The sequence below is a fragment of the Marivivens donghaensis genome, assembly GCF_011806565.1.
GTDB classification, from domain to species: domain Bacteria; phylum Pseudomonadota; class Alphaproteobacteria; order Rhodobacterales; family Rhodobacteraceae; genus Marivivens; species Marivivens donghaensis_A.
Map to the genome: position 1 here is coordinate 57672 of NZ_JAATOP010000007.1, position 111951 is coordinate 169622.

Consider the following 111951-nt stretch of genomic DNA (forward strand, 5'->3'; position numbering starts at 1 on the left):
GGGCCGCCAGCCCGGCGTTTTTCGAGGGCGCAGGACATGAACGCAGACGAGTTCGGCTTTGGCACGCAGATCCGGAAATCCCCCTATTTCGACGCCACCGTGCGTTGGGGCGCAAAGGGATTTTCCGTTTATAACCATATGTATATCCCGCGCGATTTCGGTGATCCGGAGCAGAACTTCTGGAATCTCGTGAACGACGCGATCCTCTGCGATGTGGCCGTCGAACGTCAGGTGGAGATCACCGGACCGGATGCCGCGAAGTTCGTGCAGATGCTGACCCCGCGCGATCTGTCCACGATGGCGGTGGGTCAATGCAAATACATCCTGATTACCAACGCGGACGGCGGCATCCTGAACGATCCGATCCTGCTGCGTCTTGCTGAAAACCACTTCTGGATCTCGCTTGCTGACAGCGACATCCTGCTTTGGGCGCAGGGCGTTGCCGTGCACTCCGGCCTCGACGTGACGATCTGTGAGCCGGACGTGTCGCCGCTCCAGCTTCAGGGTCCGAAGTCGGGCGAGGTGATGCGCGCGCTCTTCGGTGACGAGATCATGGACCTCAAATACTACTGGCTGCGCGAGGTCGAGCTCGACGGTATGCCGCTGATCGTCTCCCGCACGGGCTGGTCGAGCGAGCTTGGCTACGAGATCTACCTGCGTGACGGCAGCTGCGGTGAGGCGCTTTGGGAGCGGATCATGGCTGCGGGGATGGAGTTCGGCCTGAAGCCGGGCCACACGTCGTCCATTCGCCGGATCGAGGGCGGAATGCTGTCCTATCACGCCGACGCGGACATCCACACCAACCCCTTCGAGCTTGGCCTCGGCCGTCTGTGCAACCTCGATATGGAGGCCGACTTCATCGGCAAAGCCGCACTGCGCCGTATCAAGGAGCAGGGCATCACCCGCAAGCAGGTCGGCCTCATCATCGACGCCGCACCGCTGAACGGGCCGAACACCAGCTTCTGGCAGATCAACGTCGGCGGCAACGAGGTGGGTAAGGTCACTTCGGCCATCTACTCGCCGCGCCTTGGTCAGAACATCGCGCTGGCAATGGTCGCGGTCGAGCATGCCGAGATCGGAAGCCAGCTTGAGGTCGTACTGCCCTCCGGCCCGACGGTCGCGACGGTCGTCGAAACACCGTTCTTCGACCCCAAGAAGTCGCTGGCCGCCGCCTGATCTGGCTGGGGCAATCCGGAACTGCACATTCTCTGAGGCCGTATGACCGATATCCTGCTGCGCGAGTGCGATGCCGACGGCATCCTGCGCCTGACCCTGAACGACCCCGCCAAGCGCAACGCCTTGTCCGAGGCGATGATGGCCGCACTGGCCGATGCATTCGCCGAAGCGGGCCGCGATCCTGCGGTGCGTGTCATCGTCCTTGCTGCCAACGGGCCTGCGTTCAGCGCGGGCCACGACCTCAAGGAAATGACTGCCGGACGGAGCGGCGATGACCGCGGGCGGGCGTATTTCGCCAAGGTGCTCGGCGATTGCTCTGCCATGATGCAGGGCATCATCAACTGCCCCAAACCGGTGATCGCCGAGGTGACAGGCATCGCCACGGCGGCGGGGTGCCAGCTGGTGGCAAGCTGCGATCTGGCGATTGCGGCGGACACGGCGGCCTTCAGCACGCCCGGGGTTCACATCGGTCTGTTCTGCTCGACGCCGATGGTCGCGCTGTCCCGCAATGTGGCCAACAAGCACGCTATGGAGATGTTGCTGACGGGCGATATGACCTCCGCATCGCGCGCGGCAGAGATCGGTTTGGTGAACCGCAGTGTAGCGCCGGATGCGCTGCACGAAGAGGTCATGGCAGTCGCCCGCAAGATCGCGTCGAAATCCGCCATGACCGTCGCGACGGGCAAGCGTGCGTTCTATGCGCAATCCGAAATGACCCTCGCAGACGCCTATGATCATGCGGCGCGTGTCATGGTCGACAACATGCTGGCGCGCGATGCCGAGGAAGGCATTGGCGCCTTCATCGAAAAGCGTGCCCCCGAATGGCAGGACGCCTGATGAACCCCTACAACACCGACCTTGACCGCAATCCTGCGAACTACCAGCCACTGACCCCGATCGGGTTTCTGGAACGCGCGGCGACGGTTTTTCCCGACCATACGGCGATTGTTCATGGCAGCTTGCGCCGCAACTACGCCGATTTCTATGCGCGCTCTCGGCGGTTGGGCTCTGCCTTGGCGCAGGCAGGGATGGGGCGCGGCGATACAGTTTCGGCTTTGCTCGCGAACACGCCAGCGATGCTGGAATGCCACTACGGCGTTCCGATGTGCGGCGCGGTGCTGCACGCGATCAACACGCGGCTCGATGCGGCGATCATCGCCTTCCAGCTCGACCACGCGCTGTCCCGCTTGGTCATCGTCGATGCAGAGTTCCTGCCGTTGCTCAACGCGGCACTAGAGCTATGCGAGGCCAATCCCATCGTCATCGTCTATGACGACGCGGAATTTAACGGTCCGCGTATGCCGACGGCGGCGATGGACTATGAGGATTTCGTTGCCGGTGGAGATCCTGATTTCGCTTGGCTCATGCCGCAGGACGAATGGGACGCCATCGCGATCAGCTACACCTCGGGAACGACAGGCGACCCCAAGGGCGTCGTCACTCATCATCGGGGTGCCTACCTGCTGGCCCAAGGCAACGCGCTGACCGCAAGCATGGCGAAGCATTCGGTCTATCTGTGGACCTTGCCGATGTTCCATTGCAACGGCTGGTGCTTCCCGTGGACGCTCTCGGCGATCATCGGCACCCATGTTTGCCTGCGCCAAGTCAGAGCAGAGCCGATCTGGGCCGCGTTGGCAGACGAAGGCGTGACCCATCTGTGCGGCGCGCCCATTGTGATGTCGCTGATGATTTCTGCGCCCGACACGGTGAAGCGCGATCTTCCGCAGCCCGTCCAGTTCTTCACCGCTGCCGCCCCGCCGCCGGAAAAGCTGCTCGCGGCGATGAAGGACGCGGGCTTCGACATCACTCACCTCTACGGGCTGACCGAAACCTACGGCCCTGCGGTGGTCAACGACTGGCACAGCGCGTGGTCGGAGCTGCCGAGCGCGGAGCAGGCCCGCCTGAAGTCACGTCAGGGCGTGCGCTATCTGCCGCTTGAAGGGCTGGATGTGCTGGACCCCGAAACCATGCTGCCCGTCTCGCGCGATGGTCAAACGATGGGCGAGGTGATGTTCCGTGGGAACGTCGTCATGAAAGGCTATTTCCGTAATCCGAAGGCAACGAGGGAAGCCTTTACTGGCGGCTGGTTCCACTCCGGCGATCTGGGCGTGGTGCATCCCGACGGCTATATCCAGCTCAAGGACCGGTCCAAGGACGTCATCATCTCGGGCGGCGAGAACATCTCGTCTATCGAGGTCGAAGAGACGCTCTACCGGCACGATGCCGTGGCCGTATGCGCCGTCGTCGCCATGCCTGACGAGAAGTGGGGCGAGACCCCTTGCGCCTTTGTCGAACTGGCCGATGGTCAGGTGGCGGATGGCGATATGCTCAAGGTCTGGTGCCGCGATCATCTGGCGCATTACAAGGTGCCAAGGCGGTTTGTTTTCGGTCCAATTCCGCGCAGCTCGACCGGCAAGATCCAGAAGTTCGCGCTCCGCGATCAGGCGCGCGAAATGCAGGATCGCCGAATTTCCTCGTTGACATGACCCTAGGTCACTCGGAATATGCGCGCACGTCAGGGGAGTCCCGCCTAGGGGACTGAGAGGCTGACAGGGGCGTTCCAAACGCCTCGGTGACGCGACCCTTTGAACCTGACCCAGTTGACGCTGGCGTAGGAAGACCGAAGGGCAATTCCGTACTCTCCATCTACGTGGGGGCGGTCCTTTCGGGCCGCTCTTGGCCCTCGTGCGTTCGCACGTCCAGACCATGCGGCCCCTTTCTGCCACCTGTTTCTCTTGGGTCTCATCACTGTTGAGGAGACCGAAATGAAAGACACTATTCCCGCCATCACCACCGGCAGTCTGCCTGCTTCGCGCAAGGTTTACGCCTCGGGCAACATTCACGAGATCAAGGTGCCACTGCGCGAGATCGCTATCTCGAACGAAGAGCCGCTGACGGTCTATGATAGCTCGGGGCCCTACACCGATCCGCTGTCAACGGTCGACATCGCTACCGGCTTGGGCGAGGTGCGCGGCGGCTGGCTGCAAGCACGTGGCGAAATCGAGGAATACGACGGGCGCAGCGTGACCGATGCCGACAACGGCTTTGCCACGGGTGCCCGCCTGACACCAGCGTTTCCCGTCCAGCGTCCGCCCCTGCGTGCCGTTGGAGACCGCGCCGTAACCCAGTTGGCCTATGCCCGCGCCGGCATCATCACCCCCGAAATGGAATTCGTCGCGATCCGCGAAAACGAAGGTCGCCGCGCTGCGCATTCCCGCGATGGTGAGGCGTTCGGCGCAGAGCTGCCCGCCCTCGTAACGCCCGAGTTCGTACGCCGCGAAATTGCCGAAGGCCGCGCAATCATTCCCGCGAACATCAACCACCGCGAGCTTGAACCGATGATCATCGGTCGGAATTTCAAGGTGAAGATCAACGCCAATATCGGGAACTCGGCGGTCACTTCGAGCATGGAGGAAGAGGTCGAGAAAATGGTCTGGGCGATCCGCTGGGGTGCCGATACGGTCATGGACCTGTCCACGGGTCGCAACATCCACAACATCCGTGATTGGATCATCCGCAACGCGCCTGTCCCGATCGGTACGGTGCCGCTCTATCAGGCGCTGGAAAAGGTCGGCGGCGTGGCCGAAGACCTGACGTGGGAGGTTTTCCGCGACACGCTGATCGAGCAGGCCGAACAGGGCGTCGATTACTTCACCATTCACGCGGGCGTTCGGCTGCACATGATCCCGATGACCGCAAAACGCGTCACCGGCATCGTCTCGCGCGGCGGCTCGATCATGGCCAAGTGGTGCCTGCACCATCACCGCGAGAGCTTCCTCTACGAGCATTTCGACGAGATCTGCGACATCTGCCGCCGCTATGACGTGAGCTTCTCTCTCGGCGATGGCCTGCGCCCCGGTTCCATCGCGGACGCCAATGACGAGGCGCAGTTTGCCGAGCTGCGCACGCTGGGTGAGCTGACGAAGATTGCTTGGGCGAAGGACTGTCAGGTGATGATCGAAGGGCCGGGTCACGTGCCGATGCACAAGATCAAAGCGAACATGGACGAACAGCTGAAGCACTGCCATGAAGCGCCGTTCTACACGCTCGGGCCGCTGACGACTGACATCGCTCCGGGTTATGACCATATCACCAGCGCCATTGGAGCCGCGATGATCGGTTGGTTCGGCACGGCGATGCTGTGCTACGTCACGCCCAAGGAACACCTTGGCCTGCCTGACCGCGACGATGTCAAAACGGGCGTGATCACTTACAAACTCGCGGCGCATGCGGCCGATCTGGCCAAGGGCCATCCCGGTGCGCAGCAGCGCGACGATGCGCTCAGCCGTGCGCGGTTCGAGTTCCGCTGGGAGGACCAGTTCAACCTCGGTCTCGATCCCGACACGGCGCGCGAGATGCACGACCAGACGATGCCTGCCGAGGCCCACAAAGTTGCGCATTTCTGTTCGATGTGCGGTCCGAAATTCTGCTCCATGCGGATCAGCCACGACATTCGTGCCGAAGCTGAAAAGCAGAAGGGCATGGAGGACATGGCCGCGAAATTCCGAGAGGCAGGCGCGCTCTATGTTCCGGCGGAGGACGTGTGATGATCTCGGTTCTGGGTGCGGGCGTGGCGGGGCTTTGCGCCGCTACCGCCCTGTCCGAGGCGGGCTTTGCGGTCGAGGTCATCGAGGCCGAAGGCGCACCGCGTCCTGCGTCGCTCTTGGCTGGCGGGATGCTTGCGCCGTTTTGCGAAGGCGAGAGCGCCCCTGACGTCATCGTCACGCAGGGGCAGGCGGCGACCGACTGGTGGGCGGCGCATGTGCCGGATGTGCAGCGGAGGGGCACGCTCGTTCTGGCTGCCTCGCGCGATACCGCAGAGCTTGACCGCTTTGCCCGCGCCACGCGTGCGCACCGCTGGGTTGATCCCGGATCGCTTGAGCCCGACCTCGCGGGCCGCTTTGCGCGGGGTCTGTTCTTTGAAACCGAGGCCCACATGGACCCGCGCGCGGCGCTGGACAGTTTGCGCGCCACTTTGTGTTCGCGCGGCGTGGCCTTCCGCAATGGCACGCCCTCGGGCCGTGTCGTCGATTGCCGCGCGATGGGGGCGGCCTCTAGCCTGACAGACCTGCGCGCCGTGCGCGGAGAGATGGTCGAGGTGGTGACGCCCGACGTGGACCTCAGCCGCACAGTGCGGCTCCTGCATCCGCGCTTTCCCTGTTACATCGTGCCGCGTGGACACGGTCGTTACATGATTGGTGCGACGATGGTGGAAAGCGCTCACGCGGGACCGATCACGGCGCGGGCGGTGATGGAGTTGCTGTCCGCTGCGTACACCGTCCATCCCGCCTTTGCCGAGGCCGAGGTTGTGTCCACCGAAGCGGGGCTGCGTCCCGCGTTTCCCGACAACATCCCCTCTATTCGCCGCATCGGCGGGCGTATCCACGTCAACGGCATGTATCGCCATGGGTTTCTGATGGCGCCCGTTCTGGCCGTCCAGCTTGCCAAGATGATGACAGAAGAGCTTGCCCATGCAGATTGATCTGAACGGCGCACCAGTGACGACAGCTGCCGAAACCTTGTCCGCGCTGATCGAGGAACACGGCTTCGACGCCGCGTCGGTCGCTACCGCTCTCGACGGTGTTTTTATCCCTAGGCTAATGCGGTCGACCACGCCTCTGCACGGCGGTGCCAAGGTCGAAGTTCTATCTCCGATGCAGGGGGGCTGACGGATGTTCTACGGTACCGAACTGAACAGCCGCTTGATGCTGGGGACGGCGCAATATCCGTCGCCCCAAGTCCTTCGCGATGCGATCACTGCCTCTGGAACCGAGGTCATCACGGTTTCCCTGCGCCGCGAAGGGCAGGGCGGCGATGCATTCCGCGAAATCCTGAGGGACAGTGGCTGCCGCATTCTGCCCAATACTGCCGGATGCCACAGCGTGCGCGAGGCTGTCACGACTGCGCAAATGGCGCGCGAGCTGTTCGACACGTCGTGGATCAAGCTCGAAGTGATCGGCCATGCAGACACCCTGCAACCCGACCCCTTCGCTTTGGTCGAGGCCGCGCGTATCCTCTGCGCGGACGGTTTCGAGGTGTTTCCCTACACGACCGAAGACCTCATCGTAGGCGAGCGGCTGCTGGAGGCTGGATGCCGCGTGTTGATGCCGTGGGGCGCACCGATCGGCTCTGGGCAGGGGCTGCGCAACATCGAAGGTTTGCGCACGATGCGTACCCATTTCGCGGGCGTTCCGCTGGTGATCGACGCGGGTATCGGCGCGCCGTCTCAGGCGATGGCCGCAATGGAAATGGGTTTTGACGCGGTGCTTTTGAACACTGCCGTGGCCAAGGCGCTCGATCCCGTCGCGATGGCACGGGCCTTTGGTCGGGCCGTCACCGCAGGGCGTGCGGCCTACGCTGCGGGCCTGATGCCGAGGCGCGACATGGCCGCCGCATCGACCCCGATTTTCGGACAGGCGGTGCTGGCATGACCGTCCTCGATCCGTTTTACCTGATCGTCGACGATGCCGACATGCTGGAGCGGTTGGTGCCTTTGGGCGTCAGGCTCGTGCAGCTACGCATCAAGGACCGCCCCGACGATGATATCCGCCGCCAGATCAAACGGGCGCAGATCTGCTGCGCGGCGCATGGGGCGCAGCTCGTCGTCAATGATTACTGGCGGCTTGCGATCGAACTGAACTGCGATTTCGTCCATCTTGGCCAAGAGGACATGGACACGGCGGATTTCGAGGCTCTGCGAGGCGCAGGCCTTCGTTTCGGCCTGTCGACCCATGACGAGGCCGAACTTGCCCGCGCGCTTGACCAGAGGCCCGCCTATGTCGCGCTCGGGCCTGTTTATCCGACTTTGCTCAAGCAGATGAAGTGGGGGCCGCAAGGGTTGGAGCGAGTGGGCCAATGGCGTCAGCTCGCGGGCTCCATTCCACTGGTCGGGATCGGAGGGCTGGTGCCGGACCGCTTGCCAAGCCTCTTCGCCGCAGGTGCCGACAGCGCGGCGGTCGTGACGGATATCAAGACCGCCCAAGACCCCGAAGCGCGCTGTCGCGAGTGGATCGCGGTCACGCGGGAGTATTGCAAATGAACCGCTACATTCGGCAAAGCTGCCTGCCAGAGGTAGGCGTCGCGGGTCAGGCAAAGCTGGCGCGCGCGCACGTTCTGGTCGCGGGGGCAGGCGGGCTCGGGTCGGCGCTGCTGCCCTTGCTGGTGGGGGCGGGAGTGGGGCGGATCACGGTCTATGACCCTGACGTGGTCGAGGTGCACAATTTGCATCGCCAGACCCTTTATCGCATGAGTGATGTCGGCCAACCCAAGGCCCTTTGTTCCGCGCAGCATCTACAGGCGCTGAACCCCGGTTGCAGTGTGACGGAGGTGGTCGCGAGGCTTGATCCCGATAAGGCGCAGGCCGAGATTGCCAGCGCCGATCTGGTCATCGATGCGGCCGACAACTTCGCGATGAGCTACGCGCTCTCGGATCTGTGCCTCGCGACCGCAAAGCCTTTGGTCAGCGCGTCCGTCATTGGTCGGCAGGGGTATGCAGGCGGGTTTTGCGGCGGCGCGCCCAGCTTGCGTGCGGTCTTTCCCGACCTGCCGCCCACCGCGGGCAGTTGCTCCAGCGCGGGCGTCATGGGGCCAGCCGTCGCCACGCTCGGGGCAATGCAGGCGCAGATGGCGCTTTCGATCCTGCTCGGGCATGAGCCATCGCCGCTCGGGTCGATCATGTCGGTCGACTTTTCAAACTGGCGTACTTCGCAGTTTCGCTTTGACGGGGCACCGGAGCCGGAGACGGTATGTCCACGGATCATTTCGCGCGCTGCGGTCGGTGGTCCTGATATCCTTGTCGATTTGCGGAAGGAAAGCGTGCCTAATCCGGACGAACTATCGCTAGGGGCCGAGCAGCAGATCGTTTTTCTGTGCGCAAGCGGTCTGCGGGCATGGCGCGCCGCACGGCTGTTCATCGACGCGGGCCACAGCCAAGTCGCAATCTGCGCGGAGGGAACGTGATTCCTCGGGTTCTGTTTATCGGCGGCACCGATTCCAGCGGCGGCGCGGGACTTGCCCGCGACATCGCGACCGCGGCTCAGATGGAGGCGGAGGCGCGGATCGGCGTCACAGCGGTGACGGCTCAGACAGATGGCGCCGTACACGCGGTTCGGCTGATGTCATGCGATGATGTGGCCCTTCAGGTGAGAGCTGCCGGGAAGGTCGGGGCGGTGAAAATCGGGATGCTCGGCAGTGCGGAGATCGTCTCAGCCGTCGCAACGGCGTTGTCGTCGGTCCCGTTGGTCCTCGATCCTGTGCTCGCATCGAGTTCGGGAACTGCATTGCTGGATGATAGGGGAGTAGACACGTTGATCGAAGAGCTTCTGCCCTGCACGACGCTGCTGACACCGAACCTGCCGGAGCTTGGGATGTTGACCGCCCGTTTTGGCCTCGACGAGACTGCTGGGGAGGGCCAACGTGTCCGCGCTCTGCTCAGGCGCGGTTGCGGCGGTGTGTTGGTGAAGGGCGGTCACGCAGAGGAAAGCACCTCCTGCGAAGACAGGCTATACCTGCCGAGCGGCGAGATCATCCGGCACTGCGGCCCACGATTTGGCATCCCGCTACGAGGAACCGGATGCCAACTGGCCAGTGCGATAGCGGTCGGGCTGGCCGAGGGTTTGGACCTTGGCACTGCCGTCGAAAACGCCCGTGCCTGCGTCGCATCGCGTTTCAGGATGCGTGAGCGGTCGCTTAGTGCGCGCGTTTGAACGCTGCCGTCGCCATGCCCATAGCGACCAAGGCCCCACCGCCCAGACGCGAGAACCACGCCAGAACCGACGGGCGAGCGACCTTTGCGCGCAATTTGTCGGCCAAGAGCGCGTAGGCCAGCGCGTTGATGGCGGCCAGTCCGACGAAAGTGACGACTAGGATGGCAAATTGCGGCAGCAGCGGCGCGTCCAGAACTACGAATTGCGGCACGAACGCGATGAAAAACACGATGGATTTCGGGTTGAGAGCCGTCACGGCGGCGACATGACCGAACACGCTCGACGCGCTGGTTTGCGATACCCTTTCCAAATCGCCCAACGAAGCTGTTGATGCACTTCGGAAAAGTTTGATCCCAAGGAAAACGAGATACGCAGCACCAATCCACTTCAGGGCAGTAAACAGAGTCGCTGACGCAAGGACCAAAGCCCCCAACCCAGCGAGCGACGTGGACATGGCGATGAAGTCACCCAGAGCAACGCCGCCCACGGTCGCAAGGGCGACTCTTTTGCCTTGGCTGATTGCGTAGCTGAGAACGAGTAGGACTGTTGGTCCAGGAATGAGCAAGAGCGCTGTGGAAGCTGCGACGAAAGCCAGCCAAATTTGAAAATCCATGAAAACACCTTTCCAACTTTAAGCTGAGCCAGCCACAGGAGCAGAAGGCTGTAAAGGGGGGAATTCCTGTTCTGGCGATCGCGATGAACCAGCACCCACGAAGGGCTGGCCGACGCTAAAAGCCTCTTGGCTCATTTACCTGACTATTTTGGTATGCTATTCGCCACTCAGTCGAGTCGCCATCCAGACCTCCTCGGTCAAGACAGCCTGTTTTCGACACAGTCAAACGCTGCAAAATAAACCGAGGGACACATGCGCAATCTGCGACAGCAGCCGCTTGCGGCTCAACACGGCTTTTCCGTACCGACCACTTCACTCCTGGGTGCTTCGCTGACCGCGATGGCATTTGCCACCGGCGCGATGGCGCAGGACACCGATACAACCATCATGCTTCCGACCGTCGAGGTAGAAACCACTCAGGCCCAGCCCGAACAAGCAAGCGCTCCGGCTGCCGCGCCGCGCCGTACCGCTGCGCCCGCCGCGCCGCAGGTTTGCACGCCCGAACTGGCGGGAACGCCGGTTTGCGCCGCGCAGGAGGCCGCCGAGGCAGCCGCCGCCGCCGAAGCCGCCGCTGTTGCTGCTGCCGAAGCAAAGGCCCGCGCGGGCACCAACCCGAACGCTGATCCCGATGCGCCTTTCCGCGCCGAGACGCTGACCAATTCGCGCCTCCCCGGTCCGGTTCTGGACACGCCGCGCACCGTTACTGCGATCACGCAGGAAACGATCGAGACAACCGGCACCACCGCAATCCGAGAGCTGGCCCGTAGCACGCCCGGTATCTCGCTGGGCTTTGGCGAAGGTGGCAGCTCGTTCGGGGACAACATCTTTATCCGTGGTTTCAAGGCCAACAACGACATCTACGTCGATGGTGTGCGCGATCCGGGTATCTCGGTCCACGAGACCTTCAACACCGAGCAGGTCGAAGTGGTCAAAGGTCCGGCGGGTTCGGTCGCTGGACGGGGCACCACCGGCGGTGCGCTGAACATCGCGTCGAAAAAGCCGCAGGATGTCGATTTTACCGAGCTTGCGACCACCGTCACCGACGCTGGCACCACCCGCCAGACCGTCGACACGAACTGGGCGATCAGCGACGACCTTCAGGTCCGCGTCAACGGCATGATCCAGAATGGCGAAGTCGCTGGCCGCGAGAGCCTGATCGACGACCGCCGCGGCCTGTCGGCTGCGCTGCGTTACCAAGCCGCGCCGAACGTGACAATTGAGGCCGACTACACCCACACCGAAATCGAACAGACACCGGATTGGGGCGTCCCCTATATCGCTGACGGCGACGAGACCGACGGCATCGACATTCCGAATGGCCCCGTCACGGAATTCGGCGTCGACCGCGATACCTTCTACGGCGTTGCGGGGAGGGACTATCAGGAAACGACACAGGACGTCGCGACTGCCCGCGTGATCTGGGACATCTTGCCCGACATGACGCTGACCAACACGCTGCGTGGGTCGACATCGATCAACGATTACGTTCTAACCGCGCCGAGCAGCGTCTCCGACAACGGTTCGACTGACCCGAACGACTGGACCGTCGGTCTCAGCTTCAAGAGCCGCTATCAGGAGACGGATGTCCTTTCCAACGATACCGAGCTTGCGGGCAAGGCCGAGGCATTCGGTCTGTCGCACAATTACATCCTCGGCGTCAGTATTTCGCAAGAAGACGTGCGCTCGACTTCCTATGCCAACCTGCAATCGGAGGACTATGAGCCGCCCGCAGGTCAGCGAGGCTGTACCGTCGACGTCGTCGATCCCGACCCGACCGACTGCTGGGGCGGTGAGACGCCGGTGCGTGGTGACAGCTTCACCACGACCGAAGTGCGCACCACGTCGGTCTACGCGCTCGACACCGTGGATATCACCGACAAGGTTAGCGTGACCGCCGGTCTGCGCGTCGACAACTACTCCATCTCGCGTTCGGGCGTTGGTTGGATGGGCGACGCCTACGACTATGCGCGCGAAGACACGATGGTGAACGGCAACCTTTCGGCCAACTACAAGCCGCGGGAAAACGTCACCTTCTACGGCGCTTACTCGACCTCGACCAACCCGATGGGGCAGGAAATCGCGGCGGGCGGCGGCTACTACGGTGGTCTGGACGAAGGCGGCACGGCACTCGCTCCGGAAAAGAATACCTCGCTCGAATTCGGTGCGAAGTATGAATATCAGGACGATCTGCTGCTGACCGCTGCGCTGTTCCGCACCACCAAGGACAACGCCCGCGAAGACATCGGCCCGCGCGGTGCATCTGTCACCTACGACACGCTGGAATACATGGTTCAGGGTGTCGAACTGGGTGTCAGCGGTAAGCTCAACGAACGGATCGGCCTCTTTGGTGGCGCCGTCTGGATGGACAGCGAAGTGCTCGATAGCCAAGACCCCGAAGCCATCGGCCAGTCAGTCCCGACGATTGCGCACGAGCAGTTCAACCTGTTGACCACCTACGACTTCACCGAGGACTTCATGCTCGGCGTCCAGGTCAACTACACAGGTGAGCGCGACCTCGGCACGTCCACGCCGAACGGCAACACGCTGGACGCCTACACCACCTTCGACATCGTCGGCGAATATGCCTTCAACGATACGACGGGTGTGCGCTTCGGCGTCTCGAATGCGACCGACAAGACCTACTACGACACCGCGTACCGTTCGGGTGAGCCGTTCACCTACGTCGCTCCGGGCCGTGAGGTCTGGGCCACGCTGGAAATGAAGTTCTGATCCGAAAAGGAGGGGCGGGTCCGCTCGCCCCTCGCACCCAAAACAGAGGGGGTGAGCCATGCTCGTTACCATTCCCGAGGTATTCACCAAGGACGAAGTCCGCAGCATCCGCGATTTGCTTGATCGGGCGAATTGGGATGACGGCCGCAAAACAGCCGGCGCTCAATCGCAGTCCGTGAAGGCCAATCAGCAGCTACCTGCAACCGGTGAGACGGCGCAGAAACTCGGTCAGATGATCCTGAACCGACTTGGCGAAACCCCACTGTTTCTATCGGCGGCATTGCCCCTGCGGTTCTTGCCGCCGATGTTCAACAAATACGAGGTTGGCGAGACGTTCGGCGTCCATGTCGACAACGCGATCCGCGTCAATCCGCACACGGCGGAGCGTCTCCGGACCGACCTGTCGATGACCATCTTCTTTTCCGAGCCGGACGAATATGACGGCGGCGTTCTTGAGGTTGAGCACCACTACGGCACGCAAGAGGTCAAACTCCCAGCGGGGGATATGGTGCTCTACCCATCGACGTCCTTGCATCAGGTCACGCCCGTCACGCGCGGCGCGCGGGTGTCGTCATTCTTCTGGCTACAAAGCATGGTACGGTCGGACCAGCAGCGCTCCATCCTGTTCGACCTCGACCAGACCATCCAGACGCTTGCGATGCAGTCCGGTGTAGAGGACCCGCAGGTTGTCCGCCTGACCGGCATTTACCACAACATGATCCGTGAATGGAGCGAGGTATGAACCGCCTTTGGTACGCCGTAGCCGCGTCAGTTTTTGCCACCCCTGCCGCTGCGCAGAGCATGGAAAGTTTGAACGAATGGCTGACGGAGGCCGGACAGGACCATATGAGCCCCGTCGGCATGTACCTTGCCGCCGACATCGTGGTCAAAGGCGTCATGGTCACGCTGTTCGTGGCCTCGGTGCTTGTCTGGGCGGTGTTTGTCGCAAAGCTTCTGTCACTGGGTGCGGCCAAGGCACGCCTGCGCCGCGGGTATCGCAACCTTGACGAGCGCGGCACGCTGGAAGGCGTCCACTTCAGAGGCCGCGCACCGATGAGCGTGATGATCCGCACGGCACAGGAAGAGCGCGACCGCTCTGTCCGTGGCAGCGCTGACGGCATCAAGGAGCGCACAAAAAACGCACTCGGACGTATCGAAACAGGTGCTGCGCGCAAAGCCAGCGCAGGAACGGCACTGCTTGCGATCACTGGATCGTCTGCTCCGTTCATCGGTCTTTTCGGCACGGTCTGGGGCATCATGAACAGCTTCATTTCGATTGCGGAAACGAACACAACCAACCTCGCCGTCGTCGCGCCAGGGATTGCGGAGGCTCTGCTGGCCACGGCCATCGGCCTCGTCGCGGCGATCCCTGCGGTGATCTTTTATAACCTGCTGGCCCGTTCCATCGGCGGCTATCGGGTGATGCTCGGGGATGCCTCGGCGCTGGTCTATCGCACGCTGTCGCGCGACCTCGACCTTGCGAAATCGCCAGCGCGCCCGTCGATCATCGCTTCGGCGGCGGAGTAAGTCATGGGCGCGAAACTCGGTGGTGACGACTTCGACGATCTGGGCGAAAGCGCGGAAATCAACATCACGCCATTTATCGACGTCATGTTGGTGCTGCTGATCATCTTCATGGTCGCGGCACCGCTCTCGACCGTCGACATTCCCGTCGAACTGCCTGTTGCCGTGGCCGATGCGCCTGTCAGGCCGTCGGAACCGGTCTTCATCACGATCGAAGAGGACCTCTCCATCTCTGTCGGCGACTATCCGGCCACCCTGGACTCTCTGGTGATGGAGGTCGGCATCGCGACCGGCATCGACCACGATGAGCGCCTCTATATCCGCGCCGACAAATCGGTGCCGTACGGCGAACTGATCGGCGTGATGAATGTGCTCAGGTCCGAGGGCTACCTGAAGGTCGGCCTCGTCGGTCTCGATGAAATGAGCGCGCCGCCGCAAGAGGGGGGAGCGGAATGAGCCTCGCTTACAAAGGGGGCGTGTCGCTGCTTCCGATGCTCGCCGCGACCGTCGCGTTCAGCGGTGCCGCACACATCGCCTTGCCTGTGGTTCTAACATCGCAGCCCGAGGAGGCGGCTCCCGCGCCGCTGGAAACTGGCGTTCAGGGTGCCATCATGTTCGACCTATCGGATATCATCGCAGCGCCTACCGCTGCGGGCGAGGACAGCCGCGAAGTCGCCGAAGCCGAGGAGGCCGCGACGGTCACCGAAAGCCCCGAATTGGTCGATCTTGCGAAGGCTGCCGATGAACCGATCCTGAACCAGAGCCCCTATGAGGTCGAGGACGACACCCTGAAATTCGGCGTGGCCAGCCCCGATCCGGTTAAGAACACCGAGCGGGATGCGACCGCCACCGCCGCCGAGTACGAGGAAGAGAAGGTGCACGAGCCTTCGTCCGCGGGTGCGACTGCCGCCCAAGCCTCCAACGCGTCCGTGTCGGGCGTCGATGCCGACCAGACTGCCGAGAGCGCACAGGCCAGCAGCGAAGGGCTTTCAGCGGCTGATGTCGAGCAGATCACCGAATGGCAAAAAGAGATCGTCCTGAAGGTCGCCCACGCCAAATCCTATCCCGATGCGGCACGTTCGGCGGGAATTGAGGGCGAGGTCCGCATCCGCTTCGAGCTGGACCGCTACGGCAACGTGCTGTCGCGGTCGGTCGAGCAGACCTCTGGCCATGACGTGCTGGATCAAGCTGCGCTGGGCGTCATCGACGGTATCGGCAAAATGCCGACCCCACCGAATGCGCTGGTCGGTGACAGCTTCACGCTGGTGATCCCGATCAACTATTCGATCAATAGGGGATGAAGCCGTCGGGCACCCTGACGCAATCGCGCGTGATGTCGCCAAGTGTACGGCATCCGGCGAGGGCCATGGTGATTTCCAACTCGTCCCTCAGCAGTCGCAGCACATGGCTCACCCCAAGCGCGCCGCCCACGGCAAGGCCAAAGAGCACCGGCCGCCCGATCAGCACCGCATCAGCGCCGAGGGCGATGGCTCTGAAAATGTCCACGCCGCGGCGGATGCCGCCGTCGAAGAGCACGGGAAAATCGGCCCCGGCGGTCTGCCTGATCGCGGGCAGAGCCGAAATGCTCGACGGCACCCCGTCCAGCACCCGCCCGCCGTGGTTCGACACGATCAGCCCCGCTGCGCCTGCGTCCTGCTCCAACGCCACATCGCCCGGATGCATGATACCTTTGGGCAAGACGGGTAGGGGCGCGTGACGGCAGAGCCAAGCCACATCGTCCCACGTCGGCATGACATAGGCGATCCGTTCGAAAATAGCGGACTCGGTGCCGGTCAGCGGAGCGAACTGCGGAGGCTGCGCGGCAAGGTTGGGAAAGGGCAGGGAGGCAGGAAACTGAAAGCCGCTGGCAATCTCCTCATCCCTGACGCCATTCACAGGCGCATCGACGGTTAGAACGAGGCTCTGAAAGCCTGCATCGGTCGCGCGTTGGGCGAGCGCGAGAGTGGCGTCTCGCCCTTGCCAATAAAGCTGAAAAGTTCGGGCATTTGGCCCTTCCGCGCGGACGTTTTCCATCGGGACATTTGACTGGGTGCTCAGCACCATGCCGCATCCCTGAGCGGTGGCGGCGGCAGCGGTCGCGGTCTCGCCTTGGGAATGCAGCAACTGTTGCGCTGCCATCGGTGCCACGATTATCGGGGCGTCAAGGTTCTGCCCTAGCATGGTGCACCGCGTCCCGCCGCCTTTGATCTCTCTCAGATGGCGGGGAAATATTTGCACCTCCGCAAGGTCGCTCAGGTTCCGCTGCGCAGTCTGTCCGTCGCCTGCCGCGCCAAAGAAATAGGCCGCTGTGGCTTGGTCCAATCGCTCGCGAGCGGCACGTTCATAGCCCCGCAAAGTGGTCGGCAATGTCGGGCTATCGCTCATTTCGTCAGGATAAGCTTGCCCGCACGCGTGATGCGCAAGGTATAAACCTGCCCCGCCAAGGAAATCTGCGCCAGATCTCCGCCCTGCGTAAGATCGGTCGCCGAATAGAGGGGCAGCCGCGCCTTGTCGGATGGGCCGACGCTCTGATCGCTAGTGGGTTTCCCATCACAGTCCGATGGCAACATTTGAAGTCTCCGCTGTCTCCGTTTTCCTGGCTGAGTGCGGCGACTCTGGCTGGGTCAATTAAAGTTGACTTATTATGTCAGGAATATCCGGAGTGCAAGTGATGGGAGATCCGGTCAGTTTGAAATGGGCGAATGATTGGGAAAAAGTGGACACCCCCCCCCTTAAGTTGCAGCGGTGGTGGAACGGCTTGTGCGAGGGTGGAGCAATGAAGTGGTCAGCTCCAAGATCGAACACATTGCACTTGTATCTGCTAGTAGCGCGGTGCCTTATCGGGCGGATAAACGGTGCATGATTGAGAATAGCGAGATGGACGATTTGAAGAGCGGGCTGACTTACGACACCGCAAAATTAGGCTTGGTGACCATTGGGGATATCGACCTGAGGTACCGCGACGCCGATGGCGGGGGTAAGCACTATCACGGGCGTGGCCATTTCGAGGAATACGTGAGCCCGATGTACCGCCTGCTCGCGGACGAGTTGAAGCCATCTCACTGCATCGATATCGGAGCCAACTACGGCTACACTGGGCTTCTCATGCGCCGTGCCTTCCCTGATGCAAATCTCACGTTGGTCGAGCCGATCCCTTGGCTTGAATCTTTCGTTCGCAAGAACTTTGAAAACAATGGCGCGAGCTTTGATCGTTTCATTTCAGCCATCGCATCGGATGCCGCTGCCACGACCGAATTCGGTGTTAATACCAACGCCTCGCAAGACAGTAGAGTCAAAGCACAGGGGAACTGGGACGTCATCTCGACGACTTCGGTCACTTTGTCGGAAATCACTTCGCCTGTGTCCGCTGATCAGGGTGTTTATATCAAAATCGATACCCAAGGCTGGGAAGAGAGCGTCTTCCGCGGCGGCGAACGTTTTCTTTCTTCGCATAATCGCTGGTTCATAAAAACGGAGTTCGCGCCGCACTGGATGATCAGTCAGGGGAGCGATCCGGTGGCAGTTCTGGAAAGCTGGCTCGAGAAGTACGATATCTACGAAAGCCTCGGGCGGGTTGCTTGGAACTGTTCCAGCCTCACAGACATGATCGGCAAGAAGCTCGAGCCCGGTGATGGCGCCAAGTTCGTTGATTACGTCCAGACGCTGAACAAGAATGGTCTGGGCTGGGTGGATCTGTTTGTCTTGCCGCCTGCGTCGCGGCGCGCCTACGCGAATACCGTAGAGCGTCCAAGCAGCATTTGGAAGCGCCTCTTCGACTGACGCTCTGGCGGTTGTCGCCGGACCGAAAAGCAGCAGTCTAGCATTTCGCTGTTGTATCCGCTCTACGGGGCTTCGCCTTTGAACTCGTCGGCTTTAACGGCCCCGCGCACACCGCGCGGCATGTCCTTTCCGATGGTCGTATCGTGGGTGGTCTGTGCTTCCAGCTCGGCGTTGATCTCGGCTCCCAGAAGTATCACGTAGGCGGAAATCCAGAGCCAGAACAACAGGATGATCACCCCTGCCAAGGAACCGAAGGTTTCCTGATAGGATCCGAAGTTCTCGGCGTAGAGCGAGAAAGCGATAGACCCCATAAGCCAGAGGAGGCAGGCAACGATGGCTCCGGGGGCCAGCCATGCCCATTCTGCAGATTTGCGGGACGGACCGAACCGGTAGATGATCGCAATGCCTACGACCACCGATAAGAGCAAAACGCCCCAGCGAGCCCAGGACATGATTGCTTCGAACACCGGTCCAAACGCAACGATCGCGAGGATGCCGGGCAAAACGAGCACCGCGCCAATGGCAGACAACAATCCGACGATGAGAAGCAGGGTTAGCGCCAGCGTGGTGAGCTTGAGGCGGATAAAACCGCGCTTTTCCTCTTCGTCGTAGGCGACGTTGAGCCCCTCGATCAGATGGCCAACCCCGGCCGAAGCAGAGTAGAGCGAAAGCAGGATGCCCAACGCGGCCGCAAGCCCGAGGCCCCCTGTATGCGATCCAGCAACAGATTTTGCCTGCTCGATGAGGATCTCGGCAGCACGCTGCGGCAATACCTCGGTGATTTGTTGGATTTGAGCGGTGACGTCAGCGGGCGTAATGAAAAGCCCAGCGAGCGCCATAAGCGCAGTGATTGCAGGAAAAATGGCCATCAGCGCATAGAATGCGACACCTGCCGAAACCAAGCTGATCCGGTCTGCGGCCAACTCGGCCTTGACGCGCAACATGATAGCTTTCCAGCCAGTGAGGCCGATCTGGCGTGGCCGGGTGGCGTAGGATCCGTCGTTTGGCATGACAGCGATTTTCCTTGGAATGTCTTAAATTTCGCGCCGGAGCCATTGGGCACCGACGCGAATTCATAGTCAGTTGATCAGCCCTGCTTGGGCGTTTGGGACGTCACGTCCGGTCGACCGAGGTTCTGCGCGTCCGCTTCGTCGCGAACCCGATCCTCGATACGCTTGCCGGCAGATTTGGCGGCATCGGCAAGAGCGTGCTCAGCAGGCTTATCGCCGGGGGTGCGTTCATCGGCTTCCGCACGAGCCTCGCGCGCGATGCTTTCGCCCTCGTCGAGCGCGGCACTGGCAACGGCAGAAAGCTTGTCACGCTCCTCACGGAAGATCGCTTCGGCTTCGGACATCAAAGCGTCGCTGTATTCGCCCATGAAGTCGTCCTCTGCCTTGGTGCGCGGTGCGGCTCCGCCAAGAGCGGCACCGACCGCGACGGCGAGTGCGCCAGCGACGAGAGGGTGGTCACTGAAGAAGTCGGCAGCGCTTGCTGCGGTCTGCTTCACTTTTTGGCCCCCGCGTTCACGGGCGATAAGTGCGCGCTCACGCGCCTCGATCACACGGCGGCGGGCGCCCTCCGACATATGCTCTGTCCCGGCGGCGATGCGGGCGTAACCGTCCTGAAGTACCGACTGGGCCTGCGACGACTTCGCCGAAACGGAGTCGCGGACGGACTGTCCGGCCTCACCAATCTTGGTGCGGGCATCCCCAGCGGTGGCCGCGGCGCTATCACGTTTGTCGGCCAACGCAGACTTCAGGCGGGCCTGTGCACGATCCACGCGATCTTCGAAGCTTTCCGCCTCGTCGCCATCATCACCATGCAGATCGTCATAATAGCTGGGGCGATAGGTGGTGCCGTAGCCCGGTTTGCGGGCGGCCCAGTCCGGACCGGCTGCGGTATTTGCAGCGGAGTCCGTAGCGCTGTCCTTACGGATCTGACGGCTCAGCGGGTCGCCGGCCAGACCTTTGTCCTCGTTATCGTAGGAGCGACCGAACATCATCCATACAAGGCCAGCTGCCGTCAGCGTCAGGCCGATCGGGTTCTGCTTGGCCGACTTCGAAAAAGCCTGCCCCATTTCGCTGCCGTGGGTCTGTAGGTGGCGGCCCACTTGGGCCACAATCTCGTCGGTCGAAAAGCGGCTCTGAAGCTCGGATACGGACGAGGTCAGACCCGCGCGTTCGCGTTCGATCTCGCGTTCGATTTCTGCTGCTGATTTGCGATTAGACATTGGTCGTCTCCGTGATTGCATGCACGTCGCGACGGACGTTTTCAGTGGTGCGGGTCGGGGCGAGGCTGCTTGCTTTAAGCTTGCTCATCCCGCCTTTGATCATGATCAGCGCCGCAATGATGGCGACACCGCCGACGATCACGGCCGACCAGAAAGGATGCAGGCCCGCCGCGGAAAGCGCGGCCACGAGCGCAGCAGCGATGACGTTGAGACCAACGAGGGTCAAAACGACGCCGCCGACGATCACGCCCACCGCCGTGGCGGCAGTGTTCAGGTTCTCGCCAATTTCAGCACGGGCGAGCTGCAATTCCTTGCGTACGAGCGTTGTGACATGCGTGATGATATTGCCGACCAGGTTAGTAGTTCCGGTTGTTTTGTCCGTTTGCATCAGAGGTTCTCCGGTTCCTGGCGGTGGTAGGCGGGGGTGGCAGGGCTCGCAGCAGCGGGTGCCGATGCCGGTTGCGGTGTAGTGTTCGTGCTGGCGTTGTTTGCACCTGCTTTGGCGAAGCGCGTTGCGGCGAAACCGAGAAGTGCGGCACCGCCGAGGTAGGCCATCGGGTTGCGGCGGGCGAAGTCGGACAAGCCGCCTGCCATTTCGCCCAGATCCTTATCTCGGATCGAGTCCGAAGCATCTGCTAGGGTCGAGGCAATCTGGGACATGGTCCGCTCTTGCGGAGAACCGCTGCGCATCTCTTCGGCAGCTTTGCGAAGCGCGTTCGAGACGTCCGAAACCTCGTCCGCCATATGGCCGCGCTGCTCTTCTTCGAAGCCGCTGGCACGCTGTTTGATTTCATCCGCTGTATTCCGGGCCTTGGTCCGAAGATCATCGCGCATCTCACGCGCGGCGCTCTCAGCGGGAGGGGTGTTCGGGGTGTGTTGGTTAGGATTTGTCATCCCTACCTCCTTGGATAAAATTGACCGGCGGTGAACGCCGTCTTGGTTGAACAACACACGCTGCTCCGGCTAAGTTCCTCATCTGCTCCTTATTAATTGACTGCGACGTGAGAGCCCTTCGTCCAGTTACTGCTTGGAAGAAGATTTTTTCGTGTCGGAGATCGCTGCCAGCTTTGCGCTGCCATCGGCGTACCGGCAGAGAAACAAGGCTCTGACCGCAGTCGCGACCTTCATCTTCTGAAAGTGCTGTGTGATGGTTGAATAGCCGGTCCAATGGAGCTGAGCTGCAGCGGTCGGCAAAAGATCGAAAGGCAGCAGTGGGCCGGGACCGACGACCGCGGTTGCCAGCGAGGCTCGAGACTCCGCTGCGCCGCCGCAAGTCTGGTTCGAAACCATTCTGAAGGTTGCTGCGTCGCAAACGAAAGACTGCCTCTCCCGTGACAGCCTAGGACGACCAAAGTGGCTCCGTGCTCTCGTCAAGGCAGGTCATCGCATGCAGAACTGTCTCTCCGAGCCGCGTGCTCAGACCTGTCCTTGCGCCGGTTTCAAGCATCAGTTGCACACGCTGAAGGGGGGTCGAGAACGCGCCCGTGGCCCACATCAGCGGGAAGGGCGACGTGCCCGAAAAACCTGATCCGTATGTTCGATTGAGCTCGACAGACGGAAGCGCAACGCAGAAAACGGCGAAGCCGGCCACCTTTGCGAGAGCCTCTGCCGCATCGGTCAAACCGAGAAACTTCATTGCGCGTTCGCTCTTTTCAGGGAGCCAATTGATCTCCTCCATTTGCTGAGCGACACCGGCGGCATCACCGTCCGCGCATGCCTTGTCGAACCTTTGGTAAGCGTCCATAAATTCGGGAAGGACCCTGATCTGTTCGGCAAAGCGCGGTTGGTCTTCCGGCATGAGCTTGGCTGAGTAGTCACCAAGTGTAGAGACAAGAGCGTCAGCGAGGCGGGCATCTCCGCTATCGTTCTCAATACCGTCGAGAACCTGTCTCGCCAAAGCGACGGTTAGCTCTCGGGCTGCTGGAAATTTGTCGGAAAAATGTGCTGCTCGATCTTGCTGATCCTTGAAACAGAGAGACCTGTTCCAAAAAAAATGTGACCCTTGTGTGGTCAATTCCCAGACTGCATGCACTTTTGCCGAAAGCGGTGCATTTGCCCAAATAAGATGAAATATTCGGGCCACATCCGGAGAGACCGTGCGCAGTCCGCGCATCCTCGCCGCCCCCGCCGCCTTCGAGTGCCATCTGGTGCAGACGGTTCCGGTCAGCCCCGCGCGCACCATTGTTCTGGGCGAGGTCAAGCGCATGTTCGTGCGCGAGACACTGGTGGACCCCGAAACCCACTACGTCGATCAGATCGGAATCGACGCCGTCGGACGCCTCGGTGGTCACCTCTACGCGCGCCAGCTCGACCAATTCGAACGGGTGACGCCGACGGTGGAGGAGTTCATGGGCGTTCCGGAGAAGACAGGCTGAGTCTCTTTCGACGGCAGTAAGAACAATTTTCTGAAATACTTGAGAGGGGCCGGTTCGGGGAAGCGGCTCCGCAAATAGGAGATCGCTTGAAGCGCTTCCCGTCCACAGTGACCCCAACTTCTGCCTTTTACACCGGCGCTCCGTCCGCCTTTTCACGAACTTCGATATGTGCCATACGCTCGTCCTTTGTCTGAAGCATCGGCAGGGTTAGTCGTCCCTTCCGAGGCTCAAGTAGGTCCTCGAGCAGGGGGATGTCGGTCCAAAATGTGCAGGAATGTCGCGCGAATGTCGGATGCCATACAAAATATGTCAGACGGAAATATTATTGGAAATCAAAATTTTAGTCTGATTTCAAAGGCTGCGCGTTTGAGCGTGGCACCCATGATGGACTGGACCGACCGTCATTGCCGTTACTTCCATAGGCTACTGAGCAAAGAGGCGCTCCTTTATACCGAAATGGTAACGTCTCCGGCGGTGGTCCATGGCAAGCGTGATCAGTTGCTGGCGTTTAGTGATGCCGAGCATCCTGTTGCGGTTCAGCTCGGCGGATCGGACCCCAAGGAGCTGTCAGAGGCGACGCGGATTTCGGCGGAGTATGGCTACGACGAAGTTAATCTGAACTGCGGTTGTCCGTCGGATCGTGTGCAGTCGGGTGCTTTCGGTGCGGTGCTCATGAAATCGCCTGATCTGGTCGCCGAATGTGTAGCCGAGATGATCGCCGCGTCTCCTGTCGAGATCACGGTGAAGTGTCGCATCGGTGTGGACGAGCAGGTGCCGCATGAGGTGCTGCCTGACTTTATCGAGAATGTGAGCGCCGCCGGTGTCCGCCGGTTCACCATCCATGCGCGGAAGGCTTGGCTGCAAGGGCTTTCGCCCAAGGAAAACAGGGATATTCCGCCGCTCGACTATCCGCTGGTTCATCAGATCAAACAGACGTGGCCGGACCTCCATATCTCGATCAATGGCGGGATTGCGACGCTGGACGAGGCGGAAAAGCATCTAGCAGAGGGCCTCGATGGGGTGATGATCGGGCGCGCGGCTTACCACAATCCGGCCGATGTGCTGTGCGAAGCCGACCGCCGCATCTACGGCACGGGCGAGGATACCGACGCGGCGCAGGCTGTGCGTGATATGCTGCCCTACATCGAAAGCCACCTGTCGCAGGGCGGGCGTTTGCACCAGATCACGCGCCATATGCTTGGTGCGTTTGCGGGTCGTCCCGGTGCGCGGGCGTGGCGGCGCAAGCTGTCGGAAGAAGCCAATCGTGATGGCGCGGGGACGGAGCTTGTCTTGGCAGCGCTTTCGGAAGTAACTGGCTTTACCGAATAATTTCTAACCGAACTGGAGAGTGCCCGTGTCCGATCCGACGACTTTGATCATGGCGGCCGCGCTGCTCGCGGTAATCGGGGCCTTCGCTGGCGTGCTCGCGGGATTGCTCGGCGTCGGGGGCGGGATCGTCCTCGTTCCGGCGTTCTATTACACCTTCAATGCGCTCGGCTACGGGTCGGAGCAGTTGATGCAGGTCTGCCTCGCGACCTCGCTGGCGACGATTATCGTGACCTCGGCGCGCTCGGTTCTCAGCCATCACCGCAAGGGTGCGGTCGAATGGCCGATCCTGCGGCAAATGGCGCTGGGCATCGTGATCGGCGCGATCATCGGCGTGTTCGTCGCGTCCCAACTGCGGACCCGCGAACTTCAGTTGATCTTTGGCGGGCTGGCGACGTTCATCGGCCTCTACATGGCGTTCGGGCGCAATGACTGGCAGATCGGTGACACAATGCCGAAGGGGCCGGTGGGCTTCATCTTCTCGCCGCTGATCGGTTTCCTGTCTGTCCTGATGGGGATCGGTGGTGGCAGCTTTGGCGTGCCGACGATGACGCTGTTCGGGGTGCCAATCCACCGCGCTGTGGCGACGGCTGCGGGCTTCGGATTTATCATCGCGGTGCCAAGTGTCATCGGCTTCATGTTTGTCGATATGCCCGATGCGCCGCCGTATTCGATCGGCGCGGTGAACATTCCGGCTTTCCTCGTGGTGATTGCGATGACGACATTGACCGCACCGCTGGGTGCGAAACTGGCCCATATGACGGACCCGAAGCGGCTCAAGCGCATCTTTGGCGGGTTCTTGATCCTTGTGGCACTCAACATGCTGCGAAAGGCGCTGGGCGCATGATCGAGGGCGGTTTCATCCAGTTCGAGGCGACACCCGAGACGACGACTTGGGCCAAGGCGGCAAAGCTCGAAGCGGACAAGGTGCTTGCCGATCCCGCGATGCAGGCCAAGTGGCTGCGGCATGGCAAAACGTGGTTCGTGGGCGTCGATGCGCTGCCCAATGATGAGCAGGGGGCAATTGGCGGTGTTCCTCTGCGCGGTCCGTGGGAGGGCATGATCCCCGGTCTGCCGCTGCATCCCGCGCAGCTATCGGTGGTCTACGACGGCTACCCGAAAAAGGACGAGGGCGAGAGCGACAAGGCGCACCAGTTCCGCCTGAAGCGCGACGCTGCCCATTTTGACGGTCTGCTAGCCGAGGGACCGCAAAAGCGCCGCTTCTTGAAAGAGCCGCACGCCTACATCCTCGGGATCGCGCTGACGGATGCGGAGGCGTGTCCGCTCGTCGTCTGGCCGGGGTCGGAGGAGATCATGCGCGAGGCGTTCACCGTCGCATTCGCGGGGATGCCCGCTGCGATGTGGTCCGACATCGACGTGACCGAGATCTATAGCGATGCGCGAAACGAAGTGTTCGAATGTTGCGAGCGGGTCGAACTGCCGATGAAGGCGGGGCAGGCGGTGTTACTCGACCGGTTCGTCATTCACGGCACCGCGCCACAGAGCAAAGCGAAGCCGCCGAAGGATGGACGTCAGATCGCGTTCTTCCGACCGCAGATGGCGTCGATCCGCGATTGGCTCAGAGACTGAGGCGGGCAGCGCGGCCCCCGCGGCGCTGCTTGAGTTCCTGATTGCGCTGCGGAAGCTCGGTCATAATCTCGCGGCGCTTTTCGGGCGTGTAGCGGCTCCAGTTGCCGATCTCTTCCATCGTGCGCTTGCAGCCGACGCAGGTTTTCGTTTCCGGATGGATCGAGCACAGCTTCACGCACGGGCTTTCGATTTCGGCCCGTTTCCAGATGTGGTCGGTGTTGTGCGGCTTGTTCACTCAGCTCTCCAGGAAACGCAAACGGTCCAGCATTCCTTGTAAGATAAAGCCAGCAGCGACGTGGTCGATCACCTCTCCGCGACGCTTTCGTGACGTATCCGCCTCCAGAAGCGCTCTTTCGGCGGCAACGGTGGAAAGCCGCTCATCCCAGAAGGTGATCGGAATATCGGTCAGTTTCTCGAGATTGCGGGCAAAAGCGCGGGTCGATTGGACGCGCGGGCCCTCTGATCCGTCCATGTTCAACGGCAGGCCAAGCACGATACCGGCGAGGTCACGCGCTTTGATGATCTGGAGCAGCCGCTCGGCGTCGAGCGTGAACTTCTTGCGCTTGATCGTCTCGAGCGGCGTGGCGACAGACCTCATCCCGTCGGACACCGCGACGCCGATGGTCACAGTGCCGAGGTCGAGGCCGCAGATCGCGCGGAACGGGGGCAGGGCAGTCGCGAACTCTGCCGTGTCATTGAGGATCATTCTGCGACACCTGCGGAAATGGCTGCATTGCGGATTTGGGCAAGAGCGTCATCGCGGCCTGCAAAGACCTGCTGCGCTTCGCCCCAGATGGCTGCGGCGCGGTCGGTCTGGCCAAGAACGCCGAGCGCACTGATAAGCTGCGCCCATTCGGCAGCAGAGCCGCCTTCGGTCGCCAGACGCTCGGACAAGCCGTCGACCATGCCTTGGATCATCGCGGCCTGGCTTTCGGCGTCCATTCCGGCGGCGTCGTTGATCTGGTCCTGAGTCGGTCCACGCAGCGACGGAAGCTCGTACTCGGCGCCAGCGAGCTGTGCCGCTTCCATGATCTGGGAGCGTGCCCATTCGACGTAGGGCGCGTCAGAGCCGCTCTCCACGACTTCGCGCCACAAACGGAAGGCGAGGTCGGGGCGGTCAGTCTGGCCATAAAGCAGGCCGAAATAATAACGGGCGGCGATGTCGTCGGGGTTGCGGTCCACGAGGGTGCGCAGGACGGTTTCAGCCTCGGGCGAGACGAACCCATTTGCCGCGCCAACCATCAGATCGGCCAGCGTGGTCAGTTCGCCTTGAGTTGCATCGGCGCCCTTGCGGGTGACGAGCTCCTGCTGCGCGACACGGGCGGCGACATAGTTGCCAAGGGCGGCTTCGTGGCGGGCAAGCAGCGCCCAGCCTTGCAGGTCGTCGGGGCGGGTCGGCACGATCTCGCGAAGCTGCGCGACCATATCGATATAGTCCTGAGGAGCCTCAACCGGCGGAAAAGCGGACTGATCGATAAGGCTTTCGGCCTCTTCCTGACTGATACGGTTTTCGCGCATTTCGCGGCCGAACTCGATCCGGGCCTTCTGCGGCATGTCGGGATAGCCCGGTGCGCCAAGCGACCAGTAACCGTAGGCAGTGCCAGCAATTAGCAACCCGAAGGCGATAACCGACATGGTCATGGCTGCGGTGCGCGGCGCTTTAGGCGTCGTGCTCTGTTCGGCCTGATCGGCGGCGAGCAAGCGGCGGGCGATCTCGGTGCGGGTGCGCTCTGCCTCTTCGGCATTCAGAACACCGCGGGCAAGGTCGCGCTCAACCTCTGCGAGCTGGTCCTTGTAGATCGTCATATCGTTGCGGTCTTCTTGTACCGCGGGCGCGCTGCGCCACAGAGGCAGGAGCAGCATAATCGCGACAACTGCCGCAATCGCGACTACAATGATCCAGAACAGCATGGTGCCTCCGATTTCCCTTGCCCCTCATTAGCGGGGGTCAGACCTATGTAAAAGAGGGAGCGCGAGGATGCACCCTTTGCTCCTGCGACAAGCTGTCCTCCACCTATGTCGCAAAGATGCAATATTACGGCGCCTCCAGTCGCCATTTTGTAACGGGTTCAGTCCACTTACGGGGCAATGGGACGCCCATGACTAACACTAGGGATTCGGTGCCGATGAAACGTTATTCCGTCTTTGCGGTCGCCCGAGAGGGCCTGCGCTATCACACGGGTTGGGGACGCGCATGGCGATCGCCAGCGCCGAAAAAGAAATACGATGTCATCATCGTCGGTGCTGGTGGGCACGGACTCGCGACAGCGTACTATCTGGGTAAAAATTACGGCATCACCAATGTCGCAATTATCGAAAAGGGCTGGCTCGGCGGTGGTAACACCGGTCGTAACACGACCATCATCCGCTCCAACTACCTTCAGGACCCGTCCGCTGCGATCTACGACAAGGCGCTGAGCCTGTACGAGAGCCTGTCGCAGGACCTGAACTACAACATTATGTTCAGCCCGCGCGGTCTGATTATGCTTGCCCAGACCCACCACGAGGTCCGCGGCTACCTGCGTACCGTTCGTGCCAACGAACTTCAGGGCGTTGCGACCAAGTGGATCAATGCCGAGCAGGTCAAAGAGCTCTGCCCGATCATCAACATTGATGGTCCGCGCTATCCGGTCATGGGCGGCCTCTATCAGGAACGCGGCGGCACCGCCCGTCACGACGCCGTGGCTTGGGGCTATGCACGTGCATGTTCCGATATGGGCATGGACATCATCCAGAAGTGCGAAGTCACCGACGTGCGCCGTGAGAATGGCAAAGTCGTCGGCGTCTCGACCACCAAGGGCGACATCGACTGCGACAAGCTCGGTATGGTCGTTGCGGGTCACACCTCGGTTCTGGCTGAAAAAGCCGGCTTCCGTCTGCCGATCGAATCCGTTGCGCTTCAGGCGCTCGTCTCCGAGCCGATCAAGCCGTGCATGGACGTTGTCGTCATGGCGAACACCGTTCACGGCTACCTGTCCCAGTCGGACAAAGGCGAGATGGTGATCGGTGGCGGCACCGACAGCTTCAACAACTACACCCAGCGTGGCTCCTTCCACCACGCAGAGGAAACCGTCCGTGCGCTGGTCGAGACCTTCCCGATGATCTCGCGTCTGAAGATGCTGCGCCAGTGGGGCGGTATCGTCGACATGACCGGTGACCGTTCGCCGATCATCTCCAAGACGCCGGTCGACGGCATCTTCGTCAACTGCGGCTGGGGTACCGGCGGCTTCAAGGCGATCCCGGGATCGGGTTGGGCGATGGCCGAACTGATGGCCAAGGGTCACAGCCCGCTGGCCGAAGAATTCGATATGTACCGCTTCCGCGAAGGCAAGTTCATCGACGAGTCGGTGGCTGCCGGTGTGGCTCACTAAGAAGGGACCGACATGCTCATCCTGCATTGCCCCTATTGCGGCATCGATGCCGAAGAAACCGAACTGGCCGCTGGCGGCGAGGCGCACCTGAAGCGTGCGACCGTCGGTGACAGCGACGCTGCCTTCGAAGAATACCTGTTCATGCGCGAGAACAAGAAAGGCGTTCACCTCGAACGCTGGCGCCATGCCTACGGCTGCGGCAAGTGGTTCCTTGCCGCCCGTGATACCGCCACGCTCGAAGTCTACGGCACTTATCCCGCCCAGACCCAAGAGCCTCCGCAAGAAGTCAAAGACGCCATCCGCGCCAAACACCCCGGCTGGGCTTGGAAGGAAAACGCATGAGCACTCGTCTCTCTACCGGTGGTCGCCTGATCAACCGTAACAAGCCGGTCGAATTCCAGTTCAACGGCAAGCGCCTGAAGGGCTACGAGGGCGACACGCTCGCGTCGGCTCTGTTCGCCAACGACCAGATGATGGTCGGCCGCTCGTTCAAATACCACCGTCCGCGCGGCGTTGTCGCGTCGGGTGCGGAAGAACCGAACGCGCTGATGAACCTGAACTCGGGCGGTCGTTTCGAGCCGAACCAGCGTGCTACCACGCAGGAAGTCTACGACGGTCTGACCTCGACCTCGCAGAACCACTGGCCGAGCCTCGAATTCGACATTGGCGCGATCAACCAGCTGTTCGCACGCTGGCTGCCTGCCGGTTTCTACTACAAGATGTTCATCCACCCGCGCGCGTTCTGGAAGCACGTCTATGAACCCTTCATCCGCCAGTCGGCCGGTCTGGGTCAGGTGCCGAAAGAGCAGGACGCGGACGTCTACGAACACTTCTACTTCTTCTGTGACGTCATGGTTGTGGGCGGCGGTGTCGCCGGTCTGACGGCTGCGATGGAAGCTGCGAAGTCGGGCAAGAAAGTGCTCGTGGTCGAACAGACCGCAGCATGGGGCGGCCGCGCTGTCGTCGACGGCGGCCTGATTGACGGCGAAAGCACCGAGGCTTGGATCAACCAGACCCTTGCCAAGCTCGCCGACATGCCGAACGTCACCCTGCGTGATCGCACGATGGCTTCGGGCGTTTATGACCACGGCTACGTGCTGGCCTACGAACGTCTGACCGACCACCTCGCTGACAAGTCCGGTGCCCGTCATCGTCTGTGGCGCATCCGCGCCGGTCAGATCGTCACCGCAACCGGTGCCATCGAACGTCCGCTGTCGTTCGCAGGCAACGACATTCCTGGCGTTCTGCTGGCTGCTGCCGTCCGCGACTACGTTGTGAACTGGGGCGTGTCTGTTGGTGATCGCACTGTTGTTGTCACCAACAACGACGACGCTTACCGCACTGCGCTCGCGCTGAAGAAAGCCGGTCTGTCGGTTCCCGCAATCGTCGACGCCCGCGAAGGCGGTGCCGGTGCGATCGGCGCCGAAGCCGAAGCTGCTGGTATCCGCGTCCTCAAGGGCAAGGGCATCGCCAAGGTCAAAGGCGGCAAGCGCGTCACCGGCGTCGCGATCTGCTCGCAGGCTGGCGAGGGCGCTGTCCTTGAAGAGATCGCGTGCGAATGCGTTGCGATGTCTGGCGGCTGGTCGCCTGTCGTGCACCTCTGGTCGCACTGTGGTGGCAAGCTGGTCTGGGACGACGCCAAAGTCATGTTCCGCCCCGACGTCGACAAAGGCCCGACGGGCGCTGACGGCAAACCGTTCGTCATCGCTGCGGGTTCGGCAAACGGTTACCTCGGCATGGCCGAAGGTCTGGCTGACGCTGCCGCCGCTGGCCGCGCTGCTGCCGGTGTCAAAGGCGAGGGTGCTCCCTCCGCCACCGACGCTGCCGAAAAGGCCGTTGCGCCTGTCTGGCTCATGCCGCAGGGCGCAGGTCCGAAGAAGCGCATGAAGGCGTGGCTCGACTACCAGAACGACGTGAAGGTGTCGGACGTCATGCTTGCCGCTCAGGAAGGCTACGAGTCCGTCGAACACACCAAGCGTTACACCACGCTGGGTATGGCGACTGACCAAGGCAAACTGTCGAATATCAACGGTCTGGCTATCCTGTCCAAATCGCTCGACGCACCGATCCCCGCTGTCGGCACCACCACGTTCCGTCCGCCTTATACCCCTATCTCGATGGGCTCCATCGGCGGGTCGGCACGCGGCGATCTGTTCCAGCCGCTGCGTCGCACTCCGATGCACGACTGGCACGACGGCAACGGCGTGGACTGGGAACCCGTCGGTCACTGGCGCCGTGGCTATGCCTTTGTTCGCAATGGCGAAAAGGTCCACGATGCGGTTAACCGCGAAATCCTGAACGTGCGTGAAAACGTCGGACTGCTCGACGCCTCGACCCTCGGCAAGATCATTGTCAAAGGTCCGGATGCTGGCAAGTTCCTCGACATGCTCTACACGAACATGATGAGCACGCTGCCGATCGGTAAGTGCCGCTACGGTCTGATGTGTAACGAGAACGGCTTCCTCTCGGACGACGGTGTTGTCGTGCGTCTGAACGAGGATACCTGGCTCTGCCACACCACCACCGGCGGTGCGGATCGTATCCACGGCTGGATGGAAGACTGGCTTCAGTGCGAATGGTGGGATTGGAAGGTCTACACCGCCAACATCACCGAACAGCTGGCGCAGGTTGCCGTTGCTGGTCCGAAGGCGCGCAAGCTGCTGGAAAGCTTCGGCGGCGACATGGATCTGTCCAAGGAAGCCTTCCCGTTCATGGAATGGCGCGAAGGCAAGCTGGGCGAATTCGACGCACGCATCTACCGCATCTCGTTCTCTGGCGAGCTGTCCTACGAAGTCGCGGTTCCCGCCTCGCAGGGGGCGGCCTTCTGGAACGCGCTGCTCGAAAAGGGCCAAGAGTTCGGCGTCATGCCGTACGGCACCGAAGCCATGCACATCATGCGGGCCGAGAAGGGCTTCATCATGATCGGCGACGAAACCGATGGCACGATCATTCCGCAGGACCTCAACCTTCAGTGGGCGCTGTCCAAGAAGAAAGAGGACTACCTCGGCAAGCGTGCTCAGGAACGTTCGCACATGGCCGACCCTAAGCGCTGGAAGCTCGTCGGTGTCGAAACGGTCGACGGTTCGGTCATTCCGGACGGCTCGCACGCTCCGGCACCGGGCACCAACGCCAACGGTCAGCGCAACACGCAGGGCCGTATCACGTCGACCTACTACTCGCCGACGCTCAAGAAGGGCATCGCGATGGCTCTGGTCGCAAACGGTCCGGACCGCATGGGTGAAACCATCGAGTTCCAGGATGAAAACGGCGGCCTGATCAAAGCCAAGATCGTCGATCCGTGTTTCTACGATAAGGACGGGGAAAAGCAGAATGTCTAATGCAGTCAGCGCTCTGAACGGCAAAGTTGCTACCGCGAACGGCGTAACCGTCCGTGATTGCGGCCTGCAGGGAATGATTTCCATGCGCGGCACGTTCGAGGACGAGAACTTCTTTACCGTCCTGTCGCACATCATCGGGCTGGAAATTCCCGACGTGCGCACGATCGTGTCGAACGGCGACCGCAGCGTGGCGTGGATGTCTCCGGACGAGCTGCTCGTTCTGGTGCCCTATGCCGACGTGAACGGTATCGTGGCCCAGATCGAAGAGGCGCTTCAGGGCAGCCACTTCCTCGCGGTCAACGTATCGGACGCCCGCAGCCTGATTGCCATCGAAGGCGCGGGCGCTGCTGAGGTCATCGCCAAGAACGTGCCTGTCGACCTGTCGGCCGGTGCCTTCGGCGAAGGCATGGTCCGCCGCACCCGTATGGCCCAGGTTGCTGCGGCTGTCTGGTGCGACGGTGCCGACAGCTACAAGGTCATCTGCTTCCGTTCGGTATCGACCTATGTGTTCGACCTGCTCGCGCAGTCGGCCAAGGACGGTCTGGTCGGCGCTCTCTGATCCGACCAAAGTATGACGTTGAAAACGGTCGCTTCGGCGGCCGTTTTCGTTTTCCGATGGTAATTGTCGGGTACGCGCTCTGATGCACCCACTCTGTCCGCATAGACACACGGTCTTGAGGTGCATTCGGGGTTGACGTGGAGTGTAGTTGAGCTTTGTTACAAGGCAGCGAACACAAACTTTAAAGAGGATTAGATCAATGGCTTTTGAACTTCCCGATCTTCCGTACGCCCACGACGCACTTGCTTCGAAGGGCATGTCCAAAGAGACCCTCGAGTACCACCACGACCTGCACCACAACGCCTATGTCACCAACGGCAACAAGGCGATCGAAGGCACCGAGTGGGAAGGCAAGTCGCTAGAAGAGATCATCAAGGGCACCTACCAGCAGGGCGCAGTTGCCCAGAACGGTATCTTCAACAACATCTCGCAGCTCTGGAACCACAACCAGTTCTGGGAAATGATGACCCCGAACGACAGCAAGATGCCGGGCGAGCTGGAAAAGGCTCTGACCGAGTCCTTCGGTTCGGTCGACAAGTTCAAGGACGAGTTCTCGGCTGCCGGCGCCGGCCAGTTCGGTTCGGGCTGGGCTTGGCTCGTGAAGGACGCTGACGGTTCGCTCAAGGTCACCAAGACCGAGAACGGCGTCAACCCGCTGTGCTTCAACCAGACCGCTCTGCTCGGCTGCGACGTGTGGGAACACTCCTACTACATCGACTACCGCAACAAGCGTCCGGCCTACCTGACCAACTTCCTCGACAACCTGGTCAACTGGGAAAACGTCGCTTCGCGCATGTAATCGCTGCGAATGCCGATAGGAAAAGCCGCCTTCGGGCGGCTTTTCTGTTTTTTAGCGGGCGCATCTGGATAGCGCAGCCATATCCGCTAAACGGTCCATCTGACCGACCGTTGTGACTTTGGAGAGATCATTCCTAAGGCCGCGCATATGTCCCGACTGTTTCGTCACATCACCCTGAACTGGAGCACGTTTTGGCGGCATATGCTGCTAGGCGGCCTTCCGTTGGTGTTCGGTATCGTCATCGCGCTGTCCTATGCGGGAAACCGCTACAAGGAATTCGCTGACGTTCAGGGCCTTGAGGAAATGCTCGAAACGGTCACTGTGGTGAACGCTGTCGTGCATGCGATGCAAGCTGAACGTGGGCGATCCGCGGGCTTCCTTGCGAGCGGCGGACACAACGGCGGCGAGGAAATGATTGCGCAGCGCGCTGTCGTGGACGAACACTTTGAAGCGTGGCGCGCGTTTGAAATTGGCGCGGTGCCGCCGCAATTCGCCGCCTACTACGACGAAGTGAAAGCCGTAGACGAGGAAGTCGTCCGCATCCGCAGCAAAGTTGATGGCAAGATCATCACTGGTCCCGAGATGGTCGAGGTTTACAAGGACATTATCGCGCGGCTCCAGCATCTGTCGGACCTGATGGCGCAGTTGACGCAAGAGCCGACGCTCGCCGTTTACCTCGACGGCTACAACGCGCTCCTCCGCGCCAAAGAACAGACCGGTCTTCAGCGCGCGATCGATACGCGCATTGCCACGCAGCTGTCCTTTACCAATTCGGACTACGATCTGTTCGTCATCCACCGGACGCTGCTCCAAGCCTATCTGGACCAGTACGACCAGATCCCCGATCCGGTTGTGCAGAAGTCCTACGAGGACTTCTTGGCGTCCCCAGAAAACCTCGCGGTTCTCGACATTCAGGAAAAGGCCAAGCGCTACACCTTCGACCTCACGCCTAGCGAGGTGTTCGCGCTTCATACAGATCGGGTGAACCTGCTGTTTGATGCTGAGCACCAGCTTTGGGACATCATCATGGAGAAAGAGGCCGCGCTTTCGGTGACGGCTTGGCGTTCTTTGGTCCTGACCGTCGCGGGCGGGCTGCTGTGCATCATCCTCTCGGCTGTGATCATCTACGGATTCACCAAATTTAATGCCGAGGTGATGGGAGAAATCGTCGGCGCAGCGGTCAAGATGACCGAGGGCGACTATGACGTCGAACTACCCAAACCGGGCACCAACGGCCTGTCGACGCTGATCTCGACGCTGGTCGTTTTCCGCGACAAGATCAAAAAGAACCGCGACGAGGCTCTGGCCCGTCAGGATGCGCGCCAACGCGAGCTTGAAGAGGTAAAGATCCGTGCGGAGAACGGCCGCTCACGTTCGGACCGGATCAGTCGCGACATCGAACACACCGCCCAATCGACCGAAGAACTGGCCCAGTCGGTAAACAGCGCGCTGAAATCGACCGAAACCGCGAATATCCGCGTCGGTGAGATGCGCGATATGGCTTACGAGGGCACACACATCACCCAGAACGCCATCGAGGCGATGGACCGTATCCGCAAGGCGTCGGACAAGATCACCTCGATCATCAAGATCATCGACGAGATCGCGTTCCAGACCAACCTGCTTGCCCTTAACGCCCGCGTCGAAGCCGCAAGGGCAGGGCCTGCGGGGCGCGGTTTCGCCGTGGTCGCGACCGAGGTGCAGCAGCTAGCCGCCCGTTCCGCGCGTGCGGCGGGTGACGTGTCAGAGCTGATCGAGCAAGCCGCGAAAGAGATCAGCGACGGCGTTGTTATCGTGGAGCAAAGCGGCTCCGCCCTCGACGAACTGGCCGCCGGTGCGGGCGAGATCGCAGCGCTGGTGGAATCGCTGACCTCTGTCAGCCGCCAGCAGTCGGCAACGCTTGATGAAATCAACGACGCGACCATGCGCCTCGACTCCGAGATGCGCAGCCTGTCCCGCGAATTGACCAGCGAGGACAGCGCGGAGGACGACCCCATGAATCTCACACCTGCGAACGATTGGCCGGACGATGCTGCAACTGCACGGTCTGCATGAATGACCGAGGGCGCCCAAGCGGCGCCCTTTCTTCTTTCGCTTCAATGGTTTTGTGATCGCCCGCCCGTGGAACGGATGCGGGTTTTTGTGCGTTGGCTTATCAAATGAAAGGAGGCTCATGATGGCCGAACGCTATAGATCCCAAGATGGTCGCAGCGAGACCGAAGAGCTGATCGGTGATGTCGAGGAAGCACCCTCCAAAGCCGGTCGCGAAGGCGGAAACCTCCAACGCAAAGTTGGCACCCGTGACGAAGAGAAAGCGGTAGAGCAGGGACGTCCGACGACGACCCGTGTCCGCAAATCCGACGAAATCGAAACCGGTAACGAGGAGAAATAACATGGCTGTACTGACACAAGGCACTTGGGTCGTCGTTGCCGACGGTGAGAAGGCGCTTTTCCTTCGTAACGATATGGATGCGCAGAACCCCAATCTGAACGTGGTCAGCATCGACGAGCAGGAAAACCCGTCGGACTACGAACAGTCGGCCAACCGCCCCGGACGGATGAACGACAACGGTCCGGGCCAGAAGTCGGCGCTTGATGACACTGACTGGCACCAGCTTGCTAAGGATCGCTTTGCTTCGGACATTGCCGACAAGCTCTACAAGCTGGCGCACAAGGGCAAGTTTGACCGTCTGGTCCTCGTTGCATCGCCGAATACGCTCGGTGAGGTGCGCAAATCGCTCCATAAAGAGGTCACCGACAAGATCGTTGCCGAACTGGACAAGGATTTGACCAACCATCCGCTCGATAAGCTGGAGCAACTGCTCCACAAAGAGCTGGACGGCGACACGGTCCACTAAACGAAAAGAGCGCCTCGCGGCGCTCTTTTTCTTACGCGAAAGCGGTCTCTAGTATCGCTTCGGCTTCCTCAACCGTTGTGGCCACGCTGATGTAATCTTTCAGCGACGCATCCGCAAACCCTTCACCGATAAAATGGTCGATGAGCGCGATGAGCGGCTGCCAGTAGCCTTCGACATCCAGCAGAACAATGTGCTTCTGGTGCAGACCAAGCTGCCGCCATGTCAGTGCTTCAAAGAACTCGTCCAGCGACCCGCCGCCACCCGGCAGCATCAGCACCGCGTCGGCGTTCATGAACATGACCTTCTTCCGCTCGTGCATCGTTTCAGTCACGATGTAGCTGTCGAGGTCGCTCTTGCCGACTTCCCAACGCACCAGATGTTCTGGGATGACACCGAAGGTTTTGCCGCCCGCCAGTTGGGTGGAGCGCGCAACGGTGCCCATCAGACCCACATCACCAGCACCGTAAACGAGTCGCCAATCGCGCTTTGCGAGCATCTGACCTCTCTTTTCGGCGGCCAGATTATACGCAGGACGCTTTCCGCTGCGCGATCCGCAGTACACACATACCGATTTCATCGCAGGGTCTCACATATTTGTTATGGTAGTCTTTGACCCTGAATAGACCCGTTGATAATGTCCGACAACAGATTTTGCCGCTTTGCGGCAATTGCGCAGGGAAGGGACAATCTTGTCGCAAGATCAAAGTACAACAGGCCGTAGCGGTCTGATGACAACCGTGGCCGTTGGGGCGGTCGTGGTTATCGGCATTCTGGGCGCAATTTTTCTGGCACCGGGAGAGGACACTCCCGAACCGCAAGAGCAAGTTGCCGTCGCCCAAACGGATACCGAAGAACCTGCGGAGATTGTAGCGGAACCTGAGGCTGTTCCGGCAGATGAGCCGGAAGTTGCCGAAGAGACTGCCGCCGAGCAGCCGCCCGTCGTCGACGTTGCGCCTGTTGTCGATCCCGAGCCGGCGCCCGAGCCTGAAGCAGTTGATGAGCCGGAAGAGCCTGCTGCCGCTCCGGTCGAAACCGAAACCGCCGAGGCTCCGGTCATTGCGGCCCCGACCATCGAAGACGTGCGCATCGAAGCCGACGGCATGGGCACCATCGCGGGCCGCTTCGCTGCCGGTGGCCGTGTGGATGTGATGCTGGATGATGTGATCCTGCAATCGCTCGAAACCGATGGCGACGGCAGCTTCTTTGCGTTCTTCACGCTCGAGCCGTCCGACCAGCCGCGCCAGCTTTACCTCGTGGCCGATCCCGAAGGCGATGCGCTCGTCTCCGAAGAGACTGTGCTGATCGGTGCTGACGTGGTGAAGGGGCCGCAGCCCGCCGAGGAAACCGCTGAGACTGCGGAAGAGCAGCAACTCGCGTTGGCGGAGGTCAATACCGAGCAGCCCGAGCGTCCTGCGACGCCGGAGACCGAAACTCCGGTCGAAGTTGCGAGTGACGAGCCCGCTGCGGAAGAGACCGTAGCGGCGGGTGCGGAGGAAGAGCCGACCGCGGACGTTGCAGAACCTGCCGAGGCTACCCGAGCCGAAGAGCCTGTAGCCGAGGAAACCATCGAGGTTGCCGAAGTCAACACTGATGAACCGGCAGCTCCGGCTGAGGAAACGACCGAAGTCGCCGAAGCCGCTGAACCTACGGTAACCGAAGAACAGCCTGCCCAAGAGCAGCCAAACGAAGAAACCACCGAACTCACCGGCGTTGAAGAGGTCGAAGACACGACCTCCGACACCGTTCTGCTGGCTGACAACGACGGCGTTCGCGTGGTGCAGTCGGGCGATGAAGAACGTTCGCCCTCCGTCACCGTCGACACCATCACCTACAACGACGAAGGCAACGTCAGCGTGTCGGGCCGTGCGTCGGGGCAGGCGGGCAACATCCAGCTTTATCTCGACAATACCCCGCTCGTCTCCGCTCCGATCGAGCAAAGCGGCGATTGGCGCACCGATCTGCCCGAGGTGGAGACAGGCGTCTATACGCTCCGCGCCGACGAAACCGACGAAGCTGGCGAGGTCGTGAGCCGTATCGAAACCCCGTTCAAGCGCGAAGACCCCACTGACATCGCCACCGCGATTGGTGTGGACGAAAGCGACGACGGCATCTCGGTCAAGGTCGTGCAGCCGGGCAACTCGCTCTGGCGTATCGCCCGTGCAGCCTACGGCGACGGCGTGAAATATGTCTACGTCTTCGAGGCGAACAAAGACCTGATCCGCGATCCGGATCTGATCTATCCCGGTCAGGTGTTCGTCCTGCCGGAACTCGAACAAGAGTAAGTCTGGTCTTCCCCTATCGGCGCGCCTAGGCTGCGCCGGTAGCCACGGGAGTCTTGATGCAACGTCTTCAAAAAACCGACGCCAATCTGAGTGGAGAGCCCATCGAAGGCTGGTCCATCATCCGCCGCGTCGCGCCTTACCTCTGGCCCAAAGACAATCTGAATTTCCGCATCCGCGTGGTGGCGGCGCTGTTCGTGCTGCTCTTGGCCAAGCTGATCGCTGTCGGCTCCCCGATCCTCTACAAACAGGCCGTTGATGCGCTCGCCCCCGAGAGCACGAGCGGCGGCAGTTTCCTTGCGCTTGGCGCGGTCGGTCTGACGCTGGCATACGGCCTCGCGCGGCTTGGCGACACCGGTTTCCAGCAGCTGCGTAGCGTGATTTTCGCGAAGGTCGGGCAGGGCGCACTGCGCAAGCTCGCCATCGAGACCTTCACCCACATTCACCGCCTGTCGATGCGCTACCACATCACGCGCAAGACCGGCGGGCTCAGCCGTATCATCGAGCGCGGGGTGAAGGGCGTCGACTTCCTGCTGCGCACCATCCTCTTCAGCCTCGGACCGCTTGTCCTGCAACTGGTCCTGATCGGCATCGCGCTGCTCGCTTTCTTCGACGTTTGGTACCTCATTGTCGTGGCGGTCACGATTGCGCTCTATGTGGCGTTCACGTTTTCGGTCACCGAATGGCGCGTGAAAATCCGCCGCGAGATGAACAAGCAGGACACCGATGCCAACCAGAAAGCCATCGACAGTCTGTTGAATTTCGAGACCGTGAAATACTTCGGCGCTGAGACTTGGGAAGCAAACCGCTACGACCGCTCGATGGAGCGCTATGCCGCTGCCGCCGTTCGCACCACCAACTCGCTGGCGCTGCTGAATTTCGGGCAGGGGCTGATCATCACGGGCGGCCTTGTGGCCGTCATGGTGATGGCGGCTGTCGGCGTGCAGAACGGCTCGCTCACCGTTGGCGATTTTGTCATGGTCAACAGCTACATGATCCAGATCACAATGCCGCTCAATTTCCTCGGCACGGTTTACCGCGAAATCCGTCAGGCGCTGATCGATATGGGGGATATGTTCGGCCTTCTCGATATGCCTCCCGAGATTACGGACAAACCGAACGCCTCGCTGTTGCACGTGCGCGGCGGTGAGTTGACGTTCGAGGATGTCCACTTCGCTTACGAGCCGGAACGTCCTGTTCTGAAAGGTATTTCACTGACCGTGCCTGCGGGGAAAACCGTGGCGATTGTCGGCTCGTCCGGCTCCGGCAAATCGACCATCGGGCGTCTGTTGTTCCGTTTCTATGACGTCACAGGCGGCGCGATCCGCATTGACGGGCAGGACCTGCGCGAGGTGACGCAGGACAGTTTGCACCAGATGATCGGCGTGGTCCCGCAGGATACTGTGCTGTTCAACGACTCCATCCGCTACAACATCGCCTACGGCAATCCGGAAGCGTCCGAGGACGAGGTCATCGCTGCCGCCCGCGCGGCCAAGATCCATGACTTCGTAATGAGCCTGCCGCGCGGCTACGATACCGAAGTTGGTGAGCGCGGCCTCAAGCTTTCGGGCGGTGAAAAACAGCGCGTCGGTATCGCCCGCACGATCCTGAAAAACCCGCCGATCCTGCTGCTGGACGAGGCGACTTCGGCGCTCGATACGGATACGGAACGGTATATTCAGGCGCAGCTTCAGGAAATGGGCGAAGGGCGGACTGTGATCACTATCGCACACCGACTGAGCACAATTGCAGAGGCCGACGAGATCATCGTGCTAGAACACGGTGAAATCATTGAAAAAGGCCGTCATGAAGCGCTTCTCTCACGAGGGGGGCGCTATGCGCAGCTCTGGAGAAAACAGGCATCGGAGGACGCCGCCTGATTGCGCCGCAGCGCAGCACGGCCTAGACAGACTGCATTGAGATAAAATGTCGCAGTTTGGATAGATAATGCAACCTTCATTAGCCCGTGCCGCATTCGTGCTTGGCCTCCTGTCATTGGTCGGTCCGTTCGCGATCGATATGTTCCTTCCTGCGCTTCCGACGATCGCTGCCGAACTTGGTGTGACCGAGGCCGAAGCGCAGATCACCCTCGTTGCATACTTCGTCACCTTCGGCGTGGCGCAACTGATCTACGGCCCGTGGGCCGACCAGGCGGGCCGCAAGGTGCCGCTCTACGTCGGTCTCGCGATCTTCCTGCTCGCTTCGGTGGGCTGTGCGGTATCAACCGACCTGACGTCGCTCGCTATTTCGCGTGCGCTTCAAGGCTTCGGCGCGGCGTCCTTCGGCGTCATTCCTCGCGCGATTATCCGCGACATGCACACTGGCCCGCAGGCGACAAAGCTGATGTCGATGGTCATGCTGGTGATTGCCGTATCCCCGATGCTCGCGCCGCTCGCCGGTAGCGGCGTTCTGGCGTTCGGCGAATGGCGCGATGTGTTCTGGGTTCTGGCGGGGGTCTCCGTGCTCAGCATCTGTGCGCTTCACTTCATGCAGCCCGAGACCCTGCCGAAAGAGCGCCGAATGCCGCTTCGCATTGCCTCGCTCGGCCGCGCGGCCAAGGTACTGGTCCGTGATCCGCGCTTCATGGGCCTGACCTTCATCGGTGCGTTCGGGTTCAGCAGCTTCTTCATCTTCATCGCCAGCGCGTCGTTCGTTTACACGAACCAGTTCGGCCTCACGGAAACCCAGTTCTCGCTGGCCTTTGCTGCCAACGCGCTTGGCTTCTTCGGCACCTCGCAGATCGCGGGTCCGCTGGGCGCACGTCTGGGGGCAGAGCGCCTGATCCGCTACGGCGTGATGGTTTTCGCGACCTTCACCATCAGTCTGGCTCTGGTGACGCTGGCTTTCGGCGGTCACCTCGTCGTCATCATGGCAATGCTGATCGGCGCCAACGCCGGCCTCGGTGTGGTCATCCCGTCGAGCATGGTGCTCGCGCTTGATGACCACGGCGAGATCGCAGGCATGGCGTCCTCGCTCGGCGGTGCATCGCAGATGATCACCGGCGCGGTCATGGTTGCGATCATGGGTCCGTTCTTTGACGGCACCGCGACGCCGATGGTCGTCGCGATTGGCTGCTGCGGTGCGATCTGCCTGACGCTGACCCTGCTGACGCTCCGCGCGCCGCGTGTCGGCTACGCGTAAAAATCCGCGCTAAAGTCAAATGAAAAGGCCACCCCGCGGGGTGGCCTTTTTGTTATTCTGCTGCTCTCAGGTGCGGTTTCGGCGTGCTAAACGCCGCAGGAGGATCGGTCCAGATGAGGTCGGTCGACGCCTCATCCTTCGCCCACTTCCGCAGGGACCGCGCGAGGCGTGACCGCTGGCCTGAACGGGCAAAGATGGCAGCTAGCGCACGGACGACCCAGACGCGCAGCGCCAGCATTGCAGGTGTAAAGATCAGGGTCAGGACCGTCGCGATGCCGAGGCCGAAGACAACCGCCGTGGCCAGCTGCTTCCACCAAAGCGCGGTCGGACTGTCGATAGAATACCCGCCGTTGATGAAATCAAGGCTAAGGCCGAACATCATCGGCGCAAGGCCCGCCATCGTCGTGATCGTCGTCAGCAGCACGGGGCGGATACGGTCCTGCGCGGTGCGCACAATCGCCTCCAGCTTCGGCATATAGCGGGTGTATTCCTGATAGGTGTCAATCAGAACGATGTTGTTGTTCACCACGATCCCCGCCAGCGCGACGATGCCCGTACCCGTCATGATGATCGAGAAAGCCTGATCCATGACCAGCATCCCGACCAGCACGCCGGCGGTCGACAGAATGACAGCAAGCAGCACCAGCACCGAGTTGTAGAAGCTGTTGAACTGGGCGAGCAGGATGATGAACATCAGGACCAGCGCACCGGCGAAGGCGGTTTGCAGAAAGGCTTGGCTTTCTTCCTGATCGGCCATGTCACCGGCCCATTCGAAGCTCACCGAAGCGGGCAGGTTGCCGTCCGCCAACAGCCATTCTTCCAGCGCTGTGATACGTTCGTTGCCGTTGACGACAGCGCGCGTGAGTTCACCGCGGTCGATCATGCGTTGCTGCTCTGCGGTCAGGGCATCTTCGGCGATGTAGGTTTTCTCTTCGGTCTCGACGTTGGTCAACACAACCATCCCGTCAGTGACGCCAGCCTTCAGGTCGAAGTACCGTTTCTGGTCGATCCGGTCGATCTGCGCAAGCTTCGGCACAGGCTGACGGGTGATGAAGTTCGACAGCGGGACGAGGCCGTTTTGCGTGCGCACCTTCAGGCTGTCGAGCGTCGCGAGAACGCGGTCCTCTTCGGGCAGGCGCACGCGGATTTCGATCTCTTCGTCAGAGCTATCGACCCGCATGGTGTCGAGTAGAATGCCCCGCGTGACGAGCTGCACCATCGCGCCGACAGTCGCCACGTCAGCACCGTAGCGGCCTGCCTTTTCGACATCGACATTAATTTCCCAGTCGATACCGGGGAGGGGGCGGCTGTCCTCGATCTGGGTGAGGGCAGGCATCGTCTCCATGTGCGCGCGAGCAGCTGCGGTGGCGGACAGCAGATCGTCCCAGTCGTCGGATTTGAGGCGCAGGTTCACCGGCTTGGCCGAGGCGGGGCCCATGGCTAGGCTCAGCGTTTCCGTGCGGATACCCGGCAGCTGATCGAGGCGCGACTGTAGGTTGGCCATGACAGCATTGCCGTCGAGTTCTTCCAGCGGAATGTCGTTCGCGATGGCATAGGCCGGACGGTCGTCCCACGGAATCAGTTCAAGCTGAAGCTGACCGATGGCATCTCGCGGGCTCTCGGCACCGGCGGTATTGGCGTTGAGGCCGCCTGCGCCCGAAAAGGCAAAGACAGACTCGATGCCGGGCGTGCTGAGAGCGATGTCCTCGGCCTGAGCGACGAGCGCGTCCTTTTCGGCGAGGCTGAGGTTGCCGCGGGCCTGCACGTAGACGATGGATTGCTCCGGCTCGGTTTCGGTGAAGAACTCGACGCCGTTGTTGTTTTTGCCGAAGTAATCGAAAACTACGACCACGAAGCCGATGATCGCCACGATGGTCACGATCGGCATCACGGGGTTATTCGTGATCGCCCACATGAACCAGCCGAACGGCGAGCGGCGATAGCTGGTGTCAACGCGCTTGGCTTTGCGTTGGTATTTCAGCGACCCCATCGTGATCGACATAGCTGCCGAAGCGACACAGAAGATCAGGAAGCCGAGCATGAAGCTATTCTGACCGATCGGCGCGGGGTTCACCGCCGAAAGCGCGCCGCCCAGCATCACGGCGACAGCCACCAGCCACATGACCGCGCGGACGATCCACGGCAGTTTGCGCAGGCGGTCCGACGCGTGGCCGAAGCTCCGGCTGATACGGCCAAGAACGCCGCCCAGAACGGGCATGAAGATCAGCGCGACGACGAGCGAGGCGGACAGAACGAAGATCAGCGTGACCGGCAGCATCCCCATGAACTGACCGGGGACTCCGGGCCAGAAAAGCATGGGAAGGAAAGCGCAAAGCGTGGTCGCGGTCGAAGAGATGACCGGCCAGAACATGCGCTTGGCGGCTTCGGTATAGGCGTGCATCGGGCCGACGCCTTCGTCGATGCGTTTGTCGGCATATTCCACGACCACAATCGCGCCGTCGACGAGCATACCGACCGCGAGGATCAGGCCGAACATAACGATGTTCGAGATCGTGACGTCCATCGCGCCGAGCAGCAGGAAGGTCAGCAGGAACGAGGTCGGGATCGAGAAGCCGACGAGCAGGGCGGAGCGGGTACCGAGCGAGGCCAGCACCACGATCATCACCAGTGCAATCGCCGTCAGAACCGAGCCTTCGAGCTGTTTGACCATCGAGTCCACGGTGCGGCTCTGGTCGTTCGATGTGCTGACCTGAATCGCGGTGCGCAGGTCTTCGGGCCAGTTTGCGCGGGCTTCCTCGACCGTTTCGCGGATCAGCGTCGCGGTGTCGATGAGGTTATAACCGCGGGCTTTGACGACCTGCAAAGCGACCGTTTTTACGCCGTTGAAGCGGGCAGTGCTTTCGGCGTCTTCGAACGTCAGACGGATCGTGGCGAGGTCGCCGAGGGTGACAACGCGGTCACCGTTCGTCTTGACGGGCAGGTCGTAGATGTCGGAGGGCGTGTCGAAGGACGACGGGATCTTGACCGCGAAATTACCTTGATCAGTTTCCACTTCACCCGCTGCGATCAGCAGGTTGTTTTGTGTCACGACGTTGATGAGTTCGCCCGCCGTGACGTTGTACGCCTCAAGGCGCAGCGGGTCGATTTCGACCTCCAGCATCTCGTCGCGCTGACCGCTAAGGTCCGCGGAAAGCACAGCGTCGATGCCCTCAACTTCTTCCTGCAAGTCCTTGGCGACGTTGATCAAAGTGCGTTCGGGCACATTGCCGGTGAGGCTGACGATGATGATCGGGAATTCGGAGAAGTTGATCTCGTTGATCGAGTAGTTGTCGGCTCCGGCGGGGAATTTGCCCTCGACGCTGTTCATCGCGTCGCGGACGTCGGCCATGGTCTTGGTCTTGTCCCAGCCGAATTCGAATTCCAGCGCGACACCGGCGTAACCTTCAGCGGCGTTGGAGGTCATTTTTTTCAGCCCGTCGAGGTCACCGAGTTCGGTTTCCATCGGCTTGACCAGCAGCGTTTCGGAGTCGGCTGCGGAAATCCCGGGGAAGGGGACCGACACGAAGAGCGCCGGAATTTCGATATCCGGCTCGCCTTCTTTCGGGAGCGAGGTGTAAGCGCCCCATCCTGCCACGATAGAAAGCAGGATGAAGAGGATCACCATGCGGGCCCGTGACGCGGCCCAGTCGATCATTCCGGTCATAACGCATCCTCACGGAAGGTCGGTGCTACGGTGACGCCTTCGACAACGTACTCCTGACCGACGACGATGATGTCGGCCTCGAGGTCGAGACCCGCGACCCACATACCGTCGATCGTGTCGCGCACGGCCTCGACCGGAGCGAACTCTACCACGTTTTCGCCCTTAAGGATACGCAGGCCCAGAATGCCTTCGTCATTGAGCGTCAACGCGGATTGGGGAACGAGGTGTGCTTCGCGTCCGTCGGTTGCGATCATGATCTCTGCGGTCTGGCCGTCGCGGATCGACAGATCGGCGTTCGGAACCTCGATCTCCACGCGGAAGGTGCGGGTGGTCGCGTCGGCGGAGCGCGCGATAAAGTTCACGCGTCCCTCGGTCGTCAAGCCCGAAGCCAGCTCTGCGGACGCGCGCGAACCGACCTGTACCTGCTCGACCTCGGTTTCGGGCAGGAAGCCCACAAGCTTGATCGGATCGAGCTGGATGATCGTCGCGCATTCACCGCCAGTGCTGAGGAGGGTGCCCAGTTCTGCGGTGTCGGTTTCCAGCAGGCCGCCGAAAGGGGCGGTGATTTCGGTGTTGCGAATATCGCGCTCTGCATTGTCGAGCGCCGCACGGGCGGCAGAAACGGCGGCTTCCGCGCCGCGGAGGCGGGTTTCTGAGGCGTAGCCTTCGGTATTCAGCTTTTCGGCGGCGGACAGGCTGAGTTCCGCCTCGCTCAGCGCGGCCTCGGCTTGGGCAAGCGACGCCTCGCGCGAAGCCATGTCGATCCGGCAGAGGACATCGCTTTCGTTGACATAAGCGCCCTTGCGCAGCGGGTCGGAGACGACCTGACCGGCGGTTTGCGCACGCACGGTAACCTGACGCGCGGCCTCCGTCTGGCCGCGCAGGATCACGGCATTGTCAATCGCTTCGGCCACGGAATGCTGTACGACAACACGAATGAGGCTTGGCGTATCGGCGGCTTCAACGACTTCGGTTTCCGCTTCGTCCGGTTCTTCGACTTGGGCGAAGGCCAGCAGTTGGTCGCGCTCCGCAATTGCGAAGTAAAGTGCAGCTGTCACCAACGCCGACGTCATCAGCGGTAAAATACGCATTCGTGTTCCCCCAAAGGCCTTTGATGGCTGTTGCCAGCCGCATACCCGTAACGGGCTTAGTCCGTATAGTTTTCTTTACGGTAAACAGGCCTGTTCAGATTAAATTCCACGCAAAGTTGCTGCAAGGCAGCATTCTCCGACCTTTCCGTAGGGCTTGGCAATTGTGCCCGCTTCACGATAAGACGTTGACCGAATTGAAAGTGACAGGCGGGCCGACCGTCGGAAGGCGAAATGAGCAATAACGATAGTTTCGTAGACGAGGTGGCAGAAGAGCTTCGCCGCGACCGTCTTTATCACATGATCCGCCGTTATGGCTGGATCGCTGTTGTCGCAGTTGTCGGTTTGGTCGGTGGTACCGCCTATTTCGAGTATACAAGCGCCCAGGAACGCTCTGTAGCGCAAGCCAAGGGCGATGCGATCCTGACCGCGATGGAGAACAACGACTCCGCATCGCGTAGCGCCGCGCTGAGCGAACTGCCGCAGGGCGTTGTCGCGCTGATGCTCGAAGCATCGACCGCCATCGACGCGGGTGACCGCGAGGCTGCGATTGCCGCCTACCGCGAAATCGCTGACATCGAAGGCGCCGAAAGCATCTATGTGAACGTCGCTGCCTTCAAGGCCATGCTGCTCGATGCGCAGGACATGACCGCCGAAGAGAAAATTGCGGCATTTGAACCCTTTACGGATGTCTCTAACCCGCTAAATCTGCTTGCACTGGAGCAGATCGCTCTGGCCAACGTCGAGGCAGGTGACCGCGAGAAAGCTCTCGAGATCCTGACGCGCATCGAAAACGATGCATCGACGACTCGGGGCTTGCGTGACCGCGCAGGAACGCTGATTGTTTCTTTGGGCGGCAACGCCGAATAACGCGATAGAGGGGGCAGCCAATGTCGATCCGGACACTACTTAGCAGCTCGGTCCTGCTGGCTGCTCTGGCAGGTTGCGGCGGCACCGACATCATCCTTCCGGGTGAACGCGTCGATTTCCGCGACGGCACCTACGCTGCGCCTCAGGCCGAAACGAATATCGCGCTGGCAGCCTCCATTCCTGCCGCGACGAACAACGCCGACTGGGCGCAGAACGGCGGCAACGCCCAGCACAACGTCCAAAACGCAGCCTTTGGCGGCACGCCGCAGCTTCTGTTCTCGGCCGATATCGGTGCGGGCAACGAAAAGCGCGCCCGTCTGGCTGCTGACCCCATCGTTGCAGGCGGCGTGGTCTACACGATTGATTCCGACTCGCAGCTGGTCGCGACCTCCACCGCGGGTGCACGCCTTTGGCAGTCGAACCTGAAGCCCGTTGGTGAGCGCGTGGCCGGTCCCGCAGGCGGCATGGCCGTTGCTGGCGGCATCATCTACGCGACCTCCGGTTATGGCGAAGTCATTGCGCTCGACACATCGAACGGCGGTATCGTTTGGCGTCAGGATCTGAATTCCGCCGGTGCAGCCGCGCCGACCGTTGCTAGCGGCATGGTCTATGTCGCGAGCCGCGACAGCCGCGGCTGGGTGCTGGACGCTGCAAACGGCCGCGTGAAGTGGACCGTGGACGGCATCGTCTCCGAAACCCGCTACGGTTCAGGCGCAAGCGTTGCCATCGGTAACGACCTGTCGCTGTTCCCGTTCCCGTCGGGCCAGATCATCGCGACCTTCCGCAATGGCGGCACCAACCGCTGGAATTCGGCTGTCGCGGGTGAGCGCCTTGGTTACGCTGTAGGCGCTGTATTTACTGGGGTTTCCAGCTCTCCGGTCATCGACGGCGGGACTGTCTACGCGGGTAACCCTGTTGGCCGTCTTGCTGCGATGAACCTGGCAACCGGCGCAATCGAATGGACCGCCAACGACGGTGCCATCGGTCCGATCCAGCTGACGGGCAACTCGCTCTACTTCGTCAATGATGTGAACGAGCTGGTCCGCCTCGACAAGTCCTCCGGCAATGTCATCTGGCGCCAGTCGCTGCCCGATATGATCGAGCGTCGCTTTGGTCTGTCGAACGCGGCATACGCCCACTACGGCCCCATAATGGCGGGCGGTCAGCTCTATGTCGCATCGTCCGACGGCAATCTGCGCCAGTTCGATCCGGCCTCGGGTGCACTGGTCGGTCAGACCGAAGTGCGTGGTGGCGCAGCTTCCAATCCGGTAGTCGCCGGCGGTGTACTTTACGTCGTGTCCCAAGACGGCAAACTGTTGGCTTTCCGTTGACGCGATAATGGTGTATCGCCCCTTTTCTGACTAGAAAGGGCATTTGCCATGACATTCACGCTCGCTATCGTCGGTCGCCCGAACGTGGGCAAATCGACACTGTTCAACCGTCTGGTTGGCAAGAGACTCGCTTTGGTCGACGACCAGCCGGGTGTGACTCGCGATTTGCGTGAAGGCGAGGCGAAGCTCGGCAACATCAAGTTCACGGTCATCGATTCTGCCGGTCTTGAAGAAGCCACCGACGACAGCCTTCAGGGCCGTATGCGCCGCCTGACGGAGCGCGCGGTCGAGATGGCCGATGTGTGCCTGTTCCTCGTGGATGCCCGTGCGGGCATTACCCCGTCCGACGAAGTGTTTGCCGACATCTTGCGCAAGAAGAACGCGCATGTGATCCTTGCTGCGAACAAGTCCGAAGGACGTGCGGGTGAGGGCGGTTACATCGAAGCTTTCTCGCTCGGCCTTGGTGAGCCGATCCGCCTGTCCGCCGAACACGGCGAAGGTCTGGACGAACTTTATCACATCCTCCTGCCGCTCTCGGAACAGTTCGAAGAGCGCGCCGCTGCCGATGCGCCCGAAGTCGACGTCGATGTCGAGGACTGGGACGAGTTCGAAGAGGGCGAAGAGCCCGAAATCATGATGCCGACCGAGAGCAAGCCGCTCCAGATCGCCGTCATCGGTCGTCCGAACGCTGGTAAATCGACGCTTATCAACAAGATTATTGGCGAAGAACGTCTGCTCACCGGTCCCGAAGCAGGTATCACCCGCGACGCGATTTCGGTCCGCACGACGTGGGAAGACGTGCCGATGCGCATCTTCGATACCGCCGGTATGCGCCGCAAGGGCAAGGTGAACGAGAAGCTGGAAAAGCTCTCGGTCGCCGACGGTATCCGTGCGGTGAAGTTCGCCGAAGTCGTTGTCGTTCTGCTCGACGTGTCGATCCCGTTCGAGCAGCAGGATCTTCGCATCGCCGACCTCGCCGAGCGTGAAGGCCGCGCCGTGATCGTTGCGGTCAACAAGTGGGACGCCGAAGACAACAAACAGGAAAAGCTGAACGACCTTCGCGAGAAGTTTGGTCGCCTCCTGCCGCAGCTGCGCGGCGCACCGATGGTCACCGTATCGGCCAAGACCGGCAAGGGGCTCGACCGTCTGCACGCTGCGATCATGAAGGCGTATGTGACGTGGAACCGCCGCGTGTCGACCTCGGCGCTGAACCGCTGGCTGGTTGGTATGCTGGAGCAGCACCCGCCGCCCGCACCACAGGGCAAGCGCATCAAGATGCGCTACGTCACGCAGGTGAAAACCCGTCCTCCGCAGTTCGTCGTCATGACCTCGCACCCCGATAAGGTGCCTGAGAGCTACGAGCGTTACCTGATCAACGGTCTACGCGAAGACTTCGAAATGCCGGGTACCCCGATCCGCCTCTATCTGCGCGATCAGGGCGAAAAGAACCCGTATAAGAACAAGAAGAAAAAGCAGCCGTCCAAGCTGTCCAAGCACCTCAAGTAAAGGCGCGACGGGCCAGACGGCTGAGCAGCAGAACGATGCCAATACCGGCAAGCGCCGACATGATCCAATTGTCGGCGCCGTTCTGCACGATGATCCCCACCAGCGCCCAGATCACGGCAATCCCGTAGGCAGGGCCGCTGGGCGGCATCATCTGCACGAGGATCGCAGCAGACATCGCAATAGCGAGGAAAAGGATCGACGCGGCCTGATAGCTCAGGATGCCGTAGCCTGCGACCGCGATGGCCAGCGATACGAACGACGCTGCCGTCAGCCAGCCTGCATAGAGGCCCAGCGGCACCTTCAACCACCAGAAATCTTTGTCAGGCGAGCGGAGCAGGGCGAGCACTGTTACGCCTGCCATCACCAGAATGACGATTGTCGCCCAGATGACCGTCGCATTCGCAATCGCCAGCCAGAGCGTGCCGAGCGCGAGGCTCAGCGCCAGCGGGCCGCGCACGAGTTGCCATTGGTAGTCGTCACGCCGCTTCCAGAGACCGTAAACCGCCGACACGATCAGCCATGTGTAGATGACGCCCCAGATGCTGAACGCATACCCAGCGGGCTGGATGGGCGGCTGATCCATGAACACAGGGATCTGGCCTTCCTCGTAGCCGGTGAACGGCTCTGTCACGAGAGGCGCAAAAACAAACGTCAGCGAAAAGAAGGCGGTTAGCCAAGGAAGATAGCGTTTCATGCGAAGTCCTACGTCCGGCGGGGTACACTGGATCAACGCTGCACCCGAAGCGCTTGTTCCGCAAAATAAAAAGGGCGCCGAAGCGCCCTTTTCTTATTCCAGATCGCCGGCTGCGTTCAGCACCGTCTTGCCCCGCAGATACGGGTGAAGCGCCGTAGGCAGCGTGACCGAGCCGTCTTCGTTCTGGCCGTTTTCCAGAACCGCGATCAGCGTGCGGCCAACCGCAAGGCCCGAACCGTTCAGGGTGTGAACGAACTGCGGCTTGCCGCCTTCGGCCGGCTTGAAGCGTGCGTTCATGCGGCGCGCCTGATAGTCACCAGCGGTCGAGACCGACGAGATCTCGCGGTACTTGTCCTGACCCGGCAGCCAGACTTCGAGGTCGTGGGTCCGCTTCATGCCTGCACCCATATCGCCCGCGCAGAGCTTCATGGTGCGGTAGGGCAGTTCCAGCGCCTCTAGGATCGCTTCGGCCTGACGGGTCATGCGCGCGTGCTCGTTTTCCGACTCGTCGGGGTGGACGATCGATACCATCTCGACCTTTTCGAACTGGTGCTGACGCAGCATACCCGAGGTGTCGCGGCCCGCCGAACCCGCTTCCGAACGGAAACACTGGGTGTGGGCGGCGTAGCGCATCGGCAGGGCCGACTCTTCGATGGTGTCGCCGTTGACAAGGTTGGTCAGCGTGACTTCTGCAGTCGGGATGAGCCACCAGCCGTTGGTGGTCTGATAGCTGTCCTCGCCGAACTTCGGAAGCTGGCCGGTGCCGTACATCATGTCTTCCTTGACCATCACGGGGGTGATGGCTTCGGTCAGACCGTGGTTCTCTACGTGGAAGTCCAGCATGAACTGGGCCAGCGCACGGTGGATGCGGGCCACACCGCCGGTCAGCACGACGAAACGGCTGCCCGAAAGCTTGGCGCCGGCTTCGAAGTCCATGCCGGTCTTCACGCCGGCGAGGTCGTAGTGCTCCACCGGTTTGAAGTCGAACGAACGCGGGGTGCCCCAACGGCCGATTTCGACGTTGTCGTTTTCGTCGGCACCGTCCGGCACGTCATCGTACAGCATGTTCGGCAGCGTCAGGAGGAGCGTGTTAAGCTCCTCGTCCTTCTGCTTGGCTTGCTCCTGCATCTGCGCGATTTCGGCCTTCTTTTCAGCCACGAGAGCACGGAGGCGTTGGAACTCGTCCTCGTCGCCTTTGGCTTTGGCCGCACCGACTTCTTTCGACGCCTTGTTCTGCTCGGCCTGCGCGGTTTCGGCAGCGAGAATCAGGGCGCGACGTGCTTCGTCGATGGCAAGGATTTCTGACGAAACCGGCGATGCTCCACGACGCGAGAGGGCGGCGTCAAATGCTGCCGGATTTTCGCGGATAAAGCGGATGTCATGCATAGTTCCGTCTCCTTGGTTTGAATGACGCGGTGCTTATTGCACGGCCTCTGACACGAGGAAAGGCCCAAGGTGACTATGAAACTTTGAAGACGCCCCTTGCGGGATGATATGATATAACATAACAGTTAGCCGACCGAAGCAAACGGAGCCTCGTCACGCCTTTGTCCAACGCCGAATTGCGGCCGGCTCCGTCGGTCTGCTGATCTGAAATCCCTTCTTAGCTTACTACCGAATACCCGGCGCATCCGTTGCCGGGATCAAAGAGGTCATGCCGTGTCCCAACTACGCCAGTGCACAGGATCGTTCTCAAGATGAATGGAAACCTCGGCCGGAATGCCCTGCGCAAACGTAGACGGCGAAATGACCCTATGCGTGACTTCGACGCTCTTCCTCTCGCGCTGCGTCAGTGGATGGCTGGCGCTGCGATGCCATGGTCGCCTGCATCGTGCCGCCGGATCTGGCTGCGTGCGAGATCCAAAGGGGAGAGCGTCGAGGCCGTACTGGAACGGCTGGACAGGGCGGAGCGGCAGTGCCTCGGTCGGGAGCAAACGGGCCTCGTGGCCCAAAACCTGCCGACGCAGCCCGTAGCGGCTCGCAGCATATCAAAAAACTGACATACTGGGCGCGTATTGCGCGCCGAACACCGAAAGGAATTACGATGAAAACCATTGGTCTGGCGCTTCTCGCCACTGTCGCCGCCGCTCCGCTGTTTGCCGAGGATGGCCACCGGGAAATGGGTGCGCACGTTCACGGCGTCAGCAAGCTTGAGATGGCCGTCGAAGGCAGCACGGTCGAGATGAACCTCGAGTCTCCCGGCATGGACATCGTCGGCTTCGAATACGAGCCGAGCACCGACGCCGACCTTGCTGCGGTCGAAAATGCGATTGCCCAGCTGATGCGCGCCGACGAGCTGTTCGCGTTCAACGATGCTGCGGGCTGCGCGCCTGTCGAGGCGATGGCCGAACTGCACATCCATGACGGCGACGAGCATGATCATGGCGAAGACCACGCCGATCATGAAGAAGAACATCACGACGAGCATGGCGACGAAGAGCACGAACACGAGGAAGGCGCGCGCCACACCGAATTCGAAGCGCACTATGTGTTTGAATGCGAAGATACCTCTGCGTTGACCACGGTCGAGTTTCCGTTCTTCAATCACTTCGAAAACGCCCACGAGATCGAAGCGCAATATGTCACCGATGCAGGTGCCGGTTCTGCCGAGATTGACCATGACGTGGCCAAACTGACCCTGAAGTAAGCCATGACCAAAGCCGCTCTTGAACTCTCCGATGTCCGATTTTCCTGGCCGGGAAAGGGCGGCTTTGCACTGACTTGTCCGACGTTTGCCTTGGGGCAGGGCGAAAGCGTCCTGCTCCTCGGTGAAAGCGGATCGGGCAAGTCCACTCTGCTTTCGCTGATCTGCGGGATTGTCGCCGCCGATCAAGGCGAGGTGCAGGTCTCTGGCACCGACCTCGGCAAACTGCGGGTCGGTGCGAGGGACCGTTTTCGCGCCGAGAATATCGGCGTGATTTTCCAGCAGTTCAATCTGCTCCCCTATGGCCGCGTGGCTGATAATATCTTGTTGCCACTCAGGTTTTCGCCCGAACGCCGCAAGCGTGTTGGCGACAGCAGCGCCGAAGCGGCCCGCCTTTGCGCGGACCTCGGCCTGCCCGACGGCGTGATGAACACGCCTGCGGGGCGTCTGAGTGTCGGCCAGCAACAACGTGTTGCCGTCGCGCGCGCGCTGATCGGTCGCCCGCCGCTGATCGTCGCTGACGAGCCGACCTCTGCACTCGATGCGGCGACGCAGGACACGTTCCTTGAACTCCTGTTCCGCCAGACGCGCGAGGCGGGGTCGGCGGTCCTGATGGTCAGCCACGACGAAAGGCTTGGCGACAGGTTCGACCGCGTGATCCGGCTTGAGGACATCGTCAAAACCGAAAGGGCCGCCGCATGATTTTCCGTCTCGCTTTCGGATCGCTCATCGCCCGCGCCCTGACGGTCGGCATGACGATCCTCGCCATCGCTCTGTCTGTCGCGCTGTTCCTCGGGGTGGAGAAAGTCCGCACCGGTGCCCGCGACAGCTTTGCCGATACGATTTCGGGCACCGACCTGATCGTCGGCGCTCGGTCAGGCTCGGTGCAGCTGCTGCTCTATTCAGTGTTCCGCATTGGCAACGCCACGAACAATGTCACGTGGGAGAGCTACGAGGACATAGCGAACCGTGAGGAGGTCGACTGGATCGTGCCAATCTCGCTGGGCGACAGTCACAAGCAGTTCCGCGTCATGGGCACGACCAACGAATTCTTCGACCGCTATAAATTCCGCGGTGGCCGCTCGCTTGATTTTGCCGAGGGGCAGGGGATCGGCGACCTCTACGACACAGTCGTTGGCGCGGATGTGGCCGAGACGCTCGGCTACAAGGTCGGCGACCCGATTGTGGTCGCACATGGCCTTGCGTCCTTCACCGAACATGACGACCAGCCGTTCCGTATCGCAGGTATCCTCGCCAAGACCGGCACGCCCGTTGACCGCACTGTGATCGTCAGCCTCGAGGCGATTGAGGCGATCCACGTCGATTGGCAAACGGGAGCAAAATCCGCCGGACCTGCAACGCCGGTCGAGCAGATTCGACAGATGGACCTTCAGCCTCAAGCGATCACGGCCGCGTTGGTCGGGGTGAAATCCCGTCTGCAAATCTTCGGCCTGCAACGGTGGATCAACGAATATTCCGAAGAGCCTCTGCTCGCGGTCCTTCCGGGCGTCGCACTGCAAGAGCTCTGGCAGATCGTTGGAGTGGCCGAAAACGCGCTGATCGGTGTGTCCGCGATGGTGGTGCTGACCGCACTGATCGGGATGATGGCGATGATCTTTTCCAGCCTCAACGAGCGGCGGCGCGAAATGGCAATCTGGCGAGCGGTCGGCGCGAGCCCTGTCACGATCCTTGGTATGCTGGTACTCGAGGCAGTGCTGATGGCAGCCATCGGCGCGGCGCTCGGTGTTGTGATCCTTTACGCGGGGCTGATGGTGTTCCAGCCGTGGGCGGACGCCGCCTATGGTATCTGGCTGCCGATTGAGGCACCTTCGCTCTATGAACTTCAATTGCTCGGCGCGGTGATCATGGCGGCGGCACTCGCTAGCCTCGTGCCGGCGCTGCGCGCCTACCGCCTGTCGCTCGCAGATGGCATGATGGTGAGAATATGATCCGACTTTCCCGCAGACAGCTTCTGCTGACGTCGACCGCGGCGGCGGTTTTGCCGCGCATGGCGCAAGCCGCTGACTACCAAGAGATCACGTGGGACGACCTGATCCCGCCCGGCGTGCCATATTCCGAGATTATCGGAAACGGCGAGATGGACGTGATGAATGACACGTGGAACCCCGTTTTCGACGAGAACGGGGTGAAGCTGAACATGGCGCTCGACGGGATGGCGGTGAAACTGCCCGGTTACATCATCCCGATTGATGTAGGGACGGAGGGCGTCACGAGCTTTGTCTTTGTGCCCTACACGGGTGCCTGTATCCACGTCCCGCCGCCGCCGCCCAATCAGGTGGTGTTCGTGACGAGCGAGACGCCGTGGCCAAACGACCAGTTGTTCGATGCCGTGTGGGTCTACGGGATCATGTCCGCCAAGCTGCAAAGCAACGAGCTCGCGCAGATGGGCTACGAGATCGAAGCCGAGAAAATGGAAATTTACGAATGGACGTGATGCAGCCCACCCGCCGAGGCGTGCTCTTGACCTCGGTCGCTTTGCTGTCGTGCGGCCTTCCCGCGCTGGCCGACGAGGTCTTCGAGATTGAATGGAAAGACCTCATGCCCGAGGGCGAAGCATCCGGACCAAGCGGCGTTGTCGAACACGACGGCGCGGCGGCGATCAGTCAGCCTGCATCGACCGGCGTTCGCACGGACTGGAACGGTCAGACGGTCCGCCTGTCGGGCTTTGTGATCCCGATGGAGTATGACGGGACCGCAGTGAAAACCTTCATGCTCGTCCCATACGTCGGCGCCTGCATCCACGTCCCACCGCCGCCTGCGAACCAGCTGGTGCTGGTCACGACAGATCGCCCGTACGAGTCCGGTGGGCTATTCGAGCCGGTCACGGTGACTGGCATGTTCGGTGCGGCGTCCAATTCCACCCAGTTGGCGGAAGTGGGATATGCGCTCTCTGCTGACCGGATCGTGCCCTACGAGTGAGCGTGATGGGGGCGCTGCCCCCGCGGCGTTGCCGCTCCCCCGGGATGTTTTTCGCACAAAGGCGGGCCTAGGTACCGCAGAAGGTTTGGCGGACGCGCTCGGTTTCGGTTGGCGGGGACATGTAGGCGTCGTTCTTGGTGAACGGGTTTGTCGCGGCCGCTAGCAGGGCGTTGAAGGGGCCGTAGTCCTCATAGATCGCGCTCGCGATGGCGGCCTCGATGTGATGGAGGCGCGGAATGACCTGCGGGTTTGTTTTCGCGGCGAGGTCGAGGTCGGGATTTTCCGCGGTCCAATCCTTGAGCCATTGTGCATAATCGGGATGGTCGAAGGGTTGGCCGAGGGTGGCAAAGGTGTTGGTGAAATCGGCGCCAACTTCGGCCATCATCGTCAACAGGCGATTTGTCAGGTCGAAGGATGCGTCATTCGGCTTGAGGCCAAGCTTGGCTGCGAATACGCGGCGCCATTCGGTCTGATAGAGGTCAGCGAATTCATTGACGATGCCGGTGAATTCCGCGATCGCGGCGTCCTGATCGGGCGTCAGCGGGATCATTGCCGAGGCGAACTGCGCGATGTTCCAGACCGCGATTTGCGGCTGGTTCGAGTAGGCGTAGCGGCGCTGGTGGTCGATGGACGAGAACACCGTGTGCGGGTGGTAGGCGTCCATGAACGCGCAAGGGCCGTAGTCGATGGTCTCGCCACTGATCAGCATGTTGTCGGTGTTCATCACACCGTGAATGAAACCGAGGCCGATCCACTGGGCGACCAACTTGGCTTGGCGGGTCATCATGTCGCGCAGGACAGTGGCGGGGTTCGTTTCGCCGCCAAAGTGACGCTCTGCCGTGTGGTCGAACAGCGCTTTGAGGCCGTTGACGTCCTGATGGTAAGCGTAGAGCTGGAAGGTGCCGACGCGGATATGGCTTTGGGCGACGCGGGTCAAAACAGCGCCGGGAAGGGCGGCTTCGCGGACGACGGTTTCGCCTGTGGTCGTGGCAGCGAGGGCGCGTGTGGTCGGAACGCCAAGGGCGTGCATTGCCTCGGACATGATGTATTCGCGGATGACGGGGCCGATCCACGCCTTGCCGTCGCCTGCGCGCGAATAGGGCGTGCGGCCCGAGCCTTTGAGCTGGAGGTCGAAGCGTTTGCCAGCGGGCGTGATGACTTCGCCCAGCAGCACCGCGCGGCCATCGCCGAGGCCGGGGTTCCATTGACCGAACTGGTGGCCGCCGTACGCTTGGGCGATGGGCTCGGCGCCGTCGGGGATGGTGTTGCCGGCAAAGATCGCGGCGGCCTCGGGGGACTTCAACGCCTCGATATTGCCGCCGAGGTCACGCGCGAGGTCTTCGTTCAGCGCAAACAGTTTCGGCGCGGGAACCTTGGCCGGATCCTGACGGGTGAACATATGCGGCAGCAGGCGGGCGTAGGAGTTGTCGAAGTCGAAAATATGCATGGGACCTACATGGGGGCGCCGCTCGCAAAGCGCAATCAGAGGCGGTCGGTCAGGACCAGAATGTCGTCTTGTGCGCGGAAGCCGACCTTTTCGCAGAAACGGCGGAGGCCGTCCTGATCCTGCGGAAGGTGGACATGCAGAGCGCCAACGCCGCCTTTGCCGAGCGCGACGGCCACTGCGTGGAGCACTTCGGTTCCGATGCCGCGATTGCGGACGCTGGGGCGGATGTAGACCTCTTGCACCCAGCCTTCGGTCTCTGCCGTGGTGACGGACCAACTGAACGTCACGACCACATAGCCCAGCGGCGCGCGCTGCGGGCCGACCAGCCAGACGGCGCCATACGGGCCGCTTTCGAGCAGCGGAGCCACGGCGCGGTCATGGAGTTCGGGGTCGGACGTGTGGCCTGCTTCTTCCACGGCGCGGGCCATGAGCGACAGAAGCGGCGCTTTGTCTTCAGTCGTGGCGAGGCGGATCGACGTCGTCATAGGCGCGCGAGCCTTTCGGTCAGCAGGTCGAAGAACCCTTGGGTGTCGATATCCTTCATGAACATCGCATTGGCGGGGCGGTCTGTGACGCGCCACCAGTCGGCGACAGTCATGCCCAGCGTGAGGTCGGACGTGGTTTCGATCTCAACGTTGATGTGGCGACCCGAGAAAAGCTCGGGCTTGATCAGGTAGGCGATGGTGCACGGATCATGGAGCGGAGCGCCCTCGGAGCCGTATTTCTCTTTGTCGAAGCGCTCGAAGAAGTCGGTCCATTCGGCGACCATCGTGCCGACCTTGGTGCCCATGTTGCGGAAGGCATCGACGCGGGCCTTGTTGGTCAGCGCTTTGTGGGTCACGTCGAGCGGCATCATCGTGATCGGGACGCCAGATTTGAACACGATCGCAGCGGCTTCTGGGTCTACGTAGATATTGAATTCGGCGGCGGGCGTGATGTTGCCGACCTCGAAATATGCGCCGCCCATAAGGACGATTTCCTGCACTTTTTCGATGATGTCAGGTGCCTTCTCGAAGGCGGCGGCGACGTTGGTCAGCGGGCCGATGGGGCAGATCGTGACGGTGCCTGCGGGTTCTGCGCGCAGCGTATCGATAATGAAGTCGACGGCGTGTTGATCCTGAAGCGGCATGGTCGGGTCGGGCATCACCGGACCGTCGAGGCCGGTTTTGCCGTGGACGTGTTCTGCCGTCACCAGCTTGCGGGAAAGCGGGGCGTCGCAGCCTTCGAACACCTTGATATCAGGGCGTCCGGCCAGTTCGCAGACGATACGGGTATTCTTCTGCGTCAGAGGTAGCGGCACGTTGCCCGCGACCGCCGTCACGCCGAGAAGGTCAATCTCTTCGGGGCTGGCGATGGCAAGGAGGATGGCGACCGCGTCGTCCTGACCGGGATCGGTATCGATAATGATTTTACGGGGTGACATAGAGCCCTCTTCAAATTTGCGAGCACTGTGGCTGGCATGGAAAGGGCGCGCAAGGCCAATTCGGGGAGGAGGGGCGCTGCCCCTCTGGCGCTGTGCGCCATTCACCCCGAGGTATTTTTGTCAGAATGAAGATCGGGCCGGTCACTTGGACAGCGTCGGTGATCCGTCGTCATCGTCAACGGTGCGGCCACGGATCGGGGTCGGTCGGACGCGGTCTTCGATGTGGTCGATCAACATGCCGGCGATGTTTTTCTTGGTGGCGATCTCTATGCCTTCGAGGCCGGGGCTGGAGTTGACCTCGAGCACCTTCGGGCCTGATTCCGAGCGCAGGAGATCGACGCCTGCCATGTTGAGTTTGAACGCTTTGGCTGCGCGCACGGCGGTTTCGCGTTCCTCTTTGCTGATCCGCACGGACTGCGCGGAGCCGCCGCGATGCAGGTTGGAGCGGAAGTCACCTTCGGCGCCGGTGCGTTTCATGGATGCGACGACTTTGCCGCCGACGACGAAGCAGCGGATATCCTCGCCTGCGGCTTCTTTGACGAAATCCTGCACGAGGAAGTTGGCTTTGAGGCCGCGGAAGGCGTCGATCACCGACTGGGCGGCTTTCTTGGTTTCGGCAAGGACGACGCCTTTGCCTTGGGTCGATTCAAGCAGTTTCACGATCAGCGGCGCGGTGCCGACGAGACGCATGAGCGAGTCCGTGTCTTTCGGCGAGGCGGCGAAGGCGGTGTTCGGCATCCTGATCTTGTGGCGGGCCATGATCTGGTGTGCGGCGAGCTTGTCACGGCTGGCAGTGATCCCGTCGGAGCCGTTCAGACAGAACACGCCGATCGTTTCGAACTGGCGGATCACGGCGGTGCCATAGGAGGTAATCGACGCGCCGATGCGCGGGATCACGGCGTCGTAGCGGGGCAGGCGCTTGCCGTCGTAATGCACCTCGGGCGACATCGCGTTGATGGCCATGTAACAGCGGGTGGTGTCGATGACCTCGACCGTGTGGCCGTGCTTTTCGCCCTCTTCGACGAGGCGGCGCGTGGAGTAGTTATCCTCACGGCTGAGGACAGCGATGCGCAGCGCGCGGTTCGGGGCGGCGTGGCGGACGCGGGCCGTGGTGTAGACGTCGTAGCTGAGCTTGGGCTGCTGGTAGCGCTCGGTCGCGACGATAGTGATGTGGTCTTTCAGGGCCTCGCGGCCGAGCAACATGCGCGAATGCATCCCCGAGCGGTCTGTCAGGGTCAGTTCGATCGGCCAGCTTTCATCGCCGACCTGCATTTTCGAGGCGATGACATAGCGCATTTCGGATTCGCCGTTGGATGATGTGACGCTGCGCCTGTCGACGATCTTGGCCGAGCAGGGGATCATCAGGTCCTCGCGTCCGGGAACAGGCTGCACGGTAAAGCGGACTTTGGGTGCGGATGCGGGGCCGAAGGTTTCGATGTCGAAGGCATGGAGTGCCGATGTGCGTGCGCCGGTGTCGACCTTCGCCTTGATCGCAGGGAGTCCCAGATCGGGGAGCGCAACCCATTCCTCCCAGCCGAAACGCATAAGGTTCTGCATGTCGTCGGTATCGTTGGTCATGGAAGGACTCCTGCGTCTATTTGACCCCTGCGTTAACAAGGGCTGGCGGAAAATAACAACGGATGATGACGGAAATACTGCGGAATTACGCCGATGCGGGGCATCGGTCGTCGTGGTGTGGAGGGCGATTGGAGGGGCGCTGCCCCTCTGGCGCTGTGCGCCATTCACCCCGAGGTATTTGGGTCAGAATGAAGATCAGGCGCGGAAGTGTTTCGAGAGCTTGAGGCCCTGACCCTGATAGTTCGATTTGATATCGCGGCCGTAGAGTTGTTCGGGCAGTTCGGACATCTGTTCATAGACGAGACGGCCGACGATCTGGCCGTGTTCGAGGACGAAAGGAGCCTCGTGGCAGCGGACTTCGAGGACGCCGCGCGAGCCTGTACCGCCAGCGCTGTCATGGCCGAACCCGGGATCGAAGAAGCCTGCGTAGTGGACGCGGAATTCGCCGACCATCGCAAGGTAAGGGGCCATTTCGGCGGCCTGCATCGGCGGGATGGTGACGGCTTCGCGGCTGACGAGGATATAGAACGCGCCGGGATCGAGAATGATTTGCTGGTTGTCGGAGTGGACCTCTTCCCAGAACTCGCGCGGATCGTAGTGGTTCAGCAGGTCGAGGTCGATGACGCCGGTGTGCGGCTTGGCGCGGTAGCCGACGAGGGTGCCGTTTTGCGGCGCAAGGTCGACGGAGAAGCCGAGGCCATCGTCAATGACAGGCTCGCCGTTGACGAGCGGGGTTTCCGCGTGGAGCGCTTGGAGTTCGGCGTCGTCCAGAACTGCGTGGCCGGAGCGGAAGCGGATCTGGTTCAGACGCATTCCGGGGCGGACGAGGACGGAGAAGGAGCGCGGGCATATCTCTGCGTAGAGCGGACCATTGTAGCCCAGTGCGATGCGGTCGAACTCGACGCCGCCGTCTGTGATGGTGCGGGTCAGCAGATCGAGGCGACCGGTGGAGGATTTGGCATTCGCGACGGCTTGAATGCCAGCGGGCAGCGCGAGGCTCTCCATCAGCGGCACCACGTAAACGCATCCCTTTTCGAGGACGGCGCCATTCGTCAGGTCGACGCGGTGCATCTCGAATTCGGCGAGGCGGTCGGCGACAGAGCGGCCCTCGCCAGCAAGGAAAGACGCGCGGACGCGGTAGGCGACAGTGCCGAGACGCAGGTCGAGGCTTGCGGGCTGGATCTGACCGTCGACATAGGGTGTCGCAGCCGAGATTGCGCCATCGTCGATCAGCTTTGCGATCTGCTGGCTAGCCAATACTCCGGTCATTCTTTCCTCCCAAAAACAAATCGCCCGCCCAGTGAGGGCGGGCGATTTTGATGGTCGGGCTAGCAGGACTCGAACCTGCGACCTTCCGTCCCCCAGACGGACGCGCTACCAGGCTGCGCTATAGCCCGACGTGTGGGCCTTCTTACCGTTTTTGCGGGCAAGAGCAAGACGCAATCTGGGGAAAATTCCGTCGATCTGTCAGGAGTTAGCCGAGGATCAGGTCCGGCAGTTCCGACCAGTGGTCGAATGACCAGCGTTTGGGGACCTGCGCGACCGTTGTCTTGTGGTAGCCGCCGGTGAAAAAGACAAAGTCGATCTGTGCGTTCTGCGCAGTTTCCGCATCGACTTCGCTATCGCCGACGTAAAACTGACGGGTGCGACCGAGCATCGTGAACGTGGTGTCGAGCGGAAGGGGATCGGGTTTGCGCTTTTCGAGCGAATCGCCGGCGATCATCGCGTCGAAGTAATGCGCGAGGCCCAGTTGCGCGAGGACGCTTTTCATCGGGGCTGTCGGCTTGTTCGTGCAGAGGCCGAGGACGCAACCGGCAGCCTTCAATCGGTCCAGCGCGTCGGTGACGCCACCGTAGATCGTCGTCAGGTCGTGCGCATCGACATAGGTGTCCATGAAGGTTTTATACGCCTGATCGCGTTCGGCTTCGGGAACATCGCGCACGTCGCAGACGCGGCTGAACAGAAAAGCGGTGCCGTTGCCGACGAAGCTCTGCACCGTGTCGCGGTCCAGCGGGGCCAAGCCGTAGCCCGTAAGCATCGTGTTCACGGACGCGGCGATATCGGGAACGCTGTCGATCAGCGTCCCGTCGAGGTCGAAGACCACGGCAGTTTGTTCGGACATAAAATCAGGTTCCGGTCATGCGACCATATAGCGCCGCGAGGTTAACAAAATGGGGTCTGATCGAACCGGATTTACGCGCCAGCGCGCTCCGGTCGCCCCGAGAGATAAGCGACAGGACACCGATAGGTTCCGGCTGGGCAGGGGGCTCACTGACATTTGCAGGGATCGACGAGAAAAGATCACCAATGGCGGCGATCTCGCGATCTTCGGGCTGCGGCTTTGTCTCGGAGATTGCCGGCACGCCTTCGATCACATCATCTGTTTGAGGCTCGGGCGCCGTCTGCTCATCATCGGTCAGCGATTTGCCCAAGGATGCGACGTGCTTCACGCCCATCTCGCGCAACAGCTTTTGCGCGCCCTTTATGGTCATGCCGTCGTCATGCAGAAGTTTCTTGATACCGCCGAGCAGTTCCATGTCGACAGGGCGGTAATAGCGGCGGCCGCCCGCGCGCTTCACGGGTTTGATCTGCGTGAACTTGCTTTCCCAAAAGCGCAACACGTGGGCTGGCGTGTCCAGCCACTCCGACACCTCGCTGATGGTGCGGAAGGCATCGCGTGATTTGCCCATGGGTTAAGCCCTTAAGATTTGTTACCGTCCGAAACGCGGTCTTTCATAAGGTGGCTCGGACGGAATGTCAGCACACGGCGCGGAGAAATCACCTTCGGCTCGCCGGTTTTCGGGTTCCGGCCTACGCGTTCCGCTTTGTCGCGGACGGTGAAGGTGCCGAAAGAGCTGATCTTGACGGTCTCGCCTTCGACCAGAGCGTCCGAAATGTGCTTGAGCACGCTTTCGACCAGCTCGGCGCTATCATTGCGAGAAAGTCCGACTTCAGCGTGTACCGCTTCGGCAAGATCCATACGTGTCAGAGTCTTCTCGGCCATGCCATTCCCCCTCAGGTTTTGAGAATGTTACGCAGGCTCGAATTTACCTGTCAATAACAGGGGCTTGGAAAGAGGTGTTATAAGCCGCCTTACCAGCGGATTACGACCGAACCCCATGCAAGACCGCCGCCGATAGCCTCAGTAACGACCAGATCGCCTTGTTTGATCTGACCGCTCTGCACGCCTACGGAGAGTGCGAGGGGAATCGATGCCGCCGAGGTGTTGCCGTGGTCCTGAACGGTCACGACCACCTTATCCATGCTGACGCCAAGCTTTTTGGCGGTCGACTGGATGATGCGGATGTTGGCCTGATGGGGCACGACCCAATCGACGTCTTCAGACGTCAGGCCAGCATCGCCGAGCGATTTGTGCGCGGTTTGCGCCAGTTTTTCGACAGCGTGACGGAAGACTTCTTTGCCTTCCATACGCAGACGGCCCGTGGTCTGGGTCGAAACACCGCCGTCCACATAAAGAAGGTCTCGGTAGGTGCCGTCGGAATTGAGGTCGGTGGCCAGAATACCGCGGTCGGTATTGGCGCCGGTGCCGTCTTGCGCTTCGATGATCAGCGCGCCAGCGCCGTCACCGAACAGAACGCAGGTGGAGCGGTCTTCCCAGTCCATGATGCGGGTGAAGGTTTCCGCGCCGATAACCAGAACACGCTTCGCGCTGCCCGACTGGATCAGGGCGTTGGCGTTGGTCAGGGCGAAAACGAAACCGGCGCAGACGGCCTGGATATCGAAAGCAAAGCCGCTGGTGTTCCCAATGTTGTGCTGAACCATGGTCGCGGCAGACGGGAAGGTGAAGTCGGCGGTCGAGGTCGCAAGGACGACCGCGTCAATGTCGTTGCCCGTCAGACCTGCGTTTTCGAGCGCGGCGTTGGCAGCGCGGGTCGCGAGATCGGAGGTCGTCTGGCCTTCGGCGGCGAAGTGGCGGCGTTCAATTCCGGAACGGCTGACAATCCAGTCGTGGGACGTGTCCAGCTTGTCTTCGAAGTAGGAGTTGGGAACCACGCGCTCGGGAAGGTAATGCCCTACGCCGGTAACCACCGCTCTGATCGTCATTGAAATTACTCGCTTTTTGCGCTTGTAGACGCAGTTTCCGCGCCGTCATTCTGGGCATCTTGCGCAAGTGCGGTGGCAGTTGCAACCCGTGCAGCCAGTTTCTGTGAGAAGCCGTTCTTGCCGAGGCGGCTCGCAAGGGCCAGCGCGGCGGCAACGCCGGTCGGGTCGGCGGAGCCATGGCTCTTGATGACCGAGCCGTTCAGACCGAGGAACACACCGCCGTTGACGCGGCGCGGGTCGATCCGCTTTTTCAGGCGCTGGAGCGAGGTATAGGCAATCGCCGCCGCAATGCGCGACAGGAACGAGTTGTTGAAAGCTTCGCGCAGCGCGCTGGAGATCAGGTTCGCGGTGCCTTCGCCGGTTTTCAGCGCAACGTTGCCGGTGAAACCATCGGTGACAATGACGTCCACGCGGTCGGAGGGCAGGTCGTTGCCTTCGACAAAACCGATGTACTCGAAATCGCCGCGGTCGGCAGCAGCAGCGATCAGCTCGTGCGCGACCTTCAGCTCGGCGCGGCCCTTGTGCTCTTCAACACCGACGTTCAGCAGGCCAACGCGGGGGCGGGCGAGGCCCATACCGTTGCGAGCGTAGGACGTGCCCATCAGTGCATAAGTCAGAAGGTCGTCCTGATCGGCGCGGATATCGGCACCGGCATCGAGCATGACGTTGAAGTTGCCCGCGCTCATCGACGGCCACATGCATGCGATGGCCGGACGGTTCACACCGTCGACCTTGCGCAGGATGAGCATCGACATCGCCATCAGCGCGCCGGTGTTGCCGCAGGACACACAGACATCCGCATCGCCGGTCTTCACCGCAGTGATAGCCGACCACATAGACGTCTTTTTGCCCTGACGCAGGATCTGCGAGGGCTTATCGGTCATCTGGACCACATCGGGGCAGTCGCGGATTTCGACGCGGTCTGCGATGCGGCGCTTGTTGACGAGCGGCGTCAGGTCTTGCTCGCGACCATGCAGGATGGCGCGTGCTGACGGATCCTTTGCCAGAAAACTGGCAAGGCCCGCGACAATAGCCGCAGGCCCTTTATCACCGCCCATGGCGTCAACGGACAAGACTACGGATTTTTCCGAGGTATTGGTCACGTCAGACCCGTCCGTTTTCCATTAGTACCACTGGAGATGCTTATGCAGCGTCTTCGTCCAGATCGACTTCGTCGGCCTGAGCTACGATTTCTTTGCTATCGTAGTGACCGCAGGACGGGCAAACGTGGTGCGGACGCTTCAGTTCGCCACAGGACGAGCATTCGTTCGGGTTGGCAGCAACCAGAGCGTCGTGTGCGCGGCGCATGTTGCGGCGCGATTTGGAGACTTTGTTCTGCTGAACGGCCATGTCTCTACCTATCTAGTTCGGGGGCGCATGGCCCGGTGTTTCGTGTTTCGCTTACGAGTATCGCGGGCGTCCTAGACGATTAGACGCGGCCTGTCGAGTATCGTTTGAAAGAGGCCGCGAACATACTGCGATTTCGCGTTTGCGCAAGCCCCGTATCGGGGCCTTTTGTCATTCTTTTTCTGGTTTTTCCAGAGAGTCGCGCAAGGATTTTAGGCCCGCGAACGGTTTTGTGTCCTCGTCCCGCATCGGAGCGATTCCTTTTTCGGTGTAAACCGCTTCGCCAAGCTCGACTCCCTCCGCGCGAGGGAAGGGCGGAAGGGCCAGGCTGAGCGCTTCGGCCATCACTTCATAGAGATCAATGGCGGTCGGCAGCGGCTCGATGGAATCATCGTCGGGCATTTCCACCTCGCCGATGAGCGTCTCCTCATAGTCATGCACGTAGGCGCGCACGATGCTCTCGTCGATGCGAGTGGTGACCGGCTCGAGCGTCACGACGCATTCCTGAACCACGGTTGCGCCCAGTTTTGCATGGAGATGCCAGTCGGTTTTGCCGCGTGCGAGCAGTTTGCCCTCGAAGCGGAGTTTGCGAACTTTGAGGATATCGAGCACGCGAGCCAACTCGGCGCGGGCGTCCGCGTCGGGCTCCAGCGTGAAGGGAACTTCGGTGCGTCCGGACAATTCGGACAGACGGTAGATATGTTTGTCGGCAGAGCCCATTACGCTTCCATTCTTGAACAACGGCCTTAGGGTGATGTAAGCCAACTAAAAGCCAAGGCAAAGCGATACAAGGGGGCATTCATGGGCAAGACGGCAGGTATCATCCGCGGTATGCGGATCCTTCCACTTGCGGTAGCGGCCCTGCTTGCTACCAGCGCCTGCGTCGAGCGCATCGACTACCACGGGTTTACACCGAGCCAAGAAGCCATCGCTTCGGTCGATGTCGGCAGCGATACTCGCGCCACGGTGATCGAAAAGCTCGGTCGTCCGTCGATGGGCGGCATCACCGGCACGGATAGCCTCTACTACGTATCCTACGCGGTCCGTAACTACGGTGCGTTCCCGCCCAAGGAAATCGACCGCACCGTTCTGGCGCTCGACTTCGACGCGGGCGGTATCGTGCGCAATGTGGAGCTGTTCGGTCTTGAGGACGGCAACGTTGTATCCCTGTCGCGCCGGGTGACCGACAACGGTCTGCGTGACAATACGCTAATGCGTCAGATCCTCGGTTCGATCGGTCGCTTCAACGCCGCCGACTTCATCGGCTCGGACTAAGATCGAACTCAGCGCAAAAAAGACAATACACCTGTTACATGCCTCGGCTAATGTAGCAGGTGTCTTTGTTTGCTGGGTACCGCCATGCGCCTGAGCCTGACCCGCGGTCGCTACATCGCCCGACTTGCCGAAACGCCTCAGGACATCCTGCGGGCGCAGCGCCTGCGTCATCGGTGCTTCATCGGAGAACACGACGGGCATGACGCCGATCATTTCGACGATGTCTGCAAACATGTGCTGGTCGAGGATACGCGGAGCGGTGGGCTCGTGTGCTGTTTCCGCCTGCTGCCGCTGGCGAGCGGGTCAGAGATCGGAAAGAGCTATTCCGCGCAGTATTACGAACTGTCATCGCTCGGCGCTTTTGATGGGCCCATGGTCGAGATGGGCCGGTTCTGTATAGCTCCCGAGGTACGCGATCCCGATGTCCTGCGTGTCGCGTGGGGTGCGATGACGCAATACGTCGACGAGGCCGGGGTGGAGATGCTGTTCGGCTGCTCGTCGTTCCACGGGATTGAGGCGGACAGCTACGTTGATGCCTTCGATATGCTGGCAGAGCGCCACCTTGCGCCCAAACGCTGGCTGCCAAAGGTCAAAGCGCCGCGCGTCTTCCGCTTTGCCAGCGAGCGCCTACGCAGGCCGCTGGACCGCAAGGCCGCAATGCTGCGGATGCCGCCGCTGCTGAAGACCTATCTGGTGATGGGGGGATGGGTGAGTGATCATGCGGTCGTCGATACTGACCTCAACACGTTGCATGTCTTTACCGGCCTCGAGATCAATGCCATTCCGCCAGCCCGCGCAAAGGCATTGCGGGCTGTGGCGGGGTGAGGGGCGCTGCCCCTCTGGCGCTGTGCGCCATTCACCCCGAGGTATTTTCGTCAGAATGAAGAGCGGGCGCTTATTTTGCGCCGCGCGACAGGGCTGCAACGCCGGTGCGAGCCACTTCGACGAGGCCCAGCGGGCGCATCAGGTCTGCGAAGGCGTCGATCTTTTCCGGTGTACCGGTCAGTTCGAACACGAAGCTTTCGAGGGTGGTGTCGACCACGCTGGCGCGGAAAATATCGGCCAGACGCAGGGCTTCAACGCGCTGGTCGCCTTGGCCTGCGACCTTGAAGAGGCCCAGTTCGCGCTCGACGCTCGGACCTTCGACGGTGAGGTCGTGGACTTCGAGGACGACGACGATGCGGCCCAATTGCGCTTTGATCTGCTCGATGATCTGCGGGGTGCCCGAAGTCACGATGGTGATGCGCGACTGGTGGCCCTGATGATCGACCTCGGCCACCGTGAGACTTTCGATGTTGTAGCCACGGCCTGCAAATAGACCGATGACGCGCGCCAGAACGCCGGGTTCGTTGGCGACGAGGCAGGCAAGGGTGTGGCGTTCGACCGTATCTCCGTAGCCGGAGCGTAGGTTGTAGGCGGAGTGGCTGGTCGAACCCTTTTTAATGTTTAGCGGAGACATCTTATTTCCGTTTCTGCTTGGCCATCGCAGGGCGAGGCTTGGATACATTGACCGCTGCGATGCGCGCAGCGTGGGGGCAGGCGGGCCGCGGTGGCCCGCCGAGGGGCATCACACCAGCGCGGCGCCCGATTTGAATGCTTCGGCATCGGCAGAGAGCAGCATCTCGTTATGCGGCTTGCCCGACGGGATCATCGGGAAGCAGTTTTCGTGCTTCTCGACCAGACAGTCGAAGATCACCGGACCGTCGTGCTTGATCATTTCCATGATCGCGTCGTCGAGGTCCTTGGGATCCTTACAGATAATACCTTTGGCACCGAAGGCTTCTGCCAGCTTCACGAAGTCGGGCAGGGCTTCCGACCAGCTCGACGAGTAGCGTTCGCCGTGCAGCAGTTCCTGCCACTGACGGACCATGCCGAGGCGCTCGTTGTTCAGGATAAACTGCTTCACCGGCAGGCGGTACTGAACCGCGGTGCCCATTTCCTGCATGTTCATCAGCCACGACGCTTCGCCAGCGACGTTGATTACGAGCGCTTCGGGGTGAGCCATCTGCACGCCGACCGATGCGGGGAAACCATAGCCCATGGTGCCGAGGCCGCCCGAGGTCATCCAGCGGTTCGGGTCCTCGAAGCCGAGGAACTGGGCTGCCCACATCTGGTGCTGACCGACTTCGGTCGTGATGTAGCGATCCATGCCCTTGGTCAGTTCTTCGAGACGCTGGAGCGCGTACTGCGGTTTGATGACCGATTCCGAGTTGGTGTAGGCGAGGCAGTTGACCTTGCGCCAGCCGTTGATCTTTTCCCACCACTTCGACAGCGACTCTTTGTCGGTCACGCGGCCACGCGATTTCCAGACCTTCAGCAGGTCTTCGAGAACGTGGGCAACGTCGCCGATGATCGGGATATCGACGTGGATGATCTTGTTGATCGACGACGGGTCGATGTCGATGTGGGCCTTCTTCGACTTCGGCGAGAACGCGTCGGTGCGGCCGGTGATACGGTCGTCGAAGCGGGCGCCCACGTTAATCATCAGGTCACAGTCGTGCATCGCCATGTTGGCTTCATAGAGACCATGCATACCCAGCATACCGAGCCACTTGTCGCCCGACGCCGGATAGGCGCCCAGACCCATCAGGGTCGAAGTGATCGGGAAGTTGGTGGCTTCGATCAGTTCGCGCAGCAGCTGGCTGGCAGCATCGCCCGAGTTGATGACGCCGCCGCCGGTGTAGAACACTGGGCGCTTGGCCTTTTCCATCAGCTTGACGAGGTCGTTTATGCCCTCGATGTCGCCTTTGACCTTGGGCTGGTAGCGCGGCTTGATCTTGGTCTTTTCGGTGTAGGTAGCCGAAGCGAACTGGACGTCCTTGGGGATGTCGACCAGCACCGGACCCGGACGGCCCGACGATGCGATGTGGAACGCCTCGTGGATGCGGCTCGACAGCTCGTCCGCATCGCGAACCAGCCAGTTATGCTTGGTGCAGGGGCGGGTGATGCCGACGGTGTCGGCTTCCTGGAACGCGTCCGAGCCGATCATGAAGGTCGGAACCTGACCGGAGAACACCACGAGCGGGATCGAGTCCATCAGTGCATCCGTCAGACCGGTCACCGCATTCGTCGCACCCGGGCCCGAAGTGACCAGCGCAACGCCGACCTTACCGGTCGAGCGGGCGTAGCCTTCGGCAGCGTGGATCGCGGCCTGTTCGTGGCGCACGAGGACGTGGCGGATATCGTTCTGCTGGAAGATTTCGTCGTAGATCGGTAGCACAGCGCCGCCGGGGTATCCGAATACCGTGTCCACGCCCTGATCCTTCAGAGCTTGAACCACCATTTTCGCGCCGGTCATCTGACGAGACATCTGCGTTCTTCCTTATACTGCGTCGTCGTTATCTCACAAAAAAGCCCCCGAAGGTTTTTCGGGGGCGCATGGGGTGCCGATATGGCTTCCGTTACCGGACCATGCGCCTTTCGACCACCACTACCACTAGAAGGTTGTGCATTTCGGAGCCTTTCGTTTACGGGCCTGACTTATGCACGATCAAAAAAGGAGGTCAACAGCCCCTTTGGAGAAAATGTCGTGCGGAAGGCGATTTTCGCAACTTTCTTTCAAATCGCCATGGCAATGCGTTACACGCTGCGTCCAGTACCTTGCAGGACGCCGTGTTCGAGCGCGTATCTGGTCAGGCCGGCTGTAGAGCTAATGCCTAGTTTGCGCTTGATATTCTTGCGGTGGGTTTCCACCGTCCTGACCGAGATGTCGAGGGCTAGCGCGACTTCTTTGTTCGATTTGCCGGTCGCAAGTTCGAGAAGAATTGTCTGCTCGCGGTTGGTCAGCGGCTCGCGACCGTCGGAAATCTTGGGCTTGAGCGATCCTTCGGCGCCCGTGCAGAGGTAGGTTTCGCCTGCCATCACTTTGTCGATAGCCGTGCGGATTTCCTCGGTCGGGACGTCCTTGAGGACATAGCCGCGCGCGCCGTGGTTCAGCGCGGTCGAGATATATTCGGGGCTGTCGTGCATCGACAGGATCAGAATGCGCGTGTCGGGCTGGCGTTCAAGGATCATCTCAGTCGCCGATAGCCCGCCGATCCCCGGCATGTTCAGGTCGAGCAGCATCACATCAGGGTTCAGCGTGTCGACAGCAGCAATCGCTTCTTCTCCGCTGGTCAGCGCGCCCACGACCTCGATATCGTCATAGGTTTCCAGGATGGCCTGAATGCCTTCGACGACCATCGGGTGATCGTCCACGATCGCGATGCGAATGCTCATGTCTCGTCCTTACTGCGCGAATCCGGCGGAAGCATGTGGGTCAGCGGGACAACGGCGCGGATGGTGGTGCCCTTGTCGCTGCTTTCGATCGTCAGCGTTCCGTCGAGCTGTTCTATGCGCTCCTGCATGTTGCGCAAGCCCAGTCCCGATTTTGCACGTCGGGGTGGCATTGGCCAGTCCATCCCGCAGCCATTGTCGGATATGTGGAGGTTCGCGCCGTTGCGTGTGCCGCGCAGATTGACGTGGACATGCGTTGCGCCCGAATGCCGCTCGATATTGGTGAGGGCTTCTTGCGCGATGCGATAGAGCGCAATGCGCGACTCGCGGTCGAGGCGGCCGCGGAACACCACGGTTTCAAAATCGGTTTCGATCCCCGTGCGGGTCGAGAATTCGTCCGTCAACGCCTGAAGGGCAGGGCCGAGGCCGAGGTCGTCCAGCACACCGGGGCGCAGATCGCGGCTGATGCGGCGGACTTCCTGAATGGCACCGCCCAGACCGCTGATCCCTTTGTCGAGGCTCTCTGCCGCGCGGTCGTCGCCCGTCACGACCCGACGTTTGGCAAGCTCCAGCACATATCGCACGCCGACCAGCATCTGACTGATCGAGTCGTGGAGTTCCCGCGCGACCCGCCCGCGTTCTTCTTCCTGCGTGTCGATAATCCGCTCGGTCAGTTCTTTGAGCTTGGCATCCGCAAGACGGCGCTCGCGGATATTCAGGCCCACGCCCGTGGCGAAAACCAGCACCAGCGCGCCCGTTGCAATAAGAAGGATATAGAGGGACGTGCGGCGGATACGGGCGGACACCTCGGATTTTGCAGTCGTCACCGCATCAATGGCATCGTCGATAAAGATGCCCGTGCCGATCACCCAGCGCCAATCCTGAAGGCCGTTCACAAAGACAACCATGCGCCCGATCTCTCCGGTGGAAGGGCGGGGCCAGTCGAAGGTGTGATAACCGCCGCCGTCGCGGGCGATACGAATGAGCTCGTCAACGATGGGGGTGCCGTTGCGGTCCTCCAGCCCGATCCAGTTGCGCCCGATCAGCTCCGTCTGGCGCGGCGCGACGAGGTTGTTGCCGTCATAGTCATAGACAAAGAAGTAGCCGTCCTGCCCGTAGAGCATCGCAGACAGGATCTGTGTCACTTCCAGCTTTGCCTGCTCGTCATCCGGCGCGGCGCGGCCATAGACTGTGATGAACGCCGTCCGCGCAATGGACAGGTAGTTCTTCAACTCCTGCCGCTTGGCTTCGACCAGTTCGCCCTCCAGCATCCTGATTTCACGCTCCGACAGACGCTGCGACTGCACCTCTACGACGGCTGCAATCACACCCACCGACAGGATGAGCGGAAGCGTGGCCAGAAGGAACAGCTTCTGGCCATACGTAAAGGTGAGGAGGTGCCGTAGCCGTTCGGCCAGAGATTGCATGGCGATTCGTTGATGGGAATCAGTGGTTGTGCGCTCAACTCTGACCCAATTCCGGGCGGGGTGCGACCTCGTGATACAGTGAATTGGTTAGGTTTTATGACAATCCGGCGGGTTCTACGTAGTACTAGGTATTTATTTTGCGTCCCGAAGCTGGCTAGTCTGTCGACGCGATTAACGACGCAAACCATCGGGGAGAGCGATGGGGCGTCACTTCTGGGAGGAAACCAAATGGATCGTCGTTCTTTTCTGCGCACTTCCGCGATCGGTGGTACCGCTGCAGCAGCAACTTCGCTGGCCGCACCGGTCTACGCGCAAGGTAAGCGCACTCTGACCCTCGTCACCACTTGGGGTCGTGGTCTGGCTGGCGTGCACGACGCGGCTCAGCGCTGCGCCGACAGCATCACCGCAATGACCGATGGTCAGCTGACCGTTGACCTCAAAGCTGCTGGCGAACTCGTCGGCGCGTTCGAAGTCTTCGACGCTGTGACCTCGGGTCAGGCCGACATGTACCACGGTGCCGACTACTACTTCGTCAACCAGCACCCTGCATATGCCTACTTCACCTCGGTTCCGTTCGGCATGACTGCTCAGGAACTGGCAAACTGGTACTACTACGCCGGCGGTATGGAACTGCACGACGAACTCGGCCAGATCTTCGGTCTGAAGTCGTTCCTCGGCGGTAACACCGGCGCGCAGTCGGGTGGTTGGTTCACCAAGGAAATCACCGGTCCGGAAGACTTCCAGGGTCTGAAGTTCCGTATGCCGGGTCTCGGCGGCGAAGCTCTCGGCAAGCTGGGCGCATCGGTTCAGAACCTTCCGGGTGCAGAAGTGTACCAGGCGCTGGCTTCGGGCGCGATCGACGGCACCGAATGGATCGGTCCGTGGGCTGACGAAAAGGCCGGTTTCCAAGAAATCACCAAGTTCTACTACACCGCTGGCTTCCACGAGCCGGGCGCAGGTCTGTCGCTCGCAATGAACCGCGACGTCTTCGACAGCCTCACCCCCGCCCAGCAGAAGATCTACGAGATCGCCGCTGGCGAAGCACACCAGAACAACCTCGCCCAGTTCCTTTCGAACAACGGTGCGGCGCTCCAGCGTTTGCAGGCAGGCGGCGTCAAGGTTCTGGAATTCTCGGACAGCGTTTGGGATGCATTCGGCACCGCGTCGAAAGAGACCCTCGACCAGTACATGGGCGACGACATCTTCTCGCGCGTTCGCAACTCGGCCGAAGAGTCGATGAAAGCGTCGTCGAACTGGATCACCCGTTCGGAAGGCACCTACCGTACGCAGCGTGACCGCGTTCTGGGCTAATCCCGACGTGCAGTAATCAACGGACGGGCCTTTTCGGGAGACCGGAGGGGCCCGCTTCATTCGGGGAGCCTGTCCGGCCTCTTGGGATGCGCCGGACGTGCCAAACGGGGACATCATGGAAGAAGAAATTGCCTGCAGCGGCTTCTTCGCTGCAAACACAGAGGGCACGATAAGCTGTCTCGACAAGTTCGAGCAGGGGAACGTCCTCCAATGGTTCTTCGGCAACTTGCTGGAAGCCTTTTACAACCTGTTCTACGCCATCGCGCATCCGAGCCTCTGGCTCGACTGGCTGAGCTGGAACAACACCACCGAAGACAAACTGTCGCTGCTGAACTTCGTCTACTACGGAGGTTCGCTGGAGTTTCTCTTCGTCTTCTTCGTGATTGCGGCGATCCTCTCTGCGATCGGTTTCTGGAAGAACGGCTTCATGTGGGGCATGGTCCGCGTGCTCGAAGGTATCGCCAACGGCATCGGTCGCACCTTCGCTTTGGCGGGTCTGATCATGGTGATGATCCAGATCATGATCATCTTCCTCCAGCGTGTTTTCGCGGTCAGCGAGATCACCCTCGGCTTCGGTCTCGGCTTTGCGTTCGACGTCAGCTGGTGGTCGGAAAGTCTCAAATTTTACAACGCGTTGATCGTCGCTCTTTGTGCGACTTACACGTTTGTTCAGGGCGGCCACGTCCGCGTTGACCTCGTCTATTCCAACGTCAGCTACCGCACCAAGAAAACCATCGACATGTTCGGCTCGATCGTCTTCATGCTGCCGGTCGCGCTCGTGACGTGGATGTACGGCTGGTACTTCATGTGGCGTCACCTGATCGTGCCGAATATCTCGGCCTCGGACGCGCTGGACAAAGTGATCCGCAAGGCGCCCGCCGTTCGCTGGAACGTCGAGACCATCGGCTTCAGCCCGAACGGTTTCAACGCGTATTTCCTCTTTAAAATGCTGCTGCTCTGCTACGTCGCTCTGGTGATCATGCAGGCGTTCGCCTTCTTCTTCCGCTCCTACCTCGAGCGCAAAGAGGGCATTGCAGCCGAAGGCAAACATCTCGACCGCGACGATCTTGGCGATCCGCAGGCCGAGCTTGTGGCCGACATCCACTAAGCGAAGGACACGAAAAGAATGTTCGGACTTGATGGCGTAGAAATCGGCCTCATCATCGTATTCCTCAGCCTGTTCGGAGCAATCCTGTCAGGCTTCCCCGTAGCTTTTTCGATCGGCGGCGCTGCTGTCGTATCGTTCGTGATCATCGCGGCGCTCGATAGCGCCGGCCTGCTGATCCACCAAGGCATCGACACTTACTCCGACGCCTACAACGCGCTCATTGCAGATGGCGTGAGACCGGATGCGATATCCGTGTTCACCTATCCCGACCTCCCACGAGAAGCCATTTCGGTCTTCCCGCAGGGTTGGGAAACCGCAATGGACCGCAACATCGCGTTCATCGTGAACCGCATGAACGAGCGCGTTCTCGCAGGTCAGTCCATCGAGACTCTGCTGGCCGTTCTGATGTTCGTTCTGATGGGCATCATGCTGGAGCGTTCGCGTATCGCTGACGAGCTGCTGACCAAAATGGCTAACATCTTCGGCCCGCTTCCGGGCGGTCTGGCGGTGTCCATCGTGGTTGTGGGTGCGTTCCTTGCGGCATCGACCGGCATCGTCGGCGCGACCGTTGTGACCATGGGCCTGCTCGCGCTGCCGACCATGCTCAAGAACAAGTACTCGCCGGAACTGGCAACGGGCGTCATCGCGGCATCCGGTACGCTGGGCCAGATCATCCCTCCGTCCATCGTGATCGTGCTTCTCGGCACGCTGGCAGGTGACCTCTATTCGGCGGCTCAGGAAGACCGTGCACAGCTCGCTGGCTGTACCGATGCGCTGACTCTTCTGGGTGAGCCCGCGGTTGTTTCGGTCGGTACGCTGTTCCAGGCTGCGATGCTGCCGGGCATTATGCTCGCGCTGCTCTACGCGCTTTACGCCTTTGGTTACGCGCTGCTGAACCCGTCGCGTGCCCCTGCGGTGCAGATGGCCGGAGCCTCGACGTCGATGTCGACGCGCGGTGAAAAGCTGACTTACTTCCTCGGTGTTCCTGCCGCTGCCGTGATCTTCACGATCATTCTGGGGCAGGTGGGCATCGTGGGTAGCCAGTCGTTCATCGTCGACAGCTACACCGACGCAGGTCAGACCGCATCGCTGCGAACCAACGTCAGCGAACAGTGTCAGGCAAGCATGATCGACCTTCACGGTCAGGAAGCTTGGGACACCGCAGTTGCCGAACAGGACGCGATCAATGCGGCTGGCGGCGTTGCCGAAGCCCGTCAGCTGTCGGAAGAAGAGCGCTCCGCTCTGATCGCCGAAAAGATCGAGACCGCACCGAAGCTGGGCGTTGGCCTGTCGCTTCTGGTCATGATCATCGCGATTGTTCTGTCCGCAGGCCGCGGCATCAACCCGCTGGGCGATCACAAGCCGCTCATCGTGGGTGCCGTCGGTGCGCTTCTGATCCTGCTGGTGGACTATCTGTTCATCACGCCGGTGACGTCGTCGGGCGTGACGTTCCTGTGGATCCTGTTCCCGCTGATCCTCGCCTACATCGGTGTCCGCTCCGCTGCGGGTGAGCTGGCGAAGAACGACATCGTCAAGGTGGTCTTCCCGCCGCTCGTCCTGATCGTCGCCGTTCTCGGCTCGATCCTCGGCGGTGTGACCAACCCGACCCCTGCGGCTGCGCTGGGCGCGGGCGGTGCGATCCTGCTGGCTGCTGGCCGTAAACTTGCCGATGCTGGCAAGTCGGCCAAGCCGGTGATCTACACTGCCATCGCTATCGTCTTGATGCTGATCATCGGCACCAACTTCGATATGCGCACCGGACCGAATATGACGGTCGAGAACATGATTGCGTTCGGCCTTGCCTACGCGATGTTCCTCTTCTCGATGTTCGGCATCCTGTGGTCGTGCTGGATCCTGTGGACGATGGGCGTGCTGTCGCCGGTCGTGCGCGAAACCACGAAGGTCACGTCGATGGTATTCACCATCCTGATCGGCTCGCAGCTTCTGAACCTCGTGCTGATCTCCTTCGGTGGTGAGCACTACATTCAGGACTTCCTGCGGTCGTTCTCGAACGAGTGGACCGCGTTCCTGATCGTGATGTTGGTGCTGTTCATGCTCGGCTTCGTGCTCGACTTTCTCGAGATCATCTACATTGTGATCCCGATTGTCGGTCCGGTCATCTACGGCGGCTCGTTCGATCCGAAGTGGGTTACCATCATGATCGCCGTGAACCTTCAGACCTCGTTCCTGACCCCGCCGTTCGGCTTCGCGCTGTTCTATCTGCGCGGCGTTGCTCCGAAAGAGGTCACGACCGGTCACATCTACCGCGGTGTCATCCCGTTCGTCATCATCCAGATGGCTGCCCTGCTGCTGCTCGCGCTGGTGCCGTCCGTGGTGACGATCGTACCGAACCTGCTGAACTGATAGGGGAGGCGCGGCTGGTCCGCGCCTTCACCAAAAACGAAGGGCCGCGTCTGACGCGGCCCTTTTTCGTTAGTAGGCTTTGGTATCGGGAAGCTGGATCTTCGCCACCTGCGCCGCGATGGGCTCGACCTCCAACGGGTCGGTTGTCGCGGCATACTCTTCGGGATCGCCCAGCACCCGCCACTCGTTCTTGTAAAAGATCTCGAGCGGCTTGAAGTTCGCCTTGTAGCGCATCTTCTGACTGCCAGGCACCCAGTAGCCGAGATAGACGTAGGGCAGGCCCAGCTCGATCGCGAGGTTGATGTGATCGAGGATCAGGTACGTGCCGAGCGACGCCTTCGTGTCCGAGGTATCGAAGAACGAATAGACCATGCTCAGCCCGTCATCGAGGATGTCGGTCAGGCACACGGCCTTCAGCGCATTGTTGTCGCCTTCGATGCTGGAGCGGTATTCGACCACGCGCGAACGGATCGGGGTTTCTTCGACCATGGCTGCGAATTCGAACAGGTCCATGTCGGCCATGCCGCCGGTCGCGTGGCGCTGGTCAAGGTAACGGCGGAAGAGGTCATACTGCTCTTCGGTCGCCCAAGGGGTCGTTGCGGTGCGCTTCAGATAATCGTTGCGCGCCATGATCCGGCGCTGCGTGCGTGCGGTCTGAAACTCTGCCACGGGGATACGCGCGGACAGACAGGCCGAACATTCTGCGCAGGACGGACGGTAGAGAACGTTCTGCGAGCGGCGGAAGCCTTGCTTCGACAGCGCATCATTCAGACGTTCGGCGCCTTCGCCCTGTAGCGCTGTGAACAGCTTACGCTCCATCCGCCCGTCCAGATAAGGACAGGGTTGCGGGGCGGTTACATAAAACTGTGGCGCTATGGGAAGCGTATGGCGCATGATCTAACAACTAAAATTTGGCGCGAGGGGGCACCTCACGCCATTTACAGTGTAGGATCTTTAACGGTCTTCCGCTCCGGACTTATAGGGAGCGATTGATCGCTGCGGTGCCCAGAATGAGGTCCGTAAGACCCTGCTTACGTTGGGACACTAACATCATCAGGATAGAGATCAACTGTAGAGGGGCCACACCAAAGGACACATACAGACCCAGCGTGTGCATAAACGCCGTTCCGCTATCGAGCGGGGCGCCATCGTTGCGGCGGATCTCGACCGACATCATGCGCATTCCCCACGTCGCCGATTTGTTGCTCAGCGTCCACCAGCGGTAAACAAAGCCGACCACAAGCGAGAAGGCGGGGAAGAAGAACAGCGCGGTGAATGCTGTCAGCGGAGTGATGATGACAGCGGCCAGACCGATGATCGTGATGTCGATCAGCCACGCGAACGCGCGCTTGGTCCGGACGCTTTTGTAGAATTCGGGCCGCGTATCCGGATCGGGAAGGCCGTCATAGTAGAAATCAGTCGAGGTCATGTGTCGTCCTGTTGTGCCAGAGGTGCGCGGCCCGAGACGGGCCGCACGTGGTGCAGAGGCAATCAGGCCTCGGCGTGGGTTTCGGTCTGCGGAGCCGTTTCACGCGGAGCGCGGGCGCGCTCGTCCATGAACTGGTCGAACTCCGACTTGTCTTTCGCGGCGCGCAGACGCTCAAGGAACGCCTCGAAGTCGTCCTGCTCCTGCTGGAGGCGGCGCAGGGTTTCTTCGCGGTAGGCGTCGAACGCGCTGTTGCCGGTGCTGCGCTGCGGGCCGAAGCTGCGGGCAGCACGGTTATGGCGGGATTTGTTGCAACCTTTGTTAAACATACGTTTGCTCCAGATCATATAGGCAAGAAGGGCGAGGCCAACAGGCCAGAAAAAGACGAAGCCGAGGACCATTGCAGCGATCCATGCTCCTTTGCCGCGTGCGTCCAGCCAGTTTTCTGCCTGACGCAGCCAGCTTTGATGGGGCCGGCTTTGGGCGTAGTCATAACTTGTCGTATCAGTCATCGAGGGCTCCTGTGCCGAAGGATGTAAATGCTTTTCACATTTCCAATATTGGTATCGGACGGCTCGCCTACAAGGGCAAAATGTTAAAGACTGTTACATTTTCGGATGACGTTAGGGTAACTGCCTGAAAGTAAAAGATATTAACTTTCGGGTGGTAAGGAAAACATGCCCTGCGAATAAGGGGTTATGCGGCGGTTGCGCTCTGTCGCACAGGGTGAGGGCGGCTCTATTTGCCAGATTGACGCTGACGGAAAGCGGGTGAAAAGTGATCTCATGACATTCGACTCCCGCATCACCCGACTGCCCCGTGCCTACGAACCCGACCGCGCTGCCGATACGCTCGCGGTCCTGCCCGAGGTCACGGGCGTCATGCGCGACTTGCTCTACGGTGTTGCGGGGAGCAGCCCGTACCTTTCTGGTCTCATGCAAAAGGAAGCGGAGTGGTTCATTGCAGCGCTTGATGATCCCGAAGCTTCCGTGGCGGAAGTTCTCGAACTTGTGCGCACGCTTGAGGTCGATCAGCTGCGCAGCGGCCTGCGCCAAGCCAAACGGCGGATCGCGCTAATGACCGGCGTTGCCGATGTGGGCGGCGTCTGGGGACTGGAGACCGTCACGGGCACGCTGTCCGATTTCGCGGATGTGGCGGTCGATACCGCGCTCAAACGGCTTGTCGGAGCCGAGATCGCACGCGGCAAGATCCCCGGCATGACCGATGACGACGCGGCGACCGCTGGCGGCCTGTTTGCGCTGGCGATGGGCAAAGGCGGGGCGGGGGAGCTGAATTATTCCTCCGACATCGACCTGATCGTGCTGTTTGACAACGACCGGCTGGACGAGGACAACTACGACGACGCCCGCGCGTCCTTCATCCGCGCGACGCGCAAGATGACCACCTTGTTGTCCGAACAGACGGCGGAAGGCTACGTCTTCCGCACCGACCTGCGCCTGCGCCCCGATGCGAGCGTGACGCCTGTGTGTCTGTCGATCGCAGCGGCGGAGCACTATTACGAAAGCGTCGGCCGGACGTGGGAGCGCGCCGCCTATATCAAAGCGCGATCCGCCGCCGGTGATGTGAAAGCTGGCGAGGCGTTTCTGGAAACGCTCCGACCGTTCGTCTGGCGCAAGCACCTCGACTTTGCCGCCATTCAGGACGCGCACGACATGCGCCTGCGCATCCGCGATCACAAAGGACTGCATGGCGCGCTGAACCTCGACGGGCACAACATCAAACTGGGGCGGGGCGGCATCCGCGAGATCGAATTTTTTACCCAGACCCGCCAGCTCATTGCAGGTGGCCGCGATCCGAGCCTGCGCACTCGCGAAACCCGCCGCGGGTTGGATCGGCTTGCCGCTGCCGGATGGGTCGAGGCTGATGACGCGGTGAAGCTCTACGACCACTACAGTTTCCACCGCGAGGTCGAACACCGCCTTCAGATGATTAACGACCAGCAAACGCATACGCTTCCCAACTCGGCTGAAGGCTGGGAACGGTTGGCGGCCTTCATGGGGCGCGACGTCCCCGAACTGCGTGCAGAGCTGGAGCAACGGAGCCACGAGGTCCACGCACTGACCGAAGGGTTCTTTGCCCCTGACGAGCCCGCGCCTGCTGCCGACACCTTCGGCAAGGACATCGAGGCGGCATGGCTGGGTTATCCCGCGTTCCGTTCGGAGCGGGCAGTAGAGCTGTTCAAACGGGTGCGCCCCGAAATCTTCGACCGCCTCAAACAGTCGGCAAAGCCCGAAGAGGCGCTCCTGCAATTCGACGGATTTCTCAAAGGCTTACCCGCCGGAGTTCAACTGTTTTCGCTGTTCGAAGCGAACCCGCAGCTCACCCGTTTGATCGTCGACATCTGTGCGACAGCCCCCGCGCTTGCCCAGTATCTGTCCCGCAACGCATCCGTTTTCGACATGGTGATCGGCGGCAGTTTCTTCGATCCGTGGCCTTCGCTGGATGACCTCCGGCAGTCGCTGGACCGGTCCATGGCCGAGGCCGAAGACTACGAATCCAAGCTGAACATGGCCCGCCGCTGGATGAAGGAATGGCACTTCCGCGTCGGCGTTCACCACCTTCAGGGCCTCGTGTCCGCGCAGGAAAGCGGGGAGCAATACAGCGATCTGGCGGAGGCTGTGATCTCTGGCCTGTGGCCCATTGTGGTCGAGGAATTCAGCCGCAAGCACGGCACGCCGCCGGGGCGCGGAGCTGTGGTGCTCGGCATGGGGTCGCTCGGTGCGCGGCGGCTCAATGCAGGCTCGGACCTCGATCTGATCATGATTTACGACGCGGATGGAGTGGATAACTCCGATGGCCGCAGGCCGCTGGCAACGCGCCCCTATTACGCCCGCCTGACCCAAGCGCTTCTGACTGCCGTCACCGCGCCGATGGGCGAGGGCAAGCTCTACGAGGTCGACATGCGCCTGCGCCCTTCAGGCCGTCAGGGGCCGGTGGCGACCTCGCTCAATTCGTTCGACATGTACCAGCGTGACGAGGCATGGACGTGGGAGCACCTTGCGCTCACCCGTGCGCGGCCCATCGCAGGGGCCGAGGATCTAGCCGAGGAAGTCGAGGCGCTCCGCCAGCAGATCCTCGCAGAGAAATCTAATGGCGAAACCGTGCTCACTGACGTGGCCGACATGCGCCGCCGCATAGCCGAAGCAAAGGCGCCGCAAGGAGCTTGGGACGCGAAAATCGGGGCGGGGCGCTTGCAGGATGTGGAGCTTTGCGCGCAGACCGCCGCGCTCCGTGCTGGTTCTGCCGCCCGCAATGTGCCCGAGCAGATTGCTGCCGGTGTCGCCTCCGGATGGTTCAATGCCGCGGATGAAGCTGCCTTGTGCAACGCGGCGAATCTATTCTGGCAATTGCAGGCCGCCGCGCGGCTGCTCACTGGCGGCAAGCTGGACCCCGATGAACTGGGCGAGGGCGGACGTCGATTTATTTTGCGGGAGACCGGCTTTGCGGATACCGAGGCGCTACGCATCGCGATGGACGAGACGGCAAATGCGGCCGACCAGGTTATCTCTCGCCTCTTGGAATAGGCGCCACATGGCTCAAGACGATATCGACCCGACGGGTCTGATCCGTGAATCCTACCGTATCGACGGGATCACGCTCGAAGAATGCCGCAGCATTTTCTTTGACTGGGCGCTGAAAACTCCGCTCGGATCGGACACCAATGCCAACGTTCGCGGCCTTCTGGCCCGTTACGAAGGCGGCAATCCGCATCACCCGATGACCGGCGTGCTCAAAGAAGCGCTGGATCAGCCGACCGCACCAAAGCGTCGCGGCGGCCGTTCGGCGCGCGTGACCGATCAGCAATAAAAGGCAGGCGCAGCGGTTATTCCGCTGCGGCCTCCAACGCGGCGATGTCAAATTTCACCATTTGCATCATCGCCGCCATCACCGCGTCCGCTTTGGGACCGGCGATCAGCTCAAAAAAGACCTTGGGCACGATTTGCCACGACACACCCCAGCGGTCGGTAAGCCAACCGCATTGCATTTCTGCGCCGCCGTCGGCAAGCCCAGCCCAGACGCGGTCGATGTCGGCTTGGGTGTCGAGTTTCACTTCGATCGATGCAGCGGGTGTGAGCTTGTAATATGGCCCGCCATTCAGCAGGCTGAACTTCTGTCCACCGATTTCGAGAGATACCACCAGCGCTTCGTCAGGATTGTCGAACTTCGGCTGGGTGTGCGTGACGCGCACGTCGGGAAATAGGGTCTGGTAGAAAGCGGCAGCCTCGGCGGCGCCGCTTTCCAACCATAAGCAAGTGCTGGTCGGAGTTGTCATGATGAAAGCCCCCTTGGCTGCTTTCACCCTGCGCCTACGCCAATGTTCTGGCAAGTCAGCGCTTGAGCGCTGCCGCTTCGCGGGCGAGGGCTTCGATGCCTGCCCAGTTGCCGTCCTTGACCATCTGGGCCGGTGCGACCCACGAGCCGCCGCAGCACAGTACGTTCGACAGCGACAGATAGTCGTTCACGTTCTTCATCGAGATTCCGCCGGTCGGGCAGAACTTGGCCTGGGGGAGCGGAGCGCCGATGGCCTTGAGCGCCGGAGCGCCCCCGTTTGCTTCGGCAGGGAAGAACTTCATCGTGGTGTAGCCGCGGTCGAGCAGTTTCATCACATCCGATGCGGTCGAGGTGCCGGGCAGGAGCGGCAGGTCGTTGGCTTCGCACGCATCAAGCAGGCGGTCGGTCACACCCGGCGATACGCCGAAGGTCGCGCCGGCTTTCTTGGCGGCTTCGACGTCCTGCGAGGTCAGCAGAGTGCCTGCACCGACAACGCCGCCTTCGACCTGAGCCATCTCGCGGATCGCGTCCAGCGCGGCAGCGGTGCGGAGGGTGACTTCGAGTGCGGGCAGGCCGCCAGCGACGAGCGCTTTGGCCAGATCGGCAGCGGAGCTTGCGTCGTCGACGACCAGAACCGGAACGACCGGTGCGAGTTCGCAGACTTTGCGGGATTCAATGGATGCAGCTTCGGGCGTCATATTTTGTCCTATGCAGTAAAAAAGCCCGAGGCGGAGGGGCCTCGGGCACTAAGATCAGACCACAACGGCAGCGCCGTGCGACGACAGGCCGACGTTCTTGCGGAACACGTCGAACAGCTCGCGGCCCACGCCGTTGCCGTTGCCTGACAGATCGGCAGTGACGGCGGTGCGCGTCGACAGGTCGACGCCGAGCACTTCGAGCGTGCCCTTGGTCGCGTCAAGGCGGATCACGTCACCGTCCTGAAGCATCGCGAGCGGTCCGCCATCGGCAGCTTCGGGGCTGACGTGGATCGCGGCGGGAACCTTGCCCGACGCGCCCGACATACGGCCGTCCGTGACCAGCGCGACCTTGAGGCCGCGGTCCTGAAGCACTGCCAGCGTCGGGGTCAGCGAGTGAAGTTCCGGCATCCCGTTGGCCTTCGGGCCTTGGAAGCGGACGATCACGATGGTGTCCGACGTGAATTCGCCGTTCTGGAATGCCTTCTTCACGTCTGCCTGTTCGTGGAAGATACGGCAGGGCGCTTCGATGATGTGACGCTCGGGAGCGACGGCGGATACCTTGATCACACCGCGGCCGAGGTTGCCTTCGAGCAGCGACAGACCGCCGGTCTTGCCAAACGGCTCGGCAGCGGGGCGGAGGATTTTGTCATTCAGCGTTTCCGCCGGACCGTCCTCGTAGGCGACGCGGCCCTCCTTGAGCTTGGGCTCTTGGGTGTAACGATCCAGACCCTTGCCAGCGACGGTGGTCACGTCGTCATGTAGCAGACCCGCGTTCAGTAGCTCCGAGATCATGAACTGTAGGCCACCTGCGGCGTGGAAGTGGTTCACGTCGGCAAGGCCGTTGGGGTAAACCTTTGCCAGCAGCGGAACGATTTCCGACAGATCGTGGAAGTCCCGAAGGTCCAGCTCGATCCCCGCAGCACGCGCCATTGCGGGCAGGTGCAGCACGAGATTGGTCGAACCGCCCGTCGCCATCAAACCGACAAGGCCGTTCACGAACGCGCGCTCGTCCAGGACATCGCAAACCGGCGTGTATTCGTTGCCGAGCGCGGTGATCTGTGCCGCACGTTCCGTCCCTGCAACGGTCAGCGCATCTCGCAGCGGGGTGTTGGGGTTGATGAACGAGGCCCCTGGCAGGTGCAGGCCCATGAACTCCATCAGCATCTGGTTGGTGTTCGCAGTGCCGTAGAAGGTGCAGGTGCCCGGACCGTGGTAGGAGGCCATCTCGGCTTCCATCAGCTTGTCGCGGCCCACTTCGCCCGTGGCGAACTGCTGGCGCACTTTGGCCTTTTCGTCGTTTGGCAGCCCCGAGGTCATCGGACCGGCGGGCACGAACACAGCCGGAATATAGCCGAAGGTCGCCGCAGCCATCACGAGGCCGGGGACGATCTTGTCGCAGACGCCCAGATAGATCGACGAGTCGAACACGTTGTGCGAAAGCCCGACGCCAGCGGCGAGGGCGATCACATCGCGCGAAAACAGCGAAAGCTCCATGCCGGTCTGGCCTTGGGTGACGCCATCGCACATCGCCGGAACGCCGCCCGCGACCTGCGCGGTTGCACCGACGGCGCGGGCCGCCTCGCGGATGATCGCAGGATAGGTTTCAAACGGCTGGTGAGCCGAAAGCATGTCATTATAAGCGGTGATGACCCCGATATTCGGGGCCTTTTCTGCAACGAGCGCGTCTTTATCGCCGCCCATTGCTGCGTAGGCGTGAGCCTGATTTCCGCAGGTCAGATGTGCCCGCCTCGGACCTTCGGCGGCAGCGCGCCCCATCAGGTCAAGGTAGGCAGTCCGCCGCGCCTCACTCCGTGCGACAATCCTGTCAGTCACGGCTTTGAGCGTTGGATGCAAAGCCATTCAAAGATTCTCCCTCTCTTCTCGCGGCCAGCCATAACAGATTGTGTTACCGCTAACAACACGGGCTAAATTCCGTCACAATTTCACACGCAATTTTCCTTAAATTGCCGATGGTTTGACGCTTTCTCGCCCCTATCCGTCAGTAGAACTCTCATACTTCAAAAGAATAGAGCACAAAGTGCCAGTGAAATGGAGTTCGGAACATGAAGGTGTTACGTTATGCTATGTTAGCATGCGTCGGCGTGTCTGTAGCCGGCTGTATGCAGAGTGAAACTGCCTCGCGGAACATCACATTCGATGGTCCGCTTCTCACGGCTGAATCAGTAGAGATGAGGCCCCAGTCGTATCGTCTGACCGATGTGCGTGTGAACGTACCTCAGAACCTAGTCGTGTCTGAGGCGAATTCAATCAAACCGCGCGCGGATATCGTCTGGCGCGGGGATATCGGTCTCGACCGTCACAATCAGATCAAGCGTTTGGTCGAAGAGGCTGCCGCACGAGGAGTAGAGACCTCGGAAGGCGAGCTTCCTGTCATCGCCGAGATCGAATTGGAGAAATTCCACGGTCTGACCCAGTACACGCGCTATCGTTTCAACGGCGACTACGACATCCACTTTTCGCTGACGCTGCGCGATGCGCTGAGCGGCGAGGTGCTGGAAGGTCCGCGTCAGGTTGAATTCAGCATCGATAGCCCCGGCCCTCGGGCTGTGACTGCTGCCGAGGCGCGCGGTTACACCGAGCGTATGTTCGTGCTGGATAACCTCAGCCCGATGATCGCTGCGGAACTCAACTAACGCTCTTCCCGAGTGCTTTGAAAACGGGTAGGAGGGCGACATGAACGCGCCCTTACTCCCCGTTGTCCGCCTGATGCCCAAAGCCGATGCCCGTGCCATTCGTCACGGCTTCCCTTGGGTGTATGTAAACGATCTGGTCACCGACCGCCGCACCAAGGCGATCGAACCCGGAGCTGTTGCGATCCTTGAGGACGCCGAACGCACGCCGATGGCGCTCGTTGCGGTCAATCCTGACTCGCGCATCATCGTGCGGGTGCTGGACCGTGATCTGAACGCGGTCATCGACGAGGGATGGTTTGCCGCCCGTCTGTCCAAGGCGCTGGCGCACCGCGAGCGTATCTTTGCGGAGCCGTTCTACCGTCTGATCCATGCGGAGGCCGACGGCCTTCCGGGTGTTGTCATCGACCGTTTCGGCGATACCGCCGTTGTCCAGCCGAATGCGGCGTGGGCGGATGTGCGTATCGATATGCTCGTGGCGGCACTGCAAAAAGTGACGGGCGTTTCGACCGTTATCATGAACGGCGCCGGCCGTGCGCGCGGGCTTGAAGGCCTCAGCGAAGAAATCAAAGTCGCAGCGGGCGAAGCGCCGACTGCGCCGATCTCCGTTCCGATGAACGGCGCGATCTACATGGCCGACGTGATGGGCGGCCAGAAAACCGGTCTGTTCTACGACCAGCGTCCGAACCACGCGTTCGGTCAGATGCTGTCAAAGGATGCAACCGTCCTCGACGTTTTCAGCCACGTTGGTGGCTTCTCGCTGGCCGCTCTGGCTGGCGGTGCGGCTTCGGCTCTGGCTGTTGACGGCTCTGCGCCTGCGCTGGCTCTGGCGACCAAAGGGGCCGAGGCGATGGGCGTGGCCGACCGTTTCGCGACCCGTCAGGGCGATGCGTTCGACACGCTGGCGAAACTGAACGAGGAAGGCGCACAGTTCGACGTTGTCGTCTGTGACCCGCCCGCATTCGCGCCGTCCCGCAAGGTGCTCGAAACCGGTCTGCGGGCCTATGAGCGCGTGGCAAAAATGGCGGCACCGCTCGTGAAAGAGGGCGGCTATCTGGTGCTCTGTTCCTGCTCGCACGCAGCTGAACTGTCCAAATTTCGCAACGCATCGGCGCGCGGTATCGGCCGCGCTGGGCGGTCTGCGCAGATCATCCACACCGGATATGCTGGCCCCGATCACCCGCTGATGCCGCAACTGGCCGAAAGCGGCTACCTCAAGTCGGTCTTCTTCCGCCTGTGAGGCTGGTCCTCGACGCCTGCGTCCTGTTTCCGACGGTGATGCGCGAGGTGCTGCTCGCCACCGCAGAGCGCGGCCTGTTCGAGCCGCGCTGGTCGGCGCGTATCCTCGAAGAATGGGCGCGCGCGACGAATAAACTCGGGCCAGGGGCGGAAACCATCGCTCGCGGCGAGATCGCGACGATGAAGGTCCGCTTTCCCCGCGCCGAGGTGGACATTCCGCAAGGGCTGGAGGCCCGCCTTTGGCTGCCCGACCCTAATGACGTGCATGTGCTGGCCGCTGCCATCGGCGCACATTGCGATACGATCATCACGATCAACGCGTCGGATTTCCCTAAGAACATTCTGGCGGAGGAGGGGCTGACCCGCCTCGATCCCGACCAACTGCTGATCCAGCTTCACGCGGATCACCCTAGCGCCGTTTCGGACGCCGCCGAGGCCGTTCTGGCCGAAGCGCGCCGCCTGTCGTCGGAGCCGTGGGAAATGCGCTCGCTGCTGAAAAAGGCCCGTCTCCCGCGTCTGGCGAAGGCGCTAACCCGTTAAGCCCAGTTGCGGGCGTTTTTCTCGATGGCTGCGATACGGTCTGGTGTTGCCGGATGGCTCAGTAGCCACGACGGACCCGCGCCGCTCTTGCCCGACAGTTTGTCCAGCTTCTGGAACATCGTCAGTTGCGGCTCCGCACCGATCCCCGCCTTGATCAGCAGAGCGGTGGCGTAGGCATCCGCTTCGTATTCGTCGGAGCGGGACAGTTTCGCCGAAAGCAGCGACATCAGGCCCGACACGAGGTATCGACCGATACCCGGCAAGAAGCGCCCGAGGATGCCGGAGAGGAGCGAGGCCAGCAGGCTCTGCCCGCCGAAATCGACCATCCGCCGCCGCGAATGGCCCAAGGCAACGTGACCCAACTCGTGCGCGATGACCGAGGTCAACTCGTCCGCCGTCACTACGCCGCTCCGCAGTTTTTCAAGAAATCCGCGCGTGATGAAGATCCGCCCGTCTGGCGCGGCAAGGCCGTTGATCGTGGGGTCATCGAGCATGAATACTTTCACGCGTCTCACATCCAACGCCGACGCGAGCTTGCGCAAGGCAGGCTCCAGTCGCGGCTCGACCAGTTCGACCGAGTTCGCGTCGAGGTGTTTCCGCGTCCGGATGGCAGAGAACTGCCACATGACGAGGGCGTAGATGATCGGCAGGATGAAGGGCAGAAAGCGCAGCATAGGTGTTATATTGGCAGCCTTCCCGCGCGATGCAATCAGGTCTCGATGTCGCGGATCAGATGGAGGAGCAATCCGCCCGCCAAAAGCGCCAGCAGGCTGGCCGCGAGAAGGCCGCTGATGTTGCTGGCGACCTCTGCAATCGTGGTGATCTGGTCGCCGAATACGTAGCCGAGCGAGGTGTAGAGCGACACCCATACAACCTCGCCCATCGCGGACCAGATGGTGAAACGGCGGCGATTCATGTCCATCGCGCCTGCCGCGAAGTTCGCATAGGGGCCGAGCGGGCTGAACAGCCAGCGGGTCAGGAAAATGCCGACAGCGCCGCGTCGGGCCGTGAACTCCGCCGCGCGGGCATAGAGTTTGCGGCGGTTTTCTTTCTTCGCGACGGACCGCTGGAGGTGCGTAACGCCATGCCGCCCGATCATATAACCCGCTTGGTCTCCGAGGATCGCGCCGGTCAGGCACGCGGCAAAGGAGACCGAAAACTGGATATCTCCCGATGCCGCGAAGGCTCCGCAGGCCAGCATCAGGAGCGAGGCGGGGATGGGGAAGGCGATGCAGGAGAGGAAATTCGTGATGAAAAAAAGTGGAGTGCCCCAAGTGGCGATCTGCGTCAGAAGCCATTCAGTCATCGATGACCCTCGCGCCTGACGAAGTCTTCGATGTTCTTGATGATGTCTTCCACGGGCACGCCGCGCTCTTGGGCGATTTCCTCGATACTGGCGCGGTCGGGAATGGACAGGTCGCTGGCACCGGCGATGAAAATGACATCGCCGCGGTCAAGGTGCCAGACGTGGGCGATCATGCCCGGCGTCATCCAAGGCTCGATCCGGCCGCGTTTACCGCGATAGTCGTCCCAATGGCGCGTCTGGTCGAGGGTCCGCACGGCAAACATCACGGAAAACGTCACAGCCGCCACAAACAGCAGGCTGATCACAGGATGCCTCACGATCAGTTTCGGAACGCGCCTCATCGACCGAGCACCTTCATTCCCCGTTCAAGTCCTTCGAGCGTCATCGGCACCATGCGGTCGGTGCCGATGATGTCTTGGATCATGCCAATAGATTGGGTGTACTGCCAATAGTGTTCGGGCACCGGATTGATCCAGAGCGTGTTCGGCCACTGCTCCAGCGCGCGATCGAGCCAGACGTGACCGGCTTCCTCGTTCCAATGCTCGTTGGCACCGCCGCGCGCCGCGATCTCGTAGGGGGACATCGAGGCATCTCCGACGAAGATGCATTTGTAGTCCGGCCCGTAGGTGCGCAGCACCTCCCACGTCGGGGTCTGCGCGTTCCAGCGGCGTTGGTTGTCGCGCCAGACGCCTTCATACAGGCAGTTGTGGAAGTAGAAATGTTCGAGGTGCTTGAACTCCGCCCGCGCGGCGCTGAACAGCTCTTCCAGCACCTGAATATGCGGGTCCATCGAGCCGCCGACGTCGAAAAACAGCAGCACCTTCACCGCATTCCTCCGCTCGGGGCGGGTTTGAACGTCGAGGTAGCCGTGCTCTGCCGTCGAGCGGATCGTGCCGTCGAGGTCCAGTTCCTCGGTCGCGCCGTCACGCACCCACTTGCGCAGGCGCTTCAGGGCGACTTTGACATTGCGGGTGCCAAGCTCGACGCTGTCGTCGAGGTTCTTGAACTCGCGCTTGTCCCAGACCTTCACCGCGCGCTGGTGGCGGGATTTGTCCTGACCGATCCGCACGCCGTCGGGGTTGTAGCCGTAGGCGCCGAAGGGCGAGGTGCCCGCCGTGCCGACCCATTTATTGCCGCCCTGATGGCGACCCTTCTGTTCGGCCAGACGTTCGCGCAGCGTATCCATCAGCTTGTCGAAACCGCCAAGGGCTTCGATCTCGCGCTTTTCGTCTTCGGTGAGGTACTTCTCGGCCATCTTGGCCAGCCAGTCGGCGGGAAGATTGACGGCTTCCAGCACTCGTTCGGTGCTGATCTGTTCGATGCCCGAGAAAGCCGCCGAAAACGCGCGGTCGAAACGGTCGAGGTGCCTTTCGTCTTTTACCATGGCGGTGCGGGCGAGGTAGTAGAATTCCTCGGTGTCGTAGAGGGCCAGACCGGCCTTCAGCGCTTCGAGGAACGTCAGGTATTCGCGCAGCGTGACGGGAACGCCGCCCTTCCTCAGTTCTTCGAAGAAGGGGAGGAACATCGTCAGCCCTGATAGCTGCGGTCGATACCGATCACGATGAACAGGCCGATGATGCCAAAGATCATGGCAAAGACGGCGGCCCACTGGATCATGTCCAGTACTTTGCCGCCGCGCATTTTCGCACGAACTGCCCCTACGATGATGCCAAGAACGATGCCGGCAAGGGGGTAGATCATGGTGAAGCTCCTGTTAACTCGGGTCCAGGCGCTCCACTTCTTGCAGGCGCGTCCGGATGTTCTGTTCCGAGCCAAAGCCGTACCGCGCCCAGCCCAGACTGTCCAGACGGACCTGCTGCGCCTCGCCTCGGTAGCCGAGGTTCTCCAGCGCCTCTGCCTTGAACATCATGAGCGTCGCGAGGAGTGACGCATTTTCATAGGCGGTGGCGATGGGAATGGCCTCGTTGGCGATGGCGAGCGTCTCTTGGTCGCGGCCATGCGAGAGGGTGTAGGCGGCAAGCTGAACCGCGACGTGGGCACGCTGTACGCGGGCACCGGGATCGGCACGATAGGCATGATCTGCGGCCAGAAACGCGGCATAAGCAGCTTGCGGATTGTTCGTCACGTTGAGGCGGCCATAGACGAAATTGGCGAAGCCTTCGCGGATGTCGTTCCAGCCGAATGCGCGGGTTAGGTTGATCGCACGCTCGGACACCTGCTGGCGCTGGGCGAGCCCGTTTGAGGACGACAGCGCGTACTCCATCAGGTCGATCCAGTCGCGCGAGGTGCTGCTGGTCCGCGACGCCGTGCCGCGCTCGCCGGCGGGGTTCAGACGGGCGAGCAGACCCGGAAGAACCTCTGCGACCTGCTGACGGCTCATGCCGCTACGCAGCTCGGGCGAATAGAAGGCGCGGAGGACCAGCATGTCGAACGAGGTCAGGACCGCGTGCATGTTGTCGTCGTTGAAGATCGAGTCCGACAGACGATAGAGGTCGTTGAGCGGCCCGATAGCCTGCGCGAGCTCCTCGTGCAGACAGTCGCGGATTTCCTGCGGTGCCACATCGGACGGCACGAACACGGTCGCTTTTTCACGGGTCGTGACGGTCGCCCAGTCTACGGCGGGCGTGCGGCGCATAGCAAGGAACTCCTGCCAGCCACTGACACGCGGGACCACGAAGCAGGCGGCTCCGGGGACAACGCGGTTCAATTCACTACGCGGCACGGCCTCGACCGTAATGGCGGCGTTGGGTGCATTGTTGACGAAGATGTTCACGCCCGCTTCGGTCTGCATCCGGCGTGTGAGCTTCAGAAGGTCAGAGACCATCTGGTCATTATACTGTCCGGCAACCCTGACCGTGATCGGTCCTTCGAAGCGGGTAAAGACGGGTAGGGCGCGTCCGCTTTCCATCTTGAACGCGAGGTCGAGGAAATCCTGCGTGATGGACATGTTGGAGCGGGTGAGTGGCATCCTGATTGGCGTGCCGAAGGTCCGCATCGCGGGAAGCGAGCTGTCCATTGGCGCGGCGCGCGTGGGCTGCGACACTGGCGGTGTGGGCGTACATGCGGCGAGAACGCCCATGCCGACGGCGAGGAGGGGGGCGACGAAGCGGTTCATGCTGCCTCCCCGACGCTATTGATGTGTGCGTGAGTGGCGGCGGAAATTGCCGTCCCGAAGGGCAGGCCTTCGAAGTCGCGGTTTTGAAAATCGGCGCTTTGATAAACAGAAAACTCGGTCATTTGGTTTGCGCTCTCCAGAAGAAAAGTCATTCCACTTTTCTGGAGGGCGAACCTGACTGCCTTGGGATGCGAGAGGGGCAATCTGGCGGCCAATCGGGGCAATCCCGTGACATCACAGACACGAGAGCGGCTGTTCTTCCTTAATTAACAGGGGAAATTCCGGCGGAAATGGGGCTTCTCCACCGGATTGACGTATTTTGTTTTCGGTATTTGTCGCGGATGCGGCGTCAATCGCGCAGCATCAAAGGAATCGTTTATCCCTTGCGCCGCGCCATGAATGCGAGCCGTTCGAACAGGTGCACGTCCTGCTCGTTCTTAAGCAGTGCGCCGTGCAGTTTCGGCAGCGCGTTCGACGCGTCTTTCTGCAAGTCCTCGGGCGACAGATCCTCGGCAAGCAGCAGACGCAACCAGTCGAGTACTTCCGAGGTCGACGGTTTTTTCTTCAGTCCCGGCGTTTCGCGGATTTCGAAAAAGCGGGTGAGGGCGACGGTCAGCAGTTCTTGTTTCAGGTCGGGATAGTGGACCTGAACAATCTGGCGCAGCGTGTCGGCGTCGGGGAAGCGGATGTAGTGGAAGAAGCAGCGGCGCAGGAACGCGTCGGGCAGTTCCTTCTCGTTGTTCGACGTGATGATGACGATGGGGCGGTTCACCGCGCTGATCGTCTCGCCCGTCTCGTAGACGTGGAAATCCATCCGGTCGAGTTCCTGCAACAGGTCGTTCGGAAACTCGATGTCTGCTTTGTCGATCTCGTCGATCAGCAGCACGACCTTTTCGCCCGCTTCGAACGCCTGCCAGAGCTTGCCCTTGCGAATGTAGTTCTTCACATCATTGACGCGCTCGTCGCCAAGCTGGCTGTCCCGCAGTCGGCTGACGGCGTCGTATTCATAGAGACCCTGCTGCGCTTTGGTCGTGGACTTGATGTTCCACTCGATCATCGGCAGCCCGAGCGAGGCAGCGACCTGACGCGCAAGTTCCGTTTTGCCCGTTCCTGGCTCACCTTTAACCAAGAGCGGGCGTTCCAGCGTGATCGCGGCGTTCACCGCAACTCGCAGATCGTCGGAGGCCACATAGCTGTCGGTTCCTTGGAAACGGGCTTGCATTACGGTATCCTCCTTGCAGGGACTCGGGCTGGGGCAATGACGCCGAGTTTACCAGAACGTCATGCTAGCGAAAGCGCATCGGCCAGTGGCCGCAGCGTAAACTTCGTAATGTTTGCCCGCACTTAACGCAAGGTGAAGCAACATGCCACACTATACTGTTTCGTTAGGCAATGGTGGCATTTGTGACGTGACATTTGCGACCCCAAGGGTTAAGTCAGCGTCACATTTCAAGGCTATGACTGGAATAGTCAATTGAGCGGCCAAGGCCCTAACAAGGAAGATAAGATGAAGGCGGAAACTTTCCTCCCCGACGACTATCGTCCGGCGGAAGACGAACCGTTTATGAACGATCGTCAGCTCGAATACTTCCGTCGCAAACTCATCGCATGGAAGGCTGATATCCTCGAAGAAAGTCGTGACACGATCGAGGGTATGAAGGAATCGACGCGCAATATCCCCGATATTGCCGACCGCGCTTCCGAAGAAACCGACCGTGCGCTGGAATTGCGCACCCGTGACCGCGAGCGCAAGCTCGTCTCCAAGATCGACGCTGCCCTGCGCCGCATCGAAAACGGTGAATACGGTTATTGCGAAATGACTGGCGAACCGATCAGCCTGCGTCGCCTCGATGCACGTCCGATCGCGACCCTGACGCTCGAAGCGCAAGAACGCCACGAACGCCGCGAGCGGGTCCACCGCGACGACTGATCGGTAGCATCATGACGACAGGGGCTAACCAAGGCCGCTCTGTCGTGATCGTGGGGGGCGGTATTGCGGGACTCGCAGCCGCCCTTTGTTTTGCGCGGACAGGCGCAAAAGTTCGCGTTTACGAACAGGCCAAAGAACTCAAAGAAGTCGGCGCAGGCTTGCAGATCACGCCCAACGGCGCTGCTGTGCTCAAGGCGCTGGGCCTGTCCGATGCTGCCGACAAGCGCGCCATTCGCGGCGCTGCGGTCCGTCCGATGGACGCGGTCACCGGCAAGCAGGTTGCCTCGTTCGATCTGACGCAGCTTGACGGCGAGCCGTACCGTTTCTTCCACCGCGCCGACCTTCTCGACATTCTGGCGACCGGAGCGATGCAGGCAGGGGTGGAGATCACCACCGACGCCCGCGCCGAAGAGCTTGGTCCCGATTTTGTTCGCTTCTCCAATGACGAAACGGTCCAAGGCGACCTGATTATTGGTGCGGACGGTCTGCATTCGGTTGTGCGGCAAGAGCTCAATGGCCGCGATGCGCCGTTCTTTACAGGGCAGGTGGCGTGGCGATCGGTTGTGCAGGTGCGCGATGCCGAACCCGTTGCCCGCATTTGGATGGGACCGAAAAAACACGTCGTGACCTATCCGCTTATTGGCGGACGCATGAATATTGTGGCCGTGCAGGAGCGCTCCGACTGGGTGGCCGAGGGGTGGCACTACTTTGACGAGCCGTCGAATGTCCGCGACGCCTTCGCCGATTGCGCGCCGGAGTTGAAGGACATCCTTGACCAGATGCAGACGACGCGCCTTTGGGGGCTGTTCCGCCATCCGGTCGCGAAGGTCTGGCACGACGATACCCGCGCGATCCTCGGCGATGCGGCGCACCCGACGCTGCCGTTCCTTGCGCAGGGCGCGAACCTCGCGCTTGAGGATGCCTACGTGCTGGCGGACCAGTGTGATCGTTGCGAAGACCTGAGCACCGCGTTGGCGCTCTATCAATCCGCGCGCCGTGACCGCGTTTCACGCGCCATCGAAGCTGCAAACGCGAACGCTGTGAACTACCATTTGCTGGGCGTGAAGCGCACCGCAGCCCATGCTGCATTGGGCTTGCTGAGCGCGACCGCGCCGCAGCTTTTCCTTAAGCGGATGGACTGGCTCTACGGTCATGACGTGACCGCAGAAAAAAGTTGAAAAACTTCGGAACCTTAAATGGGTCAGTTGCATTTACTCAGCGAAGGCGGTCCCAAAACGCCTGATTTGAGTGATGTGCAGTCTGTTCCCCTGTACGAAAAGAGTTTGCAGTTCTTAGTTTTGTTCCCAGTACCCCCGAAGGCGTCCCTCCTTCGGGGGTCATTTTATTTTGGCCTCAAGCGTCGAGTTCGACCCAAACCGGAACGTGGTCCGACGGCTTTTCCTTTGCCCGCTCGTCCTTCTCGATCCAGCAGTCCTGCATCAGATCGGCGCATTGGGCCGACAGCAGGAAATGGTCGATGCGGATGCCGTCGTTCTTGTTCCAAGCGCCCGCCTGATAATCCCAGAACGAATAATGCCCGCCGCCGCGAACGCGTGAACGGAAGGCTTCGGTGAAGCCGAGGTTCAGGATCTTGCGGAATGCCGCGCGGCTCTCGGGGCGGAACAGTGCGTCCTCGCGCCAAGCATCGGGGCGGGCGGCGTCTTCGGCCTGCGGGATGATGTTGTAGTCGCCGGCCATGAGCATCGGCATCTCGTCCTGCAAAAGCTCCTGCGCACGCAGACGCATCCGCTCCATCCACGCGAGTTTGTAGTCGTATTTCGGTCCGGGCGCGGGATTGCCGTTGGGCAGGTAGAGGCCGCAGACTTTTACTGCTTGTTTGTCGCCGATCACGGTCGCTTCGATCCAGCGGGCCTGTTCGTCCTCGTCATCGCCGGGCAGACCGCGCGAGATGTCCTCGAGCGGTAGGCGGGACAGGATCGCGACCCCGTTGAAGCTCTTCTGGCCGTGGGTTTCGACGCGGTAGCCCATGTCCTCGAAATGTTCGCGCGGGAAGTTTTCGTCGACCGATTTGATCTCTTGCAGGATGGCCACGTCGGGCTTGCTGTTCTCGAGCCAGTCCGTCAGGCGTTCGAAACGCGCTTTGATACCATTGATGTTGAAGGTTGCGATCTTCATGCCCGTCTCCTGCTGCTTGGCCCTTTGTCCAGTGGTTGGCCGCAGGGTGCAAGGCAGAATTCAGAGGTTCATCCGCTTGACCACCGCGCGGCGGATCGCTTCGAGCAGTCTTTCGCCGCCGTCGGGATGCCCGAGGTCGACGCAGTCATTGGCCATATCCATCGCATCGCGGCGAGTGCTGAGGAAAATGATAGGCACCTTCGCCATCTTGGCCTTGCGGGCAAGGCTGCTGATCGTGTCTTCGGCTTCGAAGTTGGGGTCGAGGATGACAAAGTCGATGTCGTTGCTATCGAGAACCTGCTCGGTCTCAATGGCGCTACGGGTTTCAACCACATTCGCACCCGCGCGGCGCAGTCCATCGACCAGCACATGGTGGCGGATGCGGTTGGGGTCGCAGATCAAGATTGACCGCGTGACAAGCAGCGGGCCGAAACCGCCGGTCATTTCCTGATCGTAGCGGCCGTCGCGGGTCGGGACCGTCAGGCTGACGCGCAGCCCGCGCGTGCCGTTCCGCTCGATCTGCATCTCACCGCCCGATTGTGCCGCCACAGCGCGGAGGTTCGAGAGGCCGAAACCCATCGAGTCGGCTTTGTTTCCTGCATGGGGGCGAGGGGACAGCACGGCCTCGATTTGTTTGTCGGACATGCCAGGTCCGTCGTCCGCCACGATGAAGGTCACGGCGGGCGAGCCGAGCAAGCCGTGCGACTGCTCGACAGAGACGGTGACATTGCCGTCCAATTTGCCTTCATGCTCCATCGCTTCGAGCGCGTTCATCACGAGGTTGACCAGCACGTCGAGCAATTCGGACTGCGGCACCAGAGTTGTGCGGTCGAATTTCGGCTGGATGATCTCCAGCTTTGCGGCAGTACCGATCATGGGAACCGTCAGAATGCGGAGGTCTTCAAGCACTTCGCTGACCTGCGCAGGTTCGTCTTCGAGCGTATCGCCCGCCGCCATTTTGACGAGGCGCTTGAGGATTTGCTCTCCGCCCACCAGCGATTTCGTCGCGCTCTGCAATAGCGGATCGTCCGACCTCGTTTTCACGCCGTAGGTTTCCAGCGCGAGGAGCGATGTCACTAGCATTTTGCGGAAATCATGCAGCAGGCCGCCGGTCATACGCCCGAGCGTCTCGAACCGGTGGGCGTTGCCGATGCGGGTGCGGGCGATCACGGTCGAGGTTTCATCGCGCATGCTGATCATATAGCCGCGCGCCTTGCCGTCCTCGCGGATGACCTGCGCGGCGATGATGACAAAGCGGATGGTGCCGTCTTCGGATGTCAGGCGCACGGTTTCCTGACGGATCGAACGCATCTCGCGCAAGCGGTTCAGGACTTGGATGGAGCTTTCATCGGCAGCGCGGTCGGCAAGGTCCGCCAAGAGGGCGTCGCCGGTGTGGGCAGGGGCGCTGATAAACGATCGCGCGGTGCCGTTAGTGTGGAGGACGTTGCGATCCTTATCCAGCACCACGATGCCCATGTCGGAGAGCTCGATCAGGCTGCGCAAGTCGCCGTCCCGTTCGGCGTGGGCCGCAAGTTCGAGGTTCAGGCGAAGGTGCGTCCGCTCCGCCATCGCGAGGCAGGAAAGTGCCGCCAGCAGCAGTACCGTTTCGATAAAGAGGCGGGTCAGATAGGATTGGAAATCGTCGAAAACCTGCTCTTCGTGGTCCCGCAGGCTGTAGATGGCCTGATCGGCAAATATCCGAAGCGCCGCCACCGCCTCGTCGTCGCGGACACGGATCAGATCGTCGAGTTCATCGGGCGTCAGAGAGTCGCCATTCGCCACGATCGGCAGCTTGGAAATGTACTCGTCAAAGGTGCTGCGCACATCATCGAGCAACGTCTGGTCGATGCTCGATGTTTCTGCGAGCTTGGCTAGCGCGGCTTCGACGCTGACAACATTCGCGCGGGCGGCGGTGATATATTCTGCCCTACTTTCAGGACGTAAGGCGGCGTTCTTAAAGTTATGTATAAAGCCGCCATAGCCGATTTCCTGCTCCAGAATGAGCATGGTTTCGACGATGGTCTGGTGCTCGGTCGCGATTTCGCGGGTTTCGCGGACACGGCCCGGAAGCTGGAATAGCCCGTCGAGCAACAGGACGATGAGCAAGGCGACCGACACGCCGACCCAGACACGTCGCCAAGCGTTGTTCCTGATCCTGCGCGGGTCGGCCTTTAGCGCTGCCATATTCAGGTCGCTATTGCGGACGCGCTGATTTCAGACGAATTCGCGTACTTGGTAATCAGTTCTTCCAGTTCCGAAAGCCGGTAGGTTTTCTCGATCTTGGCGGCGGCATTATGCAGGCCGACCTGCATGACGGGCGAACTGCGCACCGTCCACATACCGGTCATCGCGATGATCGGCAGGTCCTGATCTTTTTCTTTGAGCAGATTGACGGCCGTGATGGCACCACCACCCGGCATGATCACATCGACAAAGGCAAGGTTGAAAACGCCGGGTTCCACCAGCTCGACCGCGTCGAATTGGTTCGTTGCGCAAGACGTCGTGTGTCCCAGCGCCTGAATGGCTTCGGACGCGGTATCAAGGAACGTCTGATCGTCATCGACTAAAAGGATATGTGCCATATTCGAACGGTACGTCAAAAAAATACCTTTGGCTAGCGCCGCAGGAATAAATTTCACACGTTAACGGCGGAGAGTTCAGATCGAGAACGAAGTCCCGCAACCGCACGACGAAGAGGCGTTCGGGTTGTCGATCGCAAAGCGTGCGCCGATCAGTTCGTCGGTGAAGTCAATGGTCGCACCCGTCAGGAACGGCAACGACGTTGCGTCGACCACGACTTTCTCGCCGTCTTTTTCGAGCACGAGGTCATCATCGACCGGCTCGTCCAGCGTGATCTCATACTGGAAGCCGGAGCAGCCGCCACCCGAAACGGCAACGCGCAGTGCCTTGCCTTGAGAGGCGGCACCGATCTCTGCAAGCCTGTCGAAGGCGCGCGGCGTGACGGTCGGGGGAACATTCAGCATTTTCAGGCCTATTAGTAGAGCTACATTGCCAATATAGAAATCAAAGGCAGACACAACAAGGCAGGGCAATTCACATGGTCGCGCCCTATGCAACCGATCCCACGAAAACCCGGGGACGTCTTTATCCCGAAGAAGAGAGCCATTTCCGCTCGCCATTCCAGCGTGACAGGGACCGCATTATTCATGCCAGCTCTTTCCGCAGGCTCAAGCACAAGACGCAAGTTTTTATCGAACACGAGGGCGATTATTTCCGCACACGGCTGACACACTCGATCGAAGTGGGGCAGGTCGGACGTACGATTGCAGGCACCCTCGGGCTCAATCAGGAACTGACCGAAGCGGTGGCCCTCGCGCACGACCTCGGGCATCCGCCATTCGGCCACACGGGCGAAGATGCGCTTCATGAACTGATGGCGCCTTATGGCGGCTTCGATCACAACGCGCAGGCGATCCGCATCGTCACCAGCCTCGAACGGCATTACGCCGATTTCGACGGGCTCAACCTGACGTGGGAAACGCTCGAAGGCATCGCCAAGCATAACGGCCCCGTTACGGGCGATATTCCGTGGGCGCTGGAAGCCTACAACAAGAAGCAGGATCTGGAGCTTCACACTCACGCCAGTGCCGAGGCTCAGGTTGCCGCGCTGTCCGACGACATCGCTTACAACAACCACGACCTGCACGACGGTCTGCGGGCCGAACTGTTCAGCACGGACGAACTGGCCGACCTGCCGATCCTCCACGAGTGCTGGGCGGAAGTGGACCGCAAGTACCCCGGTCTCAACTATTATCGCCGCCGCCACGAGGCGCTGCGCCGCTTCTTCGGTATCCTTGTCGAGGATGTCATCGCGGTCAGCTCGAAGAACCTCAAAGAGCTCGACGCGGCGTCTGTCGAAGAGGTGCGCCATGCGGGCCGCATGATGGTCCAGTTCAGCCCTGCGCTGTGGGAAGACCTCAAAGTCATCCGCAAGTTCCTGTTCCACCGCATGTACCGCCACCCCGCTGTGGTTGAAATGCGCAAGCACGTTACCGCGGCGGTCAAAGACCTGTTTCCGCTCTTCATGGCCGATCCGACGCATCTGCCGAAGCAGTGGCGCAAGGACGTCGCCGAAGTTCAGAGCGAAACGGAACTTGCCCGCATCGTCTGCGACTATATCTCCGGCATGACGGACCGCTTTGCGATCCAGGAACATGCGCGCCTCACGGGCTCGGACATTATCGAAAGGACTCGGGTCACGAATGTCGGTTGAAACTGCTGCTGCGGAGGCGATGACGCCTATTATGGCCTTTGCACTGGTTGGCGCGCTTGGCGTCGGCTCGCAATGGCTTGCTTGGAGACTGAGGCTGCCCGCCATCGTGTTGATGCTGGCCGCCGGTCTGATCGTCGGACCCGCTACAGGCATTTTCGACCCATCACGGGACATCGGGCCGCTCATGAGCCCGATGATCTCTGTCGCGGTGGCCATCATCCTTTTCGAAGGCGGGATGACCCTGAACAAACGCTCGCTGTCGGATGCGGCAACGGGCGTGCGTCGACTTGTTTTCATCGGCGCGCCGCTCGGCTGGCTGACGTCCGCCATCGCTCTGCACTACGCGGCAGGGCTTGATTGGGAAACCTCGGCTGTGTTCGGCGGCATCATGATCGTGACAGGACCGACGGTGATCGCGCCGCTTCTTCGCACGGCACGTCTGCAAAAACGGCCTGCGAACCTGCTTCAGTGGGAAGCGATCCTGAACGACCCCATCGGCGCTCTCGCAGCGGTTCTGGCGTTCGAATTCGTGGTCGTCCGCCACTCTGCCGCCGAAGCGGACGGCGCGACGTTGGGCTTTATCCTCGGCCTCGGCTTCGCGATTGTCTTCGGTCTGGCCTGCGGTTTCGGTATCGCAGTGGCGTTCCGCCGCGCCTATGTGCCCGAATACATGAAGGTGCCGGTGCTGTTCACTGTGCTCCTCGGCTGTTTTGCTGTCTCCGAAACGCTGCTCCACGAAAGCGGCCTGCTGGCTGTCACACTGATGGGTGTCGTCGTCGCCAACGCAAAGCTGCAATCCTACGAAGAGTTGCGCCGTTTCAAGGAACACGCGACCATCCTGCTGGTGTCGGGCGTGTTTATCTTGCTGGCGGCGAACCTCGATTTCGATACGCTCGCGCGTCTGGATTGGACGGCGCTGTTGTTCATCCTCTCGGTTATCCTGATCGCACGCCCGCTGACCGTAATGACCTCACTGGCGTTTTCAGGCGTGCCGATCAAAGAGCGCGTCCTTGTTGCACTGACCGGCCCGCGCGGCGTGGTTCTGGTCGCTGTTGCCGGTCTCTTTGGTGAGCGCCTTCAGTCGATGGGACTGGAGGACGGTGCACTTGTCGGCCCGCTGGCATTCGCGCTGGTGGCGGCGACCGTGGTCCTCCACGGCTTCACGCTCGGTCCGCTTGCGCGCGCTCTTGGTCTGTCTGGTTCCGGTGCGGCTGGCGTCATCATCGTCGGCGGTTCCCGCTGGACCACGGCGCTCGGCGAAGCCGTTGACCGTGCGGGTGTTCCGGTGCTGGTCGCCGATCCGAACCACGTGAACCTGCGGCTCGCTCGTACCGCCGGTCTGCCGACGTTCATGGGCGATATCCTGTCCGAAGCTGCCGAGGACCGTCTGGAATGGGTGGGCTATCAGACCGTCGTCGCGGCGACGGACAACGATGCCTACAACACGCTGGTGGCCACTGACCTCGGCCCCGAATTCGGCCGCAACCAGACCTATCAGGTGCAGCGCGAAAAGAGCGAGATCGCCAACTACACGCTGCCGACAACGCTTGGCGGTATGCAGTTCGGCCCCGAAAAGACCCGCCGTGCGCTCGACGATATGATCGAGGAAGGCTGGACCTTCCGCGTGACCAAACTCAGCGAGGAATTCACGTTCGAGGACTGGCGCAATCGCCGCCCCGATGCCCACGTGATCGCCTATGTGCCTGCGGGCGAGGGGCCGGTGTTCGTGCGCAAGGACGAGCAGGTCAAAGCGACCGCCGGTGTGCAGATCATCTCCATGCTGCCGCCGGGAACGCTGGAAGGCGAAGCGAGCAAGAAGCGTCCGCACTTGCCTGACGACCTACCTGACCGCGCGGGAGCCGGTGAACGGAAGGGCGAGACCCCAAAGGATAAAGGCAATCAGCCCGCAAAGTCCTAAGTTGTAATAAAGATTGCTCGGCGCGCCGAATTCGGGCGCGCCGTCTGCCGCGACAACGGCGTCTGAAGCGCCGCTTGTGAAAATCGGATAAGCCCAGAGCAGAATGGCGACCGACAGCGCGATGGCGTGAAGCCATAGTTTGCTGTCATGCTTGTATCTCGCCGATTGCAGCGACCACCCCGCAAAGAACGCAAGCAGCGCGAACGCCTGTTGGGCAAAGTGGTGCGTCACGACCGTATATCCGCTGGGCAGCTGAGACGAGTGCATCGCCGCCATCCCAATTGCATCCGCACCAAGCCCCGCCATAAGCATGAGCGCAACGCCGATAGTCAGGTGCGGCTCGTCGCGGCGATGCGGGTCGACGGTTACAATGGCGAGGAGGGTGAGTAGGATGATCTGGGGCACGGCGAAGATGATCATCGCGAGATCCAGCGACGTCCGAAAAAAGAAGTAGGTGTAGAGCACCATCGCCCCGAAGATCGTCGCGACAAGGATATTCGCGCCGATGCGGTAGGGCTGCGAAATGCAGATCATCGAGGTCGACGCCAAGAGAAGCAGTGCCAGTGCAAGCGCGCGGCAGTATTCCTCTGCGCGGGCCATGACCTTGAGAAGGTGGTGCAGTCGCGGACCGAAGGCATCGGGGTTGAGCAGGGCGCTTGCTTGCCACGCCATGATGATCACGAACATCACCGATGCAACCCAAGCAGCGATTGCCCAGTATCGTCCCGAAGGTGATCCGTTTTCGGCGGCGACCGATGCGACGAACGCCGCAACTGCCATAATCAGCAGTGCAGCCGTTTCGCGTAGAAAGCCTGCGAGGATACCGGCGAGCCCGACCGGACTGGTGCCATGGGTCGCACTTGCCTGAAGAATAGGCTTTGACCAATCCAAGTGGATTTGCAGGTAAAGTACCTGCATGACGGCGCCAAAAGCGCAGAGGCCAACAAAAATTAACGACATACGACTCATTACTCTACTACCATCAGGCGAACCCGCCCCCCAACACAAGGGGGGTAATCCGGTGCGTGACCGTTGACGTTATGGTTTGCCGTGTTAAACCCGCCGCGAACTCCAGAGAGATAAAGAAATGAACCTGTTTTCCGATATCCGTGCGCTCGTGGTGGATTGCCTCGATGCCTTGGTCGCCGAAGGTGCGCTTCCCGAAGGGCTGGACTTTCAGAACGTCGCAGTAGAGCCGCCCCGTGATCCGCTTCACGGTGACATGGCGACCAACGCCGCGATGGTTCTTGCCAAGCCTGCCAAGATGAACCCGCGTCAGATCGCAGAAGCGCTTGCTGCCAAGCTGCTCGCTGATCCGCGTATCACCATCGCCGAAGTCGCAGGCCCCGGCTTCCTGAACATGCGCCTCGATGGTTCGGTCTGGCAGGGTGTCGTCAAAACCGCGCTCTCGGACGCTGGCTTCGGCCAGTCGGAACTGGGCAAGGGCAAGAAGGTCAACGTTGAATACGTGTCGGCAAACCCGACCGGCCCGATGCACGTCGGCCATACCCGCGGCGCCGTTTTCGGTGACGCGCTGGCATCGCTGCTGGCCTATGCGGGCTACGATGTGACCCGCGAATACTACATCAACGATGGCGGCGCGCAGGTCGACGTTCTGGCGCGTTCGGCGTTCGAGCGTTACCGCGAGGCGAACGGTCTGGAGCCGGAAATTGCCGAAGGTCTCTATCCGGGTGACTACCTCATTCCGGTCGGTGAGGCGCTGAAGGAAAAGTTCGGCGACAGCCTCCTCGACAAGCCCGAAGCCGAATGGCTGCCCGAGATCCGCGAAATCGCGACCGAAGCGATGATGGAAATGATCCGCGGCGACCTCGCGTCGCTGGGTGTGAAGATGGATGTCTTCTCGTCGGAGAAAGCCCTCTACGGCACCGGCAAGATCGAAAGCGCCATTGAAAAGCTGCGCGGCGACGGCCTGATCTACGAAGGCGTTCTGGAGCCGCCGAAAGGCAAGGTGCCGGAAGACTGGGAGCCGCGCGAGCAGACGCTCTTCAAGTCGTCCGAATTCGGCGATGACGTCGACCGTCCTGTGAAAAAGTCAGACGGCTCGTGGACCTACTTCGCCCCCGATATCGCGTACCACTTCGACAAGTGCGAGCGCGGCTTCGACATGCTGATCGACATCTTCGGTGCCGACCACGGTGGCTACGTGAAGCGTATGAAGGCGGCCGTTTCGGCGCTGTCGAACAACCGCGTTCCGCTCGACATCAAGCTGATCCAACTGGTGAAGCTGTTCAAGAACGGCGAGCCGTTCAAGATGTCGAAGCGTGCAGGTACCTTCGTCACCCTGCGTGACGTGGTCGAGCAGGCGGGTGCCGACGTGACCCGTTTCCACATGCTGACCCGCAAGAACGACGCGCCGCTGGACTTCGACTTCGACAAAGTGCTCGAACAGTCGAAGGACAACCCCGTCTTCTACGTGCAGTACGCCAACGCCCGTATCAATTCGGTCGTGGGTAAGGCCAAGGACGCTGGCATCGACGTTTCGGACGCCGCGCTGCAATCTGCCGACCTGAACCTCGCGTCGAGCGAAGCTGAAACCGCCGTTGCCAAAAAGCTGGCCGAATGGCCGCGTCTGGTAGAGATCGCAGCGAAGGGGCAGGAGCCTCACCGCATCGCGTTCTACCTTTATGAACTGGCGTCGGAATTCCACGGTCTGTGGAACAAGGGGAACGACGATACCTCCCTGCGTTTCTTGCAGGATGACAACATTGCCGCATCGCAAGCGAAAATTGCGCTCATCCGTGCAGTAGAGGTTGTTATTGCATCGGGCTTGGGTATCTTGGGCGTCGTACCGGCGAAAGAGATGCGATAACGCACGCCGCCGGCCGAGCAGGCAACCCCGATGAAGCCCCGACATTGCACGTGGGCGCAATGAGGTAAAGATGGCGACGTATTCCGACCTGAATGCGCCCCAAGGGCGGACTCCGAATGTAAGTCAAATTCTGAGTAAGGTCGGTGCCTTGTCCTCCGTGGCCCTTGTCGTCGTGATCGGCGTCTGGGGCTACCAGCTTGTCCAGAAAGATGCGCAGGGCGTTCCGGTGGTACGCGCCACCGAGGGCCCTATGCGCATCGCTCCTGCGGATCCCGAAGGCGATATCGCGCCGCACAAGGGGCTCTCGGTCAATGCGATCGCGGGCCTTGGCGGTGCCGTTGCGCCTGAAACGTCCTCGACCCTCTATCTAGCCCCGCCGACTGTCGGCCTGACGATGGACGACCTGCGCGCCATGCCGACGGCAGAGCAGGGCGAAGTCCTCGCCGAAGGTGTCGATGCCAATTCGCCCGCTCCCGAAGTTCGCGAAATCGCGCTGCCGTCCGAAGATGGCGAAGTGCCTGACGATGCGATTGCCGCGCTGGCCGATGCGCTGGCTGCCGGTATCTCTCCGCTCGTGAAGATCGAAACCGATACGCCGCCTGTGGCGACTGCTGTGAACGGCGTGTCGAGCGAGATCATCGCTGACATCGTTCCCGCCTCTGTCCCTGGTGTGCGCGACGCACCGCGCCCGATCATGCGCCCGGGTACGCTGGCCGCTGCAGCGCGCCGCCCGATGCCTGCCGCTGATCTGCCGACCGATGCAAACGTCACCACGACCCCGATCCCCGTCGGCACGAACCTCGCGCAGCTTGGCGCCTTCGATGCGCCCGAAGTCGCGGCGCAAGAGTGGGTCACATTCAACCAGCGGTATCCCGAATTGCTGGCCGGTAAGGAGCGCCTGATCCTACAGGCCGAACGCGCGGGCAAGACGTTCTACCGTCTGCGCGCTGCGAACTTTACCGATCTGTCCGATGCGCGCCGTTTCTGTGCTGCCATTCAGGCGGAAGGCCCCGATTGCGTCCCTGTCGTCGTCCGCTAAGGCCGCGCTGACCGCCTGACCGTTGACATCCGCGCGCCGGATGCGGAACCTGAGGCGTTGGCGGAACAAGGGTCGTTATGTCCGATCTTTTCGAAGAAGATAAAATGAGCGTCTCCGACCGCATTGCTGCGGAAGCGCTCATTGTGGATGTCGGATCGTTCGAAGGCCCGCTCGACCTTCTTCTGACGCTGGCACGCACGCAAAAGGTCGACCTGCGGCAGATTTCGATGCTCGCGCTGGCCGAACAGTATCTCGCTTTTGTCGAAAAAGCCCGCGAGTTACGGCTTGAGCTTGCCGCCGACTACCTCGTGATGGCGTCGTGGCTGGCGTTCCTGAAATCGCGCCTTCTGCTTCCGCCCGATCCGACCGAAGACGGCCCGTCCGGTGAAGAGCTTGCAGCGCACCTCGCGTTCCAGCTTGAAAGGCTGCAAGCCATGCGGGACTCTGCGGCCAAGCTGATGGCGCGGGACCAGAAGGGACGTGATTTCTTCGTTCGCGGTATCCCCGAGGATGTCGAACGCGTCCGAACCGTTCGCTATACCGCGACGCTGCTCGACCTCATGCAGGGCTACGCCCGCATCCGCACTCGCGACGATTTCCGCCCGTTCGTGTTTGACCGCGAACATGTCGACACACTCGAACGTGCGCTTGAACGGATGCGTCCGCTGATCGGTTATGCCCGCGAATGGACCCAGCTTGCGCAGTATATGCCCGACGGTTGGGAGCAGGATAAAATGCGAACGCGTTCGTCCACCGCCGCGACCTTTGCCGCAGCACTGGAGCTGGCCAAGGAAGGCCGCATCGACATCCGGCAGGGCGAGACCTTTGCGCCGATCCAGATCCGCAGAAAGAACAGGACCGATGACTGACACCACCGAAGACCCCAGCCTGTTCGAAGCGCCGACCGAAGGCGAGCAGGAGCGCATGGTTGAAGCCATCCTCTTTGCCAGTGCCGACCCGATTTCCCTGCGCGAACTCGCCGACCGGATGCCCCACGGCTGTGAGCCTGGGCGGGCTATTGATACGCTACAAAAGCGCTATGAAGGGCGCGGGTTCCGGCTGGTCAAGGTCGGTGACGCTTGGGCGTTCCGTACCGCACCGGATCTGGCCTATCTGATGCAGAAAGAGACGGTCGAGGTCCGCAAACTCAGCCGCGCCGCTATCGAAACGCTCGCGATTGTTGCGTACCATCAACCAGTCACTCGCGCCGAGATCGAAGAAATCCGCGGGGTTTCCGTGTCGCGCGGCACGCTCGACCAGTTGATCGAGATGGACTGGATCAAGCTCGGTCGCCGCAAGATGACGCCGGGCCGTCCGGTGACGTTCCTCGTGACGCAAGAATTCCTCGACCACTTCGGGCTGGAAAGCGCGCGTGACCTGCCGGGGATCAAGGAACTGCGCGCTGCGGGCCTTCTCGATAATCGCCTCCCGCCGGGGCGCGAGGTCACGGGCAATCAGGACGACGATGAAGACGAGGATGACGACGATCAGGTCGAAATGTTCGACGAGGATTGATCGCCGCCTGCGCGATCTTACGTCATGGGGCAGGAGGCTCCGATGGACCTAGCCAGACTGATTAACCTGCTGATCCGCACGCTGAACCGTCGCGGTGTGATCCGCGACATTCACAACAAAACGACGGGCAACAAGAATCGCACGCCCGCCGAGCGCGCGCGGTCGCAGCAGATCAACCAGACAATGCGCAAAGGGCTGCGGGCGATGCGTCTGCTCGCCCGCTTTGGCCGTTTCTAGCCCTTCGTCACCATCAGGCTGTCGAGCCCGTGGAAATGGAACACGTTTGCGTATTGTGGCTCGCCTGCGAGCTTCAGCGCGGGTAGGCGGTCGAAGAGCACCCCCATTGCGACCTTGAGTTCCAGACGGGCCAGCGGCGCACCGACGCAGAAATGGATGCCGCCGCCGAAGCTGGTGTTCGTCGGACCTTTGCGCTCGGGATCGAAGGTGTTCGGATCCGTGTATGCCGCCGGATCGCGGTTCGCGGCGCCGAGCAGGCATCCGAACATCTGGCCGCGCTTTAGCTCGTGGCCAAAGACAGTGATGTCCTCGTAAACCCATCGGGTGAACATATGCAGCGGCGGGTCGAAGCGGATGATCTCTTCGACGCTGGCATCGGTGATCTCTGTAACCCCGCGCTCCAACATGGTTTTGACACCGTTGCCCATCGTGTGAACGGTCGCCTCGTGGCCTGCGTTCAGCAGCAGGATAACGGTCGTGACCAGCTCGTCGGTGGAGAGCTTCTCGCCTTCCTCCTCTGCTGCGATCAGTTCCGACAGCAGGTCGTTCGCGGGTGCCTTACGGCGGGCCTCGATATAGCCGACGATGAACTCGCGGAACTCGGTCGAGGCTTTGGCGGCCGCGTCCTCGACCTCGCGCGTGCGGCGGGCCTGATACATCGCGACCATGTCGTTCGACCAGCGCAGCAGATCATCGGCGCGGTCCTCCGGCACGCCGAGCAGGCGGCAAATCACCACGACGGGGATCGGGCGGCAGAACGCGTCAATCAGGTCGAACGGCTCATCAGGAAATCGGTCGATAAGCTCGTTTGACAGCTCCTCGATATCGCCTGCAAGCGACGCGATCCGGCGCGAGGTGAACGCCCGCAGAACAAGGCTCCGCAAACGCTTGTGACGGGGCGCTTCCAGCTCCAGCATCGAATGCGCGTCGATGTCGTAGAACGGTTTGAGATGCGGCGGGATCGGCGTGGCCTTTTCGGGCGGGATTTCACGCCCCAGACGGCGGTCTTTCAGAAGCGCCGAAACTGCTTCATGCGAGACGGCGCAAACCATCTGGTAATCGTCCCAGTAGAACAGGTCTCCGGCAGCGCGCACGGAGTCGTAAAACGGGTAGGGATTCTGGACAAAGGCGGGGTCGGTCGGGGACTGCTGGAAGTGCTTCATGCGCGGAAGTTGCCCGTCCGCTCTGGTCAACGCAAGGGGACAGTCTGTATGTTCGCGAAATGCGCTCCAATCTTTTCCAGCGTTTCATCGGTTTTGCGGCATTCGCTGCCTTCGTCGCCGTTCTGGCGAGCGGAGTTTACACGTTCGGCTTCCGCTCTGGCGTGGAGCAGTTGGCGCAGCGCGGGCGCTCCGATCTGGCGCTGGCATCGGACCGCCTGACATCGGAATTGCAGAGCTTTCGCGAACTGGCCTCGCTCATCGTCGATCACCCTGTGACCGAACGGGTCTTGGGCGGCGGCACGGCGGGGCAGGTGTTGTCGCGCATCGCCGACAAGAGCGGTGCGCTCGAAATCGCGATCAGCCGCATCAACGGTCAGGAAATCGCGGTGGCTCGCGGCGATGCTGTCCGTGACGACAGTCGCCCCGGTTTCCAGCGGGCGATGGACGGAGCGCTCGGGGTCGACCACCAATATAGCGAACGCTTCGGGCGGCGCGTGTTCATCTTTACCGCGCCCGTGTTTTCGTCCAGCGGGCCCGTGATCGGGGCTGTCTCCGTCACCGTCGACATCGAAATGATCGAGGCCTCGTGGCGCGGCGATAGGCCAGCGGTCTTCTTCACCGACGATCAAAGCGTGGTCTTCGTCTCCAACCGCTCCGAGCTCGTGTTCCGCTCCCAGTCGGGCGACATCCTGTCCGCTATCAGCACCGACGAATACCGCGCGGGCGACATCGGTCCGTTCTTCAAATATGCCACCCGCCAGATCGCGGGGCATGAGGTCTGGGACATCGACGGCGGGCGCTACCTGCCAGCCGAGGCGCTGCACATCACATTGCAGCTACCAACTGTCGGGTTGGTCGGGGAGGCGCTGGTCGATATCTCGCCCGCCCGCCAGATCGCGGGCTTGCAAGCGGCGGCCGCTGCCGCGCTGGTGTTGGCGTTTGGCGCGATGCTGTATCTCGCGACCCTGCGCCGCCTGACACTGGCCGAAGCGAACCGCAAACTCGAAGGGCGCGTGCTGGAGCGCACCG

113 protein-coding genes and 1 tRNA gene (1 of these 114 cut by a window edge) are annotated in these 111951 nt (G+C 61.2%); 60 read left to right on the top strand and 54 right to left on the bottom strand.

All coding sequences use genetic code 11. The features are described from left to right. Positions 1-36: 36 nt before the first annotated feature. From HCZ30_RS11340 to HCZ30_RS11385, 10 genes are all read left to right on the top strand, one after another. Complete coding sequence (locus HCZ30_RS11340) at positions 37-1176, top strand: glycine cleavage T C-terminal barrel domain-containing protein (RefSeq protein ID WP_167638412.1); 1140 nt, start codon at positions 37-39, stop codon at positions 1174-1176. Positions 1177-1218: 42 nt separating this feature from the next. Beyond that, positions 1219-2013: an enoyl-CoA hydratase gene (locus HCZ30_RS11345; RefSeq protein ID WP_167638413.1), complete on the top strand. Its 795-nt coding sequence runs from the start codon at positions 1219-1221 to the stop codon at positions 2011-2013. Then, entirely contained in the window at positions 2013-3662 is a 1650-nt protein-coding gene (locus HCZ30_RS11350) for an acyl-CoA synthetase (protein WP_246212763.1), read from the top strand. Before HCZ30_RS11345 ends, HCZ30_RS11350 begins: the two co-directional genes overlap by 1 nt. A 279-nt stretch (positions 3663-3941) precedes the next feature. Continuing rightward, complete coding sequence (gene thiC, locus HCZ30_RS11355) at positions 3942-5723, top strand: phosphomethylpyrimidine synthase ThiC (protein ID WP_167638414.1); 1782 nt, start codon at positions 3942-3944, stop codon at positions 5721-5723. Next, positions 5723-6658: an FAD-dependent oxidoreductase gene (locus tag HCZ30_RS11360; RefSeq protein WP_167638415.1), complete on the top strand. Its 936-nt coding sequence runs from the start codon at positions 5723-5725 to the stop codon at positions 6656-6658. The genes thiC and HCZ30_RS11360 overlap by 1 nt, the downstream gene beginning before the upstream one ends. Further along, positions 6648-6845 (top strand): sulfur carrier protein ThiS, encoded by a 198-nt coding sequence (thiS, locus tag HCZ30_RS11365; protein ID WP_167638416.1) that lies wholly within the window; start codon positions 6648-6650, stop codon positions 6843-6845. Before HCZ30_RS11360 ends, thiS begins: the two co-directional genes overlap by 11 nt. A 3-nt stretch (positions 6846-6848) precedes the next feature. Next, positions 6849-7607, top strand: a complete 759-nt coding sequence (locus tag HCZ30_RS11370) for a thiazole synthase (RefSeq protein WP_167638417.1) — start codon at positions 6849-6851, stop codon at positions 7605-7607. Further along, complete coding sequence (locus HCZ30_RS11375; protein WP_167638418.1) at positions 7604-8215, top strand: thiamine phosphate synthase; 612 nt, start codon at positions 7604-7606, stop codon at positions 8213-8215. The genes HCZ30_RS11370 and HCZ30_RS11375 overlap by 4 nt, the downstream gene beginning before the upstream one ends. Next, the gene (locus HCZ30_RS11380; RefSeq protein WP_167638419.1) at positions 8212-9135 is read left to right on the top strand and encodes a ThiF family adenylyltransferase; all 924 of its coding nucleotides are present in this window, start codon (positions 8212-8214) and stop codon (positions 9133-9135) included. Before HCZ30_RS11375 ends, HCZ30_RS11380 begins: the two co-directional genes overlap by 4 nt. Beyond that, entirely contained in the window at positions 9132-9881 is a 750-nt protein-coding gene (locus tag HCZ30_RS11385) for a hydroxymethylpyrimidine/phosphomethylpyrimidine kinase (RefSeq protein ID WP_348640377.1), read from the top strand. Before HCZ30_RS11380 ends, HCZ30_RS11385 begins: the two co-directional genes overlap by 4 nt. Here the strand turns inward: HCZ30_RS11385 and HCZ30_RS11390 are convergent. After that, the gene (locus tag HCZ30_RS11390; protein WP_167638420.1) at positions 9865-10494 is read right to left on the bottom strand and encodes a LysE family translocator; all 630 of its coding nucleotides are present in this window, start codon (positions 10492-10494) and stop codon (positions 9865-9867) included. The two genes, HCZ30_RS11385 and HCZ30_RS11390, sit on opposite strands and share 17 nt — an antisense overlap. A 252-nt stretch (positions 10495-10746) precedes the next feature. On the opposite strand from HCZ30_RS11390, the gene HCZ30_RS11395 reads away from it, so the two are divergent. From HCZ30_RS11395 to HCZ30_RS11415, 5 genes are read left to right on the top strand one after another with little or no spacing between them, the layout of a single operon-like run. After that, positions 10747-13224 carry a TonB-dependent receptor gene (locus HCZ30_RS11395; RefSeq protein ID WP_246212765.1) on the top strand — a complete coding sequence of 826 codons (2478 nt, stop codon included), beginning with the start codon at positions 10747-10749 and terminating at the stop codon, positions 13222-13224. Positions 13225-13282: 58 nt separating this feature from the next. Beyond that, the gene (locus HCZ30_RS11400) at positions 13283-13966 is read left to right on the top strand and encodes a Fe2+-dependent dioxygenase (RefSeq protein WP_167638421.1); all 684 of its coding nucleotides are present in this window, start codon (positions 13283-13285) and stop codon (positions 13964-13966) included. Continuing rightward, positions 13963-14751: a tonB-system energizer ExbB gene (gene exbB / locus HCZ30_RS11405; RefSeq protein ID WP_167638422.1), complete on the top strand. Its 789-nt coding sequence runs from the start codon at positions 13963-13965 to the stop codon at positions 14749-14751. The genes HCZ30_RS11400 and exbB overlap by 4 nt, the downstream gene beginning before the upstream one ends. Before the next feature lie 3 nt (positions 14752-14754). Further along, positions 14755-15204 carry a biopolymer transporter ExbD gene (locus HCZ30_RS11410; RefSeq protein ID WP_167638423.1) on the top strand — a complete coding sequence of 150 codons (450 nt, stop codon included), beginning with the start codon at positions 14755-14757 and terminating at the stop codon, positions 15202-15204. Then, positions 15201-16049 carry an energy transducer TonB family protein gene (locus HCZ30_RS11415; protein WP_167638424.1) on the top strand — a complete coding sequence of 283 codons (849 nt, stop codon included), beginning with the start codon at positions 15201-15203 and terminating at the stop codon, positions 16047-16049. Before HCZ30_RS11410 ends, HCZ30_RS11415 begins: the two co-directional genes overlap by 4 nt. On the opposite strand, the gene HCZ30_RS11420 is transcribed toward HCZ30_RS11415, so the two are convergent. Both HCZ30_RS11420 and hemP read right to left on the bottom strand, forming a co-directional pair. Further along, on the bottom strand, positions 16036-17133 hold the full coding sequence (locus tag HCZ30_RS11420; protein WP_167638425.1) for an alpha-hydroxy acid oxidase: 1098 nt from the start codon (positions 17131-17133) through the stop codon (positions 16036-16038). The two genes, HCZ30_RS11415 and HCZ30_RS11420, sit on opposite strands and share 14 nt — an antisense overlap. Then, a complete protein-coding gene (hemP, locus tag HCZ30_RS11425) occupies positions 17130-17318 on the bottom strand; it encodes a hemin uptake protein HemP (RefSeq protein ID WP_167638426.1) in 189 nt (62 codons plus the stop codon). Before hemP ends, HCZ30_RS11420 begins: the two co-directional genes overlap by 4 nt. 211 nt (positions 17319-17529) lie before the next feature. Here hemP and HCZ30_RS11430 point away from each other — a divergent pair, with 211 nt between their 5' ends. Continuing rightward, positions 17530-18528 carry an FkbM family methyltransferase gene (locus HCZ30_RS11430; protein WP_217703048.1) on the top strand — a complete coding sequence of 333 codons (999 nt, stop codon included), beginning with the start codon at positions 17530-17532 and terminating at the stop codon, positions 18526-18528. 62 nt (positions 18529-18590) lie between these two features. On the opposite strand, the gene HCZ30_RS11435 is transcribed toward HCZ30_RS11430, so the two are convergent. The 6 genes from HCZ30_RS11435 to HCZ30_RS11460 form a co-directional block, all read right to left on the bottom strand. After that, positions 18591-19538 carry a YihY/virulence factor BrkB family protein gene (locus HCZ30_RS11435; protein WP_167638428.1) on the bottom strand — a complete coding sequence of 316 codons (948 nt, stop codon included), beginning with the start codon at positions 19536-19538 and terminating at the stop codon, positions 18591-18593. A 77-nt stretch (positions 19539-19615) separates the two neighbouring features. Continuing rightward, a complete protein-coding gene (locus tag HCZ30_RS11440) occupies positions 19616-20758 on the bottom strand; it encodes a DUF3618 domain-containing protein (RefSeq protein WP_167638429.1) in 1143 nt (380 codons plus the stop codon). Then, on the bottom strand, positions 20751-21146 hold the full coding sequence (locus HCZ30_RS11445) for a phage holin family protein (protein ID WP_167638430.1): 396 nt from the start codon (positions 21144-21146) through the stop codon (positions 20751-20753). Before HCZ30_RS11445 ends, HCZ30_RS11440 begins: the two co-directional genes overlap by 8 nt. After that, the gene (locus HCZ30_RS11450; RefSeq protein WP_167638431.1) at positions 21146-21652 is read right to left on the bottom strand and encodes a hypothetical protein; all 507 of its coding nucleotides are present in this window, start codon (positions 21650-21652) and stop codon (positions 21146-21148) included. Before HCZ30_RS11450 ends, HCZ30_RS11445 begins: the two co-directional genes overlap by 1 nt. Before the next feature lie 126 nt (positions 21653-21778). Further along, positions 21779-22048, bottom strand: a complete 270-nt coding sequence (locus tag HCZ30_RS11455; RefSeq protein ID WP_167638432.1) for a hypothetical protein — start codon at positions 22046-22048, stop codon at positions 21779-21781. Between the two features lie 49 nt (positions 22049-22097). Then, a complete protein-coding gene (locus HCZ30_RS11460) occupies positions 22098-22871 on the bottom strand; it encodes a hypothetical protein (RefSeq protein ID WP_167638433.1) in 774 nt (257 codons plus the stop codon). Between HCZ30_RS11460 and HCZ30_RS11465 the strand changes: the two genes are divergently transcribed. The 4 genes from HCZ30_RS11465 (at position 22855) to HCZ30_RS11480 (ending at position 26049) form a co-directional block, all read left to right on the top strand. Next, on the top strand, positions 22855-23133 hold the full coding sequence (locus tag HCZ30_RS11465; protein WP_348640378.1) for a hypothetical protein: 279 nt from the start codon (positions 22855-22857) through the stop codon (positions 23131-23133). The two genes, HCZ30_RS11460 and HCZ30_RS11465, sit on opposite strands and share 17 nt — an antisense overlap. 306 nt (positions 23134-23439) lie before the next feature. Beyond that, positions 23440-24462 carry a tRNA dihydrouridine(20/20a) synthase DusA gene (gene dusA / locus HCZ30_RS11470; RefSeq protein ID WP_167638434.1) on the top strand — a complete coding sequence of 341 codons (1023 nt, stop codon included), beginning with the start codon at positions 23440-23442 and terminating at the stop codon, positions 24460-24462. Between the two features lie 25 nt (positions 24463-24487). Further along, positions 24488-25306 (top strand): sulfite exporter TauE/SafE family protein, encoded by an 819-nt coding sequence (locus tag HCZ30_RS11475; RefSeq protein ID WP_432442766.1) that lies wholly within the window; start codon positions 24488-24490, stop codon positions 25304-25306. Then, the gene (locus HCZ30_RS11480) at positions 25303-26049 is read left to right on the top strand and encodes a phytanoyl-CoA dioxygenase family protein (RefSeq protein WP_167638435.1); all 747 of its coding nucleotides are present in this window, start codon (positions 25303-25305) and stop codon (positions 26047-26049) included. The genes HCZ30_RS11475 and HCZ30_RS11480 overlap by 4 nt, the downstream gene beginning before the upstream one ends. On the opposite strand, the gene HCZ30_RS11485 is transcribed toward HCZ30_RS11480, so the two are convergent. The 3 genes from HCZ30_RS11485 to ccmI are packed head-to-tail and all read right to left on the bottom strand — an operon-like array spanning position 26039 to position 27960. Further along, a complete protein-coding gene (locus tag HCZ30_RS11485; RefSeq protein WP_167638436.1) occupies positions 26039-26284 on the bottom strand; it encodes a DUF1289 domain-containing protein in 246 nt (81 codons plus the stop codon). The two genes, HCZ30_RS11480 and HCZ30_RS11485, sit on opposite strands and share 11 nt — an antisense overlap. Further along, positions 26285-26755: a Holliday junction resolvase RuvX gene (gene ruvX, locus HCZ30_RS11490; protein WP_167638437.1), complete on the bottom strand. Its 471-nt coding sequence runs from the start codon at positions 26753-26755 to the stop codon at positions 26285-26287. After that, a complete protein-coding gene (gene ccmI, locus HCZ30_RS11495; protein ID WP_167638438.1) occupies positions 26752-27960 on the bottom strand; it encodes a c-type cytochrome biogenesis protein CcmI in 1209 nt (402 codons plus the stop codon). The genes ruvX and ccmI overlap by 4 nt, the downstream gene beginning before the upstream one ends. 215 nt (positions 27961-28175) lie before the next feature. Between ccmI and HCZ30_RS11500 the strand changes: the two genes are divergently transcribed. The 8 genes from HCZ30_RS11500 (at position 28176) to HCZ30_RS11535 (ending at position 36974) form a co-directional block, all read left to right on the top strand. Then, a complete protein-coding gene (locus HCZ30_RS11500) occupies positions 28176-29420 on the top strand; it encodes a sarcosine oxidase subunit beta family protein (protein ID WP_167638439.1) in 1245 nt (414 codons plus the stop codon). A 12-nt stretch (positions 29421-29432) separates the two neighbouring features. After that, complete coding sequence (locus HCZ30_RS11505) at positions 29433-29762, top strand: sarcosine oxidase subunit delta (RefSeq protein WP_167638440.1); 330 nt, start codon at positions 29433-29435, stop codon at positions 29760-29762. After that, complete coding sequence (locus tag HCZ30_RS11510) at positions 29759-32758, top strand: sarcosine oxidase subunit alpha family protein (RefSeq protein ID WP_167638441.1); 3000 nt, start codon at positions 29759-29761, stop codon at positions 32756-32758. Before HCZ30_RS11505 ends, HCZ30_RS11510 begins: the two co-directional genes overlap by 4 nt. Continuing rightward, entirely contained in the window at positions 32751-33317 is a 567-nt protein-coding gene (locus HCZ30_RS11515) for a sarcosine oxidase subunit gamma (protein WP_167638442.1), read from the top strand. The genes HCZ30_RS11510 and HCZ30_RS11515 overlap by 8 nt, the downstream gene beginning before the upstream one ends. A 199-nt stretch (positions 33318-33516) precedes the next feature. After that, entirely contained in the window at positions 33517-34116 is a 600-nt protein-coding gene (locus tag HCZ30_RS11520) for a superoxide dismutase (RefSeq protein WP_167638443.1), read from the top strand. A 147-nt stretch (positions 34117-34263) separates the two neighbouring features. Beyond that, a complete protein-coding gene (locus HCZ30_RS11525) occupies positions 34264-36171 on the top strand; it encodes a methyl-accepting chemotaxis protein (RefSeq protein ID WP_167638444.1) in 1908 nt (635 codons plus the stop codon). A 121-nt stretch (positions 36172-36292) separates the two neighbouring features. After that, positions 36293-36508 (top strand): hypothetical protein, encoded by a 216-nt coding sequence (locus tag HCZ30_RS11530; RefSeq protein WP_167638445.1) that lies wholly within the window; start codon positions 36293-36295, stop codon positions 36506-36508. A gap of 1 nt (position 36509) precedes the next feature. Then, the gene (locus tag HCZ30_RS11535) at positions 36510-36974 is read left to right on the top strand and encodes a host attachment family protein (RefSeq protein ID WP_167638446.1); all 465 of its coding nucleotides are present in this window, start codon (positions 36510-36512) and stop codon (positions 36972-36974) included. A gap of 31 nt (positions 36975-37005) precedes the next feature. Here HCZ30_RS11535 and HCZ30_RS11540 read toward each other — a convergent pair whose 3' ends face one another. Then, a complete protein-coding gene (locus tag HCZ30_RS11540; RefSeq protein ID WP_167638447.1) occupies positions 37006-37551 on the bottom strand; it encodes a TIGR00730 family Rossman fold protein in 546 nt (181 codons plus the stop codon). A 151-nt stretch (positions 37552-37702) separates the two neighbouring features. On the opposite strand from HCZ30_RS11540, the gene HCZ30_RS11545 reads away from it, so the two are divergent. From HCZ30_RS11545 to HCZ30_RS11555, 3 genes are all read left to right on the top strand, one after another. After that, positions 37703-39256, top strand: coding sequence for a LysM peptidoglycan-binding domain-containing protein (locus HCZ30_RS11545; RefSeq protein WP_167638448.1), 1554 nt, complete (start codon positions 37703-37705; stop codon positions 39254-39256). A 56-nt stretch (positions 39257-39312) separates the two neighbouring features. Continuing rightward, a complete protein-coding gene (locus HCZ30_RS11550; protein ID WP_167638449.1) occupies positions 39313-41133 on the top strand; it encodes an ABCB family ABC transporter ATP-binding protein/permease in 1821 nt (606 codons plus the stop codon). Positions 41134-41200: 67 nt separating this feature from the next. Continuing rightward, positions 41201-42394 carry a multidrug effflux MFS transporter gene (locus tag HCZ30_RS11555; protein WP_167638450.1) on the top strand — a complete coding sequence of 398 codons (1194 nt, stop codon included), beginning with the start codon at positions 41201-41203 and terminating at the stop codon, positions 42392-42394. A 52-nt stretch (positions 42395-42446) separates the two neighbouring features. Here HCZ30_RS11555 and HCZ30_RS11560 read toward each other — a convergent pair whose 3' ends face one another. Together HCZ30_RS11560 and HCZ30_RS11565 are read right to left on the bottom strand one after the other, a co-directional pair. After that, complete coding sequence (locus tag HCZ30_RS11560; RefSeq protein WP_167638451.1) at positions 42447-46058, bottom strand: efflux RND transporter permease subunit; 3612 nt, start codon at positions 46056-46058, stop codon at positions 42447-42449. Beyond that, complete coding sequence (locus HCZ30_RS11565) at positions 46055-47149, bottom strand: efflux RND transporter periplasmic adaptor subunit (RefSeq protein ID WP_167638452.1); 1095 nt, start codon at positions 47147-47149, stop codon at positions 46055-46057. The genes HCZ30_RS11560 and HCZ30_RS11565 overlap by 4 nt, the downstream gene beginning before the upstream one ends. 231 nt (positions 47150-47380) lie before the next feature. On the opposite strand from HCZ30_RS11565, the gene HCZ30_RS11570 reads away from it, so the two are divergent. From HCZ30_RS11570 to der, 3 genes are read left to right on the top strand one after another with little or no spacing between them, the layout of a single operon-like run. Beyond that, a complete protein-coding gene (locus tag HCZ30_RS11570) occupies positions 47381-48016 on the top strand; it encodes a hypothetical protein (RefSeq protein WP_167638453.1) in 636 nt (211 codons plus the stop codon). A gap of 20 nt (positions 48017-48036) precedes the next feature. Continuing rightward, on the top strand, positions 48037-49347 hold the full coding sequence (locus tag HCZ30_RS11575; protein ID WP_167638454.1) for a PQQ-binding-like beta-propeller repeat protein: 1311 nt from the start codon (positions 48037-48039) through the stop codon (positions 49345-49347). A 48-nt stretch (positions 49348-49395) separates the two neighbouring features. Then, entirely contained in the window at positions 49396-50853 is a 1458-nt protein-coding gene (der, locus tag HCZ30_RS11580) for a ribosome biogenesis GTPase Der (RefSeq protein WP_167638455.1), read from the top strand. On the opposite strand, the gene HCZ30_RS11585 is transcribed toward der, so the two are convergent. Both HCZ30_RS11585 and serS read right to left on the bottom strand, forming a co-directional pair. Further along, on the bottom strand, positions 50846-51547 hold the full coding sequence (locus tag HCZ30_RS11585; protein ID WP_167638456.1) for a tryptophan-rich sensory protein: 702 nt from the start codon (positions 51545-51547) through the stop codon (positions 50846-50848). The genes der and HCZ30_RS11585 overlap by 8 nt on opposite strands. 93 nt (positions 51548-51640) lie before the next feature. Then, positions 51641-52933: a serine--tRNA ligase gene (gene serS, locus HCZ30_RS11590; protein ID WP_167638457.1), complete on the bottom strand. Its 1293-nt coding sequence runs from the start codon at positions 52931-52933 to the stop codon at positions 51641-51643. A 311-nt stretch (positions 52934-53244) separates the two neighbouring features. Between serS and HCZ30_RS16640 the strand changes: the two genes are divergently transcribed. The 6 genes from HCZ30_RS16640 to HCZ30_RS11615 are packed head-to-tail and all read left to right on the top strand — an operon-like array spanning position 53245 to position 57131. Further along, positions 53245-53547: a DUF6525 family protein gene (locus HCZ30_RS16640; protein WP_281352630.1), complete on the top strand. Its 303-nt coding sequence runs from the start codon at positions 53245-53247 to the stop codon at positions 53545-53547. A 44-nt stretch (positions 53548-53591) separates the two neighbouring features. Beyond that, positions 53592-54194, top strand: coding sequence for a DUF2796 domain-containing protein (locus HCZ30_RS11595; protein WP_167638458.1), 603 nt, complete (start codon positions 53592-53594; stop codon positions 54192-54194). A 3-nt stretch (positions 54195-54197) separates the two neighbouring features. Next, entirely contained in the window at positions 54198-54893 is a 696-nt protein-coding gene (locus HCZ30_RS11600; protein ID WP_167638459.1) for an ABC transporter ATP-binding protein, read from the top strand. After that, positions 54890-56140: an ABC transporter permease gene (locus HCZ30_RS11605; RefSeq protein ID WP_167638460.1), complete on the top strand. Its 1251-nt coding sequence runs from the start codon at positions 54890-54892 to the stop codon at positions 56138-56140. The genes HCZ30_RS11600 and HCZ30_RS11605 overlap by 4 nt, the downstream gene beginning before the upstream one ends. Then, positions 56137-56646 (top strand): DUF3299 domain-containing protein, encoded by a 510-nt coding sequence (locus tag HCZ30_RS11610; RefSeq protein ID WP_167638461.1) that lies wholly within the window; start codon positions 56137-56139, stop codon positions 56644-56646. Before HCZ30_RS11605 ends, HCZ30_RS11610 begins: the two co-directional genes overlap by 4 nt. Continuing rightward, a complete protein-coding gene (locus HCZ30_RS11615) occupies positions 56637-57131 on the top strand; it encodes a DUF3299 domain-containing protein (RefSeq protein ID WP_167638462.1) in 495 nt (164 codons plus the stop codon). The genes HCZ30_RS11610 and HCZ30_RS11615 overlap by 10 nt, the downstream gene beginning before the upstream one ends. A gap of 67 nt (positions 57132-57198) precedes the next feature. On the opposite strand, the gene HCZ30_RS11620 is transcribed toward HCZ30_RS11615, so the two are convergent. The 13 genes from HCZ30_RS11620 to HCZ30_RS11680 all read right to left on the bottom strand — a co-directional run bounded on the left by HCZ30_RS11620 (position 57199) and on the right by HCZ30_RS11680 (position 67711). Beyond that, positions 57199-58578 (bottom strand): protein adenylyltransferase SelO, encoded by a 1380-nt coding sequence (locus HCZ30_RS11620; protein WP_167638463.1) that lies wholly within the window; start codon positions 58576-58578, stop codon positions 57199-57201. Between the two features lie 35 nt (positions 58579-58613). Beyond that, positions 58614-59063, bottom strand: a complete 450-nt coding sequence (locus HCZ30_RS11625; RefSeq protein ID WP_167638464.1) for a GNAT family N-acetyltransferase — start codon at positions 59061-59063, stop codon at positions 58614-58616. Next, positions 59060-60001, bottom strand: coding sequence for a nucleoside hydrolase (locus HCZ30_RS11630; RefSeq protein WP_167638465.1), 942 nt, complete (start codon positions 59999-60001; stop codon positions 59060-59062). The genes HCZ30_RS11625 and HCZ30_RS11630 overlap by 4 nt, the downstream gene beginning before the upstream one ends. Before the next feature lie 141 nt (positions 60002-60142). Further along, positions 60143-61579 (bottom strand): 30S ribosomal protein S6--L-glutamate ligase, encoded by a 1437-nt coding sequence (gene rimK / locus HCZ30_RS11635; protein WP_246212769.1) that lies wholly within the window; start codon positions 61577-61579, stop codon positions 60143-60145. A 195-nt stretch (positions 61580-61774) separates the two neighbouring features. Further along, the gene (locus HCZ30_RS11640) at positions 61775-62848 is read right to left on the bottom strand and encodes a 2'-deoxycytidine 5'-triphosphate deaminase (protein ID WP_167638466.1); all 1074 of its coding nucleotides are present in this window, start codon (positions 62846-62848) and stop codon (positions 61775-61777) included. A 51-nt stretch (positions 62849-62899) separates the two neighbouring features. Further along, positions 62900-62976, bottom strand: a tRNA-Pro gene (locus tag HCZ30_RS11645). Positions 62977-63053: 77 nt separating this feature from the next. Beyond that, positions 63054-63701, bottom strand: a complete 648-nt coding sequence (gene gph, locus HCZ30_RS11650; RefSeq protein ID WP_167638467.1) for a phosphoglycolate phosphatase — start codon at positions 63699-63701, stop codon at positions 63054-63056. A gap of 4 nt (positions 63702-63705) precedes the next feature. Continuing rightward, positions 63706-64269: a MerR family transcriptional regulator gene (locus tag HCZ30_RS16645; protein WP_246212771.1), complete on the bottom strand. Its 564-nt coding sequence runs from the start codon at positions 64267-64269 to the stop codon at positions 63706-63708. 11 nt (positions 64270-64280) lie between these two features. Further along, positions 64281-64583 (bottom strand): integration host factor subunit alpha, encoded by a 303-nt coding sequence (gene ihfA, locus HCZ30_RS11660; protein ID WP_167638468.1) that lies wholly within the window; start codon positions 64581-64583, stop codon positions 64281-64283. Positions 64584-64672: 89 nt separating this feature from the next. Then, positions 64673-65644 (bottom strand): beta-ketoacyl-ACP synthase III, encoded by a 972-nt coding sequence (locus tag HCZ30_RS11665; protein WP_167638469.1) that lies wholly within the window; start codon positions 65642-65644, stop codon positions 64673-64675. A gap of 5 nt (positions 65645-65649) precedes the next feature. Next, positions 65650-66747, bottom strand: coding sequence for a phosphate acyltransferase PlsX (gene plsX, locus HCZ30_RS11670; protein WP_348640379.1), 1098 nt, complete (start codon positions 66745-66747; stop codon positions 65650-65652). Positions 66748-66787: 40 nt separating this feature from the next. Next, positions 66788-66994, bottom strand: coding sequence for a 50S ribosomal protein L32 (rpmF, locus tag HCZ30_RS11675; RefSeq protein WP_167638470.1), 207 nt, complete (start codon positions 66992-66994; stop codon positions 66788-66790). A gap of 168 nt (positions 66995-67162) precedes the next feature. Then, positions 67163-67711 (bottom strand): YceD family protein, encoded by a 549-nt coding sequence (locus tag HCZ30_RS11680; RefSeq protein ID WP_167638471.1) that lies wholly within the window; start codon positions 67709-67711, stop codon positions 67163-67165. A gap of 81 nt (positions 67712-67792) precedes the next feature. On the opposite strand from HCZ30_RS11680, the gene HCZ30_RS11685 reads away from it, so the two are divergent. Continuing rightward, a complete protein-coding gene (locus HCZ30_RS11685) occupies positions 67793-68266 on the top strand; it encodes an outer membrane protein assembly factor BamE (protein WP_167638472.1) in 474 nt (157 codons plus the stop codon). 84 nt (positions 68267-68350) lie between these two features. Then, positions 68351-69091 (top strand): GNAT family N-acetyltransferase, encoded by a 741-nt coding sequence (locus HCZ30_RS11690; RefSeq protein WP_167638545.1) that lies wholly within the window; start codon positions 68351-68353, stop codon positions 69089-69091. A gap of 70 nt (positions 69092-69161) precedes the next feature. Here the strand turns inward: HCZ30_RS11690 and ilvN are convergent, their stop codons facing one another. The 4 genes from ilvN to HCZ30_RS11710 form a co-directional block, all read right to left on the bottom strand. Next, a complete protein-coding gene (ilvN, locus tag HCZ30_RS11695; RefSeq protein WP_167638473.1) occupies positions 69162-69725 on the bottom strand; it encodes an acetolactate synthase small subunit in 564 nt (187 codons plus the stop codon). A 108-nt stretch (positions 69726-69833) separates the two neighbouring features. Beyond that, positions 69834-71576 (bottom strand): acetolactate synthase 3 large subunit, encoded by a 1743-nt coding sequence (locus tag HCZ30_RS11700; protein ID WP_167638474.1) that lies wholly within the window; start codon positions 71574-71576, stop codon positions 69834-69836. Between the two features lie 269 nt (positions 71577-71845). Further along, a complete protein-coding gene (locus tag HCZ30_RS11705) occupies positions 71846-72484 on the bottom strand; it encodes a response regulator transcription factor (RefSeq protein ID WP_167638475.1) in 639 nt (212 codons plus the stop codon). Then, positions 72481-73908 (bottom strand): cache domain-containing protein, encoded by a 1428-nt coding sequence (locus tag HCZ30_RS11710; protein ID WP_167638476.1) that lies wholly within the window; start codon positions 73906-73908, stop codon positions 72481-72483. Before HCZ30_RS11710 ends, HCZ30_RS11705 begins: the two co-directional genes overlap by 4 nt. 228 nt (positions 73909-74136) lie before the next feature. Between HCZ30_RS11710 and HCZ30_RS11715 the strand changes: the two genes are divergently transcribed. From HCZ30_RS11715 to HCZ30_RS11725, 3 genes are all read left to right on the top strand, one after another. Beyond that, a complete protein-coding gene (locus HCZ30_RS11715; RefSeq protein WP_167638477.1) occupies positions 74137-75219 on the top strand; it encodes a TRAP transporter substrate-binding protein in 1083 nt (360 codons plus the stop codon). 115 nt (positions 75220-75334) lie between these two features. Continuing rightward, the gene (locus HCZ30_RS11720) at positions 75335-76327 is read left to right on the top strand and encodes a TRAP transporter small permease subunit (protein ID WP_167638478.1); all 993 of its coding nucleotides are present in this window, start codon (positions 75335-75337) and stop codon (positions 76325-76327) included. An 18-nt stretch (positions 76328-76345) separates the two neighbouring features. Then, the gene (locus HCZ30_RS11725) at positions 76346-78691 is read left to right on the top strand and encodes a TRAP transporter large permease (RefSeq protein WP_167638479.1); all 2346 of its coding nucleotides are present in this window, start codon (positions 76346-76348) and stop codon (positions 78689-78691) included. A gap of 69 nt (positions 78692-78760) precedes the next feature. Here HCZ30_RS11725 and HCZ30_RS11730 read toward each other — a convergent pair whose 3' ends face one another. The 3 genes from HCZ30_RS11730 to HCZ30_RS11740 all read right to left on the bottom strand — a co-directional run bounded on the left by HCZ30_RS11730 (position 78761) and on the right by HCZ30_RS11740 (position 80629). Further along, on the bottom strand, positions 78761-79585 hold the full coding sequence (locus HCZ30_RS11730; RefSeq protein WP_167638480.1) for an arginyltransferase: 825 nt from the start codon (positions 79583-79585) through the stop codon (positions 78761-78763). An 82-nt stretch (positions 79586-79667) separates the two neighbouring features. Then, the gene (locus tag HCZ30_RS11735) at positions 79668-80120 is read right to left on the bottom strand and encodes an RDD family protein (RefSeq protein WP_167638481.1); all 453 of its coding nucleotides are present in this window, start codon (positions 80118-80120) and stop codon (positions 79668-79670) included. A 62-nt stretch (positions 80121-80182) separates the two neighbouring features. After that, positions 80183-80629: a DUF2852 domain-containing protein gene (locus HCZ30_RS11740; protein ID WP_167638482.1), complete on the bottom strand. Its 447-nt coding sequence runs from the start codon at positions 80627-80629 to the stop codon at positions 80183-80185. A 273-nt stretch (positions 80630-80902) separates the two neighbouring features. Here HCZ30_RS11740 and HCZ30_RS11745 point away from each other — a divergent pair, with 273 nt between their 5' ends. Both HCZ30_RS11745 and HCZ30_RS11750 read left to right on the top strand, forming a co-directional pair. Beyond that, positions 80903-83662 carry a glutamine-synthetase adenylyltransferase gene (locus HCZ30_RS11745; RefSeq protein WP_167638483.1) on the top strand — a complete coding sequence of 920 codons (2760 nt, stop codon included), beginning with the start codon at positions 80903-80905 and terminating at the stop codon, positions 83660-83662. 7 nt (positions 83663-83669) lie between these two features. After that, positions 83670-83945 (top strand): hypothetical protein, encoded by a 276-nt coding sequence (locus HCZ30_RS11750; protein ID WP_167638484.1) that lies wholly within the window; start codon positions 83670-83672, stop codon positions 83943-83945. A 16-nt stretch (positions 83946-83961) separates the two neighbouring features. Here HCZ30_RS11750 and HCZ30_RS11755 read toward each other — a convergent pair whose 3' ends face one another. Genes HCZ30_RS11755 through edd form a run of 3 tightly spaced genes read right to left on the bottom strand, consistent with a single transcriptional unit; the run spans position 83962 to position 86968 of the window. Next, positions 83962-84411, bottom strand: a complete 450-nt coding sequence (locus HCZ30_RS11755; RefSeq protein ID WP_167638485.1) for a VOC family protein — start codon at positions 84409-84411, stop codon at positions 83962-83964. A gap of 55 nt (positions 84412-84466) precedes the next feature. Continuing rightward, a complete protein-coding gene (gene eda / locus HCZ30_RS11760; protein ID WP_167638486.1) occupies positions 84467-85108 on the bottom strand; it encodes a bifunctional 4-hydroxy-2-oxoglutarate aldolase/2-dehydro-3-deoxy-phosphogluconate aldolase in 642 nt (213 codons plus the stop codon). A gap of 54 nt (positions 85109-85162) precedes the next feature. Continuing rightward, positions 85163-86968 (bottom strand): phosphogluconate dehydratase, encoded by a 1806-nt coding sequence (edd, locus tag HCZ30_RS11765; RefSeq protein WP_167638487.1) that lies wholly within the window; start codon positions 86966-86968, stop codon positions 85163-85165. 329 nt (positions 86969-87297) lie between these two features. Here edd and HCZ30_RS11770 point away from each other — a divergent pair, with 329 nt between their 5' ends. Genes HCZ30_RS11770 through HCZ30_RS11780 form a run of 3 tightly spaced genes read left to right on the top strand, consistent with a single transcriptional unit; the run spans position 87298 to position 89538 of the window. Beyond that, complete coding sequence (locus HCZ30_RS11770; protein WP_348640380.1) at positions 87298-87762, top strand: DUF6778 family protein; 465 nt, start codon at positions 87298-87300, stop codon at positions 87760-87762. 40 nt (positions 87763-87802) lie between these two features. After that, on the top strand, positions 87803-88999 hold the full coding sequence (locus HCZ30_RS11775; RefSeq protein WP_167638489.1) for an RSP_2647 family RNA methyltransferase: 1197 nt from the start codon (positions 87803-87805) through the stop codon (positions 88997-88999). Next, positions 88996-89538 (top strand): RSP_2648 family PIN domain-containing protein, encoded by a 543-nt coding sequence (locus HCZ30_RS11780; protein WP_167638490.1) that lies wholly within the window; start codon positions 88996-88998, stop codon positions 89536-89538. The genes HCZ30_RS11775 and HCZ30_RS11780 overlap by 4 nt, the downstream gene beginning before the upstream one ends. On the opposite strand, the gene HCZ30_RS11785 is transcribed toward HCZ30_RS11780, so the two are convergent. The 8 genes from HCZ30_RS11785 to HCZ30_RS11820 all read right to left on the bottom strand — a co-directional run bounded on the left by HCZ30_RS11785 (position 89535) and on the right by HCZ30_RS11820 (position 95142). Then, a complete protein-coding gene (locus tag HCZ30_RS11785) occupies positions 89535-90212 on the bottom strand; it encodes a M48 family metallopeptidase (protein WP_167638491.1) in 678 nt (225 codons plus the stop codon). The two genes, HCZ30_RS11780 and HCZ30_RS11785, sit on opposite strands and share 4 nt — an antisense overlap. Before the next feature lie 35 nt (positions 90213-90247). Then, positions 90248-90844, bottom strand: a complete 597-nt coding sequence (locus HCZ30_RS11790; RefSeq protein WP_167638492.1) for a DedA family protein — start codon at positions 90842-90844, stop codon at positions 90248-90250. Then, positions 90841-91185 (bottom strand): hypothetical protein, encoded by a 345-nt coding sequence (locus HCZ30_RS11795; RefSeq protein WP_167638493.1) that lies wholly within the window; start codon positions 91183-91185, stop codon positions 90841-90843. The genes HCZ30_RS11790 and HCZ30_RS11795 overlap by 4 nt, the downstream gene beginning before the upstream one ends. Further along, a complete protein-coding gene (locus HCZ30_RS11800) occupies positions 91182-92369 on the bottom strand; it encodes a vWA domain-containing protein (RefSeq protein ID WP_167638494.1) in 1188 nt (395 codons plus the stop codon). Before HCZ30_RS11800 ends, HCZ30_RS11795 begins: the two co-directional genes overlap by 4 nt. Positions 92370-92371: 2 nt before the next feature. Continuing rightward, positions 92372-92545 (bottom strand): hypothetical protein, encoded by a 174-nt coding sequence (locus HCZ30_RS11805; RefSeq protein WP_167638369.1) that lies wholly within the window; start codon positions 92543-92545, stop codon positions 92372-92374. 13 nt (positions 92546-92558) lie between these two features. Continuing rightward, positions 92559-93920: a DUF2927 domain-containing protein gene (locus tag HCZ30_RS11810; protein WP_167638495.1), complete on the bottom strand. Its 1362-nt coding sequence runs from the start codon at positions 93918-93920 to the stop codon at positions 92559-92561. After that, positions 93917-94072 carry a hypothetical protein gene (locus HCZ30_RS11815; protein WP_167638496.1) on the bottom strand — a complete coding sequence of 52 codons (156 nt, stop codon included), beginning with the start codon at positions 94070-94072 and terminating at the stop codon, positions 93917-93919. Before HCZ30_RS11815 ends, HCZ30_RS11810 begins: the two co-directional genes overlap by 4 nt. Before the next feature lie 224 nt (positions 94073-94296). After that, a complete protein-coding gene (locus HCZ30_RS11820) occupies positions 94297-95142 on the bottom strand; it encodes an AAA family ATPase (protein WP_167638497.1) in 846 nt (281 codons plus the stop codon). Positions 95143-95427: 285 nt separating this feature from the next. Between HCZ30_RS11820 and dksA the strand changes: the two genes are divergently transcribed. Further along, on the top strand, positions 95428-95850 hold the full coding sequence (gene dksA, locus HCZ30_RS11825; protein ID WP_167638498.1) for an RNA polymerase-binding protein DksA: 423 nt from the start codon (positions 95428-95430) through the stop codon (positions 95848-95850). 11 nt (positions 95851-95861) lie between these two features. Continuing rightward, positions 95862-97028, top strand: coding sequence for an FAD-dependent monooxygenase (locus HCZ30_RS11830; RefSeq protein WP_167638499.1), 1167 nt, complete (start codon positions 95862-95864; stop codon positions 97026-97028). 175 nt (positions 97029-97203) lie between these two features. Here HCZ30_RS11830 and xth read toward each other — a convergent pair whose 3' ends face one another. From xth to HCZ30_RS11850, 4 genes are all read right to left on the bottom strand, one after another. Further along, positions 97204-97986 carry an exodeoxyribonuclease III gene (xth, locus tag HCZ30_RS11835; RefSeq protein ID WP_167638500.1) on the bottom strand — a complete coding sequence of 261 codons (783 nt, stop codon included), beginning with the start codon at positions 97984-97986 and terminating at the stop codon, positions 97204-97206. Positions 97987-98046: 60 nt separating this feature from the next. Continuing rightward, positions 98047-100170, bottom strand: coding sequence for an ATP-binding protein (locus HCZ30_RS11840; protein ID WP_167638501.1), 2124 nt, complete (start codon positions 100168-100170; stop codon positions 98047-98049). 2 nt (positions 100171-100172) lie between these two features. Beyond that, positions 100173-100568, bottom strand: a complete 396-nt coding sequence (locus HCZ30_RS11845; RefSeq protein WP_167638502.1) for a response regulator — start codon at positions 100566-100568, stop codon at positions 100173-100175. 75 nt (positions 100569-100643) lie between these two features. Beyond that, the gene (locus tag HCZ30_RS11850) at positions 100644-100967 is read right to left on the bottom strand and encodes a HesB/IscA family protein (protein ID WP_167638546.1); all 324 of its coding nucleotides are present in this window, start codon (positions 100965-100967) and stop codon (positions 100644-100646) included. Between the two features lie 77 nt (positions 100968-101044). Here HCZ30_RS11850 and HCZ30_RS11855 point away from each other — a divergent pair, with 77 nt between their 5' ends. Both HCZ30_RS11855 and HCZ30_RS11860 read left to right on the top strand, forming a co-directional pair. Then, complete coding sequence (locus HCZ30_RS11855) at positions 101045-102220, top strand: deoxyguanosinetriphosphate triphosphohydrolase (protein WP_167638503.1); 1176 nt, start codon at positions 101045-101047, stop codon at positions 102218-102220. Continuing rightward, positions 102210-104138, top strand: a complete 1929-nt coding sequence (locus tag HCZ30_RS11860) for a cation:proton antiporter (RefSeq protein WP_167638504.1) — start codon at positions 102210-102212, stop codon at positions 104136-104138. Before HCZ30_RS11855 ends, HCZ30_RS11860 begins: the two co-directional genes overlap by 11 nt. Here HCZ30_RS11860 and HCZ30_RS11865 read toward each other — a convergent pair. Next, positions 104061-105056: a hypothetical protein gene (locus HCZ30_RS11865; protein WP_167638505.1), complete on the bottom strand. Its 996-nt coding sequence runs from the start codon at positions 105054-105056 to the stop codon at positions 104061-104063. The two genes, HCZ30_RS11860 and HCZ30_RS11865, sit on opposite strands and share 78 nt — an antisense overlap. A 169-nt stretch (positions 105057-105225) precedes the next feature. Between HCZ30_RS11865 and argS the strand changes: the two genes are divergently transcribed. From argS to HCZ30_RS11890, 5 genes are all read left to right on the top strand, one after another. Further along, on the top strand, positions 105226-106968 hold the full coding sequence (gene argS / locus HCZ30_RS11870; RefSeq protein ID WP_167638506.1) for an arginine--tRNA ligase: 1743 nt from the start codon (positions 105226-105228) through the stop codon (positions 106966-106968). 70 nt (positions 106969-107038) lie between these two features. Further along, positions 107039-108007: an SPOR domain-containing protein gene (locus tag HCZ30_RS11875; protein ID WP_167638507.1), complete on the top strand. Its 969-nt coding sequence runs from the start codon at positions 107039-107041 to the stop codon at positions 108005-108007. A gap of 77 nt (positions 108008-108084) precedes the next feature. Further along, the gene (locus tag HCZ30_RS11880) at positions 108085-108876 is read left to right on the top strand and encodes a segregation and condensation protein A (RefSeq protein ID WP_167638508.1); all 792 of its coding nucleotides are present in this window, start codon (positions 108085-108087) and stop codon (positions 108874-108876) included. Beyond that, the gene (gene scpB / locus HCZ30_RS11885) at positions 108869-109522 is read left to right on the top strand and encodes an SMC-Scp complex subunit ScpB (protein WP_167638509.1); all 654 of its coding nucleotides are present in this window, start codon (positions 108869-108871) and stop codon (positions 109520-109522) included. The genes HCZ30_RS11880 and scpB overlap by 8 nt, the downstream gene beginning before the upstream one ends. A 42-nt stretch (positions 109523-109564) precedes the next feature. Beyond that, on the top strand, positions 109565-109759 hold the full coding sequence (locus HCZ30_RS11890; RefSeq protein ID WP_167638510.1) for a hypothetical protein: 195 nt from the start codon (positions 109565-109567) through the stop codon (positions 109757-109759). On the opposite strand, the gene HCZ30_RS11895 is transcribed toward HCZ30_RS11890, so the two are convergent. Then, positions 109756-110922, bottom strand: coding sequence for a cytochrome P450 (locus HCZ30_RS11895; protein WP_167638511.1), 1167 nt, complete (start codon positions 110920-110922; stop codon positions 109756-109758). The genes HCZ30_RS11890 and HCZ30_RS11895 overlap by 4 nt on opposite strands. A gap of 59 nt (positions 110923-110981) precedes the next feature. Here HCZ30_RS11895 and HCZ30_RS11900 point away from each other — a divergent pair, with 59 nt between their 5' ends. Next, positions 110982-111951 carry the 5' portion of a sensor histidine kinase gene (locus HCZ30_RS11900; RefSeq protein ID WP_167638512.1) on the top strand. The gene runs 791 nt beyond the window's last position, so only the first 970 of its 1761 coding nucleotides appear in the window; it begins with the start codon at positions 110982-110984; the stop codon falls past the right edge of the window.

Coding starts and splice junctions, on each gene's coding strand:
- HCZ30_RS11340 (WP_167638412.1), top strand. CDS start 37: ATGAACGCAGACGAGTTCGGCTTTGGCACGCAGATCCGGAAATCCCCC.
- HCZ30_RS11345 (WP_167638413.1), top strand. CDS start 1,219: ATGACCGATATCCTGCTGCGCGAGTGCGATGCCGACGGCATCCTGCGC.
- HCZ30_RS11350 (WP_246212763.1), top strand. CDS start 2,013: ATGAACCCCTACAACACCGACCTTGACCGCAATCCTGCGAACTACCAG.
- thiC (WP_167638414.1), top strand. CDS start 3,942: ATGAAAGACACTATTCCCGCCATCACCACCGGCAGTCTGCCTGCTTCG.
- HCZ30_RS11360 (WP_167638415.1), top strand. CDS start 5,723: ATGATCTCGGTTCTGGGTGCGGGCGTGGCGGGGCTTTGCGCCGCTACC.
- thiS (WP_167638416.1), top strand. CDS start 6,648: ATGCAGATTGATCTGAACGGCGCACCAGTGACGACAGCTGCCGAAACC.
- HCZ30_RS11370 (WP_167638417.1), top strand. CDS start 6,849: ATGTTCTACGGTACCGAACTGAACAGCCGCTTGATGCTGGGGACGGCG.
- HCZ30_RS11375 (WP_167638418.1), top strand. CDS start 7,604: ATGACCGTCCTCGATCCGTTTTACCTGATCGTCGACGATGCCGACATG.
- HCZ30_RS11380 (WP_167638419.1), top strand. CDS start 8,212: ATGAACCGCTACATTCGGCAAAGCTGCCTGCCAGAGGTAGGCGTCGCG.
- HCZ30_RS11390 (WP_167638420.1), bottom strand. CDS start 10,494: ATGGATTTTCAAATTTGGCTGGCTTTCGTCGCAGCTTCCACAGCGCTC.
- HCZ30_RS11395 (WP_246212765.1), top strand. CDS start 10,747: ATGCGCAATCTGCGACAGCAGCCGCTTGCGGCTCAACACGGCTTTTCC.
- HCZ30_RS11400 (WP_167638421.1), top strand. CDS start 13,283: ATGCTCGTTACCATTCCCGAGGTATTCACCAAGGACGAAGTCCGCAGC.
- exbB (WP_167638422.1), top strand. CDS start 13,963: ATGAACCGCCTTTGGTACGCCGTAGCCGCGTCAGTTTTTGCCACCCCT.
- HCZ30_RS11410 (WP_167638423.1), top strand. CDS start 14,755: ATGGGCGCGAAACTCGGTGGTGACGACTTCGACGATCTGGGCGAAAGC.
- HCZ30_RS11415 (WP_167638424.1), top strand. CDS start 15,201: ATGAGCCTCGCTTACAAAGGGGGCGTGTCGCTGCTTCCGATGCTCGCC.
- HCZ30_RS11420 (WP_167638425.1), bottom strand. CDS start 17,133: ATGAGCGATAGCCCGACATTGCCGACCACTTTGCGGGGCTATGAACGT.
- hemP (WP_167638426.1), bottom strand. CDS start 17,318: ATGTTGCCATCGGACTGTGATGGGAAACCCACTAGCGATCAGAGCGTC.
- HCZ30_RS11435 (WP_167638428.1), bottom strand. CDS start 19,538: ATGCCAAACGACGGATCCTACGCCACCCGGCCACGCCAGATCGGCCTC.
- HCZ30_RS11440 (WP_167638429.1), bottom strand. CDS start 20,758: ATGTCTAATCGCAAATCAGCAGCAGAAATCGAACGCGAGATCGAACGC.
- HCZ30_RS11445 (WP_167638430.1), bottom strand. CDS start 21,146: ATGCAAACGGACAAAACAACCGGAACTACTAACCTGGTCGGCAATATC.
- HCZ30_RS11450 (WP_167638431.1), bottom strand. CDS start 21,652: ATGACAAATCCTAACCAACACACCCCGAACACCCCTCCCGCTGAGAGC.
- HCZ30_RS11455 (WP_167638432.1), bottom strand. CDS start 22,048: ATGGTTTCGAACCAGACTTGCGGCGGCGCAGCGGAGTCTCGAGCCTCG.
- HCZ30_RS11460 (WP_167638433.1), bottom strand. CDS start 22,871: ATGCGCGGACTGCGCACGGTCTCTCCGGATGTGGCCCGAATATTTCAT.
- dusA (WP_167638434.1), top strand. CDS start 23,440: ATGTCAGACGGAAATATTATTGGAAATCAAAATTTTAGTCTGATTTCA.
- HCZ30_RS11480 (WP_167638435.1), top strand. CDS start 25,303: ATGATCGAGGGCGGTTTCATCCAGTTCGAGGCGACACCCGAGACGACG.
- ruvX (WP_167638437.1), bottom strand. CDS start 26,755: ATGATCCTCAATGACACGGCAGAGTTCGCGACTGCCCTGCCCCCGTTC.
- ccmI (WP_167638438.1), bottom strand. CDS start 27,960: ATGCTGTTCTGGATCATTGTAGTCGCGATTGCGGCAGTTGTCGCGATT.
- HCZ30_RS11500 (WP_167638439.1), top strand. CDS start 28,176: ATGAAACGTTATTCCGTCTTTGCGGTCGCCCGAGAGGGCCTGCGCTAT.
- HCZ30_RS11505 (WP_167638440.1), top strand. CDS start 29,433: ATGCTCATCCTGCATTGCCCCTATTGCGGCATCGATGCCGAAGAAACC.
- HCZ30_RS11510 (WP_167638441.1), top strand. CDS start 29,759: ATGAGCACTCGTCTCTCTACCGGTGGTCGCCTGATCAACCGTAACAAG.
- HCZ30_RS11515 (WP_167638442.1), top strand. CDS start 32,751: ATGTCTAATGCAGTCAGCGCTCTGAACGGCAAAGTTGCTACCGCGAAC.
- HCZ30_RS11520 (WP_167638443.1), top strand. CDS start 33,517: ATGGCTTTTGAACTTCCCGATCTTCCGTACGCCCACGACGCACTTGCT.
- HCZ30_RS11525 (WP_167638444.1), top strand. CDS start 34,264: ATGTCCCGACTGTTTCGTCACATCACCCTGAACTGGAGCACGTTTTGG.
- HCZ30_RS11530 (WP_167638445.1), top strand. CDS start 36,293: ATGGCCGAACGCTATAGATCCCAAGATGGTCGCAGCGAGACCGAAGAG.
- HCZ30_RS11535 (WP_167638446.1), top strand. CDS start 36,510: ATGGCTGTACTGACACAAGGCACTTGGGTCGTCGTTGCCGACGGTGAG.
- HCZ30_RS11540 (WP_167638447.1), bottom strand. CDS start 37,551: ATGAAATCGGTATGTGTGTACTGCGGATCGCGCAGCGGAAAGCGTCCT.
- HCZ30_RS11545 (WP_167638448.1), top strand. CDS start 37,703: ATGACAACCGTGGCCGTTGGGGCGGTCGTGGTTATCGGCATTCTGGGC.
- HCZ30_RS11550 (WP_167638449.1), top strand. CDS start 39,313: ATGCAACGTCTTCAAAAAACCGACGCCAATCTGAGTGGAGAGCCCATC.
- HCZ30_RS11555 (WP_167638450.1), top strand. CDS start 41,201: ATGCAACCTTCATTAGCCCGTGCCGCATTCGTGCTTGGCCTCCTGTCA.
- HCZ30_RS11560 (WP_167638451.1), bottom strand. CDS start 46,058: ATGACCGGAATGATCGACTGGGCCGCGTCACGGGCCCGCATGGTGATC.
- HCZ30_RS11565 (WP_167638452.1), bottom strand. CDS start 47,149: ATGCGTATTTTACCGCTGATGACGTCGGCGTTGGTGACAGCTGCACTT.
- HCZ30_RS11570 (WP_167638453.1), top strand. CDS start 47,381: ATGAGCAATAACGATAGTTTCGTAGACGAGGTGGCAGAAGAGCTTCGC.
- HCZ30_RS11575 (WP_167638454.1), top strand. CDS start 48,037: ATGTCGATCCGGACACTACTTAGCAGCTCGGTCCTGCTGGCTGCTCTG.
- der (WP_167638455.1), top strand. CDS start 49,396: ATGACATTCACGCTCGCTATCGTCGGTCGCCCGAACGTGGGCAAATCG.
- HCZ30_RS11585 (WP_167638456.1), bottom strand. CDS start 51,547: ATGAAACGCTATCTTCCTTGGCTAACCGCCTTCTTTTCGCTGACGTTT.
- serS (WP_167638457.1), bottom strand. CDS start 52,933: ATGCATGACATCCGCTTTATCCGCGAAAATCCGGCAGCATTTGACGCC.
- HCZ30_RS16640 (WP_281352630.1), top strand. CDS start 53,245: ATGAATGGAAACCTCGGCCGGAATGCCCTGCGCAAACGTAGACGGCGA.
- HCZ30_RS11595 (WP_167638458.1), top strand. CDS start 53,592: ATGAAAACCATTGGTCTGGCGCTTCTCGCCACTGTCGCCGCCGCTCCG.
- HCZ30_RS11600 (WP_167638459.1), top strand. CDS start 54,198: ATGACCAAAGCCGCTCTTGAACTCTCCGATGTCCGATTTTCCTGGCCG.
- HCZ30_RS11605 (WP_167638460.1), top strand. CDS start 54,890: ATGATTTTCCGTCTCGCTTTCGGATCGCTCATCGCCCGCGCCCTGACG.
- HCZ30_RS11610 (WP_167638461.1), top strand. CDS start 56,137: ATGATCCGACTTTCCCGCAGACAGCTTCTGCTGACGTCGACCGCGGCG.
- HCZ30_RS11615 (WP_167638462.1), top strand. CDS start 56,637: ATGGACGTGATGCAGCCCACCCGCCGAGGCGTGCTCTTGACCTCGGTC.
- HCZ30_RS11620 (WP_167638463.1), bottom strand. CDS start 58,578: ATGCATATTTTCGACTTCGACAACTCCTACGCCCGCCTGCTGCCGCAT.
- HCZ30_RS11625 (WP_167638464.1), bottom strand. CDS start 59,063: ATGACGACGTCGATCCGCCTCGCCACGACTGAAGACAAAGCGCCGCTT.
- HCZ30_RS11630 (WP_167638465.1), bottom strand. CDS start 60,001: ATGTCACCCCGTAAAATCATTATCGATACCGATCCCGGTCAGGACGAC.
- rimK (WP_246212769.1), bottom strand. CDS start 61,579: ATGACCAACGATACCGACGACATGCAGAACCTTATGCGTTTCGGCTGG.
- HCZ30_RS11640 (WP_167638466.1), bottom strand. CDS start 62,848: ATGACCGGAGTATTGGCTAGCCAGCAGATCGCAAAGCTGATCGACGAT.
- gph (WP_167638467.1), bottom strand. CDS start 63,701: ATGTCCGAACAAACTGCCGTGGTCTTCGACCTCGACGGGACGCTGATC.
- HCZ30_RS16645 (WP_246212771.1), bottom strand. CDS start 64,269: ATGGGCAAATCACGCGATGCCTTCCGCACCATCAGCGAGGTGTCGGAG.
- ihfA (WP_167638468.1), bottom strand. CDS start 64,583: ATGGCCGAGAAGACTCTGACACGTATGGATCTTGCCGAAGCGGTACAC.
- HCZ30_RS11665 (WP_167638469.1), bottom strand. CDS start 65,644: ATGACGATCAGAGCGGTGGTTACCGGCGTAGGGCATTACCTTCCCGAG.
- rpmF (WP_167638470.1), bottom strand. CDS start 66,994: ATGGCCGTTCAGCAGAACAAAGTCTCCAAATCGCGCCGCAACATGCGC.
- HCZ30_RS11680 (WP_167638471.1), bottom strand. CDS start 67,711: ATGGGCTCTGCCGACAAACATATCTACCGTCTGTCCGAATTGTCCGGA.
- HCZ30_RS11685 (WP_167638472.1), top strand. CDS start 67,793: ATGGGCAAGACGGCAGGTATCATCCGCGGTATGCGGATCCTTCCACTT.
- HCZ30_RS11690 (WP_167638545.1), top strand. CDS start 68,351: ATGCGCCTGAGCCTGACCCGCGGTCGCTACATCGCCCGACTTGCCGAA.
- ilvN (WP_167638473.1), bottom strand. CDS start 69,725: ATGTCTCCGCTAAACATTAAAAAGGGTTCGACCAGCCACTCCGCCTAC.
- HCZ30_RS11700 (WP_167638474.1), bottom strand. CDS start 71,576: ATGTCTCGTCAGATGACCGGCGCGAAAATGGTGGTTCAAGCTCTGAAG.
- HCZ30_RS11705 (WP_167638475.1), bottom strand. CDS start 72,484: ATGAGCATTCGCATCGCGATCGTGGACGATCACCCGATGGTCGTCGAA.
- HCZ30_RS11710 (WP_167638476.1), bottom strand. CDS start 73,908: ATGCAATCTCTGGCCGAACGGCTACGGCACCTCCTCACCTTTACGTAT.
- HCZ30_RS11715 (WP_167638477.1), top strand. CDS start 74,137: ATGGATCGTCGTTCTTTTCTGCGCACTTCCGCGATCGGTGGTACCGCT.
- HCZ30_RS11720 (WP_167638478.1), top strand. CDS start 75,335: ATGGAAGAAGAAATTGCCTGCAGCGGCTTCTTCGCTGCAAACACAGAG.
- HCZ30_RS11725 (WP_167638479.1), top strand. CDS start 76,346: ATGTTCGGACTTGATGGCGTAGAAATCGGCCTCATCATCGTATTCCTC.
- HCZ30_RS11730 (WP_167638480.1), bottom strand. CDS start 79,585: ATGCGCCATACGCTTCCCATAGCGCCACAGTTTTATGTAACCGCCCCG.
- HCZ30_RS11735 (WP_167638481.1), bottom strand. CDS start 80,120: ATGACCTCGACTGATTTCTACTATGACGGCCTTCCCGATCCGGATACG.
- HCZ30_RS11740 (WP_167638482.1), bottom strand. CDS start 80,629: ATGACTGATACGACAAGTTATGACTACGCCCAAAGCCGGCCCCATCAA.
- HCZ30_RS11745 (WP_167638483.1), top strand. CDS start 80,903: ATGACATTCGACTCCCGCATCACCCGACTGCCCCGTGCCTACGAACCC.
- HCZ30_RS11750 (WP_167638484.1), top strand. CDS start 83,670: ATGGCTCAAGACGATATCGACCCGACGGGTCTGATCCGTGAATCCTAC.
- HCZ30_RS11755 (WP_167638485.1), bottom strand. CDS start 84,411: ATGACAACTCCGACCAGCACTTGCTTATGGTTGGAAAGCGGCGCCGCC.
- eda (WP_167638486.1), bottom strand. CDS start 85,108: ATGACGCCCGAAGCTGCATCCATTGAATCCCGCAAAGTCTGCGAACTC.
- edd (WP_167638487.1), bottom strand. CDS start 86,968: ATGGCTTTGCATCCAACGCTCAAAGCCGTGACTGACAGGATTGTCGCA.
- HCZ30_RS11770 (WP_348640380.1), top strand. CDS start 87,298: ATGAGGCCCCAGTCGTATCGTCTGACCGATGTGCGTGTGAACGTACCT.
- HCZ30_RS11775 (WP_167638489.1), top strand. CDS start 87,803: ATGAACGCGCCCTTACTCCCCGTTGTCCGCCTGATGCCCAAAGCCGAT.
- HCZ30_RS11785 (WP_167638491.1), bottom strand. CDS start 90,212: ATGCTGCGCTTTCTGCCCTTCATCCTGCCGATCATCTACGCCCTCGTC.
- HCZ30_RS11790 (WP_167638492.1), bottom strand. CDS start 90,844: ATGACTGAATGGCTTCTGACGCAGATCGCCACTTGGGGCACTCCACTT.
- HCZ30_RS11795 (WP_167638493.1), bottom strand. CDS start 91,185: ATGAGGCGCGTTCCGAAACTGATCGTGAGGCATCCTGTGATCAGCCTG.
- HCZ30_RS11800 (WP_167638494.1), bottom strand. CDS start 92,369: ATGTTCCTCCCCTTCTTCGAAGAACTGAGGAAGGGCGGCGTTCCCGTC.
- HCZ30_RS11805 (WP_167638369.1), bottom strand. CDS start 92,545: ATGATCTACCCCCTTGCCGGCATCGTTCTTGGCATCATCGTAGGGGCA.
- HCZ30_RS11810 (WP_167638495.1), bottom strand. CDS start 93,920: ATGAACCGCTTCGTCGCCCCCCTCCTCGCCGTCGGCATGGGCGTTCTC.
- HCZ30_RS11815 (WP_167638496.1), bottom strand. CDS start 94,072: ATGACTTTTCTTCTGGAGAGCGCAAACCAAATGACCGAGTTTTCTGTT.
- HCZ30_RS11820 (WP_167638497.1), bottom strand. CDS start 95,142: ATGCAAGCCCGTTTCCAAGGAACCGACAGCTATGTGGCCTCCGACGAT.
- dksA (WP_167638498.1), top strand. CDS start 95,428: ATGAAGGCGGAAACTTTCCTCCCCGACGACTATCGTCCGGCGGAAGAC.
- HCZ30_RS11830 (WP_167638499.1), top strand. CDS start 95,862: ATGACGACAGGGGCTAACCAAGGCCGCTCTGTCGTGATCGTGGGGGGC.
- xth (WP_167638500.1), bottom strand. CDS start 97,986: ATGAAGATCGCAACCTTCAACATCAATGGTATCAAAGCGCGTTTCGAA.
- HCZ30_RS11840 (WP_167638501.1), bottom strand. CDS start 100,170: ATGGCAGCGCTAAAGGCCGACCCGCGCAGGATCAGGAACAACGCTTGG.
- HCZ30_RS11845 (WP_167638502.1), bottom strand. CDS start 100,568: ATGGCACATATCCTTTTAGTCGATGACGATCAGACGTTCCTTGATACC.
- HCZ30_RS11855 (WP_167638503.1), top strand. CDS start 101,045: ATGGTCGCGCCCTATGCAACCGATCCCACGAAAACCCGGGGACGTCTT.
- HCZ30_RS11860 (WP_167638504.1), top strand. CDS start 102,210: ATGTCGGTTGAAACTGCTGCTGCGGAGGCGATGACGCCTATTATGGCC.
- HCZ30_RS11865 (WP_167638505.1), bottom strand. CDS start 105,056: ATGCAGGTACTTTACCTGCAAATCCACTTGGATTGGTCAAAGCCTATT.
- argS (WP_167638506.1), top strand. CDS start 105,226: ATGAACCTGTTTTCCGATATCCGTGCGCTCGTGGTGGATTGCCTCGAT.
- HCZ30_RS11875 (WP_167638507.1), top strand. CDS start 107,039: ATGGCGACGTATTCCGACCTGAATGCGCCCCAAGGGCGGACTCCGAAT.
- HCZ30_RS11880 (WP_167638508.1), top strand. CDS start 108,085: ATGTCCGATCTTTTCGAAGAAGATAAAATGAGCGTCTCCGACCGCATT.
- scpB (WP_167638509.1), top strand. CDS start 108,869: ATGACTGACACCACCGAAGACCCCAGCCTGTTCGAAGCGCCGACCGAA.
- HCZ30_RS11890 (WP_167638510.1), top strand. CDS start 109,565: ATGGACCTAGCCAGACTGATTAACCTGCTGATCCGCACGCTGAACCGT.
- HCZ30_RS11895 (WP_167638511.1), bottom strand. CDS start 110,922: ATGAAGCACTTCCAGCAGTCCCCGACCGACCCCGCCTTTGTCCAGAAT.